This window comes from Steroidobacter sp. (genome assembly GCF_036402275.1).
In the GTDB taxonomy this organism is placed as follows: Bacteria; Pseudomonadota; Gammaproteobacteria; order Steroidobacterales; family Steroidobacteraceae; genus Steroidobacter.
Genome location: NZ_DASWTF010000029.1, coordinates 1 through 112,153, shown reverse-complemented (window position 1 = coordinate 112,153; position 112,153 = coordinate 1). Strand labels below are relative to the sequence as shown.

At 62.6% G+C, this 112,153-nt stretch carries 112 protein-coding genes and 1 tRNA gene (1 of these 113 cut by a window edge); 52 read left to right on the top strand and 61 right to left on the bottom strand.

The genetic code is table 11. The annotated features are described in order from the left end of the window. Positions 1 to 921: the 3' portion of a trans-sulfuration enzyme family protein gene (locus tag VGD45_RS13955; RefSeq protein WP_331155927.1), read on the top strand. Its footprint begins 201 nt before the window's first position; 921 of the gene's 1,122 nt are visible here — the last part of the coding sequence; its start codon lies beyond the left edge, outside the window; it ends in the stop codon at positions 919 to 921. Between the two features lie 27 nt (positions 922 to 948). Here VGD45_RS13955 and VGD45_RS13950 read toward each other — a convergent pair whose 3' ends face one another. The 6 genes from VGD45_RS13950 to VGD45_RS13925 form a co-directional block, all read right to left on the bottom strand. Then, on the bottom strand, positions 949 to 1,347 hold the full coding sequence (locus tag VGD45_RS13950; protein ID WP_331155926.1) for a rhodanese-like domain-containing protein: 399 nt from the start codon (positions 1,345 to 1,347) through the stop codon (positions 949 to 951). Then, the gene (locus VGD45_RS13945; RefSeq protein ID WP_331155925.1) at positions 1,347 to 1,748 is read right to left on the bottom strand and encodes a hypothetical protein; all 402 of its coding nucleotides are present in this window, start codon (positions 1,746 to 1,748) and stop codon (positions 1,347 to 1,349) included. Before VGD45_RS13945 ends, VGD45_RS13950 begins: the two co-directional genes overlap by 1 nt. Before the next feature lie 37 nt (positions 1,749 to 1,785). Further along, on the bottom strand, positions 1,786 to 2,859 hold the full coding sequence (locus tag VGD45_RS13940; protein WP_331155924.1) for a metallophosphoesterase family protein: 1,074 nt from the start codon (positions 2,857 to 2,859) through the stop codon (positions 1,786 to 1,788). Between the two features lie 2 nt (positions 2,860 to 2,861). Beyond that, positions 2,862 to 4,094, bottom strand: coding sequence for a cytochrome-c peroxidase (locus VGD45_RS13935; RefSeq protein WP_331155923.1), 1,233 nt, complete (start codon positions 4,092 to 4,094; stop codon positions 2,862 to 2,864). A gap of 73 nt (positions 4,095 to 4,167) precedes the next feature. Further along, positions 4,168 to 4,488 carry a LysR family transcriptional regulator gene (locus VGD45_RS13930; RefSeq protein WP_331155922.1) on the bottom strand — a complete coding sequence of 107 codons (321 nt, stop codon included), beginning with the start codon at positions 4,486 to 4,488 and terminating at the stop codon, positions 4,168 to 4,170. A gap of 96 nt (positions 4,489 to 4,584) precedes the next feature. After that, a complete protein-coding gene (locus VGD45_RS13925; protein ID WP_331155921.1) occupies positions 4,585 to 5,103 on the bottom strand; it encodes a GNAT family N-acetyltransferase in 519 nt (172 codons plus the stop codon). Positions 5,104 to 5,290: 187 nt separating this feature from the next. On the opposite strand from VGD45_RS13925, the gene gcvA reads away from it, so the two are divergent. Further along, entirely contained in the window at positions 5,291 to 6,211 is a 921-nt protein-coding gene (gene gcvA, locus VGD45_RS13920; protein ID WP_331155920.1) for a transcriptional regulator GcvA, read from the top strand. On the opposite strand, the gene VGD45_RS13915 is transcribed toward gcvA, so the two are convergent. Both VGD45_RS13915 and VGD45_RS13910 read right to left on the bottom strand, forming a co-directional pair. After that, a complete protein-coding gene (locus tag VGD45_RS13915) occupies positions 6,212 to 6,634 on the bottom strand; it encodes a DoxX family protein (protein ID WP_331155919.1) in 423 nt (140 codons plus the stop codon). Between the two features lie 48 nt (positions 6,635 to 6,682). Then, a complete protein-coding gene (locus VGD45_RS13910; RefSeq protein ID WP_331155918.1) occupies positions 6,683 to 7,048 on the bottom strand; it encodes a rhodanese-like domain-containing protein in 366 nt (121 codons plus the stop codon). A gap of 118 nt (positions 7,049 to 7,166) precedes the next feature. Here VGD45_RS13910 and VGD45_RS13905 point away from each other — a divergent pair, with 118 nt between their 5' ends. Then, positions 7,167 to 8,090 (top strand): LysR family transcriptional regulator, encoded by a 924-nt coding sequence (locus VGD45_RS13905; RefSeq protein WP_331155917.1) that lies wholly within the window; start codon positions 7,167 to 7,169, stop codon positions 8,088 to 8,090. A 61-nt stretch (positions 8,091 to 8,151) separates the two neighbouring features. Here the strand turns inward: VGD45_RS13905 and VGD45_RS13900 are convergent, their stop codons facing one another. The 5 genes from VGD45_RS13900 to VGD45_RS13880 form a co-directional block, all read right to left on the bottom strand. Then, positions 8,152 to 11,106, bottom strand: coding sequence for a TonB-dependent receptor domain-containing protein (locus VGD45_RS13900; RefSeq protein ID WP_331155916.1), 2,955 nt, complete (start codon positions 11,104 to 11,106; stop codon positions 8,152 to 8,154). Between the two features lie 327 nt (positions 11,107 to 11,433). After that, positions 11,434 to 12,801 (bottom strand): sensor histidine kinase, encoded by a 1,368-nt coding sequence (locus VGD45_RS13895; protein ID WP_331155915.1) that lies wholly within the window; start codon positions 12,799 to 12,801, stop codon positions 11,434 to 11,436. Next, a complete protein-coding gene (locus VGD45_RS13890) occupies positions 12,798 to 13,511 on the bottom strand; it encodes a response regulator transcription factor (protein WP_331155914.1) in 714 nt (237 codons plus the stop codon). The genes VGD45_RS13895 and VGD45_RS13890 overlap by 4 nt, the downstream gene beginning before the upstream one ends. Before the next feature lie 56 nt (positions 13,512 to 13,567). Beyond that, a complete protein-coding gene (locus tag VGD45_RS13885; RefSeq protein WP_331155913.1) occupies positions 13,568 to 14,380 on the bottom strand; it encodes a uroporphyrinogen-III synthase in 813 nt (270 codons plus the stop codon). Positions 14,381 to 14,395: 15 nt separating this feature from the next. Continuing rightward, positions 14,396 to 15,289: a hypothetical protein gene (locus tag VGD45_RS13880; protein WP_331155912.1), complete on the bottom strand. Its 894-nt coding sequence runs from the start codon at positions 15,287 to 15,289 to the stop codon at positions 14,396 to 14,398. Here VGD45_RS13880 and VGD45_RS13875 point away from each other — a divergent pair. Further along, positions 15,288 to 15,689: an Lrp/AsnC family transcriptional regulator gene (locus VGD45_RS13875; protein WP_331155911.1), complete on the top strand. Its 402-nt coding sequence runs from the start codon at positions 15,288 to 15,290 to the stop codon at positions 15,687 to 15,689. The genes VGD45_RS13880 and VGD45_RS13875 overlap by 2 nt on opposite strands. Here the strand turns inward: VGD45_RS13875 and VGD45_RS13870 are convergent. Then, on the bottom strand, positions 15,686 to 16,054 hold the full coding sequence (locus VGD45_RS13870; protein WP_331155910.1) for a RidA family protein: 369 nt from the start codon (positions 16,052 to 16,054) through the stop codon (positions 15,686 to 15,688). The two genes, VGD45_RS13875 and VGD45_RS13870, sit on opposite strands and share 4 nt — an antisense overlap. A 264-nt stretch (positions 16,055 to 16,318) precedes the next feature. On the opposite strand from VGD45_RS13870, the gene VGD45_RS13865 reads away from it, so the two are divergent. From VGD45_RS13865 to VGD45_RS13835, 7 genes are all read left to right on the top strand, one after another. Beyond that, positions 16,319 to 17,065 (top strand): sulfite exporter TauE/SafE family protein, encoded by a 747-nt coding sequence (locus tag VGD45_RS13865; RefSeq protein WP_331155909.1) that lies wholly within the window; start codon positions 16,319 to 16,321, stop codon positions 17,063 to 17,065. Between the two features lie 209 nt (positions 17,066 to 17,274). Continuing rightward, complete coding sequence (locus VGD45_RS13860) at positions 17,275 to 18,669, top strand: sigma-54 dependent transcriptional regulator (protein WP_331155908.1); 1,395 nt, start codon at positions 17,275 to 17,277, stop codon at positions 18,667 to 18,669. Positions 18,670 to 18,924: 255 nt separating this feature from the next. Then, a complete protein-coding gene (locus VGD45_RS13855) occupies positions 18,925 to 20,655 on the top strand; it encodes a hypothetical protein (RefSeq protein WP_331155907.1) in 1,731 nt (576 codons plus the stop codon). Positions 20,656 to 21,093: 438 nt separating this feature from the next. Then, on the top strand, positions 21,094 to 21,801 hold the full coding sequence (locus tag VGD45_RS13850; protein WP_331155906.1) for a PEP-CTERM sorting domain-containing protein: 708 nt from the start codon (positions 21,094 to 21,096) through the stop codon (positions 21,799 to 21,801). Between the two features lie 117 nt (positions 21,802 to 21,918). Beyond that, positions 21,919 to 23,274 carry an AAA family ATPase gene (locus VGD45_RS13845; RefSeq protein WP_331155905.1) on the top strand — a complete coding sequence of 452 codons (1,356 nt, stop codon included), beginning with the start codon at positions 21,919 to 21,921 and terminating at the stop codon, positions 23,272 to 23,274. Continuing rightward, complete coding sequence (locus VGD45_RS13840) at positions 23,271 to 23,759, top strand: hypothetical protein (protein WP_331155904.1); 489 nt, start codon at positions 23,271 to 23,273, stop codon at positions 23,757 to 23,759. The genes VGD45_RS13845 and VGD45_RS13840 overlap by 4 nt, the downstream gene beginning before the upstream one ends. Then, complete coding sequence (locus tag VGD45_RS13835) at positions 23,759 to 24,688, top strand: tetratricopeptide repeat protein (RefSeq protein ID WP_331155903.1); 930 nt, start codon at positions 23,759 to 23,761, stop codon at positions 24,686 to 24,688. Before VGD45_RS13840 ends, VGD45_RS13835 begins: the two co-directional genes overlap by 1 nt. Positions 24,689 to 24,707: 19 nt before the next feature. On the opposite strand, the gene VGD45_RS13830 is transcribed toward VGD45_RS13835, so the two are convergent. Next, the gene (locus tag VGD45_RS13830; protein WP_331155902.1) at positions 24,708 to 25,256 is read right to left on the bottom strand and encodes a hypothetical protein; all 549 of its coding nucleotides are present in this window, start codon (positions 25,254 to 25,256) and stop codon (positions 24,708 to 24,710) included. Positions 25,257 to 25,385: 129 nt separating this feature from the next. Then, the gene (locus tag VGD45_RS13825) at positions 25,386 to 26,696 is read right to left on the bottom strand and encodes a hypothetical protein (protein WP_331155901.1); all 1,311 of its coding nucleotides are present in this window, start codon (positions 26,694 to 26,696) and stop codon (positions 25,386 to 25,388) included. A gap of 542 nt (positions 26,697 to 27,238) precedes the next feature. On the opposite strand from VGD45_RS13825, the gene VGD45_RS13820 reads away from it, so the two are divergent. Genes VGD45_RS13820 through VGD45_RS13810 form a run of 3 tightly spaced genes read left to right on the top strand, consistent with a single transcriptional unit; the run spans position 27,239 to position 29,282 of the window. After that, a complete protein-coding gene (locus tag VGD45_RS13820; RefSeq protein WP_331155900.1) occupies positions 27,239 to 27,775 on the top strand; it encodes a hypothetical protein in 537 nt (178 codons plus the stop codon). 20 nt (positions 27,776 to 27,795) lie between these two features. Further along, entirely contained in the window at positions 27,796 to 28,611 is an 816-nt protein-coding gene (locus tag VGD45_RS13815) for a TIGR04222 domain-containing membrane protein (protein ID WP_331155899.1), read from the top strand. Further along, positions 28,611 to 29,282: a hypothetical protein gene (locus tag VGD45_RS13810; protein WP_331155898.1), complete on the top strand. Its 672-nt coding sequence runs from the start codon at positions 28,611 to 28,613 to the stop codon at positions 29,280 to 29,282. The genes VGD45_RS13815 and VGD45_RS13810 overlap by 1 nt, the downstream gene beginning before the upstream one ends. Before the next feature lie 28 nt (positions 29,283 to 29,310). Here the strand turns inward: VGD45_RS13810 and VGD45_RS13805 are convergent, their stop codons facing one another. From VGD45_RS13805 to VGD45_RS13790, 4 genes are all read right to left on the bottom strand, one after another. Next, the gene (locus VGD45_RS13805) at positions 29,311 to 29,586 is read right to left on the bottom strand and encodes a hypothetical protein (RefSeq protein ID WP_331155897.1); all 276 of its coding nucleotides are present in this window, start codon (positions 29,584 to 29,586) and stop codon (positions 29,311 to 29,313) included. A 237-nt stretch (positions 29,587 to 29,823) separates the two neighbouring features. Further along, the gene (locus VGD45_RS13800) at positions 29,824 to 30,090 is read right to left on the bottom strand and encodes a hypothetical protein (protein WP_331155896.1); all 267 of its coding nucleotides are present in this window, start codon (positions 30,088 to 30,090) and stop codon (positions 29,824 to 29,826) included. A gap of 7 nt (positions 30,091 to 30,097) precedes the next feature. Then, positions 30,098 to 31,903: a Calx-beta domain-containing protein gene (locus tag VGD45_RS13795; RefSeq protein WP_331155895.1), complete on the bottom strand. Its 1,806-nt coding sequence runs from the start codon at positions 31,901 to 31,903 to the stop codon at positions 30,098 to 30,100. A gap of 143 nt (positions 31,904 to 32,046) precedes the next feature. Then, a tRNA-Arg gene (locus tag VGD45_RS13790) sits at positions 32,047 to 32,123 on the bottom strand. A gap of 250 nt (positions 32,124 to 32,373) precedes the next feature. On the opposite strand from VGD45_RS13790, the gene VGD45_RS13785 reads away from it, so the two are divergent. Then, positions 32,374 to 32,886 (top strand): c-type cytochrome, encoded by a 513-nt coding sequence (locus tag VGD45_RS13785; RefSeq protein WP_331155894.1) that lies wholly within the window; start codon positions 32,374 to 32,376, stop codon positions 32,884 to 32,886. Positions 32,887 to 32,962: 76 nt separating this feature from the next. Here the strand turns inward: VGD45_RS13785 and VGD45_RS13780 are convergent, their stop codons facing one another. Both VGD45_RS13780 and ubiK read right to left on the bottom strand, forming a co-directional pair. Further along, a complete protein-coding gene (locus VGD45_RS13780; RefSeq protein WP_331155893.1) occupies positions 32,963 to 34,501 on the bottom strand; it encodes a YifB family Mg chelatase-like AAA ATPase in 1,539 nt (512 codons plus the stop codon). A 115-nt stretch (positions 34,502 to 34,616) separates the two neighbouring features. Next, complete coding sequence (gene ubiK, locus VGD45_RS13775) at positions 34,617 to 34,877, bottom strand: ubiquinone biosynthesis accessory factor UbiK (RefSeq protein WP_414717581.1); 261 nt, start codon at positions 34,875 to 34,877, stop codon at positions 34,617 to 34,619. A 300-nt stretch (positions 34,878 to 35,177) separates the two neighbouring features. Here ubiK and VGD45_RS13770 point away from each other — a divergent pair, with 300 nt between their 5' ends. The 7 genes from VGD45_RS13770 to VGD45_RS13740 all read left to right on the top strand — a co-directional run bounded on the left by VGD45_RS13770 (position 35,178) and on the right by VGD45_RS13740 (position 40,900). After that, on the top strand, positions 35,178 to 35,516 hold the full coding sequence (locus VGD45_RS13770) for a P-II family nitrogen regulator (protein WP_203166292.1): 339 nt from the start codon (positions 35,178 to 35,180) through the stop codon (positions 35,514 to 35,516). A gap of 152 nt (positions 35,517 to 35,668) precedes the next feature. Further along, entirely contained in the window at positions 35,669 to 37,108 is a 1,440-nt protein-coding gene (locus VGD45_RS13765) for an ammonium transporter (RefSeq protein ID WP_349263272.1), read from the top strand. Between the two features lie 197 nt (positions 37,109 to 37,305). Continuing rightward, positions 37,306 to 37,644 carry a P-II family nitrogen regulator gene (locus VGD45_RS13760; protein WP_331155890.1) on the top strand — a complete coding sequence of 113 codons (339 nt, stop codon included), beginning with the start codon at positions 37,306 to 37,308 and terminating at the stop codon, positions 37,642 to 37,644. An 18-nt stretch (positions 37,645 to 37,662) separates the two neighbouring features. Continuing rightward, the gene (locus VGD45_RS13755; protein ID WP_331155889.1) at positions 37,663 to 38,103 is read left to right on the top strand and encodes a DUF4124 domain-containing protein; all 441 of its coding nucleotides are present in this window, start codon (positions 37,663 to 37,665) and stop codon (positions 38,101 to 38,103) included. After that, positions 38,100 to 39,005 carry an NAD(P)-dependent oxidoreductase gene (locus VGD45_RS13750; RefSeq protein WP_331155888.1) on the top strand — a complete coding sequence of 302 codons (906 nt, stop codon included), beginning with the start codon at positions 38,100 to 38,102 and terminating at the stop codon, positions 39,003 to 39,005. The genes VGD45_RS13755 and VGD45_RS13750 overlap by 4 nt, the downstream gene beginning before the upstream one ends. 12 nt (positions 39,006 to 39,017) lie before the next feature. Further along, positions 39,018 to 40,130: a sensor histidine kinase gene (locus VGD45_RS13745; protein WP_331155887.1), complete on the top strand. Its 1,113-nt coding sequence runs from the start codon at positions 39,018 to 39,020 to the stop codon at positions 40,128 to 40,130. Positions 40,131 to 40,159: 29 nt separating this feature from the next. Then, positions 40,160 to 40,900: a LytTR family DNA-binding domain-containing protein gene (locus tag VGD45_RS13740; protein ID WP_331155886.1), complete on the top strand. Its 741-nt coding sequence runs from the start codon at positions 40,160 to 40,162 to the stop codon at positions 40,898 to 40,900. Positions 40,901 to 40,904: 4 nt separating this feature from the next. Here the strand turns inward: VGD45_RS13740 and VGD45_RS13735 are convergent, their stop codons facing one another. The 3 genes from VGD45_RS13735 to VGD45_RS13725 are packed head-to-tail and all read right to left on the bottom strand — an operon-like array spanning position 40,905 to position 41,981. Continuing rightward, positions 40,905 to 41,198: a YqjK family protein gene (locus VGD45_RS13735; RefSeq protein ID WP_331155885.1), complete on the bottom strand. Its 294-nt coding sequence runs from the start codon at positions 41,196 to 41,198 to the stop codon at positions 40,905 to 40,907. A gap of 13 nt (positions 41,199 to 41,211) precedes the next feature. After that, positions 41,212 to 41,643, bottom strand: coding sequence for a phage holin family protein (locus VGD45_RS13730; RefSeq protein WP_331155884.1), 432 nt, complete (start codon positions 41,641 to 41,643; stop codon positions 41,212 to 41,214). A 26-nt stretch (positions 41,644 to 41,669) separates the two neighbouring features. After that, complete coding sequence (locus tag VGD45_RS13725; RefSeq protein WP_331155883.1) at positions 41,670 to 41,981, bottom strand: DUF883 family protein; 312 nt, start codon at positions 41,979 to 41,981, stop codon at positions 41,670 to 41,672. 132 nt (positions 41,982 to 42,113) lie between these two features. Between VGD45_RS13725 and VGD45_RS13720 the strand changes: the two genes are divergently transcribed. The 6 genes from VGD45_RS13720 (at position 42,114) to VGD45_RS13695 (ending at position 48,533) form a co-directional block, all read left to right on the top strand. Then, entirely contained in the window at positions 42,114 to 43,340 is a 1,227-nt protein-coding gene (locus VGD45_RS13720; RefSeq protein WP_331155882.1) for an AI-2E family transporter, read from the top strand. Further along, positions 43,337 to 44,278, top strand: coding sequence for a hydroxymethylbilane synthase (gene hemC / locus VGD45_RS13715; RefSeq protein WP_331155881.1), 942 nt, complete (start codon positions 43,337 to 43,339; stop codon positions 44,276 to 44,278). Before VGD45_RS13720 ends, hemC begins: the two co-directional genes overlap by 4 nt. Beyond that, positions 44,275 to 45,045, top strand: a complete 771-nt coding sequence (locus VGD45_RS13710; protein WP_331155880.1) for a uroporphyrinogen-III synthase — start codon at positions 44,275 to 44,277, stop codon at positions 45,043 to 45,045. Before hemC ends, VGD45_RS13710 begins: the two co-directional genes overlap by 4 nt. Before the next feature lie 94 nt (positions 45,046 to 45,139). Beyond that, a complete protein-coding gene (locus VGD45_RS13705; protein WP_331155879.1) occupies positions 45,140 to 46,198 on the top strand; it encodes a uroporphyrinogen-III C-methyltransferase in 1,059 nt (352 codons plus the stop codon). Between the two features lie 5 nt (positions 46,199 to 46,203). Next, positions 46,204 to 47,445, top strand: a complete 1,242-nt coding sequence (locus tag VGD45_RS13700; protein ID WP_331155878.1) for a heme biosynthesis HemY N-terminal domain-containing protein — start codon at positions 46,204 to 46,206, stop codon at positions 47,443 to 47,445. Positions 47,446 to 47,453: 8 nt separating this feature from the next. Beyond that, entirely contained in the window at positions 47,454 to 48,533 is a 1,080-nt protein-coding gene (locus tag VGD45_RS13695; protein ID WP_331155877.1) for a 2Fe-2S iron-sulfur cluster-binding protein, read from the top strand. Here VGD45_RS13695 and VGD45_RS13690 read toward each other — a convergent pair. Both VGD45_RS13690 and VGD45_RS13685 read right to left on the bottom strand, forming a co-directional pair. Then, a complete protein-coding gene (locus VGD45_RS13690) occupies positions 48,511 to 49,449 on the bottom strand; it encodes a TIGR01777 family oxidoreductase (protein ID WP_331155876.1) in 939 nt (312 codons plus the stop codon). The two genes, VGD45_RS13695 and VGD45_RS13690, sit on opposite strands and share 23 nt — an antisense overlap. Then, complete coding sequence (locus VGD45_RS13685) at positions 49,446 to 49,967, bottom strand: GbsR/MarR family transcriptional regulator (protein WP_331155875.1); 522 nt, start codon at positions 49,965 to 49,967, stop codon at positions 49,446 to 49,448. Before VGD45_RS13685 ends, VGD45_RS13690 begins: the two co-directional genes overlap by 4 nt. 79 nt (positions 49,968 to 50,046) lie before the next feature. Here VGD45_RS13685 and VGD45_RS13680 point away from each other — a divergent pair, with 79 nt between their 5' ends. Next, positions 50,047 to 50,925, top strand: coding sequence for an SDR family oxidoreductase (locus VGD45_RS13680; RefSeq protein ID WP_331155874.1), 879 nt, complete (start codon positions 50,047 to 50,049; stop codon positions 50,923 to 50,925). Here VGD45_RS13680 and VGD45_RS13675 read toward each other — a convergent pair. Beyond that, on the bottom strand, positions 50,918 to 51,559 hold the full coding sequence (locus VGD45_RS13675) for an AAA family ATPase (RefSeq protein ID WP_331155873.1): 642 nt from the start codon (positions 51,557 to 51,559) through the stop codon (positions 50,918 to 50,920). The two genes, VGD45_RS13680 and VGD45_RS13675, sit on opposite strands and share 8 nt — an antisense overlap. Positions 51,560 to 51,748: 189 nt before the next feature. Between VGD45_RS13675 and dapF the strand changes: the two genes are divergently transcribed. From dapF to ubiB, 9 genes are all read left to right on the top strand, one after another. Beyond that, positions 51,749 to 52,567, top strand: a complete 819-nt coding sequence (gene dapF / locus VGD45_RS13670) for a diaminopimelate epimerase (protein ID WP_349263271.1) — start codon at positions 51,749 to 51,751, stop codon at positions 52,565 to 52,567. 22 nt (positions 52,568 to 52,589) lie between these two features. Then, positions 52,590 to 53,345: a DUF484 family protein gene (locus VGD45_RS13665; RefSeq protein WP_331155871.1), complete on the top strand. Its 756-nt coding sequence runs from the start codon at positions 52,590 to 52,592 to the stop codon at positions 53,343 to 53,345. A gap of 24 nt (positions 53,346 to 53,369) precedes the next feature. Next, complete coding sequence (xerC, locus tag VGD45_RS13660) at positions 53,370 to 54,275, top strand: tyrosine recombinase XerC (RefSeq protein WP_331155870.1); 906 nt, start codon at positions 53,370 to 53,372, stop codon at positions 54,273 to 54,275. Further along, entirely contained in the window at positions 54,272 to 54,811 is a 540-nt protein-coding gene (hslV, locus tag VGD45_RS13655; protein ID WP_331155869.1) for an ATP-dependent protease subunit HslV, read from the top strand. The genes xerC and hslV overlap by 4 nt, the downstream gene beginning before the upstream one ends. Positions 54,812 to 54,831: 20 nt before the next feature. Continuing rightward, entirely contained in the window at positions 54,832 to 56,160 is a 1,329-nt protein-coding gene (hslU, locus tag VGD45_RS13650) for an ATP-dependent protease ATPase subunit HslU (protein ID WP_331155868.1), read from the top strand. Positions 56,161 to 56,173: 13 nt separating this feature from the next. After that, positions 56,174 to 56,572 (top strand): DUF971 domain-containing protein, encoded by a 399-nt coding sequence (locus VGD45_RS13645; protein WP_331155867.1) that lies wholly within the window; start codon positions 56,174 to 56,176, stop codon positions 56,570 to 56,572. Between the two features lie 91 nt (positions 56,573 to 56,663). Continuing rightward, on the top strand, positions 56,664 to 57,428 hold the full coding sequence (ubiE, locus tag VGD45_RS13640) for a bifunctional demethylmenaquinone methyltransferase/2-methoxy-6-polyprenyl-1,4-benzoquinol methylase UbiE (RefSeq protein WP_331155866.1): 765 nt from the start codon (positions 56,664 to 56,666) through the stop codon (positions 57,426 to 57,428). A gap of 1 nt (position 57,429) precedes the next feature. Further along, positions 57,430 to 58,023, top strand: a complete 594-nt coding sequence (locus tag VGD45_RS13635; protein ID WP_331155865.1) for a ubiquinone biosynthesis accessory factor UbiJ — start codon at positions 57,430 to 57,432, stop codon at positions 58,021 to 58,023. A 2-nt stretch (positions 58,024 to 58,025) separates the two neighbouring features. Continuing rightward, entirely contained in the window at positions 58,026 to 59,663 is a 1,638-nt protein-coding gene (gene ubiB, locus VGD45_RS13630; RefSeq protein WP_331155864.1) for a ubiquinone biosynthesis regulatory protein kinase UbiB, read from the top strand. A 428-nt stretch (positions 59,664 to 60,091) separates the two neighbouring features. On the opposite strand, the gene VGD45_RS13625 is transcribed toward ubiB, so the two are convergent. The 3 genes from VGD45_RS13625 to VGD45_RS13615 form a co-directional block, all read right to left on the bottom strand. Beyond that, positions 60,092 to 60,739: a DedA family protein gene (locus VGD45_RS13625; RefSeq protein WP_331155863.1), complete on the bottom strand. Its 648-nt coding sequence runs from the start codon at positions 60,737 to 60,739 to the stop codon at positions 60,092 to 60,094. A 12-nt stretch (positions 60,740 to 60,751) separates the two neighbouring features. Further along, positions 60,752 to 61,123: an aspartate 1-decarboxylase gene (gene panD / locus VGD45_RS13620; RefSeq protein WP_331155862.1), complete on the bottom strand. Its 372-nt coding sequence runs from the start codon at positions 61,121 to 61,123 to the stop codon at positions 60,752 to 60,754. 100 nt (positions 61,124 to 61,223) lie between these two features. Beyond that, entirely contained in the window at positions 61,224 to 61,784 is a 561-nt protein-coding gene (locus VGD45_RS13615; protein WP_331155861.1) for a TIGR00730 family Rossman fold protein, read from the bottom strand. 185 nt (positions 61,785 to 61,969) lie between these two features. On the opposite strand from VGD45_RS13615, the gene VGD45_RS13610 reads away from it, so the two are divergent. Next, complete coding sequence (locus tag VGD45_RS13610) at positions 61,970 to 63,457, top strand: putative bifunctional diguanylate cyclase/phosphodiesterase (RefSeq protein ID WP_331155860.1); 1,488 nt, start codon at positions 61,970 to 61,972, stop codon at positions 63,455 to 63,457. Here VGD45_RS13610 and VGD45_RS13605 read toward each other — a convergent pair. The 8 genes from VGD45_RS13605 to VGD45_RS13570 all read right to left on the bottom strand — a co-directional run bounded on the left by VGD45_RS13605 (position 63,454) and on the right by VGD45_RS13570 (position 70,483). Further along, positions 63,454 to 63,813 (bottom strand): hypothetical protein, encoded by a 360-nt coding sequence (locus VGD45_RS13605; protein ID WP_331155859.1) that lies wholly within the window; start codon positions 63,811 to 63,813, stop codon positions 63,454 to 63,456. The genes VGD45_RS13610 and VGD45_RS13605 overlap by 4 nt on opposite strands. A gap of 152 nt (positions 63,814 to 63,965) precedes the next feature. Beyond that, positions 63,966 to 64,736, bottom strand: coding sequence for a tryptophan synthase subunit alpha (trpA, locus tag VGD45_RS13600; protein ID WP_331155858.1), 771 nt, complete (start codon positions 64,734 to 64,736; stop codon positions 63,966 to 63,968). Next, on the bottom strand, positions 64,736 to 65,980 hold the full coding sequence (gene trpB / locus VGD45_RS13595; protein ID WP_331155857.1) for a tryptophan synthase subunit beta: 1,245 nt from the start codon (positions 65,978 to 65,980) through the stop codon (positions 64,736 to 64,738). Before trpB ends, trpA begins: the two co-directional genes overlap by 1 nt. Further along, complete coding sequence (locus VGD45_RS13590) at positions 65,977 to 66,576, bottom strand: phosphoribosylanthranilate isomerase (protein ID WP_331155856.1); 600 nt, start codon at positions 66,574 to 66,576, stop codon at positions 65,977 to 65,979. The genes trpB and VGD45_RS13590 overlap by 4 nt, the downstream gene beginning before the upstream one ends. After that, complete coding sequence (locus VGD45_RS13585) at positions 66,573 to 67,451, bottom strand: indole-3-glycerol-phosphate synthase (protein WP_331155855.1); 879 nt, start codon at positions 67,449 to 67,451, stop codon at positions 66,573 to 66,575. The genes VGD45_RS13590 and VGD45_RS13585 overlap by 4 nt, the downstream gene beginning before the upstream one ends. 1 nt (position 67,452) lies before the next feature. Further along, a complete protein-coding gene (trpD, locus tag VGD45_RS13580; protein WP_331155854.1) occupies positions 67,453 to 68,496 on the bottom strand; it encodes an anthranilate phosphoribosyltransferase in 1,044 nt (347 codons plus the stop codon). Continuing rightward, positions 68,493 to 69,101: an aminodeoxychorismate/anthranilate synthase component II gene (locus VGD45_RS13575; RefSeq protein WP_349263267.1), complete on the bottom strand. Its 609-nt coding sequence runs from the start codon at positions 69,099 to 69,101 to the stop codon at positions 68,493 to 68,495. Before VGD45_RS13575 ends, trpD begins: the two co-directional genes overlap by 4 nt. Beyond that, positions 69,098 to 70,483, bottom strand: a complete 1,386-nt coding sequence (locus tag VGD45_RS13570) for an anthranilate synthase component I family protein (RefSeq protein ID WP_331155853.1) — start codon at positions 70,481 to 70,483, stop codon at positions 69,098 to 69,100. The genes VGD45_RS13575 and VGD45_RS13570 overlap by 4 nt, the downstream gene beginning before the upstream one ends. Positions 70,484 to 70,866: 383 nt before the next feature. On the opposite strand from VGD45_RS13570, the gene VGD45_RS13565 reads away from it, so the two are divergent. Then, entirely contained in the window at positions 70,867 to 72,297 is a 1,431-nt protein-coding gene (locus tag VGD45_RS13565) for an OprO/OprP family phosphate-selective porin (protein WP_331155852.1), read from the top strand. 45 nt (positions 72,298 to 72,342) lie between these two features. Next, positions 72,343 to 73,365, top strand: coding sequence for a sulfate ABC transporter substrate-binding protein (locus VGD45_RS13560; protein WP_331155851.1), 1,023 nt, complete (start codon positions 72,343 to 72,345; stop codon positions 73,363 to 73,365). Positions 73,366 to 73,449: 84 nt separating this feature from the next. Here VGD45_RS13560 and VGD45_RS13555 read toward each other — a convergent pair whose 3' ends face one another. After that, entirely contained in the window at positions 73,450 to 73,854 is a 405-nt protein-coding gene (locus VGD45_RS13555) for a hypothetical protein (RefSeq protein ID WP_331155850.1), read from the bottom strand. A gap of 57 nt (positions 73,855 to 73,911) precedes the next feature. Here VGD45_RS13555 and VGD45_RS13550 point away from each other — a divergent pair, with 57 nt between their 5' ends. The 4 genes from VGD45_RS13550 to VGD45_RS13535 all read left to right on the top strand — a co-directional run bounded on the left by VGD45_RS13550 (position 73,912) and on the right by VGD45_RS13535 (position 78,479). Next, positions 73,912 to 75,753 (top strand): ABC transporter ATP-binding protein, encoded by a 1,842-nt coding sequence (locus VGD45_RS13550; RefSeq protein WP_331155849.1) that lies wholly within the window; start codon positions 73,912 to 73,914, stop codon positions 75,751 to 75,753. Positions 75,754 to 75,908: 155 nt separating this feature from the next. Further along, positions 75,909 to 76,835: a DMT family transporter gene (locus VGD45_RS13545; protein ID WP_331155848.1), complete on the top strand. Its 927-nt coding sequence runs from the start codon at positions 75,909 to 75,911 to the stop codon at positions 76,833 to 76,835. Between the two features lie 18 nt (positions 76,836 to 76,853). Beyond that, on the top strand, positions 76,854 to 77,831 hold the full coding sequence (locus tag VGD45_RS13540) for a YcjF family protein (RefSeq protein WP_331155847.1): 978 nt from the start codon (positions 76,854 to 76,856) through the stop codon (positions 77,829 to 77,831). A gap of 165 nt (positions 77,832 to 77,996) precedes the next feature. After that, positions 77,997 to 78,479, top strand: coding sequence for a DUF4168 domain-containing protein (locus tag VGD45_RS13535; protein ID WP_331155846.1), 483 nt, complete (start codon positions 77,997 to 77,999; stop codon positions 78,477 to 78,479). A gap of 213 nt (positions 78,480 to 78,692) precedes the next feature. Here the strand turns inward: VGD45_RS13535 and ygiD are convergent, their stop codons facing one another. From ygiD to VGD45_RS13475, 12 genes are all read right to left on the bottom strand, one after another. Next, a complete protein-coding gene (ygiD, locus tag VGD45_RS13530; protein ID WP_331155845.1) occupies positions 78,693 to 79,475 on the bottom strand; it encodes a 4,5-DOPA dioxygenase extradiol in 783 nt (260 codons plus the stop codon). A gap of 91 nt (positions 79,476 to 79,566) precedes the next feature. Then, positions 79,567 to 79,764 (bottom strand): hypothetical protein, encoded by a 198-nt coding sequence (locus tag VGD45_RS13525; RefSeq protein ID WP_331155844.1) that lies wholly within the window; start codon positions 79,762 to 79,764, stop codon positions 79,567 to 79,569. 153 nt (positions 79,765 to 79,917) lie between these two features. After that, the gene (locus VGD45_RS13520; RefSeq protein WP_331155843.1) at positions 79,918 to 81,162 is read right to left on the bottom strand and encodes a virulence factor family protein; all 1,245 of its coding nucleotides are present in this window, start codon (positions 81,160 to 81,162) and stop codon (positions 79,918 to 79,920) included. Beyond that, positions 81,159 to 83,714 (bottom strand): bifunctional lysylphosphatidylglycerol flippase/synthetase MprF, encoded by a 2,556-nt coding sequence (gene mprF / locus VGD45_RS13515; protein WP_331155842.1) that lies wholly within the window; start codon positions 83,712 to 83,714, stop codon positions 81,159 to 81,161. The genes VGD45_RS13520 and mprF overlap by 4 nt, the downstream gene beginning before the upstream one ends. 368 nt (positions 83,715 to 84,082) lie before the next feature. Next, a complete protein-coding gene (locus VGD45_RS13510) occupies positions 84,083 to 84,757 on the bottom strand; it encodes a response regulator transcription factor (RefSeq protein ID WP_331155841.1) in 675 nt (224 codons plus the stop codon). Between the two features lie 4 nt (positions 84,758 to 84,761). Further along, positions 84,762 to 86,153: an FAD/NAD(P)-binding protein gene (locus tag VGD45_RS13505; RefSeq protein WP_331155840.1), complete on the bottom strand. Its 1,392-nt coding sequence runs from the start codon at positions 86,151 to 86,153 to the stop codon at positions 84,762 to 84,764. Positions 86,154 to 86,274: 121 nt separating this feature from the next. Continuing rightward, a complete protein-coding gene (locus VGD45_RS13500) occupies positions 86,275 to 86,949 on the bottom strand; it encodes a response regulator transcription factor (RefSeq protein ID WP_331155839.1) in 675 nt (224 codons plus the stop codon). A 7-nt stretch (positions 86,950 to 86,956) separates the two neighbouring features. Continuing rightward, complete coding sequence (locus VGD45_RS13495; RefSeq protein WP_331155838.1) at positions 86,957 to 89,092, bottom strand: sensor histidine kinase; 2,136 nt, start codon at positions 89,090 to 89,092, stop codon at positions 86,957 to 86,959. After that, a complete protein-coding gene (cysW, locus tag VGD45_RS13490; protein WP_331155837.1) occupies positions 89,089 to 89,949 on the bottom strand; it encodes a sulfate ABC transporter permease subunit CysW in 861 nt (286 codons plus the stop codon). The genes VGD45_RS13495 and cysW overlap by 4 nt, the downstream gene beginning before the upstream one ends. After that, on the bottom strand, positions 89,949 to 90,785 hold the full coding sequence (gene cysT, locus VGD45_RS13485; RefSeq protein WP_331155836.1) for a sulfate ABC transporter permease subunit CysT: 837 nt from the start codon (positions 90,783 to 90,785) through the stop codon (positions 89,949 to 89,951). Before cysT ends, cysW begins: the two co-directional genes overlap by 1 nt. Then, entirely contained in the window at positions 90,782 to 91,861 is a 1,080-nt protein-coding gene (locus tag VGD45_RS13480; RefSeq protein ID WP_331155835.1) for a sulfate ABC transporter substrate-binding protein, read from the bottom strand. The genes cysT and VGD45_RS13480 overlap by 4 nt, the downstream gene beginning before the upstream one ends. Beyond that, a complete protein-coding gene (locus VGD45_RS13475) occupies positions 91,858 to 93,648 on the bottom strand; it encodes an ABC transporter ATP-binding protein (protein ID WP_331155834.1) in 1,791 nt (596 codons plus the stop codon). Before VGD45_RS13475 ends, VGD45_RS13480 begins: the two co-directional genes overlap by 4 nt. Before the next feature lie 137 nt (positions 93,649 to 93,785). Here VGD45_RS13475 and VGD45_RS13470 point away from each other — a divergent pair, with 137 nt between their 5' ends. Continuing rightward, complete coding sequence (locus VGD45_RS13470; protein WP_331155833.1) at positions 93,786 to 96,200, top strand: hypothetical protein; 2,415 nt, start codon at positions 93,786 to 93,788, stop codon at positions 96,198 to 96,200. A gap of 38 nt (positions 96,201 to 96,238) precedes the next feature. On the opposite strand, the gene VGD45_RS13465 is transcribed toward VGD45_RS13470, so the two are convergent. The 3 genes from VGD45_RS13465 to VGD45_RS13455 all read right to left on the bottom strand — a co-directional run bounded on the left by VGD45_RS13465 (position 96,239) and on the right by VGD45_RS13455 (position 98,095). Next, a complete protein-coding gene (locus tag VGD45_RS13465; RefSeq protein ID WP_331155832.1) occupies positions 96,239 to 96,724 on the bottom strand; it encodes a host attachment protein in 486 nt (161 codons plus the stop codon). Positions 96,725 to 96,825: 101 nt separating this feature from the next. Then, positions 96,826 to 97,677, bottom strand: a complete 852-nt coding sequence (locus VGD45_RS13460) for an OmpA family protein (protein WP_331155831.1) — start codon at positions 97,675 to 97,677, stop codon at positions 96,826 to 96,828. Between the two features lie 22 nt (positions 97,678 to 97,699). Beyond that, positions 97,700 to 98,095: a DUF4398 domain-containing protein gene (locus VGD45_RS13455; RefSeq protein ID WP_331155830.1), complete on the bottom strand. Its 396-nt coding sequence runs from the start codon at positions 98,093 to 98,095 to the stop codon at positions 97,700 to 97,702. A 177-nt stretch (positions 98,096 to 98,272) separates the two neighbouring features. Between VGD45_RS13455 and VGD45_RS13450 the strand changes: the two genes are divergently transcribed. Then, entirely contained in the window at positions 98,273 to 99,550 is a 1,278-nt protein-coding gene (locus tag VGD45_RS13450) for a TlpA disulfide reductase family protein (RefSeq protein ID WP_331155829.1), read from the top strand. Positions 99,551 to 99,556: 6 nt separating this feature from the next. Here VGD45_RS13450 and VGD45_RS13445 read toward each other — a convergent pair whose 3' ends face one another. From VGD45_RS13445 to VGD45_RS13435, 3 genes are read right to left on the bottom strand one after another with little or no spacing between them, the layout of a single operon-like run. Continuing rightward, positions 99,557 to 101,677 carry a PQQ-dependent dehydrogenase, methanol/ethanol family gene (locus VGD45_RS13445; protein ID WP_331155828.1) on the bottom strand — a complete coding sequence of 707 codons (2,121 nt, stop codon included), beginning with the start codon at positions 101,675 to 101,677 and terminating at the stop codon, positions 99,557 to 99,559. A 2-nt stretch (positions 101,678 to 101,679) separates the two neighbouring features. Then, the gene (locus VGD45_RS13440; RefSeq protein ID WP_331155827.1) at positions 101,680 to 102,951 is read right to left on the bottom strand and encodes an MFS family transporter; all 1,272 of its coding nucleotides are present in this window, start codon (positions 102,949 to 102,951) and stop codon (positions 101,680 to 101,682) included. After that, complete coding sequence (locus VGD45_RS13435) at positions 102,948 to 104,159, bottom strand: CoA transferase (protein WP_331155826.1); 1,212 nt, start codon at positions 104,157 to 104,159, stop codon at positions 102,948 to 102,950. The genes VGD45_RS13440 and VGD45_RS13435 overlap by 4 nt, the downstream gene beginning before the upstream one ends. Positions 104,160 to 104,258: 99 nt before the next feature. Between VGD45_RS13435 and VGD45_RS13430 the strand changes: the two genes are divergently transcribed. From VGD45_RS13430 to VGD45_RS13410, 5 genes are read left to right on the top strand one after another with little or no spacing between them, the layout of a single operon-like run. Then, the gene (locus VGD45_RS13430; RefSeq protein WP_331155825.1) at positions 104,259 to 105,218 is read left to right on the top strand and encodes a LysR family transcriptional regulator; all 960 of its coding nucleotides are present in this window, start codon (positions 104,259 to 104,261) and stop codon (positions 105,216 to 105,218) included. After that, positions 105,215 to 106,885: an amidohydrolase gene (locus VGD45_RS13425; protein ID WP_331155824.1), complete on the top strand. Its 1,671-nt coding sequence runs from the start codon at positions 105,215 to 105,217 to the stop codon at positions 106,883 to 106,885. The genes VGD45_RS13430 and VGD45_RS13425 overlap by 4 nt, the downstream gene beginning before the upstream one ends. Before the next feature lie 33 nt (positions 106,886 to 106,918). Next, the gene (locus VGD45_RS13420) at positions 106,919 to 108,121 is read left to right on the top strand and encodes a DUF3667 domain-containing protein (protein WP_331155823.1); all 1,203 of its coding nucleotides are present in this window, start codon (positions 106,919 to 106,921) and stop codon (positions 108,119 to 108,121) included. A 32-nt stretch (positions 108,122 to 108,153) separates the two neighbouring features. Then, a complete protein-coding gene (locus VGD45_RS13415) occupies positions 108,154 to 109,209 on the top strand; it encodes a Gfo/Idh/MocA family oxidoreductase (protein WP_331155822.1) in 1,056 nt (351 codons plus the stop codon). A gap of 12 nt (positions 109,210 to 109,221) precedes the next feature. Next, the gene (locus VGD45_RS13410; RefSeq protein WP_331155821.1) at positions 109,222 to 109,704 is read left to right on the top strand and encodes a YajQ family cyclic di-GMP-binding protein; all 483 of its coding nucleotides are present in this window, start codon (positions 109,222 to 109,224) and stop codon (positions 109,702 to 109,704) included. Here the strand turns inward: VGD45_RS13410 and VGD45_RS13405 are convergent. The 3 genes from VGD45_RS13405 to VGD45_RS13395 are packed head-to-tail and all read right to left on the bottom strand — an operon-like array spanning position 109,685 to position 112,028. Next, complete coding sequence (locus VGD45_RS13405; RefSeq protein WP_331155820.1) at positions 109,685 to 110,983, bottom strand: NAD(P)/FAD-dependent oxidoreductase; 1,299 nt, start codon at positions 110,981 to 110,983, stop codon at positions 109,685 to 109,687. The two genes, VGD45_RS13410 and VGD45_RS13405, sit on opposite strands and share 20 nt — an antisense overlap. After that, the gene (locus VGD45_RS13400; protein ID WP_331155819.1) at positions 110,984 to 111,442 is read right to left on the bottom strand and encodes an NUDIX domain-containing protein; all 459 of its coding nucleotides are present in this window, start codon (positions 111,440 to 111,442) and stop codon (positions 110,984 to 110,986) included. Positions 111,443 to 111,479: 37 nt separating this feature from the next. Next, on the bottom strand, positions 111,480 to 112,028 hold the full coding sequence (locus VGD45_RS13395) for a carboxymuconolactone decarboxylase family protein (RefSeq protein WP_331155818.1): 549 nt from the start codon (positions 112,026 to 112,028) through the stop codon (positions 111,480 to 111,482). Positions 112,029 to 112,153: the final 125 nt, after the last annotated feature.

Sequence of the window (112,153 nt, the reverse complement as noted above, 5' to 3'; positions counted from 1 at the left end):
GACGCGACCACCTACAGCTCCGGCTCGGCGGCGTCGATGGCGGTTTTCAGTCTGCTTCGGCCCGGCGATCACGTAGTTGCGCCCATCGCGTCTTATCACGGAACAGCCAAGCAATTGCGCGATGTGCTTGCGCCCATGGGCGTGACGCATACGTTTGTCGATATGACTCGCGTCGATGCCGTTCGCGACGCGCTTCGCGACGACACGCGTTTGGTCTGGATCGAAACACCGTCGAACCCGCTGCTGAGCATCAGCGACATCGAGACCATCGCCGAGCTCGCCCATGGTCGCGGCGCCTTGGTCTGTTGTGACAATACGTTCGCAACGCCGGTCTGGCAGCGGCCGCTGGAGCTCGGCGCCGACCTGGTCATGCATTCGAGCACCAAATATTTCGGCGGCCACAGCGATGTGATGGGCGGCGCCGTCATCACACGCGATCGCGGCGGCCTCTCGGACAAGCTGCGCGACTATCAGCAGACCGCCGGCAGCGTGCCCTCACCTTTCGATTGCTGGCTGATTCGCCGCAGCCTCACCACCCTGTCGTGCCGCGTTCGGGCACAAACTCACAACGCCAGCCGGCTCGCGGGTTTCCTGCAAACTCACAAAAACGTCGAGCGCGTGTTCTATCCAGGCCTCGACACCCACCCCGATCACGCCATCGCTCAACGACAGATGAAAGGCGGCTTCGGCGCCATGCTTTCCTTCTGCGTCCGCGGCGGACGCGACGCCGCCTTTGCCGTCGCTGCCAAAACGCAGCTCTGGATCCGAGCCACCAGCCTCGGCGGCGTCGAATCGCTCATCGAGCACCGCGCCTCAGTGGAAGGCCCGCATACCGTCACGCCGCAGAATCTGCTGCGGCTGTCGGTCGGATTGGAAAGCGAGGATGACCTGATCGCCGACTTGGATCAAGCGTTGACTTGAACGTATCGAGCCGATGAATGGGCCGCGCTACTTCGTCAGCGGCCGCTTCTTCTCTTCCCACGCCTTCATGTCACCGTCCAGGTGCAGCAGGCGGGTGAAGCCGTTCTCGCGCAGGCGGTGGACGCTCTGTTCGGAGCGGATGCCGGTTGCGCAGTAGATGACGATGTCCTTGTCGCCGGCGTCGGCGACTTCGGAGATGCGCGCGGGGAGGTGGGTGTGAGGGATGTTGATGGCGCCGGGCACGTGGCCTTTGGCGAACTCTTCCGGAGAGCGCACGTCGAGGATGACCATCGACGCGTCTTTGGAATCGATGCGCTTCAGTAGTGAAGTTTGATCGATCTTAGGCGTCGCCTCTTCACCAGCCTGCGAGACCGCGGCGAACATCAACGCCGCGGTCGCTAGCAAGGCGCTAGAAAGCAAAGTCATCAATGCTTGCCCGGCTCGAGCTTCACACCGCGACGTTCCCACGCGATGTAAGCCAGCATGGCCGTCATGCGCGGATCGTCAGCGGCCATGGGGTCGCCTTCGAGCGGATTGCGCAGACACCAGTTCACCATTTCCCAAAGATTGGCGACCTTGCCCAGCTGCTTCTGGAACTTGGGATAAGTTTCCGGATGCGTGTTCGCGGCGTTCGGATGGCACTGCGCGCATACGACACCGTTCTTGCCAATCTCGGGACTGGTCCACAGCTTGCGGCCTTCCTTCACCACGCCGTCGAACTGCTCCTGCCAGCGCGCCAGATCTTCCTTGGTGAATTCATCGGCGCTGGCGACACCGGCAGCGCCCATGGACAGCACTACGCAAGCAATGACGGATGCGATTTTCATGTTCATACCTTGGCGTCGTTGGCTATAGCGGTGCATCTCAGAAATGCGTCTGCGGAGGAATGCGGCTGTCAGGATCCTGATAGGTCTTGTCCTTCGGATGCCCCGCCTGCGCATCGAACGCCACGGTACGCGTGGTGTTGTTGTACAGATTGAAGGTCGCGTTGGCGCGGCCGCTGTGCACGTCGATGAACTGCCAGCCGGTCGCGTCACGCTCGAAGAACGGATCGGCGCGATTCATCTGCACCGTGAGCTTCGGCAACAGCTGCTCGGCCTGCGCATAGCTTTGCGGGTACGGCCACGGCCACGCGGTCGCCATTGCCGAAGTGAACGCGATGTTGCCGATCTGGTTGTACTGGATCTGGTGCACGTGCCCGTAGAACACCGTGACCTTGTTGAACGGCGCGAGCAGCGCCTGGATCTGCTCGGCGTCTTCGGTCCAGAAATTCCAGCCCTTGTAGATCTTCTGCAGCGGCGAATGCGAGAACACCACGATCGGGGTGTCCTTTTTCACTTTCGCCAGATCTTTCTTGAGCCACTCGCGCTGCTTCTCGCCGACCATGAACGGCGAGCCGTTCGGATTGTCGAGGCCGGCCATCTCGGCCATGCGCTGCTCGGCGGACGGCCAGCGATTGAAGGTCCAGTCGTCGTAAGTGAGGATGCTGTTCAACACCACGAAGTGCACGCCCTTGTGGTTGAAGCTGTAGTACTGCTTGCCGAACAGCTTCGACCAGTACTCGCCCAGGTCGAGGTAGTAATCGTGCTCGCCCATCACGTGGTAGACCTTGCCGTTGAGCTTGGAAAGGATTTCCGCGCCGTGATCGAGCTCGGCCTTGGTGCCCATCTGCGCCAGATCGCCGCCGTACATGATGAAGTCCGGCTTGGGCGTGAGCAGGTTCGTTTCGGCGACCGCGCGAATCAGGCCGCGATCCCAGTTGCGCACGAACTGCGTGCCCTTGATGTGCTGAATGTGCGAATCCGAGATGTACGCGAACGTGAAGTTCTCGGTCGGCTTCGCGAACGCCAGCTCCACCATGGTCAGCGGCAGCGCGGTCGCGCCGAGACTCACCGTGGAAGTTTTGATGAAACTGCGGCGATCGTATTTGATGTCCATGATTACATCCCCTCTCCGCCGCTGATGGAATTCGAGACTGGGGTCGCCGGGCTGCTCGCCGCGACCGTGGTGGTCTTCACATTGCACGACGCGGGGTTGGCCGACGCTGCCTTTTGCGCGGCGAACTGCGGGCTGGTCAGCGCTTCCATGAACGCCACCAGATCGCTGATCTCGTCGTCGGTCAGATTCAACGGGCGAATGCCGCCGCTCAGGAAGTCATTGACCGGATCGTCCTTCTTGGTGACGCCGCCATTGTTGTAGTGCTCGACCACGTCGCGCAGCGTCTTCAGGCTGCCGTCGTGCATGAACGGCGCGGTCACGGCGACGTTACGCAACGTCGATGTCTTGAACGCGCCGATTTCATCGAGTGTCTCCGTCACGGCGAAGCGACCGAGCTCCGACACCTTCGGGTTCGTGAGCACGGCTTTGTCGACGTCGGTGCCCGCCGCTTTGGCGGTAAGGAATGAAGGCGCGAACTGCGGAATCTCGTTCTGAATGCGATTCACGCCGACGCCGATGTTATGAAAGCGGTTGTCGGTGAACAGCGCGTAGTCCTGTTCGATGGCGTGACACGAGACGCAACGTCCCTTGGTCAGGAACACGTTGAAGCCGCGCTTCACCTGCTCGCTCACGGCCTTCTGATCGCCGCCGTAATACCAGCGATCCCACGGCGAATCGCCCGCGACGATGGTGCGCTCGAAGCTGGCGATGGCCTGCTGCACTTCCTTCATCGTGACCTGCTCGCCTTCCTTGTCGAAGACTTTCTTGAAGCGAGCCACGTAGTCGGGATCGGTGCGCACGATCTTCAACACTGGATCGTGATTCACCAGGCCCATTTCCACCGGATTCACGATGGGATGCTGCGCCTGATCTTCCATGTCCAGCGAACGGCCGTCCCAGAAGAACAGCTTGGAATAGGCCGCGTTGATCACCGTCGGCGAATTCCGCGTGCCGGTGAGTTTGTTGACGCCTTCCGAAGTCGTCAGCGGACTATCGGTGAATCCCTTCTTGGGATCGTGACAAGTCGAGCACGCGACCTCGCCGGTGCTGCTGAAACGCTTGTCGTTGAAGAGCTTGTCGCCGAGCGCGATCTTCTCGGGCGTTTGCGGGTTATCGGGCGGAATCGGTACGGGCGGCAAACCCAATGGCTGCGCCAGCGTGGCGCTCGCCATCAGAAGGCCAGACAAAATACTGGCGCACGTCGCCACGCGCACGGTGTGAATCGGCGGTCCCATGCTGTCTCCCCTGCTGGCGCGGCCCGTGAGATGTGAAGGACGGGACCTAGCCGTGGTCTAAGTTAGACAAAGTCTAATCGATGGGCGAACGCTGGCAATTGATCTCCTCAATAAGAGACTCCTTCAGAGGAGCGACTTGACGAGAACGGCTGACCGCGACGATGCGATCGGCCGCGCGCACGGCGACGCGAGCGAACCGCAACACTTTGCGACCGTCTTCAGTGAGCGCGACATGAGCACGATCGCGTTCGAACAAACGCACGCCGAGATATTCCTCGAGCTTGCGCAGCTGAATGCTGAGTGTCGATTGAGTAACGGAGCACCGCTCGGCCGCGCGCGTGAAGTTCAGACAGTCGGCCAGAGCGAGGAGATAGCGTAAGGCGCGGATGGACATGCGACCCCTCATTGGTCCAATTCGCTCGTCCGAAAATACACCGCGCTCGCGTCAGCCGCTAGCACGGGAATGCGCGACTCGGCGACCGGCGTAAAGTTATTTCCTATCGACCCCATCGGCAGAAGCGATTGCACCGCCGAGTTTTTGCAAAGCCTGGCCGGTCACGCGATAGATGGTCCATTCATTCATCGGCACGGCGCCGAGACTCTTATAGAAGTCGATGGCGCGCTGATTCCAATCGAGCACGGACCATTCCAACCGGCCGCAATTACGTTCCAGGGCGAGGTGCGCCAGGTGACGCAGCAGCTGTTCCCCATAACCCCGGCCGCGAAACTGCTGCCGCACGTACAAGTCTTCGAGGTAGATGCCGGGCTTGGCCAGGAAGGTCGAAAAGTTGTGGAAGAACAGCGCGAAGCCGGCCACTTCACCGCTGGGCTGCAAGCGCGCCATGATGACTTCCGCGCTCGGTTTCGGGCCGAATAGCCCCTCGCGCAATTGCGCCTCGGTGGCAGTCACTTCGTGCAGCAGGCGCTCGAACTCGGCTAGCTCGCGAATCAGCTGCAGGATCATGGGCACGTCGGCCGGCGTGGCCGGCTCAATGTGCAGGTCAGTCATGGCGCTCTCCAAACTCCACTGCCGGTGCTGGGCAGGATGCCCGAATGCAGCGGGCACATGGACGTGCAGGAGCTGCAATCGTACCTTGCATCATTAAGTGAATCGATATATTTTCGGCGCGTACCCAAGTACGAACCTGCCAAATCGGGTTCATGGGTTAAAAGAATCTTGAACGAAGCGGCCGACGATGAGCGCTGAAACCAAACTGCCTCTCAATGCGCTGCGCGCCTTCGAAGCCGTCGCCGCCCATTTGAGTTTCACCGGCGCGGCCCAGTCCCTGAACGTGACCACGGCCGCGGTCAGCTCGCACATCAAAGCGCTCGAAGAGTTTCTGGAAACGCCGCTCTTCGTCCGCCACAGCCGCTCGGTCCGCCTGACGCCACAGGGTGCGCGCTTGTTGCCCGGCGTGCAACGAGGCATGAGCGAACTGACGCGCGCGGTGGATCAACTGCGGCTCGATCGCAGCAGCGGTTTGCTCAATATCAGCCTGCTTGGCTCGTTCCTGCAGAAGTGGCTGTTGCCGCGGCTCGGCGATTTCTACCAGAAGCATCCGGAAGTGGACCTGCGCTTCAGCGCGAGTCGCGAGCTGGTGGATTTCATGCAGACCGACTTCCACGCCGCCGTTCGCTACGGCTCGGGCAGTTGGCCGCAAATACAGGCGGAGAAGATGCTCGACGACTGGGTGTTTCCTGTCGCGAGCCCCACGCTGTTCGCCAAGCTCGGCCCGATCAGCACCCTGGCCGATCTGAATAAGTATCCGCTGCTGCACAGTGCGAGCGAGCCATGGATCGATTGGCTGCGCCGGGTCGGCGGCGACACCACTCGCGTCGAGCGCGGCCCGATTCTCGATGATTCGGCTTCAGTGCTGGCCGCGGCCGAACAAGGCCACGGCCTGGCACTGGCGCGATGGTCGCTGGTGGCCGGCGATCTCGCCTCGGGACGACTGGTTCGACCGTCGAGCCAGAGCGTTCGCCAACACAACTCCTATTATTTCGTCGCCCCGGCGCACAACTTCGAAGTGCCCAAAGTCATTCGCTTCCGTAATTGGCTGCGCGAAGTGTGCAACGAGTTCCCGCCGCCCGAAGGCGAGCGGCTGGAACCCCAATAGTTACGCGAGCGTCGGCTGCCGGGAGCCGAGCGAGCTGCTGGCCCGCACCGGCTCGGCCTGCAACGCCACGACCACGCTGATGACGATCAGGTACAGCGGATATTCCCAGCCGCCGTTGGCATTGCTGAACACCCAGCCGTTGCCGATGTGCACCCACAAAGCGCCCAGCAACACCGGAATCAAGCCGAGCGCCACCCAGCGCGTGCGGTAGTTGATCAACAGGAGCACACCGCCGACCGTCTCTAGCGCGAACACCACATAAGCGAGCGGGCCCGGCAAGCCGATCGACGCAAAGAACTGTGCGGTGCCTGCGAGCGTGAACGTAAAGAACTTCAGGATCAGGCCGTGCGCGATGAACATGACGCCGAGCGAAATGCGCAATAAAGCGCTACCGGCTTGCTGGGGACTATTGAATATCGACATGACAGCACCTCTTGAATGCGATTAGGGGAACGCCAACGGATGGCGCGCTCAGTCGCGCTCCACCGGAAAATCCTGCTCCAGCCAGGCTTCGAAGCCGCCTTCCATTTCGACGACGGGAATGCCGGCGGACGCCAGTTCCACGGCCGCCGCCGCAGCGAGCTGGCATGTCTGTCTATAGCTATAAAGGACGGCCGTGCGATCTTTCCGCACGCCGGCGAGCGTGTGCCACTTGCCCTGCGGCAAGTTGATGGCGCCGGGGATGTGGCCCGCCTGATAATCGGCGGGCAGCCGGACATCGACGATGGTGATGGGCTCGTTACGGTCGATCTGACCTCTCAGCTCATGGGGACCGGTGAGAAAGGCCAGCTTCTGGGCGAAAAAGTCGCGTGCCTGGCGGGTATCCTGAGCAGACATAGCAGCACCTTTGCGAGAGTCAGGCGACGCCCGACCGGAATGGGTGCTACGTTAGTCATGCGCCCGCGCCCGATCATCGGCCCTGGCGGCATGGGATTTATTCCGCGAATCGACCCAAATGCAGAACCTCACCGACATCGCCGTCTTCGTCAAAGTAGTCGAGCTGTCCAGCTTCACGGCCGCCGCCGAGGCGCTGGAAATGTCACAGCCCGTAGTCAGCAAGGCAGTCACCCGGCTGGAAGAGAAGCTCGGCGCGCGCCTGTTGAATCGAACCACGCGCCGACTCAGTCTCACTGAAGCAGGCTCGGAGCTCTATCGCCGCACCGGCAGCGCACTTCGTGAGATCGAGAACGCGGAGCTGGAGGTCGCGCGCTTTCAAACAGAACCGCGCGGCACGTTGCGCGTATCGGCGCCGATGTCCTTCAGCATCCTGCAGCTCGGCCCGGCGATACAAACATTCATGGAGCGCTATCCGGGCGTGACCGTCGAGTTGAACATGGATGACCGGCAGGTCGATCTGGTCGAGGAAGGCTTCGATGTCGCGATCCGGATCGGTCGGTTGCGCGACTCGAATCTCATCGCTCGAAAGATCGCGCCGACGCGGACAGTCATCTGCGCATCGCCTGCGTATCTGGCGAAGCATGGCACTCCAGAGCGGCCGGAAGATCTGCTCGAGCACAACTGCATTCTTTATTCATTGCTGAGCACGCCGCGTGAATGGCGCCTCATCGACAGCGAGGGCCAGGAGCACGTGGTTCCTGTGAACGGGAACCTGCATTCGAACAACGGTCTGGTCAATCGCGCGGCCGCCGTTGCGGGCGGCGGCATCATCCAGCTGCCGACGTTTTATCTTGGCGACCAGCTGCGCTCGGGCGAGCTGAAGCCATTGCTCTGTAAGTTCCGTCCGCCCGAGATCGCCGTGCATGCGGTGTATCCGGAGCGGCGCAATCTGATGCCGAAGGTGCGAGCGTTCGTCGATTTTGTCGCGAGCACGTTCGGGCCCGAGCCGCCCTGGGAAAAAGGCTGGACGCTGGAGGATTGAGCAAACAAAAACGCCGCTCCATCGAGCGGCGTTTCTGTTCGGGCGGGAGCCGAGCTCGGCGTCAGAACTGCTTGGTCAGCGCCATCTTGAAGTATCGGCCGAGCGGATTGCCGATGAACGGGTCGTAGCTCAGCTCGACACGCACGAACGGCGGATCGCGGTCGGTCAGGTTGAACACCGAAGCGCTCACCGTGGTTTCGCCCGGCAACTTCAGCAGATACACCAGATCGTGCGTGGTGAACGAGCCCACTTCCCGGAAACCATCGGGCACGCTGGGACGCACATCGGTCACGCCATCGATGAAGCGGGTGGTCCAGCGCACGCTGTGATTTCCCGTGTTGAAATCGACGTACGCCGAGCCTCGCAGCTCGGGAATCGACGTATTACCGCCGAGTCCCCCGCGAGTGCCGGCGTAGTCGTCTTTCTCCTGAATCAGGATGCCTTCCACGAACAAGGCTTCACGCTCGTACTCCAGTGTGTACGACGCGTCCGTGCCGACCAGCAACTCGCCACCAAACAAGCCGTCGAACTGATACGACAGGCTGGCGTCGAGGCCGGAAATGTTTTCTTCCGGTCCGTTCACCACGTTCACGCGGGTGCGGATCAGGCTGTCGAAGCCGCAGCCAGCCTCGGTGAACTGAAAGCGCGCCTGCAATCCGTCGTAGGCCGGGTCGTTACAGAAATTCAGCCGCGCGTTGGACGTACCGAAGAATGCTGCCACGAGATCCGTTCCGCCCTCGGAGACGATCGGATTCTTGAATTTGAAGCTCCAGTAATCCAGCGAGCCCTTGAATCCGCCGGCGGCCACGATGGCGCCGAGGTTGTAGGTGTCGGCTTCCTCGGGTTTCAGGTCGGGATTGCCATAGTTGTCGTAAGGCTTGTAGCCACCGCTCGCGGACGTGAACGACAGCGTGGTGGAGAAACCGTCGAGCAACTGTGTCTGCTGCGGACCACGGAACGTGCTGCCCGCCGATCCGCGCAGAGCGAGCCACTCCAGCGCCTGCCACCGCAACGATAGCTTCGGGTTCGTGGTGGAACCGACCTTGCCGCCGTAATCCTCGTAACGAAGCGCGACCTGCGCCTGCAACGATTCGAGCAGCGGCAGGTTCACTTCGCCGAACACACCGAACACGTCACGACTCAGATCCTGATTACGCAGCGGACCGAAGAACGTGAACAAGCCGGATTGCGTGTTGCAACTACGATTGCCGCTGACCAGCGTATCGACGCAGGGATTCTGATCGATGTCGGTGAAGAAATTGACGTCGCGCTCGAAGCCTTCCTCGCGATACTGACCGCCCGCGGCCCAACCGACGGCGCCGCCCGGCAGCGACCACGGCAATTCGCCGTTGAACACCACGTCGGCGGCCAGCGTCGAGCCCTTGTCCTTCCAGCCGTTGTTTTCATACAGCCAGTCGACCAGCGCCGGATCGTTGAGCAGCGCCGGATTGTTCGGATCGAAAGTCACATTGTTGACCGCGCCGGTGGACGGATTGTTCGCCGAGGCGCTGGAGAACGGGTTCAGCCACATGCAACCGCCGGTGCCCGGCTCGGAAGAGGGATCGCAGTCGGGTCCGCCCAGGCCGTTCAGCGCGGCCTGCAGGCGATACGCGAGGATGTCGGGAGTGTTGACCTCGCGAGTGTTCTCGCTGTACGTGAGAGCCACATCCCAACCGATGTCCGCGCCGAGCTCGCCGTCCAGGCTCGCCGACAGACGATAGCCGTCGAACAAACGCTCGTCCTTCTTGCCTTCGCCGGTGAGCGGATGACCGCCGTTACCGAACGGACGCCACAACAAGCCGCTCGCGCGCACGCCGTTCGTTGCCGCATTGTTTCGCACCGTCTCGTTCGTGATGAACGGCAGCATGGCCAGCAGTCCCGGATTGTCCGGCGACACCGCGTAATACGGCGGTGACAGGCTGCCGCCAGCGCCGACCCTCGGACCTTGCGTCGGCCCGTAAGAAGGCGAAGAGTTTTCTTCGGGCACATCGTGCACGGCGTACAGCGCTTCGAGGTGCAGTCCCGTCGACTCGCCGATATCCATGTTGAATTCGCTGTACAGCTGATAATGCTCTTCGCGCTCGACCAGATTGTCGAAAGTGATGTACTGATAGTTACAGTTGATGGCGCCAGACGGAATGCCGCCGAGCGATGCGCAACCTGGATCGCGGAACCCGCCAGAAACCGCCTCACCGACGCCAGTGTAGGGTTGGAAGGCGCCCGGGTTACCCCACTGCGCGAAGCCGCCTTGCGGATTCTGGGCCAACGTGCGCACTGCCCAGTCGCGTTCGGTCGTCTTCAACTCCGAGCGATGCCGATAGCCGCCCGCGACCATGATGTTCCACGTGTCGGCTTTGTGGCCCCACACCGCATTCGCGCTGTAGTCGCCGTCCGTGTCGTCGATGTAGCTGTAGGAACCATCCAGCGACAGCCCTTCGACATTCGTCTTGGTGATGAAGTTGACGACGCCGGCAACCGCATCGGAACCGTAAGTCGCCGCCGCGCCGTCCTTGAGCACTTCGATGCGACCGATCGCGGCCATGGGCAGCAAGTTCGTATCCACGCCGCTGCCAGTCGGAGAAGCCGCGAGTCGCCGGCCATTCATCAACACCAACGTGCGCACCGCGCCGATACCGCGCAGATTGATGTTGCCCATGCCGGTGGATTGCGCCGAACCGAATTGATTGGACTCGCCGAGCACGCCCTGCACGGCTGGAATCGATTTCACCAGGTCCACCATCGAGGGCGAGCCCTGCATCTGCAGGTCTTCAGCGGTGAAAACATCGACGGGCAGCGCCGCGTCCTCGGCCGTGCCTTCGATATAAGAGCCGGTCACGACCACGACCTCCAGCTCTTCGACCGCCGCGGAAGATTGCTGAGCCGTGGCAGCGAAGCTGCTGAGCAGAAGCGATCCCGCGAGCACGTTGCGTACGCTCGCGCGCAGCTTGTTTTCGAAGGCAACAGCACTACGCGGCGTGCGGACACACCGTACCCACGGACTGCGACTCGGAATCATATCGTCCCCCACTAGAAGCTGCGGCTGTGGCCCGCCGCGTCGGCGAACACCGGCTCGAAGTGTTCTTTCATCAGGCGTTCGCAGGATCCAAGCGACGCGCTCGTTGCGTCGGCTCGTGGTCGCCGCGAACTTTTTTCAGGTGTCTTCCATGGCCGTTGTTTTCGACCACGATGTGTGAAGCACTCGGGGTGTTGTACGTGACAGTGTCAGCGAGGGTCAACGCGCTTAATAAATCATTGCAAAGCTGCGCACGTTTTTATCGAGTCTGACACTGGACACGCTATGTGGTTCTGTACTTCAGAACGAGTCGCAGCGGATCTCGCGATATCACGCGTGAAATAGAGGCAAGCTCACTGTGAAGCGCGCGCCGCCGGTGGGCGCATCGCTGATGTTGACTACGCCACCGTGTGCTTCGACGAGACTACGCACGACTGCGAGCCCCAAGCCCGCGCCGCCCGTGCGACGATTGCGTGACGTTTCCAAACGAACGAAGGGCTCGAGCATCGCGTCCCGCTGCTCGGGCGGAATGCCCGGGCCTTCGTCATCGACGGTGAGGCAGACGGACTTGTCTGTTGCATCCACCTGCACGTGCGCGGCCTTTCCGTACTGCAGAGCGTTGTCGATCAAGTTGGCCACGACTCGACGCAAGGCCAGGCGATCGCCGAGCACGACCGCTTCTTCATGCCTGGCGGCGGAGCGCAGATGAACGTGCGCCTGCTCGGCTGAACGATCGTCCACTTCCGCTCGCACGACTTGTCCGAACTCCACCAGTTCCTCCACCAGCTCGCCCGCGCCCGCGCGACTGGCGAGCAACGCGTCGTCGAGCAGATGGATCATGTCATCGATATCCGCAATCGCGCGCTCGCGATCCAAACCCTCGGGAATGTGATCGACGCGCAGACGCAGGCGTGTTGCAAACGTTCTTACGTCGTGTGAAATGCCACCGAGCATCGCCATGCGGGCGCGGAGCAACTGTGCGAGCCGGGATTGCAAACGATTAAACGCGCCGATCAGCTGCCGGATTTCGGGAGCGGCCGAGCGCGTTTCGGGCAGCTGGGTGGGCAGGCCGGAGAAATCGATTTGATCGACTCTGGCGGCGAGCCGCGCCAGCGGCCGCGTCTGTCGATGCATGATGATGAGCGCGATCAGGCCGGTCAGTGTGCCGACCAGTCCGGCGATGAAGCCGATGGGCATGCCGTACACGTTGGTGGTCGGCCGGTGATAACCCTGGATGATCAGCGTCTCTCCGGTGCTCAATCGAACCCGCAGCTCGAGATCGGTCGGCGACAGATAAGAGAACTGCGGTGGACGTTTATCATGGCCGCCTTGGGCGTCGAACGTCAGGCTGAAAGGACGGCCGCCAATTTCGCCCAACGCCTTTTGCAACAACCGGGCGCGCAGCTCGAAAGGACGCGCCTCCGGTGTCTGCAGCAGCGGCAACGCGCTCACCAGCTTGACGCTGAATTTTTGCGAGCTCACGGCGCGAATGATGAGCGATCGCTCGTTGCTGTCCTTCGCCTGCTCGAGCAATTGCACGATGGCCGCGATCTGTCGCGGCAACGGCAGCGGCCGGGATTCGCCATCTTCTCTTCCGGTGGCGATATAAAAGATGGCAGTCGAGCCGATCCAGGCAACGATCAGACTCAGCACCACGATGAGGCCGAGCCGAGACGCGAACGTCAGTCGGGTGATCACGAGACTTGCCCGACGTGCGCGGTGAACAGATAGCCGCCGTTGCGGACTGTCGTGATCAACTTCGCCGAAGGACTGGCCGCGTCGAGCTTGCGCCTCAACCGAGAGATCTGCATATCGACGGTGCGATCGAAGGGATCGGCCATGCGACCACGGGTCCAGCTGAGAATCTGTTCCCGCGTCAGCACCCGGCGAGGATGCTGAACGAAGCATGCGAGCAGATCGAATTCGGCGGCCGTGAGCGCAACCGGCGTTTTGCTTTGATCGACGAGCTCGCGTGCGTCGAGATCGATCACGAAGGCGCCAAACGAGAAGCGCCGTTCTCGTGCGACGGCCGGCGTCGACCCGCCTCTACGCAACAAAGCGCGCACTCGCGCCAGCAACTCTCGCGGGCCGAACGGTTTGACCAGGTAATCGTCGGCGCCCATTTCCAGGCCGACGACCCGGTCGACTTCGTCGCTCTTCGCTGTGAGCATCAGAATGGGCAAGTTGCTCTGCGCGCGCAGACGGCGGCAAATGGATAAACCATCCTCGCCGGGCAGCATCAGATCGAGCACGATGAGATCGGGCCGACGCCGCGCCAGCGCGTCGTCCATGCCACGGGCATCCTCGGCGGCTTCGACGTCGAAGCCTTCACGACGCATGAGGTCGGCGACCAGCTGCCGGATGACGGGATCGTCTTCGACGATGAGCAGATTGGCGTTGGCTCGCATCCCGCCCTTTTACGGCAGGCGAGCGATGAATCTCAAGCGGATGTTTGTTCCGCTGTTCAGTCGCGCGTACCGATGGCCTGCTCGATGGCGCTGGTCAGCGGCTTCATGAAGAAGGAGTCCTCGGGCATCAAGCGCACGGGAATTTCGTGCCGCTTGAGCGCGTCGGCGACCACCGGGCCGATCGCCGCGACTTCAGTCTTTTCGAATGCGGCCTTCACCAACTCGAGCGGCCCCACCGTGAACAAGCGCTCAACTTGCGGTGTGCTGGTGAAGGCGATGATGTCCACCTGACCCGCGGCCATTCGCTGCATGAGATCCGTGACCGCGTCGTCCGCGACTTTGTCGGCGTAAACATAGGGAGCGACGGTCAGCACCTGTGCGCCGGCCGCTTGCAGGAACTCGATCAAAGGACGGTTGGGTTCGGTGCCGTACAACTGCACGCCCACTTTGCGCCCCTGCAGATTCTCGGTTCGCAACGAGTCGATCACTCCCTGAGTGGTCGGCGACTCCGCCGCAACATCGGGCTTCAAGCCAAGCTCTCGCAACGCTCGCGCCGGCTTGGGGCCGCGCGTGATTTTTCTGATCGCGCCGAGTCGTTGCACGAAGGGCTCGCGCAACGCTGGCTCGTTCTTATCGATGCAGCTGAGCAGTCGGCGCAATCCTTCGCCGGTCAACAGGACCAAGTCATCGCACGACCCTGCATTAAAAGCGTGCAGCCATTCGAGGATGGGGCGCGGATCCGGCGCGTCCAGAATCGCCACGAGCGGACAGCGCAAAACCGTCGCTCCGCGACGTTCCAGCATCGAGGAGAAGACGTCCAGTTCCCGGGTCTCGGGGACAGCGATGGTGCGACCGGTGAGTGTAGCCATTCCTCCTGAATACCATCATCGGCATCGCGGAGGCCAGACCTTGTCGGCATCGGAAGCGAGGTCCACCAGGAAAAGCTCACCGGAGCGCTCGCCATCACGCTGCGCGAACAGCAGGCGGTCCCCGTTCGGGGACAGCAAAGGTCCGACCTGAAAATGCTCCGCCAGCGCGGGAATCTGACCGACTTCCACCCAACGACCGTCGCGCCGTTTGTACTGATACAGATGCGAACGCTCGGCTCGCTGCGCCACTACCACCATAGTGCTGCCGTCCCGTGACACTTCCGCTTCGTACTCGAAGGCCGGGGTGTTCACTGGCGGACCGAGGTTGTCCACCTGCCATTCGCCGCCAGCGGTGGGCGTGGCTATGTAAATGTCACCCTGGCCGTGACCGCCGTCGCGCGCGGATCCGAAATAGAGACGTCCCTGTAAATCCTGGCGCGGCAACAACTCGGACGCTGGAGAATTCACGGGTTCGGGGAGGCGCCGCGGCTCGCTCCACGCGCCGCCTGGTTTGCGATCTACATACCAGATGTCGAAGTTCTCGTGCTTCGGATCCTGCCGGGAGGAGATGTAGTACAGGCGCTTGCCATCGTGCGTGACGAACGGATCCGCCTCGATCACCGGTAGTGACTGTGCGAACGATGGCGCTTCTGGCGGAGTCCATGCCCCGGCCTCGCATCGGGACACCATGACGCGGTAGTTGCTGAAGTCGGCGTCCGCGCTCAAGAAGTACATCTCGCGACCGTCGGGGGTAAAGGTCGGCGACGATTCGTAACCCGAGGAGGCGATCGCGGCGGGCGTCCAGCGACGCGGCTCGCTCGCCTGTTGCGCCGATGCGCCGTTGATCACGAAAATGCTGACGGTTGCCACCGGCAGGCAACGGAGAGCGATGATGGATGCGATTGACATGCAGATAGTTTCGCTGGTGCGAACGAATGCGCGGATGCCGCTAAAGACCATTGCGGGCAAGGTGAAGCTCGCGCGCAGCACCGTTCGCGAGCGGTTGGTGAAGCTGGAAGAATCCGGTGTCATCCTCGGCTACCACGCGCGCGTGGCCGATGCCGATCGGCTGTCCGCCCTGCTGTTACTGAAGCTGGCAAAGACACCTGCGCCTCGCACTGTTGCCGCCATCACTGCCTTGCCCGAAGTTTGTCGTTGCTATTCGTTGAGTGGCGATATCGATCTCGCGGTCGAGATCGAGGCGCGCGCCACGTCGCAGCTGAATGCGACGCGCGATCGGATCGCGACCCTCCCGGATGTGATCGACGTTACCACTTCGCTGATCCTGAAACGCGATAAAGATAGCTAAGCGGCCGCGACCGCCTCGATCTCGAGCAGCCACTCTTCGTCGTAGATACCGGTGATGACGATGGTCAGCGCCGGCGTGTGCGAACCCAGCACTTCCTTTCGAACGGCCGCATTCGCCGCGCGGTACTGTCGATCGGACAGGAACACCGTCACTTTGACGAGGTCGGCTAATGTCATTCCCGCGGCGACCAGCTGTGTTTCGACATTGCGCCAGGCGAGGCGGCACTGATCATCGAAGCGCGCCGGCACCTTGCCGTCAGCATCGGCGGGTACCTGGCCGCTGATGAACAGCAGCCGCGAGGGCCGCTCAATCAAGCAGGCCTGCGCGTAAGAATGGCCGTTGGAATTGATCGCTTTATTCGGCATCGCCGCTGTCACCATCGATGCAGGAAAAACCGCGCCGGCCACAATGCTCGTGCAGACTTGTCGTCGTTGCATTGGCTGCGCGGCGCTCTTTGTTTATCCAGGACCTCAGTGTGCCCCGACACAGCCGATTGCACTCCGGCCAATTGCCGGCGGCGGCGCCATTATGGCGGCAACTCATGCGATAGCGCTCTTTCGCATTTGCCGACGCCAGCCTTTGCGAGAATCACATTGTGAGACCGCGCGCGGCGGCGAGACACTCACTCAATGACGCTTCTCACGTCTGCCACGGCATACGTCGCATTCATCTTTTTGCTGGCTGGCGCCGTGAAGGGCGTGGTCGGACTGGGATTGCCGACGGTGGCGATGGGCCTGCTGAGTTTGGTGATGCCTCCGGCCGAGGCTGCAGCGATTCTGTTGCTGCCTTCGTTCATTACCAATGTGTGGCAGCTCGCGGAGGGCCCTCGCCTCGGCAATCTGGTACGCCGTCTATGGCCGACGCTGCTCGCCATCTTCATCAGCACCGTCCTCGCCTCTGGCGTCATCGCGTCGACCAAGTCGACGGTGGCGAGTGTCGCGCTCGGCGGCGCGTTGTTGCTCTATGCCGCGGCCGGGCTGTGCAATTTCCATATCAATGTGTCGCCAACATCGGAAAGATGGGCTGGCCCGCTGGTCGGCGCCATCACTGGATTCATCACGGGCGCGTCCGGCACATTCGTGATACCCGCGGTTCCTTACCTTGCAGGCCTGGGGCTGCCGCGGGATGAGCTGGTTCAGGCGCTCGGGGTGTCGTTTACCGTGTCCACTGTGGCATTGGCGCTCGGTCTGCTGTGGCATGACGCGTTGGAAATGAATTTCGTTTCCAATTCCGTGGCGGCCGTCGTTCCGGCCTTATTAGGAATGTTTCTCGGCGGCCAGATTCGCCGGCGGGTCTCGCCGGAGCGATTCCGTCGCTGGTTCTTTATCGGCCTGAGCGCCCTGGCCGTGCATCTCATCCTGTCCGCCATGCCATGATGCTGTAATGCGAAAATCACGCTTAAGTGGTCGCCGCACTTGCAGGTGTTTAATACGAGGAGTGTCATACGCACCATAATCAAAAACCGGCGGCGTAGCGGATCTCACAAAGACATTCCGTAGAGCTGATCATGTATGCGCTTCCGCTTTCGGTGGCGCAAAACAGGGGAACGGCACAGGGAGGAGCGCACACCGACGTTGAGGCAACGATGGTCGCCCGAAAGGTGGCTAGCCTGTTTGCCTGCAAGGAGGATGCGGCGCTCTCACGTATCTTGCTCGACGCCGGCTGGCAGAGCGAGATGCATGAGTCCGGGTTTGGCGATTGCCGTGCCGGCATCGCCTGCCTGAGCACGGCCGATGGCACGTGGCTCGACAGGATACAAATCAGCATCGCCTCGCACCGGCGTATTCCCTGGATCGCCATCGTCGGCCCCGGACTGATCGAACGCGACCCGGTTCGGGAATTCATCGTCAGCCACTGCATCGATTATCAAACCAAGCCCGTCGACCATCATCGCCTGCTCACGGCCTTGGGTCATGCCGTCGGCATGGCGACGCTGCTGGCGCCGGACCGTGGTTCGATCGACGGCGCCGCCCCCGAGTCGATGCTCATCGGTCATTCGCGAGCCATGCAGTCCTTGCGTCGCGATCTCGTCAAGATCGCCGCGGTCGATGCGCCGGCCTTGATCACCGGTGAGACAGGCACCGGCAAGGAACTGGTGGGGCGCACGATTCATATACTGTCGCCTCGTCACGTCAATCCGTTCATCGCGATCAACTGCGCCGCTTTGCCGCCATCGCTCATTCATGCCGAGTTGTTCGGCTTCGAAAAGGGCGCTTTCACCGGTGCGCATCGGCGCCAGGAAGGTCACTTCGAGGCCGCGCAGGGCGGCACGATCTTTCTGGACGAGGTCGGCGATCTGCATGCCGATCTCCAAGCGCTTCTGCTGCGCTTCCTCGAGCAGCGGACCATACGACGCGTCGGTGGTCGGGAAGAGATTCAGATCGACGCGCGAGTGCTCGCCGCGACCAATGTCGATCTCGAATCCGCAGTGAGAGAGGGGAAGTTCCGGGAGGATCTTTACTACCGACTGAACGTTCTCCGTATCAACACTCCGCCACTGCGCGAGCATGGCGAGGACATCGGCGCCTTGGCTGCTGCTTTTCTCACCCGATACCAGTATGAGAGCCCGATGGCGCGGGGCTTCTCCAGAGCCGCCCTGCATGCATTGCAAGCTCACCGATGGCCCGGCAATGTGCGCGAGCTGGTGAGCTGCATCCGACGCGCGATCGTGATGTGCGATGGGCCGCTGATAACGCCCAGAGATTTATGTTTGGCCGAGGCGCCGCGGGAGCAGCCGATGCTGAGCCTCGACGCCGCAAGACTGCAGGCGGAAAAGAACACTGTACTCGCGGCGCTGCAGAGAACAGGCGGCAACGCGCGCCAATCCGCCGAGCTGATTGGCGTGTCGCGTGCGACGTTTTATCGCCTGCTCTGCCGGCACGGGCTCGCCGCCGAAAATTCCGATTCCATCAAGCTGCCCGCGGCGCTGATCGCAGAGCTCCTCGACGCGCCTCATGACTCGACCGGCAGCCTGCATTGATCTTTGTGTCTCGCCGCTGAGACGCGCCCCCAGCCGCCAGCTTCAAGCAAACAGGCCATCGCCCATCGAGTATTGAGCGGCCGTGTCTCAGAGCTGAGACGCGCGCCCCGCCCCGGTCACATCACGAAATCCAGTTTTCTTTTCGCTTCAACCAGATACGCCGCCGGTACGCGATTTGCTCCGAGCCGTGTCAGGCGCGTCACGTGCGCGCCGACCCTAACCGTACGAAGCGAACTTTCAATAACAGGGGGATCTATGAGATTTCTATTCCGTCCCGTTGACGGTGCAACCGCAGGCTGCATCGGCTCACCGCAGGAGCTCCGGCTCAAACCGTTGTTGCTGTCCCTGATCGCGGCAGTGGCCCTGGCGCCAACCGCCGCACCGGCGATCGACGTCGATACCCTCGATTTGTTCGAATTGGACGCGAACGCCAGCGACGATCCGGCCAATTCGCCAGACGACGACTGGGACACTCCGCCCAACGCAGGCGGCGCGATCGAATTCACCGGCATCATCGAGGATGTGGGCGGCGGTGGCGACCGCATCTTCGCCGGCAACAACAAGGATATTCACGAGGTGAACACCTGGACCCACAAGCCCGGGCCTCTGACCGGCCCGGACAAGAACGACATCACCAACGCCTATGCGGCAGCCTACGAGTCCGGCACCTCGACGGTCGCATACTTCGGCGCGGATCGTTTCTCGAACGTAGGTGACGCGTTCCTCGGGTTCTGGTTCTTCCGCGGAACCGTGACCGCGAATGCGGACGGAACATTCACTGGCCTGCATACAGATAGCAACGGCGCCGCCGGTGGCGGCGACGTCCTCGTGCTGGTCAATTATCCGCAAGGCGCCAATGCACAACCCGAGATCCAGGTGCTGTATTGGGAAACTTCGTGTACCAGGGCGGCCAACAACGACCCGCAACCCGGTCAATGCGCCGACGTGAATCTGCTGCTGAAGGCCAAGCAGACCGGCGCACAGTGCAGCGCCGCCGCGCCGAACCAGGACTTCTGCGCCATCACCAACTCGGGCGAGGTCGATGCGCCTTGGGACTACACTCCGAAAGCGGGCAACATCGGCTTGTTCCCGTTCGAGAGTTTCTACGAAGGCGGCATCAACCTGTCCATCCTGGGCGGCAACAGCTGCTTCAGCACCTTCATGGCCGAGTCGCGCTCCTCGAAGGAATACAACGCCACGCTGAAGGACTTCGTGCTGAGCTCGTTCGAGCTGTGCTCGGTGGCGATCGTCAAGAACTGCACCACCGGCGTGCTGAATCCGAGCCAGACCGGCTTCATTTTCAACTACAGCATCACCGTCACCAATGACGGCGCCGGCACGCTCCACAACCTGCTCATCGTGGACGACAATGGCACGCCGGGCGTCACGGCGGACGACGATCAATACACTCTGACATCTCTGGCGGCAGAGGCTTCGGAGACCTTCGCGGGCACGATCGAAACGACACAGAACCCCCCGACGAACACGGCCACGGTCAGCGCCGCTGGCTCGCCGGGTGGAGCGCGCACGATTACCGATACCGCCAGCGATCAATGCGAGCGCGTAATAATCAGTCCGCGAATCGACGTCACGAAGTGCTGCACCACCGAGCTCACGCTCGACGCCAACAATGTCGTGATCGCCGTGAACTTCCAGGGTCAGGTCTGTAACACGACTTCCGGCGCTACCGCCGTCAATCTCACCAACGTGACAGTCACGGACGACGCCGGCACTCCGGGCGACACTTCCGACGACGGGCCGCCGGTGTTCGGACCGGCGAACCTGCCAGCAAACACGTGTCAACCATACAGCGGCAGTTATGCGCCCAGCAGTATCACTAGTTCCGATCCGCGCACGGCGACGTTCTCCGATACAGTCACGGCGCGTGGCGACGGTCCATTCGACTCGGGCACAGCGACCGCTACCGCAACGGATACGTGCGCAGTCTGCACACGTGATTCGTGCGAGCCCGGTTCAACTCCGTGAGTGAGTGACTCGGAGGGGCGATGGAGTCATCCATCGCCCCTTTTGTTTCTAAGCGCCCGGCGAACAAAGCACGTCGATACCGATCGCGCATTTCCTGTCGCTAACTCGCGACGGCCGATTTTCCCTGGAAATTTCGCCTGAATTCAGTTCGACGCAGGCCGAAACTGAATCGAATCAGGCGCTCCCTTACGAATATGTAGGCAATTGACCCGAGTGATCGGGTCTATTAAATAGGTCGAGCGTCGAAGGGGTTTACAGGCGAGGTCGGGGCCACCGATCGTGCTGTCCGCTAGCTGATTGTTCGGTAACATAATCGCGTACACGCGGCGCGAAAACTGCAATCTGATCGAGCGGAAGCATGATTCGCGGGGCTACGACTTCCACCTACAACGCGGATGGCCGCCCGACAACCCCGCACTTGAGACCAGGAGGAACAGCATGGCCAATTTGAGAGTGCTCGCACTCATCCCTTTCATGTTCGTGTGCAGTGTTGCCAATGCAACACTTATCACATTCGACGCATACGACTACGCCGCGGGCACCAATCTCACCGACTTGTCGCCGGGACTGCATTTGCAAACCATCGCCTCGCCCGCGGGCGGTCCCGTGAGCGTCGCCAGTTACGACGTGCAGTCACTTCACAGCACCAGCGGGATGATCGCCCCGGGCTACTTCAGCGGCATCGGCTCACCGTTCGGCGGCGCACTGACCTATCTCAACGATGGCTACGCTTGCTACGCCCAATCCCAAGCAGGCACGCCGCCCAGCTCGTTCTGCAGCGAAGGCTTCTCCTTTCTGGAACTGACGTTCGATGTCGCCACCGACTTCGTCGAGATCGTGGGTGGCTTCGGCGACAGCCTGGGCGGCGCGCTCTGGGCGTTCAATGCGGCCGGCGATCTCGTCGGCACCGGGGGCGCGTACACGGTCATTGGCCCAGGTCAGTACGCCAACTCAGTGAGCCTGGCCGAAGCCGCGATCACGCGCGTCGTTTATGGCGCCGCTCTTCCCGCCGGAGGCATCGCTGCCGGGAGCATTTCATACAACTACAACATCCCCGAGCCCGAGACCATGATTCTCATGCTGACGGGTCTCACCGGATTGCTGATCGCCGGTCGTCGCCGCAAGAAGCTCGCGACCGCCAGCTGACACCTGCCTGCGGCTGGCGTCGTCGACCCGGAAGTCAACGACGCCAGCTCGGAAACATTCAAGGATTGCGACGGGCCGCTCGCTCAGAATCGAGCGATCTCGTATATTGAATCGTGCATGGATAACGCAGTCTTTGAATCGTTGCGAAGCGCCCTGCGCGCCTCCCCGGACAATCGCGACCTCGCACTCGTCGTGTTACGAGCGGCCCTCGAGCGCGACCATACGGACGAGCTCAAACAAGTACTGAGCGAGTTGAAGCTCGATGTGCCGCGGCTCGCCGAAGCCGAGCGCCGCGACTTGGGCCGCGCCTATCTTTCCATCGGTGAGCCGGCGCGGGCGACCGAGTTGTTACAAGGCGATGACAGCGAGACGCTGCTCCTCAGAGCGCGCGCCTTCGCCCAGACCGGCGATCTGGACCAGGGCCGGACTGCGTATCGGTCCGCCATCGCGGCCAATCCGGCGCTCGAAGACCGGGCGCTCGCCGCCGAGCTGGATTCCAAAGTGATTCGCCTCGACGCCGCACGCCAGGGCATCCGCAAAGTCGCGCAAGATGCGAACGACGATACGGATGCGACCGAGGTCACCCGGTTATTGCAACCGGAAACCGAGCGGGTGAAGTTTGCGGACGTCGGCGGGCTCGATGCGGTGAAAAAGCAAATCCATCGCCGCATCATTCTGCCGTTTCAGAAGCCCTCGCTGTTTCAGCGTTTTCGGCGCAAAGCCGGCGGCGGCATTCTTTTGTATGGGCCGCCCGGCTGTGGCAAAACATTGATCGCCCGCGCCACCGCGGGTGAATGCGGCGCGAAGTTTTTCAATGTTGCCGTGTCTGACGTGCTCGACATGTACATCGGCGAATCCGAGCGCAAGCTCCACGCGCTGTTCGAGCAAGCTCGTCGATCCGCGCCAGCCGTGTTGTTCTTCGATGAAGTCGAAGCGCTGGGCGGTAAGCGCCAGTATTCGCGCGAGGCGACCTCCTCCAAGCTCGTCAGCCAGTTCCTGTCCGAGCTCGACGGTTTCACGCAGGCAAACGAGAACGTGCTCATCATGGGCGCGACCAACGTTCCCTGGGCCGTCGATCCAGCTTTCCGCCGGCCGGGGCGTTTCGATCGTGTGATGTTCGTGCCTCCGCCGGATCGCGTCGCGAGACAATCCATCCTCGAAGCGCTATTGCGCGAGCGCCCCACGGCGGGTGAGTTGCCGATGCGCGAGATCGCGGAACTCACGCCGGGTTTCTCTGGCGCCGACTTGCGCGATCTGGTCGAAAGCGCGGTCGACGAAGCGATAGAAATGTCGATCAACGGAGGGCGCGAGGTTCCAGTGACGATGGAGCATTTGCGCACGGCCCTGAAAGCAGCGAAGAGCACGACCAACGAATGGCTGACGACCGCGCGCAATTACGCTCGGTATGCCAATGAAGGCGGCCAGTACGACGAAGTGCTCGAATTCCTCGAACAGCACGGACAAAGACGTTGAGCGTCGCTTATCGCATCCAGGACGAGCCGATCGGCGGCTGGCGCCGAGTGCCTGCGCTCGATCCATTCTGGCCGTTGATTGCAATGATGTTCGGCGGCGCCTGGATCGGCGCGGCCGCCTTCGCATTCAACGCGTGGATGTTGCGGGGTCCGACATGGGGCCGTGAGATCGGACTTGCGATCGCGATTTTAATCGGTGCGCCGCTCATTCTCATCGGCCTCGCCGTCCTGCGCTCGGCAGGCGCACTGCCCGGTTCGGCGTTCGACTATGCGATGCTGCTGATCATCGCGTGGAAGCTCGGCCTCGCTTACTGGATTTTCTTTTTGCAACGGACCTCGCATGCGCTCTACGAATACTTCGGCGGCGGCGCGAATCAGGCGCAGGCCGTGCCGATTGGCGCGTTGCTGGTGTTCGCCGGTGGCTTCCTGAAGCCGCAGGTGGTGCAGGCGGTTGCCTCGCCGCTCTGGCAGGTGATGGTGAGCTGATGTTTCGCGATATCGACAAGTTGATCGAGCGCGCCTACACGCAGCTTCGTCATCAGGACCTGCACGGGGCGATCGAGACGCTGCGCCAGGCGCTGACGCTCGATGCCGATAACGCGCATGCGCACGCGCTGCTCGCCATCTGTCTGCACGATCAAAAGCGCGTGCACGCGGCGGAGTACGAAGCTCGCGCGGCGTTGGCGCTCAATCCCGAATTCCCGTTCGCGCACTATGCAATGGCGATCGTCTCCATCGCGCAGCGCCGGTTCAAGCTCGCCGAGCAGCACCTGAACGCCGCGCTTGCCTTGGATCCTGGCAATCCCGCTATGCTTCGCTCGCTCGCCCATCTGTATGGCTTGTGGGGCCGGCGGCGAGAAGTGTTGCCGTTGCTGGAAAAGGCGCGTGACGCGGAGCCGGACGACGCCGATACATGGGCCGCGCTCGCCGAACATCATCGGGATGCACGCGATTTCAAACAGGCCGAAGTACTCGCCCTGCGCGCGCTCGAAATCGATCCCGAGAACGCCGACGCGCTGCTGACGATGGGTTACTTGTTACTCGCGCGCGGCGAGACGCAGGACGCGAAAGAGCACGCATTGATCGTGCTACGGAATAACGCCGTGCATGCGGGCGCGATTCAACTGCTCGGCGCAGTCAAGGCGCGCCAGAGTCCGCTGCTCGGCCTGTGGTGGCGCTTCAATTCATTTTTCGGCGGCGGCTCGATGACCCGTCGCGTGGTGCTGCTGATCGGCATCTATCTCGCATATCGCGCCTCGATGATCGCGCTCAACGACTTTGGCTATCAGCAGGCCGGTACGTGGGCCCAGTTCGCCTGGCTGGGATTCTGCGTCTACACCTGGGTCGGCCCGGCGGTGTTCCAGAAACAATTACGCAAGGAGCTCGCGCCCGCGAGTTTGAGCGCGAAGTACTAAAGCTCGCTCAACCCACCCGTTACTTCACCAGGACGGTGAAGCAATCGGTTCTGAGCACAATCGACCCGTCCTCGGAGCGGACCTCGAACTGCACGTCGAACATCGTGTCATCTGCAATTTGCGGGCGCTCGAAGGGAATATGGACCGAGCCTGCGCCGCCGGGCGATGTGGTCAGCGTCACGAGTGGACCGGCATTGGGCAATGGGAACGGCACGAACTGAGTGTTCGTGCAATTCCCATCAGCGGTGAAATCGACCGCTCGGCTCACGGTGAACACCGTGCTCGGGCTGGTACGCCAGAGCGTAACCTGGATTTCCACGCTGAAGCCTTCGCTGCTGGCTTCTGGACTGACGTTCACGATTCCCTGCCCGACGCCGGAGACGGCGGCGAGTTTTTGGCCGTGAGAACTGGCGGAGAGAACGTGAATTTGTGCTGCGTCGCTCCGTGACACGTTCGTTGGCGTTTGAGCGGGAGCATTGTCGGCGGCCACCATCCACAGGCTGATCGCCGAAAGACTCAGAGTCGTCATTGATCGCAGCATGGCTGTCTCCCATAAGAGCACATCCACAGCCCGATCAGAGTGCGCGCTTCAACGGCGCTTGAACAGTGTGCAAATGTCTGGCAAAGCCCTGCTAGTTTCTTGCAGCAGTCGTGCTGGATCTTAGACAAACATCGCAACGATGCTGCGTTTATCTACTCACGCCGTCGACTCGCTGTAGAAGCGGACTTCCAGCGCGGGCGCTTCGAGGAATGTGCGAGCAATTTTGAAGTCGTAGCCGTCGGAGCGAAGCGCGGTAAGCGCTTCCAGCGTCGCCTTCACGACGTCGTCGTGGTGCGGGTGCATCGCGCCCGCCGTGCCGCGAGGGCCGACGATCTTTACGGCCGCTTTGAAGCGGCCGGTCCGACGCGCCGCGCGGGTGACTTCGCCGCGGAAATCTTTCGCCACGGCGTCGGAGTACGTTGCACGCGACAATAGGAAACGTTGGTTGGGCAGCGTAGCCTGGCCCGGCTCCCACAAGTCCATGCTCTGCGCCTTTGGTTCCGGCAAGTCGGGTTCCGGCAGATAGCTCAACGCGGACCAGGCGACCACGCCCCAGGTGGCCGTGTTCTTCAGGATCTTGGTTTCCTTGCTGACCGAGCCAATGTGTTTAGCCGGCAGCGCGTTCAACTGCCTTTGCCTCACGTCATCGGGCAACCGCTTGTTGTCGTCGATCTTCTTGAGATCCGCTCCATACGCCTTGAACTCGTCCGGCTTCACCGGCAGACCGTGCGTTTCGATGGTCTTGAAACTGAACTGCGTCCACAGCGCCGGCGAGAGGATCGCGCCGCCGAATCGGATCAGTGATTTTTTTCCGTCGTTCAACCGGCCGTACTGGCTGGAACGGTCGCTAAGAAGCAGCGTCCGCAACGATTCGACCTCGACGTTCGCGAGCGGCAGCTTCGGGTCGATGTATCTCACCATGTACTTGTAAATCCGGTAGAGCCGATCGATGTGAGAGTTGAACTCCTGGCGTGCGAGGTTCTCCTGCCAGGCCGCGTTGCTTTCGATGGGACCCGCGGTCTTGTCGAAGGCGCCGAGCTCGCGAAACTGCAGGCGATCGAAGGCATCGCTCGGATCGCCGATACGATGTTCCATCTTGGGCCCGATGACGATGTTCCAGGGATTCCAGGCCACACGCATCAACACCTTCTGCGGGTCTGGGTCTGGGTTGGGATCGGTGATGTCGAGCGAGCCAGGCAGTTCCGTCGCCGGATTCCGGCCCGCCCAGATGGCCAGCGACGTGAGCAAGGCGAAGTGACCGCGATCGACCGCCTCGTTCCAAACGGCAATCAGCAAGTGGTGCGGGATGATGTGATGACGCGTGAGACTCGCGTGAGTCGTCGGGACACCAGGCGCCTGGAACGGGTTCGTTCCCTTGGGCAGCGCGGATCCGCATAGCGCGACTGGTTCGGGCATCAGGCCCGCCAGCGAGACCTTTTTGTCGAAAGCCTCGCGATCCTCAGTCATCTTCCAACCCATGGCACCGTCCTTGCGAGAGTCGAGCGGGCTGCAACGCTAGCGCATCGACCCCACTGGTTTCAGGACTTCGCGCACAGGAATTGCTACTCGGCCAGCGGTTGCTGCACGGAGAGTCCGCCTTTGTGGGCGTACGGCACGTACCCTTCCGGCGGACGAGGCAAGCGTTGCAGACATCGCCCCGAGCACGCATTCACCGCAAAACATCGGCAGTCAGGCCGAGAGAAATCCATCGTTGCTGGACCTGGCTGCGATCGAAGCTTTTGACTGCCTTCAGCATCGCAATCGACGCCGGCAAAGTAATGACCTGACTCCAGAGCTCCGCGCCAAGCTCTCGTAAATGACATTCCACGCCGCATCGTCCGGATCCATCTCGCAGAAATGGGGAAGCATGATCGACTAGCGTCCGCTGCTAACAGGTACCGAGGGAAGGTGTCATACTCCTATGAAGGGCAAAGGTGGCCTGTTTCTCCAGCGCCAGGCCGGTGCTACTCTCAAATCCGATGCGTACGATGGATTGTGGATCCCCCACTTTGCCTGATCACCCGGTATGGCGTGCGCTTTCATCTTATGTCGTCGGTCCTGAGAACGCGCGCCTGACCTTCATACAGCGGCTCGCGCGCGAGAATGGCTGGAGCGAGGCGCATGCGCTGCGTGTGTTCGACGAGTATCGCCGTTTCTGCTTCCTGGCAGTGACAGGTGACAATCAGCTGACCCCCTCCGATGCAGTCGATCAGGCATGGCATCTCCATCTCACCTATAGTCGCGACTATTGGGAACGCTTCTGCCCAGACGTTCTTGGCCGGCCGCTCCATCACGGTCCGACGGCGGGCGGCGACGCCGAGCGTTCGCGTTTCTTCGAGCAATATGCTCGCACGATGAAACGTTACGAGGAGGTTTTCGGGGTGGCTCCGCCAGCGGATATCTGGCCTAGTGCGGCACGGCGGCTCTTGGATGACCCCCGCGCCCGGCGCGTTCATCCGCGCGACGGCGTCGTGATCCCTCGGGCAGCATTATGGGCGATGCTTGTGATTGCGGCGCTCGTTACGGCGCTCCACCTTGTCCTTTAGCAGCGGAGGCTCGTCTCGAAATGTTTTTCAGCCATGACGACCTGAACGGCGGCCAGTTCCTCGCACTCTATGGCGTGCTCCTTCTTTTCGTCATGTATCTGGGGTTCGCCATTCCCCGCTATCTTCGCAGACAGGGCCGCGTCACCGGGACGGTCGATACCGAGCAAGCCGCTTATCTGTCGGGCGGCAAAGATCGCTTCTTCGAATTGATCATCGCTCGGCTTCTCTCCTCGCAACGGATCGCCACGACGAAGGATCGGAAGATCGAGATCGTCCAGCCTGATGCGGTTGGCAGCAACGCCGAGGCCAGCGTGCTCGCGCTGCCTTCGCCGCTCGACTGGAGCGCAGTCGAAAATGCACTGGGACCCCATATGCGAGCGGTCAGAAAGGGGCTCATCGCCGATGGTCTGTTGATGGATCGGATGCGAGTGGAGCTGATCCGCGTGTGCCAGACCTTACCGTATCTGCTGCTGATCGCGTTCGGTGTGTCGCGCTGGCGCTATGGCAATGAGCTCGGCCATCCCACCGGCTTCCTGACCGCACTGGTGATCGTCACCACTGTCTTCGCGCTCATCCGGTGGTTCACGCCGGAAAGGAGAACGCAAAGTGGCATTGTCGCGATCGAGGAAGCGCAGGCGCGCGCCGAGCGCCTTCAGCGCGCGCCGACAACCGACGAAATCCCATTGGCTGTGGCGCTGTTCGGCACCACGGTGCTCGTCGGCTCGAGCTGGAACGATTTTCATCTCATGCGATCGGGTAGCAACGGCCCCAGCGACGCCGGCGGAGGATGCGGCGGCGGAGGCGGTTGTGGCGGGTGCGGAGGCTGCGGCGGCTGATGGTGGTGCTTTCGGCCTTTTTCTTTTTCATCAGCCAGCATTCGCTGCTGTCGCTGCCGCTCTGGATCCTCGCAGGCTTCGCCCTGGGTAGCGCGGCCAGCGCGCTGTTCAGGAACGGCGCCTGGATGGGATTGAGCGTAGTCGGCTTCGCTATCGGATTCGCCAACATCTTTCTTGGATCGATGGTCAACGGGATCTTCCTCAACGCCTACGGCACCTATGGCACCGCGGTGATCACGCATGAGGAGGAAACCAATTCCCAGCTCAACGATGCCAACATCTGGGAATATGACGCTGTGGTGCGGACTGCCGACGGTCACGACGTCAAGACCAGCTTCGACACGATGTCGGCTAGCCTCTATCCGCCGCGCAATGCGATCCAGCTTCCACCCAAGGGCGAGCGCTTCGTAGTCAAGTACATCCCTGGCTTCGAGCGTAACGTCGCGATCTTGCGGGACGAATCAGGCTACGGAAAAAGACTGCTGCTGCAGGAAGCACTCGAGCCGGTCGAGCGTGCCGCGGCTCAGGTCGAGGCGAGTCCTGACAATCCCGACTTCCACAGGGAATATCGCGAGACGATCGAGAAGTTTCTCGATCGCCACGCTGGGGACGCCCCTTCTGAAATGGTGAACCACTATCGCAGCGAGCTGAGGCGACTGGGCGGCACCTGAGCACTTGAAACCGAACACGCGTCGGTGCTCAATTCCTCTGTTCGCTCACGAATTCCCGAAGGGTTTCTACAAGATCTTGCAATTCCATGTTCGAACGACGACCCAGCTCAGGATCAGTTTCCTGAAGATGGTTCAGTATCTCTGCGTAGGAGCCAAACGATCCTGCATCCTCCATCCGCAGAAATGCCTGCGGCGCAAGCAACCAAGTTCTTCCTTGCCTGAGTTCCCATGTTGAGTACTTCAATTCCAGGATGGCATGAACTGCAGCGACTAGCTTCTGAGCAGCGCTGGAATCTTCATGCATGAATCGCCAAACAACAAAAGGAACACGATCGCTACTCCCGGTGTGGGGAGCGGCCTTACCCTGCTGCGTTTATCTACTCAGCAAGCGGTTGTTGCACGCAGAGCCCGCCTTGGTGCGCGTAGGGGACATATCCTTCCGGCGGGCGAGGCGGGCGTTGCCAGCTCAGCGACTGCGTCAGCACGGTCGAAAGAGTCGCGATCGCAGAGAGGTCTTTGCGCCTGGAAAACAGCAATGTCGCTATGCCGTCAGCATCGAACGTGGTGTCCGGCGTTCCGTTCGGGTGGAAAGAGCGAAGAACATCTGGGACATGGCGACGTAGGCTCCTTCACTACCACCGACCACAACGATCTTGCCGTCCCGCTGAAGGATCGCATCGCTTGGCACCCGGTATCGGTCCTCGACAACCACGCGGCCGTTGTTGCCGAAGGATGGTTCGAGCCCGGTGGCGAGCAGCGTCGCCGGCGCAAGCGCCGATGTCATAATTAAAACGCGCGCGACTTTCATGCGTTGTTCACTTCCGTGTGGGACGACGGCGAGGCGCAGCTGTCGCAACGACACCGATCGTCAGCAGACCCAGCAAGGCCATGTAATCGAGAGCTCCGCCGCCGCTTCGACCGGAGGTCGTGGGAGGAGGTGGGGGTGTACTGTCATCGTCAGTGATCGTCACTGCATGACTGGACCAAGCGCCCGGCTCTGCCCCGCTCGCACCAGACAATGCCACAGTGAATTGTTCATCCGGCTCATCGCTAGTGTCGCCTGGCAGCTGGATGGTGATGGTCTTGTCATCCGAATCGTTCGGCGCCCACGTCAGCGTGCCATTCGCGGCAGTGAAATCCGAGCCCGCACTGGCTGTTCCCGCGTTTGTTGCGTAGCTGACGGAAACGGGGCCAGCACTCGACCCGCACGAGCGTCGTATGGTGAACGTAACACTGGTCGCCGCTTCGGAAACTGCAGTCGAGCTCGAAGAAAAGTGGACCGTTGGGCCGCACAGCCGGGCGAGCAGGAGCGTTTGAGGGTCATTGTAGTTGGGGCCGGAACGTCCCGTGCCCACGAGTATCAGAGCTCCGTCGGGCTGAACCAGCAGCGCATTCGCTCTCGTGCCGTATGCGCTGGCAGTGTCGAAGTCGACGATGAAGCGCCCCTCGTTGCCGAAATTCAAGTCCATGGCGCCGTTTGGCGCGAGCCGTGATACGGCCATATCAAATAACGTACCGGTGTCGTCGCGATTACTGCTGCCCGGCACGAGAATATTGCCACTCGCGTCCAACGCAACTCCCGTCGCGTTATCGCCATTCAAGCGCCGGTTCACACGCCGCACCCAACCGTTGGTTCCAAATGAGGGATCGACGGCGCCCGTCGACCCCAAGCGCACGAGCGCGCTGTAGTGATCATCAGGGCGAGTCGGGCCTTCACCCCAGGTTTGGGTGCCTGCGAGCAGCAACGATCCGTTCGGCAGGACGACCATTCCTCGGACGCTTCCCAAAAAGTTGAAAGCCTGCTCGGGAATGATCACGCTACCGCCCGTGCCGAAGGTCGAGTCCGGGACACCGGCCGAATCCAACCGCACAGCGGCGAACGACGCGCTGATCAAGGGAGTATAGCTGCTAGCGCGCGCGCCGGCGCCAACCAGTTTGCCATCCGGCTGCAGCGCAAGTTCATACAGAACGTCACTATAAAAAGGTGGGTATGATGGGTTGCCCGGCGGGAAGTTCGCGAGACCGGCGCCATTCTCCCCGTATGTCGCATCCACTACGCCGTCAGGAAGCAGGCGCGCGACCGTGAACGTATGGCTTCCGCTGCCGGCGACCAGCAACTTGCCATCGGCTTGGATTGCAACAGCCCTCGCGGCTGCGAGTTCGCTCAACAGAGCCGCACCTGGGCCGCGCAGCGAAGTATCCAGAGAGCCGTTCGGATTCAGCCGCACGATAGCAGCGGTTGAATAGCTGGCCACGCTACTACCTGTGGAGCCAACCGCCACCAGCCGGCCATCGACCTGTTCGGCGATCGCGTTGATGTAATCGACATTTCCGCCAAGATCCAGCACTGCAAGCCCGTCGCCGTCGAAGCTCGTATCCAAAGTTCCGTTTACATTGAACCGAGCCACGAAAGCGTCGCCGGCTGGATTGGCAAGGTCGGGGCGAAAGTAGCCGGCGACAACAATCTTCCCATCGCGCTGAAGGACTGCATCGGTGGCATTCCAGGGCGCATCCTCCAGAACGACGCGACCGCCAGTACCGAACGAGGCATCGAGATCTATGGCGAGCAGGCTGGCAGGCGCGAGCGCCAGCGACATGGCCAGAACGGCGGTAATCTTCATTTCACTTCCGTGCAACGCGAGGCGTAGTTCCGAGTGGCCAGGATTTTACGTGGGCGATGTTTCCTGTGCGAGGGAGTACGTAGCAGAAAGCGCGGCGAGGAAGGGCAGGCGGGATGGATTGGCCGCGATAATGTTCTGGGAAGTGGCGCGCCCGACTGGATTCGAACCAGTGACCCCTGCCTTCGGAGGGCAGTACTCTATCCAGCTGAGCTACGGGCGCGTCGCGAGCACGAAGTGTAGCAGTGACGGCCGAACCCTGCGCCTTGCCAGGCGTTCAGGGGGTGGGGTCAGCTTCGCGTCGGGCCGCGAATCATAGCTGGCCTCGCCGCCCGCCCCAAGGGCGGTCACGGAATTCATGTCGCATCAGGGGGTTAGCCTGCTCAGTTTATCGGCAAGGGCGACGCCGCTATACTGCGCGCCGTTTTGCCATGTGGCTTTAATTTGCCCCTGTAGCCTTTGTTGGAGCCGAAGTGAGCGCCGAGCACCACGATAAGAAGTTTTTCGACACCTTCATGCTGGTACTCGGCATTTTGATCGGCATCGCGGTCGTTCTATATGTGTTGGCGCGCATCGTGGCCGCCAATACCCAGGAAAAGCACGTCGTGACCGATCCGGCCAACCAGGCCGTGGTGGCCGAGCGCATCGCGCCGGTGGCCAAGGTCGCCATCGCCGGCCAGGACAACTCCGCGCTGGCGCCCGTTCAGGCGGCGGCCGCGGCTCCGGCGGAAGACCTGGGTGGCGAACAGGTGTTCAACATGGCCTGCATGGCCTGTCACGGCGCCGGCGTGGCCGGCGCGCCGAAGATGGGCGACAAAGCCGCGTGGGGTCCTCGCATCGCCAAGGGCGCCGAGACCCTGCACAAGCACGCCATCGAGGGCTTCCAGGGCAGCGCCGGCTTCATGCCTCCGAAGGGTGGCCGCGCCGATCTGTCGGATAAGTCGATCGTCAACGCCGTCGACTTCATGGTCGCCGGCTCGAAGTAATCCCGCCTTTTCGAGGTCGCTGCGATCGCCGCAGCGACCTCGCCTGACTCGCTCCCGCTTGCATCCGCGCGACCGTTCAAGGGCGCGAAGCTCCTTCGTGCATCGTCGGCGTGGCGCGATCCAGTTTTCGTAACGATAGCGCTTCGCTGATGTGCATCGTGTCGACGTGAGGCGCATCCGCCAGATCGGCGATGGTGCGAGCGACTTTCAACACGCGGTGATACGCGCGCGCCGAGAATCCCAATTTGTTCGATGCGCGTTCCAGCAACTGACGTCCGCGAGCAGTCGGTTGACAGACGCGTTCGATATCTCGGCCCTTCAGACGAGCATTCGTGCAGCCCTGCCGATTGAGTTGCAGCTCGCGGACGCGGGCGACGCGAGACGCGACCTGGGCGCTCGTTTCTGACTTCACGTGGTCTGCACGCAGAACTTCATGCGGTACGCGCAATACTTCGACGTGCAGATCGAGACGATCGATCAACGGTCCGGACAAACGACCCCGATAACGGCGCACTTGTTCGAACGTGCAATGACAGATCCCGCGCTCGTCGCCCAGATAACCGCACGGGCAGGGATTCATGGCCGCGACGAATTGAAACGAAGCCGGGAACTCGGCCTGTTGAGCAGCTCGTGAGATCGTGATCACGCCAGTTTCAAGCGGCTCACGCAGTACCTCGAGCGCCGTGCGATCGTACTCGGGCAATTCATCCAGAAACAAAACGCCGTGATGCGCGAGCGAGATCTCGCCAGGGCGCGGCCGGGAGCCGCCGCCGACCAGAGCGACGGAAGATGCAGAGTGATGCGGAGTGCGAAAGGGTCGCGTGCGCCATCGAGATGTATCTATGGGAAGCCGCGCCACGCTGCGCACGGCAGCAACTTCCAACGCTTCCTCTTCGCTCATCGGCGGCAGCAAGCCGGGCAGACGTTGCGCGAGCATGCTCTTGCCCGTACCCGGCGGGCCGATGAAAAGTAACGAGTGCGCGCCGGCGGCGGCGATTTCCAACGCTCGCTTGGCGCTTTCCTGGCCACGCACTTCGCACAGATCCGCCTCGATGCCGCCACTCGTGCTCGTGGGCGCGGCGCCGATGATGAAATGCAGCCGGGCGGCGCCAGTGGCATGATTGACCATGTCAGGAAGATTGGATGCGATCGCGATTCGACATCCAGTGACCAACGCCGCCTCGGGAACGTTTGCTCGAGGAACGAATATGGAATGATTGACGCGCGCGGCAGCGACGGCGGCGAGCAAAGCTCCTTGCATGGATTGCACTTCGCCGCTCAGCGAAAGCTCGCCATAAAACTCACAATCGCGAAGCGACTCCGCGGGAAGCTGACCGGAGGCAAGCAGAATCGCGAGCGCGATGGGAAGATCGTAGCGGCCGCCGTCCTTCGGTAAGTCGGCCGGCGAGAGATTCACAATGACGCGGCCCTCGGGCCACACGAACTTGCAGTTCTCGATGGCGGAGCGAACGCGATCGCGACTTTCTTTCACCACCGCTTCGGCGAGGCCGACGATGGAGAACTTGGGCAAGCCCGCGCCAAGATCGCACTCGACACGCACCAGCGGCGCTTCCATGCCGTGTTGCGCGCGACTCAACACAGTCGCCATCGCCATCCTTGGCTCTCCGAGCAGACGTTTGCCCGATTCAACCACTCATTGAGCGGCAGCGAGACGCGATCTAGCGGGCAATCGCCGCAGTAATTGCTGTCGGCGACGACCCGGAAATGCGTTAGGGAGTGGTCTTTTCCAGCGCGGCGAGCCGGGCCTCGAGCGCCTCGAGCTTCTCGCGGGTCCGCCGCAGCACCGCGGCTTGTACGTCGAATTCCTGCCGGGACACCAGATCGAGCTTGCTCAGCCCGGCCTGTAACACGGCTTTGAAGTTTTCTTCCAGATCGCGGCGCAGGGCCGTCACGCCGGGGGGCACGACGGAAGACAGGCGGCGGGCAAGTTCATCGAGTGAGCGCGGATCCACGCGGCATCTCCTAAGCATCGAAATCGGGCAGGCCATTAAGCCTCAAAATCGCCCGTCCGTGGTCATGGACCGATCTCGGAGCAGGCGGCACGCGCATTTTGCGCCGACTTGAAGCAAACGGGCGGAAATTTCGCACCAGCGGAGTGCGCGCCGGGTCGGTCGGCCGCGACAGCCGCGTTCGTTTGCTTGCACAAATTCGTGGCACAGAAGATGCATTTCCGATGCGGCGCGCTCGGGGAGCGGGGAAACATTACGACTAGTCATGACTAGACATGACTGATTCCGGAGCACGCGCCCATGAACCCGGAGCCGGATGCAATGAAGTTGATAACCGCGATCATCAAGCCCTTCAAGCTCGATGACGTCCGACAGGCCGTCGCGGATATCGGAGTTCAAGGCATCACGGTGACGGAGGTACAGGGCTTCGGCCGTCAGCGCGGTCACACCGAGCTGTATCGCGGAGCCGAGTACCGCGTGGATTTCCTGCCCAAGACCAAGATCGAGCTGGCGGTGGACGATTCGATTGCAGAGCAAGTGGTCGAAGCCATCACCAACGTCGCGCGCACGGGAAAAATCGGCGACGGCAAGATTTTCGTCATCGACCTCGCTCAAGCCGTGCGCATCCGCACCGGCGAAATCGGCGTCGAGGCAGTTTGAGCTCGTTTTCTAACAGCAGCACCTGGCAGCAACAACAGATCTATCTCTTTCGTAGGAGAACGACAGTGAAAAAACCCTTGGCAACGAGCCGCGTGCTCACTTATCTGTGGAGCCTCGCGCTTATCGCGTTCGCGATAATCGCAGGGCCCGACATGGCGCTGGCTCAAGACGCGCCGGCCGCGGAACCCGTGGCTGCCGAAGCCGCGCCCGCGGAAGCTGCGCCGGCTGAAGCTGCTGCTCCTGCCGAGGAAGCCGCCGCGCCCGCCGCTCCTACGTTCGACAAGGGCGATATCTCCTGGGTCATGACCAGCACGCTGCTGGTCATCCTGATGACCGTTCCGGGACTCGCGTTGTTCTACGGCGGCATGGTCCGCTCGAAGAACGTGCTGTCGATCTCGATGCAAGTGTTCGTCGTGTTCAGCCTGCTGTCGGTGCTGTGGGCGATCTACGGCTACAGCCTCGCGTTCACCGGCGGCAACGCGTTCTTCGGCGGTTTCGATCGCACGTTCCTCGCGGGCATGCTCGATGCGGCCGGCAATCTCACGCCCGCTGCGACCTTCAGCAAAGGCGTCTACATTCCCGAGTATCTGTACGCTGCCTTCCAGATGACCTTCGCGGGCATCACGTCCTGCCTGATCGTAGGCGCGTTCGCCGAGCGCATGAAGTTCGCCGCGGTGCTGGCCTTCGTGGTGTTGTGGTTCACTTTCTCCTACCTGCCGATCGCGCACATGGTGTGGTTCTGGGCGGGTCCGGATGCGTACACGGACGCGGCCGCGGGTGAGGCGGCGCTGGCGAGCGCAGGATTCCTCTTCCAGAAGGGCGCCCTCGATTTCGCGGGTGGCACGGTCGTGCACATCAACGCCGGTGTCGCTGGCCTGGTGGGCTGTCTGCTGGTCGGCAAGCGCAAGGGCTATGGCACCACGGCGATGACTCCGCACAACGTGCCGCTGATCATGGTCGGCGCCTCGCTGCTGTGGGTGGGCTGGTTCGGTTTCAACGTCGGCTCGAACCTCGAAGCCAACGCCTTCGCCGCGCAGGTTTTCATCAACACCTTCGTCGCCACGGCCGCCGCGGTGGTTGCCTGGACCTTCGCCGAGTGGATCTTCCGCGGCACGCCGACGATGCTCGGCGCGGCTTCGGGTGCGGTCGCCGGTCTCGTGGCCATCACTCCGGCCTGCGGCTGGGTCGGCCCGATGGGCGCCATCGTGATTGGCCTGATCGCTGGCGTGGTCTGCCTGTTCGCGGTCACCAAGCTCAAAGCGGCCTTGGGGTATGACGACTCGCTGGACGTGTTCGGCGTCCACTGCGTCGGCGGCATCCTCGGCGCCATCCTCACGGGTGTGTTCAACAACCCCGCCCTCGGCGGCACCGGCATCTACAACTACGTCACGGGCGTCTGGGAATTCTTGGGCACCGGTCCGCAGGTGCTGGCCCAGTTGTGGGGTGTGGGCACCACGATCCTCTGGTCGGGCATCGTGTCCTTCATCGCCTTCAAGCTCGTCGATCTGGTCATCGGCCTGCGCGTCACCGACGAGGTGGAGACGGAAGGCCTGGATACGACCGAACACGGCGAGCGGGGCTACAGCCTCTAAGCCACTTCATCCGGCATGGGTTGAAAACGGGCGCTTCGGCGCCCGTTTTCTTTTGGCCCGCCGACGAGCCCGAACGTGATGTAGTCCTCAATCCTGCGGCTTGACAGGGACTGTCTTAATCCCTGCTAAGGACCCGTCCTGTTACACTGCCGACGTTCTTTACATAGATCCCCGTTACATAGGATTGGGCCCGCGGCGTGAAACTGGTAACCGCCATCATCAAGCCCTTCAAGGTCGACGAGGTGCGCGAGGCGCTGGCGGAAGCCGGCGTGGCCGGCGTAACAGTGACGGAGGTCAAAGGTTTCGGCCGTCAGCGCGGGCACACTGAGCTGTACCGTGGCGCCGAGTACGTCGTCGACTTCCTGCCCAAGTGCAAGATCGAAGTGGCGATCGACGACGAGCGGGTCGACCAGGTGCTGGAGACCATCGTGGCCGTGGCCAACACCGGCCGCATCGGCGACGGCAAGATTTTCGTGATTCCCCTGGGCCACGCGGTGCGGATTCGCACCGGCGAGACCGACGGCCGGGCGATTTGATTGTTTGTGGAGACCGCCATGTTCAGACGTTTGTTGCTGCTGACTGTGGCCGCGGCGCCGCTGGCCGCCGGCACCGCTATCGCCGATGTCTATAAATACATCGATGAGAAGGGCAACGTTCAGTACACCGACAAGCCCCCGGTATTGCCGGCCGAACGCTTGAACGTGAAATCTCAGAGCAGCGACGTAGTCGCCGCACAGGACCGTCCGCAGACTCAGCAACCCGCTGCGAGCTCGCGTCCGACAAACACAGCCAAGGACGAACGCGAAGCCGCCGCCGCAACGGCGAAGGACAAGGCCGAACGTTGCATCAAGGCGCGCGAGCGTTACGATAAATACATGACCTCGCAGAAGCTGTATGAAGAAGGCAAGGACGGCGAGCGCCGCTATCTGGATTCCGCCGAGCTCGATGCCGCCCGCGCCTCGGCCAAAACTGCTATGGACGTGATGTGCCAGTGACCCTTCGAGCAGGATTCGTCGGCCTGGGCGCGATGGGCCTGGGCATGGCGCGCAATCTCCACAAGCACGGCTTGTTGAGCGCCGTGTGGAACCGCACGGCTGAAAAGGCCACGGCCCTCGCTCAGGAGACGGGCTGCACCGCCGTCAGCAAACCTGCCGATCTCGCTGCTCTGTGCGATGTGATCGTCGTGTGCGTGTCCGCGGACGCGGATGTGCTCGCCGTGATCGACGAGCTGTTGCCGGCGATCAAACGCGACACCATCGTGATTGACTGTTCCACCGTCAGCGCCAACACCGCTCGCACGGCCGCTCATCGTCTGCACGAAGCCGGTGCGTATTTTCTGGACGCTCCCGTCAGCGGCGGCACCGAAGGCGCTCGCGACGGCACGCTGGCCGTGATGGTCGGCGGCGACGAGAAAGCATTCGAACGCGCGCAGCCTGTACTGCAGGCCATGGGCAAAGCGGTCACGCACTTCGGCGCCAGTGGCTCCGGCCAGGCGGCGAAAGCGACCAACCAGATCATGTGCGCCGGCGTGATTCAGGCCGTCGCCGAAGCGATGGCGTTCGCCAAGTCCGAGGACCTGCCGCTGGATCGTTTGATCGACACGCTCGGCAAAGGCGCGGGCTCCAGCTGGTACTTCGTGAATCGCGCGCCGAACATTCTGCGCGATAGCTATCCCGCCGGCTTCCGCGTGAAGCTGCACGAGAAAGATTTGAAGATCTGTCGCGCCATGGCCGCCCGCCACGGCGTGCAGCTGCCCTTGATCGAGATGACGCTGGTTCATTATCGACGCCTGATCGAGCAAGGCCACGGCGACGAGGACATCTCGACGCTGTTCCGTCTCAAGGACGCCATGTTTGCCGCGGCCCGGGACGGCGGCACGTCGAGAGAAAAACCCTAACCTCCGTTAGCCATGGCGGCGTCCGCCTCTGAAACCCGCGCACCGTCGCCGCCCGCCACCAAGGCGCCCACGTTCTTCCTGCCGGATTTCTGCGCCTCGCCCGCGGTGCTGGCGGTGGTGCTCATCGCCGAGCTGGTCGCGCTCGTGATCGCGCTCGCGCGCCAGGCACTGCACGATAACTTCTGGGCCGACCTGGCCGGCGGCTCGTTGTTTCTTTTATGGATCGGTCTCACCTCCGCCGCCGTGCTGTGCCGGGCGCGTCCCTGGCTGCAAACGATGCAGCCGTCGCGCGCCGCCATGATCGCCGTCGGTTTGCTGGTCGCGAATATCGGGCTGATTTCGGAGCTGGTGTTTCAGGTCGGCCGGTTCTGGGGCGGCGAGCCGAGCGATGGCGAGCTCGGCTTCTTCCCGCACGAGCATGCTGGCTTCGTGCTGAGAAACATCTGCGTCGGTTTCATCGTGAGCTCGTTGGCGCTGCGTTACTTCTACGTCAGCGCCGAATGGAAACGCAGCATCGAGCAGGAAGCGCTGGCTCGCATTCGCGCCCTGCAAGCGCGCATTCGCCCGCACTTCCTGTTCAACAGCATGAACACCATCGCCGCATTGACTCGCTCCAGCCCCGAGCGCGCCGAGCAAGCGGTCGAAGATCTCGCCGACTTGTTTCGCGCCAGCCTGAGCGACGCCAGCGCACGCATTCCGTTGAAAGACGAGTTGGAAATCGCGCGCACACACCAGCGCATCGAGCAACTGCGTCTCGGCGATCGTCTCACCGTGCATTGGGACGTGGACGAACTGCCGATGCGCACGATGGTGCCGAGCCTGATCGTGCAGCCGCTGCTGGAGAATGCGGTGTATCACGGCGTAGAGACGCTGCCGCGCGGCGGCGAGATTTCAATCGTCGGCCGCCGCCAGAACGACCAGGTGCACATCGAAGTGCGCAATCCCATCCTGACCCAGGCCGGCTACGCCAATCGCGAAGGCAATCGCATGGCCCTGGAAAATATCCGCCAGCGGCTGGAGCTCGCCTGGCCCGGCCGCGCCAGAATCGAGACCGAACAGCGGGACGGGGAATTTTGCGCCCGGCTGATCTTTCCGTATGCTGGCGACGAGCTGGTGAACGGCTAATCCGGGTATTGGGGCGGTAACTAAGACCGATGCGTCTGTTAATCGTGGATGACGAGGCGCCCGCGCGAGAGCGCCTGCGACGCCTGCTGGACGAAATCGAAGACTGCGAAGTCGTCGGCGAAGCCGACAACGGCGAACAGGCGCTTGCGACCTGCGGCGAGCTGCGTCCGGACGTGGTGCTGCTCGATGTGCGCATGCCCGGACTATCCGGCATCCAGGTCGCGCGCCACATCGACTCGCTGGAAGATCCTCCCGCGGTCATCTTCACCACCGCCTACGATCAGTACGCGGTCGAAGCATTCGAGACCGAAGCAGTGGGCTATCTGCTCAAGCCAGTGCGCAAGGAAAAGCTGGCGCACGCCTTGCGCCACGCCTCACGCATATCCCCCACTCGTCTGGTGAAGGTCGCCGAATCGGCGCGGCTCGAACATCGCCGCGAGCAGATCTGCGCCCGGCTGGGCGAGACCCTGAAGCTGATCCCGCTCGAGGATATTTATTATTTCGTCGCCGATCAGAAGTACGTCACCGTGCGCCACAAAGGCGGCGAGAGTCTGATCGACGAATCGTTGAAGGCGCTGGCCGAGGAATTCGCGCCGGACTTCCTGCGCATCCATCGCAACGCCTTGATCGCGGAAAAATACATTTCCGCCGTGGAGCGCACCGACTCGGGACAGTACGTCGTCAGAGTTCGCGAGTGCGGCGATGTATTGGAAGTGAGCCGCCGTCACGCATCCGAGCTGCTCAGGCGGATCCGCGGCGAAAGTCACTAATTGGTCAGTCTGGGCGGCGCAGTCGCATGAAGCGGCGCGCCGTGGAATAAACCAATGCGCCGCGGGTCGCCCATCGCATCAGGCGCTTCGGTCCGATCAGCGCAACCAGCGCCACACCGCCTACCAGAACCGCCGGATTCTTGATGAGACGCTGCGCGGCGCCGATGCCACGATCCAGGCCGCTGAGTTGATGCTCGATCTCGTTCATCGTCGCGCCCAGCTCGCGACGCTGCACGGCTGCGCGCAAGCGCAGGTTGGAATGTTTGGCGACTAACTGGTTGAAACGTTCGCTACTCACACAGTACACCCACTCACAGGCGGGCCTTCAGTTGATCGCGATCCTTGGCGAGCTCCGCCAATGTATCGTCCAGCAGCGGCGGCTTGGTGCTCAGCTTGTGCTTCAGGATCAAGCCCGCCACCACGGCGACCAGCACGAACAAGCCGATCATGGCCAGCGAGGCGATGAGCCGGTGCGTGTCCCAGAACACGAAAATCACCGCCAGCGCCGCCAGGAACAGACCCATCATGGCGGCGAACGCCGCGATGAAGGCCCACAGCAGGATGGCGCCGACCTGCCGGACTTCTTCCTGCAACTCGGTGGTGATCAGCTCCAGCCGGGTATGCACGATGGCGACGAAGGTCGCCAGAAAATGGTTCAGCGACTGGAACAGACCGGCGACCGGTCGCGAAGTATCGTGCGCACCCTGCGGTTCGACGCGCGGATCGTGAGTTTGGACGGCCATGGCTGAGGCGACTCGCGAGCCCGCGCTCAACGACGGGCGAGCAACAGCCCCAGCACCAGACCGACGCCGGCGGCGATGCCGACCGACTGCCATGGGTTCTCGCGCACGTACTCATCGGCTGCTTCGGCAACCTCGCGCGCCCGGCGCATGGCTTCTTCCTCGACCTCGGTGAGACGCACCCGGGCCTGACGCAAGGATTCCTCGGCGCGAGCACGCACTTCCTGGATCTTCTCGCCGGTCAGCGTGGAGGTGGCCTTGAGCAAAGCCTCGGCATCCTCCATGACGGTCTTCAGATCCGCGACCAGCTGATCGGTGGACACTTCGGGTTGGGCATTCATGAGTCATTTCCTCTCGTGCTCGAGCATGGATGGTAGGGGATAAACAAACCAGCGACAAACCGGCGAGCGGGCAGCGGTGCTAGCATGGCGGCCCTTGCCGCGGGCTTGCGGCCACCTGGAATGGAACGCCTCATGACTCAATCGCCACGCGTCGCACCGGCCAGCGATCGGTTCTACGCGCGCACGTTCGCATTGGTGACGTGCCTGGTGCTGGGCGTGGCCCTGTTCAAGATCGTCCAGCCCTTCCTGGGGCCGCTGTTGTGGGCGATATTCATCGCGTTTCTGCTGTATCCGCTGCATGTGCGGCTCGCCGCCCGGCTGCGGGGCCGGCCCGTGTTGTCGGCGGCGCTGCTGACCCTGCTCACGTTCGTCGTCATCATCGGCCCGCTGACCGCGCTGAGCGCGGCGTTCGCGGCCCAGGTCGGCGACCTGCTGCAGCTCGTGCAGAGCACGGTCGCGGACCAGACCAAAGGCAACGTGCTGAATCTGGCGAATGTTCCCTGGGTGCGGGACGGCCTGATCTGGCTCAACGACACGCTCGATATCGATCTGGCGCAGATCCAGTCGTGGATCACGCAGGGCTCGCGCGAGGCGCTGCAATCGCTCGCATCGCTCGGCGGACGCGCGTTCATGGGCGCGGTCGGCACCGTCGTCGGCTTCGTGATGATGGAATTCATGCTGTTCTTTTTCGTTCGCGACGGCGCCGAGATGATCTCGACCGTGCGCGAGCTGATCCCCATGGCCGAAGCACACAAAGCCAAGCTGTTCGACCATCTGGCGGCGGTCACTCGCGCCATGGTGTATGGCACGGGCCTGACGGCGCTGATCCAGGGCACGCTGGTCGGCATCGCTTTCCTGATCGTCAACCTGCCCTCGCCGGTGGTATTCGCCGTGATCGCTGCCCTGCTCTCGCTATTGCCGGTCGGCGGTACGGCGCTCGTGTGGGGCCCCGCAGTCCTGGTACTGGCCGCGCAGGGCCGCTGGGGCGCCGCTATTTTCATGCTGATCTGGGGTGCGGTGCTGGTGTCGCTGGTCGACAATGTGGTGCGGCCGATGCTGGTGTCGGGCCGCGCCAACGTGGGCACACTGACCGTGTTCATCGGCGTCCTCGGCGGGCTGGCCGCCTTTGGCGCCATCGGCCTGTTCCTCGGGCCCGTGGTGCTCGCGCTGATCATCGCGCTGATTCGTTTCAGGCAGGAAATGCGGCGCCTGGAAAAAGCCATGGCCGCGATCAATCCGCCGCCGGCGAATCAGCCGGCGCCCCAGCAGGCCATTCAGGCCCCGAATCAGGCCGCCAATCAGGCGCCAACGCCGCCGGCCAATCCGCCGTCGGATCCTTCGCCTCAATCGAGCTCATGAGTACTTTCGAACATACATTGCGCATCGCCACGCGTCAGAGCCGTCTTGCCTTGTGGCAAGCCGAGCACGTCGCGATGTTGCTTAGAAACAAGCATCCCGGCCTGAACGTCGAGCTGGTGCCCATGACCACGCAGGGCGACCGCATCCTCGACCGCCCGCTCGCCAACATCGGCGGCAAGGGGCTGTTCATCAAAGAACTGGAAGTGGCCATGTCGGAGCACCGCGCCGACATTGCAGTTCATTCCATGAAAGACGTGCCGAGCGAAATGCCGCCGGGATTCACGCTGGCTGCGATGCTGCCGCGCGCCGATGCACGCGACGCGTTTGTTTCTTCCCGGTACAAGAGCTTCGAGAGCCTGCCGCAAGGCGCTCGCGTCGGCACGTCGAGCCTGCGCCGTCAGTGTCAGTTGAAACACGCGCGCCCGGACCTGGAGCTCATCACCCTGCGCGGCAATGTCGACACCCGCCTGCGCAAGCTCGATGAACAACACTACGACGCGATCATTCTTGCCGCGGCGGGCTTGATCCGCCTCGGCTTGGAAAGCCGTATCACGGAATATTTCAGCCCCGACCGTTCAGTGCCGGCCGTCGGCCAGGGAATCATCGGCATCGAGTGTCGTGCCGACGATGCACGCAACGTCGCTTACGTGCGTGCATTGAACGACACACAGGCATGGCAGTGCTGTGTCGCCGAGCGCTCGTTCGCGCAACGCCTGGAAGGCAGCTGTCAGTCACCCATCGCGGGCTTTGCAACTTTGAGCGGCGATCAGTTGCAACTTCACGGCGTCATCGGCTCGCCCGATGGACGAGAGATGTATCGCGGCTCTCATTTCGGCAACGTCGCCGATGCGGAAGCGATTGGCGTCCGGCTCGCCGAAGAATTGTTGCAAGATGGCGCCGCTCAGTTGCTCGATCGACTGCGGCAGGAGTCGCCATGATTCCCAAAGTCATGCCGCCGCTCGCCGAGCTCACTGTCCTGGTGACGCGCCCGGCGGCGCAGGCCGCTGCACTCTGCGAAGAAATCGTCCGTCAGGGCGGGACCGCCATCGCTTTTCCTGCTGTCGAGATCGCTGCGCAGACCGCCAGCGTCGCGAGCGGACACGATTTGATCGTGTTCGTCAGCGTGAATGCCGTCGCTCACGGCGTGCATCTGATCGAAAAGAGTCCCACGGCGCGCGTGGCCGCGATCGGCAAGGCCACCGCGGCGGCCCTGGCGCAAACCTCGCTGCGCGCGGACATCGTTCCGGAAGCGGGTTTCAACAGCGAAGCCTTGCTGGCGCATCCCGATCTCACATTGGCGAGCGGCGCTCGGGTACTCATCGTGAGGGGCGTCGGCGGTCGCGAACTGCTGCAGGAGTCGTTCACGTCGCGCGGCCTGATCGTGGAAACTCGTGAGGTTTATCAGCGCGTTTGCCCGACGATCGACGCCGCCACGCGCGATGCGCTGGAGGCGCGGTGGGACGCCGAAGGTATCGACGTGGTCACCGCCACCAGTATTGAAACTTTGCATAACCTGATCGGAATGCTGTCCGACCGCGGTCGCGCGCTGCTTCGAAAAACGACACTGCTGGTGGCCAGCCGACGCATCGCCGAGGCGGCGCAGGCTGCAGGCTTGAACGGCTTGGTGCTGATCGCGAACGGCGCCGACGACGCATCGATGATCGGCGCTTTGGCGCAGTGGCGAACCCGCGCCCGGGTAGCCTGAGGCCGCTCGAAGCAAGTCGTCTTCATGGGGTCGTTCTGAAAGTTCAAGTGCGCTGCGTGTTACGATAGCGACGTCGATAGCAGCGCATTCTTCTATGGCCGAGACCGGTCCGGAAACCATCAGCTCGTCTGTTCCCGGCGATTCGTCGGGACCCCGTCGTGCGCATACTTACAGCCGATTGACCACGGCTATCGCCGTGCTCGCTTTTGCGACCGCCGGCTATACCCTGGTCCGCCTCGACTCGATGCGAGACAAGCTCGATACCGCCAATGCAGCGGTCGCTGCTGCCAACGTCGATCGGGACCTGTTGCGCGCGGAGCTGAAGAGCCAGGCGAGCCGCGAACGTCAGGCGCATCGCGACCTGAACCGTCGTCTGGATACGCTCAACGACGCGCCTCAACAGCTGCAAGAGCTCGCATCCTCGGTCGAAGAACTACGTGGCCGCGCCGAAGGGCCGGAACGCGCTTGGTCGCGCGCCGAGGCATTGTTTCTTTTGGAGCTGGCGCAGCGCCGGCTCACGCTGGACCGTGACGTCGAAACTGCGGTGGTCGCATTGGAATCGGCGGATCTGCGTCTGGCCGCGCTGCGCGATACGTCGTTCGCGGCTGTCCGCCAGGAGATCGCGAAAGAACTGCAGGCGCTGCGCGCCGTGCAGCGGCCCGACACGACAGGCATCCTGTCCCGTCTCAGCAGCGCCGAAGAACGCGCCGCCGAAGCGCCGGTCAAAGGCATTCTGGTCACCGAGCGCAACGCCTACGATCGCAGTCAGTTGCCGGATGGAATGTTTGCTCGCGCGCGCGCCATCATCGGCCAGACGTTTTCGAACCTGATCGTCATGCGCAAGGTGGACGATCTTTCGGGCCGGGTGATCACGGCGGAAGAAGCCGTGTTACGGCGTCAACATCTGCAGTTGCTACTGTTCGCCGCCCGTAACGCCGTGGCCCGGCACGATGAACAGGCGTATCGCACGGCCCTCGCGGGCGCGCGTCGCTCGCTCGGCGATTTCTTCGATCTCTCCAAGCCGTCCGCGCAAGCGCTGCTGACCGAAGTGCAAGCGCTGGAGCCCGTGAATATCGATCCGGCCCTGCCCGACGTGACTGACTCGATCAACGCGCTGCGCCGGATGATGCCGTCACGCCGAGGTCCGGAGTAACCGCGATGAAAAGCGGCTTGTACATCGCTGCGGCAATGATCGTCGCCGGCCTGCTCGCCAACATCGTGTTGGGCGATCCGGGTTACGTGGCGCTGCGCTTCGCCGGGCGCTTGATCGAAATGTCGGCGATCACCTTCGGCCTGGTGTTGATCGCGGCTTACTTCGCGGTCAGGTTGCTGATCAAGCTCATCACCGCACGCCGCTCGTGGAAAGCCGCTCAAGAAGCGCGTCGGCACGAGCGTGCGCGTCGCAGCTTCGCGCAGGGCATCCTGGAGCTGTCGGAAGGGAATTGGGAAACGGCCGAGAACACCCTCACCCGCAACGTGCGCGAGGCTGAGAATCCCGCGGCCCATTATCTGACTGCTGCGCGCGCAGCGGATTTGCAAGGTGCATCTCAACGGCGCGATGAATGGCTGGCCCGTGCGCTGGAAGTTTCGGGCGACCGCCGGGCGCCCGCGCTGATCATGCAAGCCGAAGTTCTGCTGAAGCACAAGCAGTTGCAGGCGGCGCTGGCGACCCTCGAACAGCTCGAAGCGACCAAGGAACAGAACGCTCGCGGCTTGTTGCTGCTCGCTCGCGCGTATCGGCAGATGGGCGATTGGCAAAAGCTCCAGGCGCTGGAGCCGCGCCTGCGCAGCACGCGCGGCATCCCCGCGTCGATGGTCGATGAAACCGTGGCGCAAGTTCATCTCGACCGTTTGAAGGACGCGGGCAACAAGTGCGACCTGAACGAGCTGCGGGCCGCGTGGAAAGAAACATCCAGGTCGCTGGCCAAGCATCCCGAAATCGTGGTGACGTACGCGCGCGCTTCGATGGCCTGCGGGGATCACGAGGCCGCGGAAGCAGCGCTGCGTGATTGCATCAACAAGCAGTGGAATGAAGGCGCCGTGCTTGCGTACGGCGAGCTGGAAACCGACGAGCCGTTGAAAACGCTGGATCGCGCGGAAGCGTGGCTACCCGAGCACGGCGATGATGCCGCGCTGTTGTTCACGTGCGCGCAGCTCGCGACTCGCGCGGAGCTCTATGGAAAAGCGCGCAGCTTCCTCGAAACCAGCATCGCGATTCGTCCTCGGCTGGAGGCTTATCAGCTGCTCGCGAACCTGATGGAGCAATTGGGCGAGCGTGAGCGTTCGCTCAAGGCGCTGAACGATGCCCTCGCATTTGCGGTGGGCCGCAAGGCGAATCTTCCCAAAATCCGCGCACGCCGCTGGCAAGAACGCAGACAAAGCGACCGGCGGAGAAGCTAGGCTCCGTCATGTCTGCAGCTCGGCCTTATGCGCGTGTCACCTTGCTGCCTTCGCAGCAGGTGCTCACTGTCGAACGCGGCGAGACCATCCTGGACGCCGCGCTACGCGCCGGCTTGAATCTTCCCCACAGCTGCAAGGGCGGGCATTGCTCCTCGTGCCGCGCTCGCATTCGCGTGGGGGAAGTGAATTATCCATCGGGGCGGCCGCTGGGATTGATGGAAGACGAGGAACGCGACGGCTACGCCCTGCTCTGCCAGGCGCACGCCGCCAGCGAGGACCTCACCGTTGAAGTACGCGAGATCCGGCCGCCGGTGCCGGAGATCTTCGTCAAAAGCCTGCCCTGTCGCGTCGAGCGCCTCGAACGGCTGACACCCGACATCATGGCCGTGTTTCTGCGCGTGCCGGCCAACGAATCGTTCCATTTCGTGCCGGGTCAGTATCTGGACATCATGCTGCCGCAGAACCGCCGCCGCAGCTTCTCGATCGCCAGCACGCCCGGCGATGGCAAGCAGCTCGAATTGCATATACGTCGCGTCTCCAGCGGCGAGTTCACGCAGCAGATTTTCGACGGCACGCTGGAGAAAACTTTATTGCGGATCGAAGGCCCGCTGGGTCAATTCTGGTTCCGCCGAGAATCGCCGCGGCCAGCGTTGCTCATCGGCGGCGGCACGGGTTACGCGCCGTTGCGTTCCATGCTGCACAGTCTGCTGGAAGTCGGCGACCGCCGGCAGCTGCATCTTTATTGGGGCGCGCAGACGGCGTCCGATCTTTACGAAGACGCTCATCTCAAAGCACTGTGCGCGAAGCATCCCAATCTTCACTATGTCCCGGTGCTTTCAGCGCCGAAACCGGAAGATCGATGGCAAGGGCGAACCGGCTTCGTGCATGCGGCTGCGATGGCAGATCATTCCGACCTGGCCCGTTTCGATGTTTATGCCGGCGGTCCGCCCGTGATGGTCGAGACCATTCGTCACGAGTTCACGCATCGGGGCCTGCCCCCCGAGCAGCTGTTCTTCGATTCCTTCGATTACGCGCCCGACGTGCTGGCCAAGCTCGGCAACACGCTCATGCCGCCGCAAGATCTTTAGGCCGAAGCAAATCGGCGAGCGCGGAGTTCAGATCGGGATAGCGAAACGCGAAGCCGTGACTCAATGCCTTGGCGGGCATCACCTTCGCTCCCTCCAGCAGCAGTTGTGACATTTCACCGAGCGCCGCCCGCAGCGGCGCGGCCGGCACCCTCAGTTGAATGGAGGGACCGAACCGAGCTGAGAGAATCGCCGCGAATTCCTGCTGGCGCACAGGCTGCGGCGCGGTGACGTTGATGCCACCCCTCATCTCGGTGTGCTGGATGCAAAACCGTACGAGCGCCAGCAAGTCATCGATGTGCACCCAGGATTGCCATTGCTGACCGGATCCCATCACAACGCGCATTCGCATGCGTGCGGGACGGATCAAACCGGGCAGAGCACCGCCATCGGTGCCGAGCACGATGCCGAAGCGGAGACGGCACACGCGTACACCGTATTGCTCGGCGCCTTGCGCGGCCACTTCCCACGCCTGGCAGAGATGCGATTGGAATATCGGCTGGCCTCGCGCAGCTTCAGTGATCTCTTCATCGCCGCGCACGCCGTAATAACCGATGGCCGATGCGTTGATCAGGACTTCCGGCTTGCGCTCGAGACGCGCGACGAGCTCGGTGAGTTTGTTGGTGGTGCGCAGTCGGCTATCCAGCAACACAGCGCGACGCGATTGCGTCCAGGGGCGAGCGATAATGGACGCGCCGGCCAGGTTCACCATCGCGTCGATGCGCTCGCTCGATGCAATTTCGTCGAGCGCAGTGACGATTCGGACTTGCGAGCCGAGCACCTTGCGGGCCCGCCCGGCATCGCGCGTCAACGCGACGAAGCGATCGCCGCCAGCGAGCAGCCGTCGACATAGATTGTGACCGATGAATCCGGTCGCACCGGTCACCAGCACCGTTCGCGACGGTCCCGCTTCGTTCATGTGACGATCTTCGCCACCTTGGTACCCATGCGCATGAGCTTCAGCAGCGTGGGCCGCGGCATGGCGCGGATCTGGTCGTACCATCCCGCCAGCTCCTCGAGAAACTCGAGCATGACGGCGATGCGCTCCTTCACCTGCTCCGGCGTCTCGTGATCCTTCTTGGCGTCGGCGTTGCACTCACGCAGCATCTGCAGAGTCGGGTCGATTTCGCGCTTCTTGCGGCCGTCCATGATCATGGTGAGGACTTCCCATATATCCTTGCGCGCCTGGAAGTAATCCCGCCGATCGCCCAGTTGATGAGTCACGCTGACCAGATCCCACGCCTGCAATTCCTTGAGGCTGACGCTCACGTTGGAGCGGGCCACGTTCAGCGTTTCAGCAATCTCGTCAGCCGTCAGCGGCGCGGGCGCCAGAAACAGCAGGGCGTGAATCTGCGCCACCGAGCGGCTCACCCCCCAGCGGCCCGCCATTTCGCCCCAATGGAGCACGCAACGATGCATGGTCGGAGTAAGCTTCATAGGATTGACTCATCGGTTATTTCTGTCTTTTCTGAAATTTAAATATGCATCGACGCGGTGTCAAGACCAGAGGGCGCGCATGAGCTCGCCTCGTCCGTACATCCTGATTGCCGGCTGCGGCTATGTCGGCCAGCGGCTGGCCGAGCGCCTGCGCGACCGCTTCGAAGTTGCGGCGCTGGTTCGTTCCAACGAAAAAGCCGCGGCCCTCGAGCGGCTGGGCCTGAAGACCATCGTGATCGACCTGGATCGGGTGCGCGCCGGCGCCAGCATTCCTGAACGGCTGGATCAGGAGGCCATCGTGTACCTCGCGCCGCCGCCCGCGACCGGCGAGAGCGACCTGCGACTCGACCGTTTCCTGCACCTGGCCATCGTGCCGCCGAAGACGTTTGTTTATATGAGCACGACCGGCGTGTATGGCGATGCCGCCGGCGGCTTCGTCGACGAAAGCACTCCGGTGATGCCCCGAACCGATCGCGCCCGCCGGCGCGTCAGCGCTGAAGAAATGACTCGCGTGTGGTGCCACGAGCGGCGTATTCGCCGCGTCGTGTTGAGAGTTCCGGGGATCTACGGGCCGGAGCGCTTACCGCTGGAAAGATTGCGCAAAGCCGAAGCGGTCGTTCGGCCGGAAGACGCCGGCATCAGCAATCGAATTCATGTGGACGACCTGGTCACCGCCTGCGAAGCGGCCATCGTGAACAAGGAGGCTCGTGGCGTTTACAACGTGACCGACGGCACTTCCCTCAGCTCGACCGCATTCATCGATCTGGTCGCGCAGCTGGCCGGCCTGCCCAAGCCGCCGCGCGTCACCATGGAGGAAGCTCAGCTCACTTTCAGCCCTGAACGCCTGTCTTTCCTCAACGAGTCGCGCCGGATCGGCAACGACCGCATGCTGAAAAACCTGGGCGTGAAGCTGCGCTACGCCGACCCGGAGGCAGGCATCCGAGCCAGCCTCAGCTAGGCTGACTTTTCTTGCTGTCGAGCCACTTGGTGATCGGCTTCCACTGCTCCCAGTCCGGGCTGGCCAGATACTCGGGCAGCTCGAAGATGCTCATGCCGCGTTGATAGGCCCGCAGATAGTTGGTCGACTGACGCAGCTGGCCCAGATAAGGCACTTTCAGCTTCTCGAGGTATTGATCCAGCTCGTCGAACAGCAGCGTGTTCTCGCGCACGCGGTTCGCGACCATGGCAAGCCGAGCCTGCTGACGCTGCACTTTGCCCAGCTCCAGCAGCTCTTCCATGAAACGCGCCGACGCCTTCATGTCGATGGGCGAAGGCAGCACGGGAATCAGGATGGTCTCGGCGCGCCGGACCAGCTCGTTCATTTCGGAGCCATGTGTCCGGGCCGGCGCGTCTATCACCAGCACGTCGGTGTCCCGCGGCACGTTTCGTATGCCTTCGTCGAAGGCCCGCACACCCGAAATGCGCGGCAGATCCTCGGGGCGCATCGCCAGCCAGTCGAGGCTGGAACATTGCGGGTCGTAGTCGGCCAAGGTCACCTTGGCGTCCTGGCTCGCAAAGTAACAAGCGATGTTGGTCGCCAGAGTGCTCTTGCCGCTGCCGCCCTTGGAGTTCATTACCATCACGTGGCGCATGACCGTCCTCGCTTCGCCGGTAAGAAACAGGATCCTGAGCCCGGCTCGGGCGCCGGGCTGTGCTGGATTTCGCGTTGTTGTAAATGAGTGGCCGGTAACTTAAAGGGAGCCTTGGCAATTGTCACGGCCTCGAGCCCCTGGTTGACGCTGCAGAGAACGCGTCAAGTGACGTATGCTTGGCGCATGCGCCTGCCTTTTACCAAGATGCACGGCCTGGGCAACGACTTCATCGTGTTCGATGCTCCGGCCGGCGCGGACCTGCCCTCCGCCGAAGTGTTTCGCCGCCTCGCCGATCGCCGCACCGGCATCGGCTTCGATCAGGCGCTGGTCCTGATGCCGCCCGCCAAAGCCGATTTCGATGTGTTTTACCGCATCTTCAACGCCGACGGCTCGGAGGTCGAGCAGTGTGGCAACGGCGCGCGCTGTATCGCCAGCCTGGTCGCCCGCAAGGCCCGCAAGGCGCAGGTGCGCATGGACAGCCCCGGTGGTCAGGTCAATGGCCTGCTGAGGGACGACGGCTTGGTCTCCGTCGATATGGGCGTGCCGAGCTTCGCGCCCGAGTCGCTGCCGTTCGAGGCCTCACGCGAGGCGGACGTGTATCCGTTACGAGTCGGCGAGAAAGAGCTGCAGATCGGCGCAGTCTCGATGGGCAACCCGCACGCGGTCATGCAGGTGCCGTCGGTAGCACAGGCTGCCGTGGACACTCTCGGACCCGCGGTGGAGAATCATTCGCGCTTTCCGAGGCGGACCAACGTCGGCTTCATGGAAGTCGTCAGCCCGACTCACATCCGGCTGCGAGTGTTCGAGCGCGGCGTCGGCGAAACGCAGGCTTGCGGCACCGGAGCGTGTGCGGCCGTGGCGGTGGGACGTCGCTGGGGACTGCTGCAGGAAGAAGTTCAGGTAGACGCACCCGGCGGCCGCATGATCGTCCGCTGGCCCGGACCGAACCAGGCGCTGTGGCTCACCGGCCCGGCGGTCACCGTCTTCGAAGGGACGGTGGAAGTTTGAGAACCAGAATCGAGGCACCTGTATGAGCAAGACTCCGGTCCGCGGTGTCGATGTGGAAAACCTGGCTCCTGCGATGAGTGGGACGAGCGCCAGTGCCGCTGGCAAAGAGCCCAGCGAGTCGGAGATCGCCGATTACCTGCAGAACAATGCCGACTTCTTCGAGCGTCACGCCACTTTGCTGACCAAATTGAAGCTGCCGCATGGCCGTGGCACCGCCACCGTATCGCTGGTCGAGCGCCAGGTCTCGGCACTCCGAGAAAAGAACCAATCGCTGGAATCTCGCCTTCGCGAGCTGATCGATGTCGCGCGTGGTAACGACGTGCTGGCAGCGAAGATCCATCGTCTCGCCTGCCGGCTGGTGCGCGCACGCAATGCCTCCACGCTGCTGGATTCGATGGAGACTTCGTTGCGCGAAGACTTCGGCGCTTCCGAATGGTTGCTGCTGCTCGCGCCGACGCGTCCGACGGGCTTTTCGAACATCGACAGCCGTCATCTGCGAATGGTCGATCCGACGGCGCCCGAGCTGAAAATGTTCGAAACGTTGTTCGAATCGGCGCGGCCGCGTTGCGGCCAGATCCGCGACAGTCAGCGTGATTTCCTGTTCGGCGCGGGCACGATCGAGATCGGTTCCGCCGCCCTCGTGCCGCTGGGTCGCGAAGTGGGCTTCGGCCTGCTCGCCATCGGCAGCCCGGACGCGCAGCGCTTCCATCCCACGATGAGCACCGATTTTCTGGCGCGCATCGGCGATCTGGTGAGCGAGGCCGTCGCGGCCGTCTAGCCGCGCGGCGAGCGACGTCGACCGATGGACGAACCGTCCCTCGCCTGGCTACCCAAGTTCTTCGAGCATCTGTCCGTGGAGCGGCGCATGTCGCCGCACACAGATTCCAACTATCGCCGCGATCTGAAACGTTTCGTCAGCCATTGCGATCGCCAGGGCGTCGCCGACTGGCAACGCGTCGACGGCCAGCTCGTGCGCACGTTCGCGGCCGCCGAGCATCGCCAGGGCGCGTCACCCCGCACCATCCAGCGACGACTCAGCGCCCTCCGCAGCTTTTATAACTTTCTGTTGCGCGAAGGCGTGGTGAAGTTGAATCCCGCCGTCGAAGTGCAGGCTCCGAAGGCCAAGAAACGTTTGCCCGCCACGATCGACGTGGATCAGATGACTCGCCTGCTCAGCTTCCGCACCCACGAAGAAATCAGCGTGCGGGACAAGGCGATCATGGAGTTGTTTTATTCGTCGGGCCTGCGCTTGTCGGAGCTGACGAACCTGGATCTGACGGACATCGACCTCGCCGACCGCACGGTGCGCGTGCTCGGCAAAGGCAGCAAGACGCGCGTGGTGCCGGTGGGTCGCCACGCCGCTGAAGCCATCAGCCGCTGGCTGCAAGAGCGCACCAAACTCGCGGGCGTAGGAAATACCGCGCTATTCGTCGGCGTTCGCGGCGAACGCATCAGCCCGCGCTCGGTCCAAAAACTCGTGGCGGCGTGGGCGCGACAGCAAGGCCTCGGCGTTCACGTCCATCCGCACATGTTCCGGCACTCGTTCGCCACGCATCTGCTGGAATCGAGCCAGAACCTGCGCGGCGTGCAGGAACTGCTGGGCCACGCCAACATAGCAACCACTCAGATCTACACCCACCTTGATTTTCAGCACCTCGCCAAGATCTACGACGCGGCACACCCGCGCGCCCGCAGGAAGAGTGAATGAGCGATAACCAACCACACGCAACAACCATCCTCGCCGTCCGGCGCAACGGCGTCGTGTGCATCGGCGGCGACGGCCAGGTTTCGTTGGGCAACACCGTGATGAAGGGCAACGCGCGCAAAGTGCGCCGCCTGTACGACGGTAAAGTGCTGGCAGGCTTCGCCGGCGGCACCGCCGATGCGTTCACGCTGTTCGAGCGCTTCGAGGCCAAGCTGCAGCAATATGGCAACTTGACCCGCGCCGCCATCGAGCTGGCGAAGGACTGGCGCAGCGACCGCAGCCTGCGCCGACTGGAAGCCTTGCTGTGCGTCGCCGACAACAAGACGTCCTTCATTATTTCGGGCAACGGCGACGTCATCGAGCCCGAAGACGATATCATGGCGATCGGCTCGGGCGGCGCGTTCGCTCAGTCCGCCGCGCGGGCGTTGTTACAAAACACCGAGCTCGACGCCCGCACCATCGTCGAAAAGGCGCTGAACATCGCCGCGGATATTTGTATTTACACCAATCGGAATCTCACGATCGAAGAGTTGAAATAACTCTTCGAAGTTGTATGTCAATGACCCCGAGAGAAATCGTTCAAGAGCTCGACAAACATATCGTCGGGCAGGCCGCCGCCAAACGCGCTGTCGCCATCGCGCTGCGTAACCGTTGGCGCCGCATGCAAGTCACCGAGTCGCTGCGCGCCGAGATCACGCCGAAGAACATTCTGATGATCGGCCCCACCGGCGTCGGCAAGACCGAGATTGCCCGGCGTCTCGCGCGCCTGGCGCGCGCGCCGTTCATCAAAGTTGAAGCGACCAAGTTCACTGAAGTGGGTTACGTCGGCCGCGAGGTCGATTCCATCATCAAGGATCTGATGGACGTCGCGGTCAAGATGACTCGCGAAGAAGAAATGGAAAAAGTCCGTCACCGCGCCATGGATGCCGCCGAAGAGCGCGTGCTCGACGCCTTGCTGCCGCGGCCCAAATCGCTCGGCTTCACTCCCGACCCGGAGCCCAATCCGCGCGATGGCGAGACGCGCCAGAAATTCCGCAAGATGCTGCGTGAGGGCCAGCTCGACGATCGCGAGATCGAGGTCGAAGTGCGCGCCCTGCCCGTCGGCGTGGAAATCATGGCGCCGGCCGGCATGGAAGATCTGACGCAGCAGCTGCAAAGCATGTTTTCGAATCTCGGCGGCGCGCGTACCAAGACGCGCAAAGTGAAAGTTCGCGAAGCATTCAAGCTGCTCACGGACGAGGAAGCCGCGAAGATGATCAATGAGGAAGAGCTGAAGCTGCGCGCTCTGCAGAACGCGGAGCAGAACGGCATCGTGTTCATCGACGAGATCGACAAGATCGCGCGTCGGCAGGAAACCCACGGCGCCGATGTTTCGCGCGAAGGAGTGCAGCGCGACCTGTTGCCGCTGGTCGAAGGCAGCACGGTGAGCACCAAGCACGGTATGGTGAAGACGGACCATATTCTTTTCATCGCCTCCGGCGCATTTCACATGTCCAAGCCCTCGGATCTGATTCCGGAGCTGCAGGGTCGCTTTCCGATCCGCGTCGAGCTGGATGCGCTGAAGGTCGAAGATTTCATTCGCATCCTGACGGAGCCCGACGCGTCGCTGTGCACGCAATACAAGGCGCTGCTCGCCACCGAAGGTGTGACGCTCGAATTCGACGCGAGCGGCGTCCGTCGCATCGCCGAGGTGGCGTATCAAGTCAACGAGCGCACTGAAAACATCGGCGCGCGACGTTTGCATACGGTGCTGGAGCGACTACTCGAAGTGCTGTCGTACGAGGCCGCCGATCGCAACGGCTTCAGCCTGACCATCGATCAGCAGTACGTCGACAAGCACCTTGGCGAGCTGGTGAAGGACGAGGACCTGACGCGCTACATTCTGTAACGCCGGTCTGCCTATGCCGCATCCGACCAACATCAAGTCCAGGACCAAGTCCCGCGTACTGGAAGTGAGCTTCGACGACGGCTCGGTGTTCGAGCTGCCGTATGAGTACCTGCGTGTGTTTTCGCCGTCGGCCGAGGTGCGCGGTCATGGGCCCGGCCAGGAGCAACTGCAGCTTGGCAAGCACGAGGTGACCATTACCCAGGTCGAACCGGTGGGTAATTACGCCGTGAAGCTGGTGTTCGACGACGGCCACAATACCGGCCTTTACACCTGGGCGTATCTGTACGAGCTGGGGCGGGATCGGACGCAGAAGTGGCAGAGCTATCTGGACCGCTTGAAAGAATTGGGCATCGCCTATCCGACCGTGCTGCCGAAAAAGCCGGCGTTTTCGCTCAAGCCGCCGCCGCGGTAGAGCGCCAGGCTCGAGCCGGAGTTGAGTCCAACTCAACTCTGCGCCGACCTCGAAACTCGACTAAAATGCGTCGTCACCGTCAGCGACGACCATGAGCGACACCCCAACCAACTCATCCTCGACCACCGACTTCGGCTATCAGCAAGTGCCGGTGGCGGAAAAGCAGGCGCGGGTTCGAGCCGTGTTCGAATCGGTCGCGGGCAACTACGACCTGATGAACGACCTCATGTCGGCGGGTACCCACCGGCTGTGGAAACGGTTCACGTTGTCGCAGACCGGCTTGCGTCCCGGCCAGCGGGCGCTCGATGTCGCGGGCGGCACCGGCGACCTCGCGGCCGGCATGTGCAAGCAGGTGGGCGAGAACGGTCTGGTGATCCACACCGACATCAATGGCGCGATGCTGGCGGAAGGTCGCGACGCGATGACCGATCGCGGCATCGTCACTAACGTTCGCTACTCGCTCGCCAACGCCGAGCGGCTGCCCTTCCCCGACAACACCTTCGATTGCGTGACCATCGGCTTCGGCCTGCGCAATGTCACCGACAAGGCCGCGGCCCTCCGCTCCATGCAGCGCGTGCTCAAGCCCGGCGGCCAGTTGCTGATCCTCGAATTCTCCCATCCCGTCGTGCCCGGACTGAAGCCACTGTACGACGCATATTCGTTCTCGGTGTTGCCGTGGCTCGGCAAGGTCGTGGCGCGTGACGAAGCGAGCTATCGCTACCTCGCCGAATCGATCCGCCGCTTCCCCAAGCAGCAGGAACTGATCGAGTTGATGCAGGCGGCCGGCCTGGAGGGCTGCAAGTATCACAATCTCACCGGCGGCATCGTCGCCCTGCATCGGGGCTATCGTTTCTGATATGCGCCTGACGCCGCTCGAATCCGCACTCAATAGAAACATCGCCGCTTCGTCGGCCGCCCGTGCACTGTGCCGGCGTTTGGACACGAAAGTGCTGGCGCTGCACGTCGAAGGCATGCCGCTCAGCATTTTCTTCCGCGCTCAAGGCGAGCAGATGTCGCTCGATACGAAGTACGACGGCACGCCGAATGCGACGTTGTCGGGAACGCCGTTGTCGCTGTTGCGCATGGCTGGGCCCGCGCCTGAAACAGCGCTGCGAACCGGCTCGGTGCATATTCACGGCGACGCCGAAGTCGCGCAGACGTTCAGCGAGTTGCTGAAGCAGGCGCGGCCGGATCTGGAAGAAGAACTGTCGCGCGTCATTGGCGACGTCGCAGCTCACCAGGTCGGCAACGTGGCGCGTTCGGCGCTCGGCTTCGCGCGGCGAGCAGCGGATACGTTCGCGCAGAACGTTTCCGAATATCTGCAAGAAGAGGGGCGCGACGTGCCCAGCCGCACCGAGGCGGATGAATTCATCACGGGCGTCGACAAGCTGCGTGACGATGTGGATCGTTTCGAGGCCCGCCTGGCGCTCCTCGAACGCAAGCGCGGCTGATCATGCGACTGAGAGTTCTTTCCCGGCTGCTGCAGATTCAACGCGTCCTGGTGCGTCATCGCCTGGACGAGATCATTCTGGCCACGCATCTGTTCCGGCCGGTTCGATTCGCGTTTTATCTTTCGCCCAACACCTGGTTCCGTCGTAAGGCATCCTTGTCACGCGGCGAGCGGCTGCGGCTCGCGCTGGAAGAGCTCGGGCCGATTTTCATGAAGTTCGGTCAGACGCTGTCGACGCGGCGCGATCTGTTGCCGCGAGACATCGCCGACGAGTTGGAGAAGTTGCAGGATCGCGTGCCGCCATTTTCAAAGGAAGCAGCGCGCGCGATCGTCGAAGCCGCTTATGAACGTCCGGTGGGCGATGTGTTCGCCCGCTTCGATGCGGATCCGCTGGCTGCCGCGACCATTGCACAGGTTCACGGCGCGCAGCTCAAGGACGGCAAGGAAGTCGTCGTCAAGATCGTGCGGCCTGGCATTCGCAAGCTGATTCAGCGCGATGTCGAGGTGTTGTATGCACTGGCTGACCTGGCCAATCGCTACTGGCGCGACGCGCCCCGCTTGCGGCCGGTCGAGCTGGTTCGTGAGTATGAAAAGACCATCATCGACGAGCTGGACCTGAAGCGCGAGGCCGCGAACGCCGCGCAATTGCGACGTAACTTCGATGGCTCACGCTTGCTGTATGTGCCCGAGGTTTATTGGGACTACACGCGTAGCAATGTCATGGTGATGGAGCGCGTGCAGGGCGTGCTCATCAACGACGTGGAAGAACTGCAGCGGCGCGGTGCGAACATCCAGCGCCTGGCCGAGAACGGCGTGGAGATTTTTTTCACGCAGGCGTTCCGTCACAACTTTTTCCACGCCGACATGCACCCGGGCAACATCTTCGTGCTGCTCGACAATCCGGAACAGCCGCGGTACGCCGCGGTCGATTTCGGCATCGTCGGCACGTTGGCGCCGCGCGATCAGCATTATCTCGCCGAGAATTTCCTGGCGTTCTTCGAGCACGACTATCGGCGCATCGCGCAGCTGCATATCGATTCGGGCTGGATTCCGGGGCACGTTCGCGTCGATGAGCTGGAATCGGCGGTGCGCACGGTTTGCGAGCCGATTGCGAACAAGCCGCTGCGGGAGATTTCGTTCGGTCAGGTGTTGATCAGCCTGTTCGAAGCCGCCCAACGCTTCGACGCACAGATGCAGCCGCAGCTCATGCTGATTCAGAAGACGCTGCTGCAGATTGAAGGTGTGGGTCGGCAGCTCTATCCCGACCTGGATCTGTGGAAGACGGCCCAGCCCTTGTTGCGTCAGTGGGTCGCCGAGCGGTGGAGCGTGCGAGCGTTGGTGCGCGATGTGCGCAAGCAGCTGCCGGATATGCTTCAAGCGTTACATCAACTGCCGCCGCTCGTTGAAAACGCGATTCAGCGCGCGTCGGATGGGCGGTTCAGCATCCCCATCGATACGAAAGAGATCGAGCGCTTGCAGACTACGATTCGCGAAGATGGCCGCCGTCGCGACGTGACGTTGGTGACGGCGATTGGATCGCTCAGTGGAATCATCTTGCTTGCTACGGAAGCCGGCCCGGAGTGGCTCGGCTACACCCTGCTCGGAGCGAGCATCGTAGGCTTGCTCACTCTCCGCAAATAACGCCGCCGCAGTCTTTCTTTTATTTCGCTGGCGCGAAAGGAAGAAGAAAGAAGGCCCTTGTTCGCGCCAGCCCCGCGCCGTAATGGCTGCGATTTACTGCAGCGTCGGCCGGATGTACCACTGAACTAACTAGCAGCAGTCGTCGGATACCGCGCACCACCAAGCTATCGGCGGTGGCTGCCGGGGGGATATGTCTTCCCGGCAAATGGATAAAACAGGGACGTTTTTCCATTAGCAGCTACAGGGAAGTACAGCAACGTCGCGCGCGTCAGCGCGAGCGAAGCGCAGCGACGGCGTGCGTCAGCGGTGCCGGGAAGACATATCCCCCCGGCAGACGCCGCTAGCCACCAACCTTCACAATCACCCGCCTCTTCTTCCGGGCCAGGCCGGGGGCCGGCCGCAGGCTAAAAAATAACCCTGCGGCGGCTTTATGCGCCCGCAGGTTTGGGCCGCATCAGCTCCCACACCACTGGCATCACCGACACGATGATGATCAAAATCGTCACCACGCCGAAGTTTTCCTTGATCAGGGGGACGTTGCCGAACAGGTAGCCGCCCCAGATGAAAATCGTCACCCACAGGAACCCGCCGAGCAGGTTGTAAGTGAAGAACTTCGCGCCGTTCATCGCGCCGACGCCGGCGACGAAGGGTGCGAAGGTGCGCACGATGGGCACGAAGCGGGCGAGCACGATGGTCTTGCCGCCGTACTTTTCGTAGAACGCGTGGGTGCGGTCCAGATATTCCTTTTTCAGCCAGCGAATGTTTCCACTGAACGCCCGCGGCCCCACGGCCTTGCCGATGCGGTAGTTGGTCGCATCGCCCAGCCAGGCGGCGATCATCAACATCAGCCACAGCATCGGGGCATTCAACGTCCCCGTCTGGTCCACCGCGGCCAGGGCCCCCAACGCGAACAGTAGTGAATCGCCCGGCAGAATCGGCGTCACGACCACGCCGGTCTCGCAGAAAATGATCACGAACAGGATCGCGTAGATCCAATAGTGATAGTCAGCGATGAGCTGGATGAGGTGCTGGTCGAGATGCAGGACGAAGTCGATGAACCAGGTGATCAGCTCCATGCGCGACGCACCTCAGACCGCGGCGCGCAGTGACTTGACGCGCGGGCGATTCTGCTCGTCCACGAGCACCACGATGGGCTCGTGCTTCTCGATCTCGGCTTCCGAATACTGCGAATAGGCGCAGATGATCAGCAGGTCGCCCACCATGGCCCGGCGGGCCGCGGCGCCGTTCAGAGAGATCGCGCCCGAGCCCCGGGGCGCCTTGATGATGTACGTCGAGAAACGCTCGCCGTTGTTGACGTTGTACAGCTCGATGTACTGATTTTCACGTAGCCCGGACGCTTCCAGCAGAGCTTCGTCGATGCCGCAGGAGCCTTCGTAGTCGAGATCGGCCTGGGTCACGCGCACCCGGTGCAGCTTGGCCTGGAGCATGGTACGAAGCATGGAAATCCTCTGACGTTGGACGGGAAACGACCCGCGTTAGCAGGCGGCCGAAGGCTGAGGTCTGGGGCACCCAGTGTCAAGGTGATGCATGGCAGCCGAATTACGCCGCCGGCGCCGGTTTGGCCGCCGCCTGCAACTGATCGAGCAGCGGCTCGATCTCTCGGTCCACCAGCAGCGCCGCCCGATGCCGGGGCCGCTGAAAGCCCTCGGAGACCGCCAGGTCCAGGAACTGGATCAGCGAGTCGTAATAGCCGTGGTAATTGAGCAGCCCGCTCGGCTTGTCGTGCAGCCCCAGCTGGGTCCAGCTCCAGGCCTCGAACAGCTCGTCCAGTGTGCCGATGCCGCCGGGCAGGGTCAGGAAGGCATCGGATAATTCCCCCATCAGCAATTTACGCTCCGCCATCGACGTGACCACGTGCAGGTCGGTCAGCCCGGGATGCCCGACCTCCCGATCCATCAGTAGTTGGGGAATCACACCGACCACGCGGCCTCCGGCTGCCAAGGCTGAATCGGCGACCGCCCCCATCAGGCCCACTTTGCCGCCGCCGTAGACCAGCGTCAGACCACGTTCCGCGATCAGGCGGCCAGTCGCACGGGCGACGTCCAAGTACTCGGGCCGGTTACCGGGGCTGGAGCCGCAAAACACACAAATTGAGCGCATCGCGAGATTCTAACCGAGGCCCGATTACGTTAATCGAGACGACGAGCGGTGCGAACCAGCGCACACTTCGGCACTTGCGCGGCGGGCGTCAGTGTTCTTTGGAGCACCAGTGCTCAAGCCGACCGAGCCAAGCCCGATATGTTCAACTGACGTCCCGAGGCCGCGGGACAGGACTCTCGGTTTACATGCAAGGGACTCTTCTACACTGGTTGGCGTACGTGCCGATCATCGCCATAGTCGTGGCGCCCTCGGTCATCGCCACGTGGTTCGCGATCCGACTACATCGCGAACGAGTGTTACGTCGGCGTGACGGCTCCGACTATCTCACGGGCCTGCCGACCCGGCGCGCCGCGGCCAGCGTGGCCACGCAAGCCATGGCCGAAGCACAACGCGGTGGCAAGGAATTCGCCCTGATCGTGCTCAACGTCGACCGGCTCAAGCCCATCAACGACTCGCTCGGCCATCAAGCCGGCGACGAGCTGCTGCTGGCGTTATCCGATCGGCTGCGCGCCGTGCTCGGCCCGAACAACGTGCTCGCGCGGCTTGCCGGCGACGAGTTCACCATCATCGCTCGCAACCTGCGCGGACCGCGCGACGCCGAAGCATTGGTCGAGAAAATCGCCGAAGCCGTGCGGCAGCCGTTCGTGATCGCCTCGTTCGACATTCATACATCGCTGACCATGGGCATCAGCATGTATCCGCTCGACGGCGACTCGTTCGAGGTGCTGCTGCGACGTGCGGAGATGGCGCTGCGCTGTGCGAAGTCCGCGAGCCGCGGCAGCTATCGCTTCTATGCCTTGGAGATGTCCAACGCCGCGGACGAGCGAGTGGCGCTGGAGAACGATCTGCGTCGCGCGGTCGAGCTCGGCCAGCTCGAGCTGCACTATCAACCGAAGGTCGATATCGCGAGCAATCGCATTCGTAGCGCCGAGGCGTTGCTCCGATGGCGTCATGCCACGCGCGGATTGGTGCCGCCGAGTGTGTTCATTCCCATCGCCGAAGAGACTGGCTTGATCGTTCCCATTGGCGAATGGGTGTTGCGCGAGGCCTGCAGGCAGGTACGCGCCTGGATCGATTCCGGGATGTCGCCCGTGCGCGTGGCCGTGAATCTTTCAGCCAAGCAATTCCGGCATGTGGACCTCGTGGCGATGGTGCGCTCGGCAATCGACGAAGCCAAACTGCAGCCCGGCTACGTGGAGCTCGAGCTGACCGAGAGCGCGATCATGGACGACGCGGAGAAGTCCGCTTCCATCCTGGAAATTCTCAGCACCATGGGCGTGCACATTTCCATCGACGACTTCGGCACCGGCTATTCCAGCCTGAGCTACCTGCGCCGTTATCCGCTCGACAAGCTGAAGATCGATCGCAGTTTCGTTCGCGACGTGATGTCGAACCCGAACGACGCGTCCATCGTGAAAGCCATCATCTCGCTTGCCCACAACTTGCGACTGCGGGTGGTCGCCGAAGGTGTCGAAACCGCGGAGCAATTGGGCTTTTTGCGCGAGCTGGGCTGCGACCAGTATCAAGGTTATTTCTGCAGTCCGGCGGTGCCGGCGTCGGCATTCGAAGCGCTGCTACAAAGAATGAGAGCGGATCGGCCGGAGCTGACCGAGGCGGACATGCTCCGGACGCAGAGCCGCCTCTCGGCGTTCTCGCCGGAGATCAGCGACTAATATTGATCCGTGGCGCGACGGCCGCGCGAACGACGACGCTCCTGGCCGGAATAGCCCGCCATCACCATGCCCACATCGCTGTTTCGCCGCGGGCCGGAGCGACGATCCTTGTGATGCTTGAAACGACAACCGCAAGCCTGCACGTCGCAGCTCGGCAGAGGCAGACGCGGGGCCTGACGTGACAAATAGCGCTGACCGGAAAATCGATAAGCCGCCGCGCACGCGTCCGCGCCGGGCAGAACCGACACCGCGTGATAGGGATTGGCGGGAGCGGCAGGCTTCTCTGCCGCTTTTTTCAGGGGCGCTTTTTTAGCTTTCGCCCCGAACCATCCCGCGAACCAACCGGACTTCGACATGCTTCCTGCCTGCACCTGCGCCGCGCGCAGTCACACCCGCTGACGTTACGTAAGAAACAACGAAGCGAATTGTTCCTGCAGGAATGGCCGCAGTGCAAGTGAACTATCGATCCTGTCGTCAGCTGGCAACAATTACCGATCCGTTCAGGAAGTCACTCTCGCAGGGACCGCAGAAACTTCGCCGGATCCTCGCCACGCTCCAGCACTTCGACCAATGCTGAACCGACGATGGCGCCGTCGATGTACGGCGCGAGCCGTTGCACCTGTTCCCGACTGCGGATGCCGAAACCCGCGCACACCGGCACCGGCGAGATCTTTTTCACGCGCTGAAAATATTCCAGCACTTCTTCCGGCACGGCGACATTCTTACCGGTGGTGCCAGTCATGGTAACCGCGTAAATGAATCCGCCACTGCCCTCGCACAGCATCTGCATGCGCTCGGTCGGAGTCACCGGAGTTACAAACTGAACCAACGCGAGACCGCGCGCGTCCAGTGCATTGCGCAGGTCATGACTTTCTTCATACGGCAGGTCGGGAACGATGAAGCCCGCGATGCCGGCGCGTGCCGCGTCCTCCGGCAACTTATCGATGCCATAGGCGAGCAACGGATTCAGATAGCTCATCAACAGCAGCGGCGCCTTCGGCTTTGTTTCGGCGCGCGACAGCTCCTGTAGAATCCAGCGCAGCGACACACCCTGCTCCAGCGCAACCCGGCTCGAGCGTTGAATCGTGGTGCCATCGGCCATGGGATCGGTGAAAGGCACGCCAATCTCGACCACGTCCGACGCCGCGGCCACTGCATTCAGTTGCTCGATGAAGCCTTCGCGCTTTGGAAAGCCCGCGGTGATGTACGCAACCAATGCCGGTTGGCCGGTCTCGCGCCGGTTGCGAATTGCGGTGCTGACGGAATCACGGGCGGGCATCAGAGCACATCCTTCAAAAGAGTACGTTGCAACGTCGGCATGTCTTTGTCGCCGCGGCCGGAGAGACAAATCAGGATTCGCTTGCCGGGATTCGCGAGCGCGTAACGCTTCGCGCCAGCGAGTGCGTGCGCCGATTCGATCGCGGGCAGGATGCCCTCGGCCGCGCAGCACTCGGCCAAAGCGGCTAGCGCATCGTCGTCGTTCACCGCCTCGTACTTGACGCGATCGATGCTTGCCAGCAACGCGTGCTCCGGCCCGACACCGGGATAGTCGAGACCCGCCGACACCGAATGCGTTTCCTGAATCTGTCCGTTCTCATCCTGCAAGAGCAGAGAGAAGCAGCCTTGCAGTACGCCGGGCGTACCGTAGGCAATCGAAGCGGCGTTCTGACCCAGGCCACTGCCGCTGCCGCCGGCTTCGAGGCCGAGCATCTGCACGTCCTTGTCTTTGACGAACGGATGAAACATGCCGATGGCGTTCGAGCCGCCGCCTACGGAAGCGACCACGAGGTCCGGCAACTTGCCAGTGCGCTCGAGGATTTGCACGCGAGCCTCGCGGCCGATGACCGACTGCAGTTCGCGCACGATGTATGGATAGGGATGCGGACCGATCGCCGAACCCAGACAGTAGTAAGTGCCGTTGGGATCGGACACCCAGTCGCGCAGCGCTTCGTCGACGGCCGCACGCAATGTTTTATCGCCGCTGGTGACCGGCACGACGGTGGCGCCGAGCAGCTTCATGCGACCGACGTTGGGCGCTTGCCGCTCCATGTCGATCGAGCCCATATAAACAGTGCAAGGCATGCCGAGGCGCGCGCAAGCCGCGGCTGAAGCGACGCCGTGCTGACCGGCGCCGGTCTCGGCAATCACGCGCTTCGCACCGAGCTTCTTCGCCAGCAACACCTGGCCGATGGAGTTGTTGATCTTGTGCGCGCCGGTATGCGCGAGGTCTTCGCGCTTGAGCCAGACTTCCGCGCCCCACTGCTTCGACAGCGTCCGCGCGAGCGTCAGCGGTGTCGCGCGACCGACCCAATTGTTCAGCTCGTCGTGAAACTCGCGCAGGAATTCCGGATCGCGCAGATAACGATCGACGCCCACCTGCAGGCGGTCGAGCGCCGGCACCAGGGTTTCCGGAATGTAACGACCGCCGAACGGACCGAAGCGGCCACGCTCGTCGGGATACGCGTCCTGCTGGACGTTGGCCAGCAGCGTCTGCTGCTCGGTCTTGCTCAAGGAATGTTTCATCTGTTTGCTCCGTCGCCCGCCGCGCGTGCATTGCGGACAAATTCATAAATCTTTGCCGGATCCTTCACGCCCGGTCGCGCTTCCACGCCGCTGCTTACGTCGACGCCGAAAGGCCGCGCCGTAGTGATGGCCTCGGCAACGTTCGCCGGTTTCAAACCGCCGGCCAATATCAACTGCGTTCGTGTCGCGAGTGTGGCCGCAGCGGACCAGTCAGTGGTCTCGCCGGTGCCGCTGACCGGACCTTCGAACAACAACCGCGTCGGCAGCGCCGCCGGCAACTCGCGCCCCGCGCGTAGTACCGGCGTCACTTGCAAACCCGCCGGCAATCGCAACGTGGGCAGATCGTCGATATCCGTCTGCAACACGTCGGGCCGGAACTGCGACCACACTTCATCGAGCTGCGCTTGTGACGGATGCAACATCACAGCAACTCGCACGATGTCACGAGGCACGTTGCGCGCCAGTTCTGCCGCCTGCTGGGCGGTGACCTTGCGCTTCGACTCGGCGAACACGAAACCGACGGCATTCACGCCGGCGTCGACCGCCGCCGCCACTGCGTCGGGCGTCGTGAGCCCGCAAACTTTGACCCACATCATTCCTCGCGCACTTCGCCTTTGGCGATTCGCAGCTTGAGCGTGGTCATGCTCATCGCCGCCTGACGGCCAGTCGACAACAGCTTGCCCAGCAACTCGCGCGGCTGAGGCGAGTTCATCAACGTGGTGCCGATCAACGCGACCCGATAACCGAGACCGACGATGTTGGCGACGTCGTCCGACGTGTTCACGCCGCTCTCGGCAACCGGCGCAAACCCGGGCGGCATGCTGTCGGCCAGCTCGGACAGGCGCGACAGCTCGACGGTGAGCTTGTCGAGGTCGCGGCAATTCAGCCCGACCAGGATCTGCTCGTCGTGCCGGCGTCGCTGAGCCAGCACCTCGCGCGCAACGTCCAGATCGGCGGAGTCGAACGCTTCCAGCAACACGAACATCTTCAACATCGCCGCGCAGTCGAGCAGCGCGGTGATGCGGCTCGGGTCCAGCATGCGCACGATCACGAGCACGCCGCCCGCGCCGGCAGCACGACCTTCCATCACTTGATACGGATCGATGAGAAAGTCCTTACGCATCACGGGCACGTTGTGTGGCGTGAGGACACGAGCAGCACGCGTCAGATGTTCGAGATTGCCGCCGAAGCGCAACGGCTCGGTCAGCACCGACACGGCGCACGCGCCACCGCATGCATATTCGGTGACGCGGCTTTCCACATCGCTGGTGTTGGCGGATAGATCTCCAGCCGACGGCGAATGAAGTTTGCATTCGGCGATGATGTCGAAACCTTCCGGCGACAAGCGCAACGGCGGCGCCGGGGCCATGTCGGTGACCCGAGACCACAACGCCTTTTCGGATTCGCGCGAGCGCGCTTCTTCGAGCCGACTCAGGCTCGATTGAGTCATTTGAGCAAGCAGGCCGGACATATCAGCGCCCCTGGCTTTCGGCGCTTTGCCGCTGGCCGAAAGCCGTCAATTTTTCCAACAGGCGCCGCCCGGCGCCGCTCTCGATGGCATCCTGGGCCATGTGGGCGGCATCCTGCGCCGAAGCGGCTTTGCCGAGCAATTCCAGCACCAGGGCTGCCTGCAGGATCAACGCGTTGCGGTGGGCGCCCTGTTCCCGACCTTCCAATACGGCGCGCAGATGTTCGGCGTTATAGGCCGCATCGCCGCCCTTGAGCTCTTCGACGCTGCACTGGGGCAGCATGAATTCTTCGGCGCTGCGCGTCGTGCGCACCACCTTGCCCGGCGTGACATCGAACAAAGTGAACGGCCCTATGGGCGTGGCTTCGTCCCATCCCGCCGCGCCATGCACGACGTAAGCGCGTTTCAATGGCATTCCCGCCAGCGTTTCGGCCATCAGCGCCGCGATGTCGACGTGGTACGCGCCGATTAAATGAAAGTCCGGTTCGGCAGGATTCGACAACGGACCTAGGATATTGAACACCGTGCGCACGCCCAGCGCCTGCCGGATCGGCATCACGGCTTTCATCGCGGGATGATAGTGAGGCGCGAAAAAGAAGGTGAAGCCGGTCGCACCCAAACATTCGCCCGCGGCCTTTTCATCGAGCGGCAGATTCAAGCCGAGCGCGCGAATCACATCAGCGCTACCGCTGCGGCTGGAAACCGAGCTGGTGCCGTGCTTCGCGACGCGAATGCCCATCGACGCCACCAGCAGCGCGGCACCCGTGGAAAGATTGAAACTTCCCGAGCCATCGCCGCCGGTGCCGACCATATCGACCAGCGGCCCACCCTCCGGCAACTCGGGCCGACGCGCGAGCTTGCGCATGCTCTTCGCGAAGCCGCGCACTTCATCGGCGGTCACGCCTTTGGCTCGCAACGCTGCGAGCACCGCGCCACCCATCGCCGGCGCGAGCGTGGGATCGGTCAATGCAACCAGCAGCTCTGAGGCTTCCTGCTCGCTCAGGTTATCGCGATCGAGCAATCGCTCCAGCGTCTGGCGCATGATCATGCCGCTCGCTTGCCGGAACGTTGCTGGAGGAAGTTACCCATCAGCACCGGGCCTTGCGGCGTGAGCACGCTTTCCGGATGGAACTGCACGCCTTCGACGTTGAAGGACTTGTGCCGCACACCCATGATCTCGCCTTCATCGGTGCGCGCCGTGACTTCGAGCGCCTCGGGCAACGTATCGGGCTGCGCGATCAAAGAGTGATAACGCCCGGCTTCGAACGGCTCCGGCATGTTTTTCAGAATGCTCTGGCCGTCGTGATGCACGAGCGAGGTCTTGCCGTGCATGAGTCGCCCGGCGCGCACGACTTTGCCGCCAAAAACTTCCACCAACGACTGGTGCCCGAGGCACACGCCGAAAATCGGAATCTCGCCGGCGAACGCTTCGATCATGCGCATCGAGACGCCCGCGTCATACGGCGTGCCCGGGCCGGGCGAAATGCACAGATGCGAAGGTTTCAGCGACTTCGCCTGGTCGACCGTGATGCTGTCGTTGCGATGGACCAGCACCTCGGCGCCGAGCACCATGAAGGCCTGCACCAGGTTGTAAGTAAACGAATCGTAGTTGTCGATCAGCAGCAGACGCGCTGCTTCGTGTTGATTGCTCACAGCCCCTCCTCCGCGAGCGCCAGGGCCCGGCGCACGATGGCGCTCTTGGCCAGGACCTCTTGATATTCAGTGGCCGGCACGCTGTCCGCGACCACGCCGGCGCCAGCCTGGAAACTATAGGTGTCGCCACGGAACACCATGGTGCGAATCGTGATGGCGTGGTCCATGTCGCCGCCGTGGCCGAAGTAGCCGACGGTGCCGCCGTAAAAGCCACGACGCACCGGCTCGAGCTCGTCGATGATTTCCATCGCGCGCACTTTCGGCGCGCCCACCAGCGTGCCGGCGGGAAACGCGGCAGCAAACAAATCGAACGCATCTTTGCCGGGCGCGAGCTCGCCGTTCACACCGCTGACGATGTGCATGACATGGCTGTAGCGCTCGATGCTGCGATAAGGATTCACGTTCACCGAGCCGGCCTTCGCGACGCGACCCAGATCGTTGCGCGCCAGATCGACCAGCATAATGTGCTCGGCGTTCTCCTTCGGATCGGCGAGCAGCTCCTTTTGTAACAGCGCGTCTTCGACCGAGTCGCGACCTCGCGGGCGCGTGCCTGCGATGGGACGCATCGACCCCCGGCCGCGAGACAACTTCACCAGCGCTTCGGGCGACGAGCCGACGATGGTCGCGTCACCCAGCTCGCAGAAGTACATATAAGGAGAGGGATTCAGCAGGCGCAGCGCGCGATAGGCTTCGAACGGCTCCAGATCGCACTGGCCGGCAAAGCGCACCGACAGCACCAGCTGATACACATCGCCAGCGGCGATGTATTCCTTCACGCGATGGACACCTTCGATGTACTGCTGTTCGGTGAGGCTGCCGACGGCGGGCGCGTACTTGATCTTCCTGTCGCTGGACGGGATGGCTCCGCGCAGCGCCTTGACGACTTCGCGCCGCAACGCGATTCGTTCCGCTTCGCTGCCCGCGTGTAACAAAGCCACGCCGCGAGTGAGATGGTCGAACACCAGCAGCGACCGGGGCGCGAGATAGTGAGCTTCTGGAGTGGCTTCAGCCAGCGGCTTGCGCGGCGGCAATCGTTCGAAGCGCCGCACCAGATCGTAACTCGCGGCGCCCACCAAACCGCCGGGCAGCGGCACGCCGGGAATCTGCGGACTGGGCTGCGGAGCGCGCGCCAATGCACTGCGCAATGCGCTCAGCAGTTCGGCTTGGGTCTGCGGCGGCGGGCTCAGCCGGCCGTCGATGCTGAGTCCCTTTTCATCGAGGCGCACTTCCAGGCAATCGCCGAAACCTATGAACGAGTAACGCGCCAGCCGCTCGCCGCCCTCGACGCTTTCCAGCAAAAAGCGCGGCTTGAACGGCTTGAGCTTCAAATAGGCCGAGACTGGCGTGTCCAGGTCTGCGGCGATGTCGAAGGGTGGTTGCACTGAACTGTCCTCGGCGTTGACCCGTGCTCTTCGGTCCGGCGAGGGGCGATAAAAAACCCATCTCCGGATCGGTGCACGGAGATGGGTTCTTTGGATGCTTGGCTAGTGTGTGTTTGTTACGCCCGGCAAGCTCCAGCGGCCCTCTCCTGTGAGGGTCGCCACCACCAGCGGTGAATTGCGAGCGAGTTGATCATGCGGGTGAGTATTACCGGCCGCCCGAGCGGGAGTCAACTTCCTTGTATGCAATTGGTGCCGGTCGGGTCTCTGCCAGGTCCGCAAGTTCTACCCCCGCGGCCCGGTTGACACCTGATTGTCACGCCGCCCCGACTGATCGGTCACCGCCCCGCTCCTACGATGGTCTTAAGGCCACTGGGAGAATTCCGATGTCGTCGAAGCTGCTGGCCGGAAGCATCGGGCTCGCGCTCACTCTGGCTGCTGCCGGGGTGCGGGCCGACGAGATCTCCGAGTTGCGAGAGCGGCTGGAAGCCCAAGAGCAGAGGATCCGCATTCTGGAACGCAAGCTGGAGTTGACCGAGGAAGCCGCCAAGGCCGCCGTGCCCAACACGCCGATCGTACGCGCATCGCCTCAGCAGGGCTTTCGCATTCAGTCGGCCGATGGCGCGAATGTCGCGCGTCTGCGCGGCGTGTTGCATTTCGATGGCCGCCATTTTCCGGACGAAATCACGCCCACCACCGCGGACACGTGGTTACTGCGTCGAGTACGCCCGACGTTCGAAGGCACCTTCAACAACATCTATGACTTTCGTTTCACGCCGGACTTCGCCGGCGGTCGCACCATCATCCTCGACGCATTCGTCGCCGCACGTTTGAAACCGTGGGCCGTCGTCACCGCGGGTAAGTTCAAAGTACCGGTCGGACTCGAACGACTGGTGTCCGCAACCGACCTGCGCTTCATCGAGCGCGGTTTTCCGACCAGCCTCGTGCCGAATCGCGATCTCGGTCTGCAATTGGGCGGCGATCTCGCGGGCGGCGTAGTGAATTATTCGCTGGGTTATTTCAACGGCGTCAGTGACGGCGGCAGCAGCGATGCCAACACACCGACCGCCGATGCCGAGAACGACACCAAGGGCGATTGGGCCGCGCGACTGTTCTTTCAGCCCTTCTTGAATTCGGACAACTTCGCGCTGCGCGGACTCGGCTTCGGCCTCGCCGGCACATACGTCGACTCGACGGGCACGAGCACGAGCACGCTGCTACCCGGCTATCGCACGCCGGGTCAGCAAACATTCTTCAGCTATCGTGCAGCCACTGCCGCCAGCGGCACGACGCCCGCCGTGAACGGCACCATCGCCGATGGCGAGCGTCTGCGCTGGACCCCACAAGCTTATTACTCGGTCGGCAGCTTCAGCGTGCTCGGCGAGTACGTGAATGTTTCTCAGGAGGTCTCACGCCTCACTCCGGCTGCAGGCTTGCGCCGCGCACAGCTCGACAACACCGCATGGCAAGTCCAGCTCGCCTGGTTCGCTACCGGTGAAGACGAATCGTTCCGCGGCTTCACGTCACAGTCGGTGTTCGATCCGACGCAGGGAACCTGGGGCGCATTGGAGCTGGTCGCGCGCTATCACGAGCTGGACATCGACGACGACGCCTTCGTCGGCGGCGCCGATTCGTTCGCCAACCCCGCCAGCAGCGCCAGCAAAGCCAGCGCCTGGGGGTTGGGCCTGAACTGGTATCTGACCCAGAACTACAAGTGGTCCCTGAACTATGACGTGACGCGCTTCGAAGGCGGCGCCGCGACCGGCGACCGTCCCGACGAAGAAGCGTTGTTCACGCGGTTCGCGGTCGGGTTCTGATTTTTTTAATGGTTTGTTTGTTGAAGGTTGCGGAGAAGAAAACTCATGACTCGTTGCAAATCGTTCTCGTGGCGCAAGTGGGCCGGACTGGCGCTGACCGCCCTGACTCTCGCCGGCCCGGTGGCGCAGGCCGCCGATGTGAGCCTCCTGAATGTTTCTTATGATCCGACGCGCGAGCTGTACGAGGAGTACAACAAGGCGTTCGCGGCTCACTGGCAGAAAAAGACCGGCGACAAAGTCACGATCAAACAATCGCACGGCGGCTCGGGCAAGCAGGCGCGCACCGTCATCGACGGTCTGCCCGCCGACGTCGTGACCTTGGCGCTCGCGGGCGATATCGACGCGATCGCCTCCACCGGCAAGCTGCTGCCCGTCAACTGGCAGTCCCGCCTGCCGCACAATGCGTCGCCCTACACCTCGACCATCGTGTTCCTGGTTCGCAAGGGCAACCCGAAGGGCATCAAGGACTGGGGCGATCTGATCAAGCCGGGCGTGGCCGTGATCACGCCAAATCCAAAAACGTCGGGCGGCGCGCGCTGGAACTATCTCGCAGCATGGGCCTGGGCATTGAAACAACCCGGGGGCAGTGAAGCTTCGGCGAAGGAATACACCAGGAAGCTGTTCGGCCATGTGCCAGTGCTCGACACCGGTGCGCGTGGCGCGACGACGACGTTCGTTCAGCGCGGCATCGGCGACGTTCTGCTGGCCTGGGAGAACGAGGCATTCCTATCTATCAAGGAAGTGGGCGCGGACAAGGTGGAAATCGTGGTGCCGACGTTGAGCATCCTTGCCGAGCCGCCGGTCGCCGTGGTCGACAAGGTCGTGCTGCGACGGGGCACCCGCGACGTTGCCACGGAGTATCTGAACTATCTGTACAGCCCAGAAGCGCAGGAAATCATCGCAAAGAACTTTTATCGGCCGGTCGACCAGACCGTGGCCGCGAAATACGCCAAGACCTTTCCGAAGCTGAACCTGGTCACCATCAAGGACTTCGGCGGTTGGGCGCAGGCGCAGAAAGTGCACTTCGCCGACGGCGGCGTATTCGATCAGATTTACGCGCCGCAATGACCTGAAACTGCGGATTCCGGCGCCAGCCTCCGGCGCCCGGCAGTGACTGCGAAAGCCCTCTTCGGCGACGAAGAGGGCTTTTCTTTAGTCGTCGCCTTCGTCGCGCTTGAGTTGCTCGACCCGCTTGCGCAGCTCGGCCCACTCCTGGAGCTTCTTCGGGTCCACGGGCTGGCGTCGCGGCGGGGGTTGGGCGCCACTCTTGAGAGCGCTTCCGCCGCCACTATTGTAAGGATCGTTGCCAACGTTGCCGCCGGCTGTCGAGGAATTGTCGTAAGGATTGGAGCCGTTCTTCAGACCGGCCGGGCGCGGATGCCGAGCGGTCTCGGCGATGGACAGGTCGTTCATGTCCAGCTTCTTGAGGCGCTGCGTGCTGATGTCGCGGCTGTAGACGCCGGTCTCGAGTTGCCATTCCCAGACCGAGTTGCCGCGCTCATCATAGGCGACGCGTCCGGAACGCGGGTCGGCAAGTTTATCTCCGGGATTACTCATGAACTGGATTTTGTGCTGCTGCAGATGACAAAGCAATTACAAGGCGAATGACGGCCCATGAGCTCGCTGCGTCGACCCGCCGCCAATCCTGAACTCGCTCGCGGTTTCGCGGGCGTTTTCGCGTACAGCACTCGTGCGCTCGAGCTGGTGTGGACCACCAGTCGCCCGCTCACGATCGCGTTCGCGTTACTGACACTGGTCGCTGGCGCGTTGCCAGCGGCTGTCGCCTATCTCGGCGCGTTGATCGTCGACGCTGTCGTCGCCGCCATCCAGGGTTCCGCCGAAGCGCGTGAATCGTTGACGAATCATGCCCTGCTGCTGGTGGCGGGCGAAGGCGCCCTGGTCGCCGCGATTGCCGGCGCACAGCGCGGACTGAATTTGTGCCAGTCGTTGTTGCGCGCGCAGCTCGGCCAGCGCGTGAACGTGATGATCCTCGAAAAGGCGCTGACGCTCGAACTGTCGCACTTCGAGAACAGCGACTTCTATGACAAGCTCACCCGCGCCCGCCGTGAAGCGTCGAGCCGGCCGCTGTCGCTCGTGACGCGTACGTTCGGCCTGCTGCAAAACGCGATCTCGTTATTGAGCTTCGGCTCGCTCCTCCTGAATTTCTCACCCTGGGCCGTGGTGCTGCTGATTCTCGCCGGCCTGCCAGCGTTTCTGGCCGAGGCGAAATTCTCCGGCGACAAGTTCCGTCTGTTCCTGTGGCGCTCGCCCGAAACGCGCATGCAGCTGTATCTCGAAACGGTGCTGGCGCGCGAAGACCACGCCAAGGAAGTGAAGCTGTTCGGCCTGGGTCCCTTGTTCCTGCAACGCTATCGGGACATTTTCAACAAGCTGTATCGCGAGGACCGCAATCTCACCATTCGTCGCGACACCTGGGGTTTCGTTCTCGGCCTCATAGCGACCGCCACGCTTTACGGCGCGTACGCGTGGATCGCGCTCTCCGCCATCGCCACACGCATCACGCTGGGCCAGATGACGATGTATCTGATGTTGTTCCGTCAGGGGCAGTCGGCGGTCTCGGCCATCCTGTCCGCGGTGGGCGGCATGTACGAAGACAATCTTTATCTGTCGACGCTGTACGACTATCTGGAAACGCCGGTCAACGGCAACAAAGGCGCGGCGGTTCGCGGCCCTAAGCCCGACGACGGCATTCGTTTCGAAAAGGTGAGCTTCACCTATCCGGGCGCCGAGCAACCGACCCTGGTGGACATCGACCTGCACATTCGCCCCGGCGAGTCGCTGGCGCTGGTCGGCGAGAACGGCTCAGGCAAGACCACGCTCATCAAGTTGCTCACTCGTCTATATGCGCCAACGTCGGGCCGCATCCTGCTCGACGGGCAGGACTTGCGTGAGTGGGAAGAAGTAGCGCTGCGCGATCGCATCGGCGTGATCTTCCAGGACTTCACTCGTTATCAGTTGCTGCTTGGAGAGAACATCGGCGCCGGCGACGTGCAACACTTCGAAGACGAAGGACGCTGGCGCGATGCGGGCGAGAAAGGCATGGCCGCGCCGATCGTGGCCACGCTCCCCGAGGGCTATCGCACGCCGCTGGGCAAATGGTTCAACGACGGTCGCGAGCTGTCCGGCGGGCAGTGGCAGAAGATCGCATTGTCACGTGCGTTCATGCGGTCGCGCGCCGACATCCTCGTGCTGGATGAACCGACCTCGGCAATGGACGCGAGCGCCGAAGCGACCATCTTCGAGCACTTCCGCACGCTGACCCGCGGACGCATCGCCATCCTGATCTCGCATCGTTTTTCCACCGTGCGCATGGCCGACCAGATCGTGGTGATCGAGAACGGCCGCATCATCGAGCGCGGCAGCCACACGGAGCTGATGGAATTGAGCGGTCATTACGCGCACCTGTTCTCGTTGCAAGCCAAGGGTTATCGTTAGCCCGAAGTTACAGATGCGGGCCGTTGCATCAGAAAAACTATCTCGCCCGCGCAGCGAGCGCCGATATCGGGCAAATTCAGTGACAGCGTCGGTCGTAAATGTTATTTACGAGGCGCAGTTTGCTTGCCCCGCGCAGTCGCGCTCCGGTTAATCCAATGTCCAGTTCCGAACCCACCTTGCGGTCCACGACCGCAGCCAGTCCCATTGCCCCCGTCGCCAGCGCCTGGCAGACGCCGGCCGAGCTGTTGCTGCTCGGCGCGGTGTGGGGCGGCTCGTTCCTGTTCATGCGCATCGCTGCCAAGGACTTCGGCGCGTTCGCGCTGGTCGAAGTGCGCCTTGCCTTGGGCGCGTTGATCCTGTTGCCGTTTCTTTTGCGCGTCAAAGACCAGCTCACGGCATCGCATTGGTTGCGTTTCCTCGGCATCGGCGTCATCAACTCAGCCGCGCCGTTCGTGCTCTTCGCATGGGCCGCGCAGCGTGCGCCGGCCGGTGTCGTCGCGATCAGCAATGCGACCGTCGTGATGTTCACCAGCATCGTGGCGTTTATGTTGTTTGGCGAGAAGATCAGCAAGCGGAGCGCGCTCGGTTTGCTGGCCGGCTTCGTCGGCGTCGCCGTGCTCGCGAGCGGTAAGACTGCCGGCGGCGGCAACGCCTTGCATGCGGCGTCGGCGGGCGTATTCGCTTCTATCCTGTACGGGTTCGGCGGGAATTTCACCAAGCGTTATTTGCACGATCTGCCGCCGAGCGCGGTCGCTGCCGGCACCGTGCTGTGCGCATCGATCGTAGTAGCGCCGCTTGCGGCGGCAACCTGGCCGAGCACGCCGATTCCGGCCGTCTCCTGGCTGTCCGCGGTGTTGCTGGGCGCACTGTGCACCGGCCTCGCGTATTTCCTCTTTTACAGGCTGCTATATCGCATCGGCGCGCCCCGGACGTCGACGGTGACTTATCTGGTGCCGCTGTTCGGCGTAATCTGGGCATGGGTGTTCTTGAGTGAGCCCCTCACGCTCAGCATGGCCATCGCCGGCGCATTGATTCTCGGCGGCGTGGCGCTGAGTCAGCAGCGGGGTCCGGCACGCAAGTAAAGACGCACGGTGGATTCGATGAATGCACGCGAACAAGAGGCCGTTCTGACCATTGCGCTGCTCGCAGCGTTCAGCGACGGTAACAAGGACGAGCGCGAGCGTGAGGAGATCAAGCGCATCGCCGAGTCGCTCGCGGGCGAAGCGGGCGCGCCGCAGCTGGCGCAGATCTATCAAAGCGTTTTGCTCAAGCGAGTGAATGTGTCGCAGGCGGCCGCAGCGCTGACCGATCCGATGCACAAGCAGCTCGCGTATGAGATGGCAGTTTGTGTTTGCGATGCCGATGACGTCGCCAGCGACGCGGAAAGGAAATTCCTGCAGGAGCTGAGCACGGCGCTGGGTTTGGACAGCAAACAAACCGTGCAGGTCCAGCAAGAAGCGGCAGCGCTCGCCGATGCGCCACTGCCCAACACGCCGGTGGCCGCTGCGATCGCAACTCCGACGGCGCAGTCGCTGGGCGGCGACGTGCGACAGACGACGATGTCGGACGCCGAGCTCGACAAGTACATCCTGAATCATTCCATCGTGAACGGCGCCATCGAGCTGTTGCCGCAATCCCTGGCGACCATGGCCATCATTCCGCTGCAGATCAAGCTCGTGTATCGCATCGGCCAGGCCTACGGATTTCAGCTCGACAAAGGTCACATTCGCGAGTTCCTCGCGACGGCCGGCGTCGGCCTCACATCGCAGTATGTCGAACAGTTCGGCCGCAAGTTGCTCGGCGGTTTGCTCGGTAGCGTCGCTGGAGGTCTAGGGCGCGGACTCGGTCGTGTGACGGCAGGCGCGGCGATGTCGTTCGCGACCACGTATGCGCTCGGCCAACTTGCCAAGCGTTATTACTCGGGTGGCAGACAAATGAGCACGGCGCTCATACAACAGACGTATCAGTCATTGCTTGGGCAGGCGAAGCAAATACAAGGTCAATGTTCGTCTGAGATCCAGCACAAGGCCAGCACGCTCGATGCGGGTCAGGTGATGGCCATGGTGAAGAACGCTTGAGCCAAGCACTGATCGGGGCGCACCTAAATCGCGCATGCGCGCGTCCGGCAGCTGCTGACAAGTCGGTCGTCGCCGACAGGCATCTTTAAAAAATTCGCGCGTGCGGAACCTCGTCTGTGCGAGCGGTATTCAAAACAAGTGATGCCGCAAGACGAGGAGATCCTCATGAGTTTACGTTCCAACCTAATTTACTCCGCGCTGTTCGCCGCGAGCGCCGCAGCAGCCCCAGCGGCATGGGCGCAGGTACAAGAACCTGCACCGCCTGCTCAGGAATATCCTTCGCCGGCGACCGAGTCGCAGCTGCCGCCGAGCGAGCCGAGCTCGATGGAGCCGGCAACTCCGGCGACGCCAGAGAGCAACACCGCGGCTTCAGCGAACATCACCGATGAGAAAATCGAGAAGTTCGCCGATGCGTACGTAGCGGTGCAGACGATTCAGGAAAAGGCCGCCTCCGATCTGCAGACCGCCAAGGATCCCGCGCAGGCCGATGGAGTGAAGGCCAAAGCTGAATCCGACATGATCGCGGCGGTCGAAAAGTCGGGCTTGAATGTCGACGAGTTCAACCAGATCGTCGAGACGATGACGGCCAATGCTGACGTGCGCGAGCGCGTCGCTGCGAAGTTGCAGGAACGTCAGGGCGGCGGCTAACGCGCCACCCGGCTGTCAGGACGGCGAACCATCGTCGCCCGGCGCCTGCACCAAACAGCCCGATGTGTCGTTCACATCGGGCTGTTTCCTTTTATGGCGGCTGATCGGACATCCATGTCACGACGAGCCGCGCTCCGAGCGAAAAAAACGTGGTTTTTTCGCCGGAGCCGCCACCAAGGTGGCGGGGCACATTCCATGTGCCCGGGGGTGGCACTAGCCAAGCTGGACTGAGAGCATGGAGATCGAGCCGCCGTCGACGCCCTCGACCGGGAATGTGACTTTGTCTCCGGGCAGCTGCGCGCCCAGCACATACAACAGCGGCAAATAATGATCGGGAGTCGGTGCGGCGAGCGCCGCGTCCTCGCCGAGCAGCTCATAATCGATCAATGGCTGATGATTCCCAGCGAGCATCCACGCGCGAGCCTGCTCTTCGAATCGAACAGCCCAATCGTAGGGATCGACCACACGACGGCCCCAACCATACGCGTGCAGGTTGTGAATCAGATTGCCGCTGCCGACGATCAGAATGCCCTGCTCTCGCAAGACTGCGAGTTGCTCGCCCAATCGATAATGCGCTCTCGCGGGTAGCGTCTCATCGATGCTCAGTTGCAGAACGGGCACGTCGGCATCGGGATAAACGTGACACAGCACGCTCCAGGCCCCGTGGTCCAACCCCCATGAATCATCGAGTCGCACTGTCGGTGCGATCAGATCGCGCACGTCCTCCGCGATAGCCGGACTGCCCGGCGCGGGGTATTGAAACTCGAACAGTTCGCGCGGAAAGCCGCCGAAGTCATGAATGGTCCGCGGTGACTGCATGGCCGTGACCGCGGTATACGGTACATACCAATGCGCTGAGATACAGAGCACTGCTCTCGGCTTGGGTAAGGACGCGCCGATCTGTCTCCAGCCGCGCGTGTATACATTGTCGGCCAAGGCATTCATGGGATTGCCATGACCGAGAAAAATCACTGGCAGACGTTGGGATGCACTCACTCGGCAGCTCCGCTGTGGCAGAGCTTGCAGTATTGGGCGTGCCGGCCCCGTTAACTATGGGGCCAAGTGCATAACTCTTATGACGCCGGCTTCAAGCGGGCAACAACAGGAACGCGTCCGCCACCGCGTCTCGCGGCGACAATCCCTGCTCGTAGAGTGGGCGCCAGGCGTCCCAGTCCACGTCTTCCTCACCAACCTGTGTCAGCACTTCGCTGAAGTCTTCACGAATCAGCTTCACCACAGCCTGTTGCCACTCCAACCAGGTCTGCGTGTCCGCTTTGTTGTTCATCACTGCTGCTCCCCGGACCCGGTCCGGTTAAGCGCCGCTGAGCGCGCGCAAAGTAACGCTCCAGGGTGTCTGCAGTTCCCTCACTGGGAACTGCCGACGCAGCGTACAACAAGCACGTTACAGTCAACCACCGAGTCGACGTCGAGTGCTCCGTCAGTGCATGTGGCTCAAGAGCAACGACGCCAGCTTGGGATAGTCGCCATCGAAATGATGACCGCCACTAAGCTTCAATACTTGCAGCGATTTAGCCGCGGGCATCGCGCACAGCGACTCTGTTTCATCTTCACCATACACGCACAGGGCGCGAACGCCTTTCATTCTCAACAGCTCGGGCGCGACGGGTTTCGCATCCTGTTCCGCGCCCAACCAGTTCTGCAAATGGAATTCGAACACTGCCGTTTGCGACAGTGACAACAGCGCCACGGTTCGTAGCCGCTCGCGTGTCGAGGCCGGCAATCGATTGACGACGAACGGCATGACGTCGGCGCCTTGAGAAAAACCGATCAACAGCACCGAGCGCTTCTTCCACGCCGCGAGGTAATGGCGCACCAAGCGATCCACATCGGCTGCCGTGCTCTCCGGCGTGCGCTTGGTCCAGAAGTAGCGCAACGAATCCAGCCCGACCACGGGCATGCCTTGTTTGGCTAGCGCCGCCGCCAGTTCCTTATCGATGCCTGCCCAGCCGCCGTCTCCGGAAATGAGCACGGCCAGCGTGTCGCCTTTACCCTGTGAGCTGACTTCGACGATCGGCAGATCTTCCAACTCCGCCGCACTTACGGCAGGTGGAGCATGCGTGCTCGCGGCGAGGCGCTGGAAGGCGGAAGCGAACTGCGGCTCCCAAGTCTGGAAGTCGCCGTCGCCTTTCAATGCCAGCCAAAGCGCCTCGGGCTGCGCACTGGATGCGCTTTCATCAGCCGGACACAGCGGCTTCTTCAACGCACGCTTCGGACGAACGCCAAGCGAAATACCGCCCCCGAATGTGCCTGCTGGCGCTTGAGCCAGCATCGCGTGAACGAATTCCGCGCCGGACGATTCACCAATCAGTAGTGCGGGCCGATAAGCAGGCAGTCGATAGTAGGCCTGCAGGAAGTGACTCAGGTTTTCCAGGTCGCCACTCGGGAAAACGCAATCGCCTTCATCCTGCTCCAGCTTGCGAAAGAACGCGTGCGAATCGATGCCGGCGACCAGCACGCCTTGCCGTACGAGCGATTGCGCGATGGTTTCGAGCTCTTTGGTCCAGCCCCGTTCACCCGAGAAGAACAGGGCGGTCTGGCGCACCTCTCCTTGCGGCCGGTACATCTCGATCTTATCGAACCGGCCGTGCGAGATGGTTTCCGCCGGGGCATTGGGCGCGAGCGCCACGATGAACAGCAGAAGACACCAGCGATACACCCTCATTTCGCGATCATTCCTCGTAGCCCGCCACTGATCAGCGCAGCCACATCAGCCAAGGTGAGCAAGGGTGTCAAACCTCCACCGGCAACCAGGTAACGCGGTTCCCACACCGGCTCGAACTTGTCCTTGAAGCTGCGCAGGCCACGGAAGTTGTAGAACGTCTCGCCGTGATCGAACAACAGACGTCCGAACCGATGCCAGCGAGGCGCAAGCTCGTGACTCGCCATGCCGGACATGGGCGCCATACCGAGCCCGAACCGCTGATAACCCTCCACCTGAAAATGAAGCATCAGCTTGGTGAACAAAAAGTCCATCGTGCCGGGCGGCGCCAGCGGCAGCTGACGCATCAGATCGACACTGGCCTCGCTCTTCAAGTCCGTGTACAGCAGGTTGGCGAATGCGACCAGCTGTCCCTGCTGGCGCACCAGAGCGAACGGTTGTCTGGAAATATAGTCCGCGTGGAAGGTGCCCAGCGAGAAGCCTTTCTCACGCGTTTCATGCGCATCGAGCCACGCGTCGGACACGGCACGCAACTCCGGTAACAAGGCGGGTACGTCGCGGGATTCGATCAACGAGAACTCCAGGCCATCGCGTTCGCCGCGATTGATGGCCTGTCGTAAGTGGGAGCGCTTCGAGCCTTTCGTGGTGAATGCTCGCAAGTCGACGTAGGCGTATTCGCCCAGCTTGAACGCGCGCAGTCCCGCGTCGAGGTAAAGAGGCAGCGTTTCGCCACGCACCTGATAGAACGTCGCGCGCCCGCCATGATCCGTGGCGAGCTCCATGAATCGCCAGATCAACTCCGGCCATTCCGACGGCCGCCCCACCGGATCGAACAATGAAATCCAGGAGCGGCCCTGGCGGCCGTACATGATGAAGGCATTGCCTTGCGTCGAGAACAACAAGTGCTTGTCGCCCATGAGCGCGAGATTGGCTTCCGCCGACGGCTGCGTGCGCACGATGCTGTTGGCCCGCTCGATCTCCTCTGTCGATGGCAGCGCCGGCGCGCCAGGAGATGGCCGCAGCAGCTGCCAAAGCGCGACACCCAGGCCGGCGACCATCACACCCATCATGGCTCGCAACGAACGGGGCGCGTGAGCGTCGAACTCGAACTGCCACCAGAGCTCGGTCGTGTAGTCGACGCTGCGATAGACGAAGAGCAGCAGGAACACCGTCGCCGCCACCATCCACACGATGGAGATCAGCCACACGCCCCGCAGCGGATTGGAGAACAGCGATGAGCGCCGATCGAACTGCGCGCGCGATAGATACAAAAGGATGGCCAGCACGGCCAGATAGCTGGCTTGGATCAGCGCTAAACCTTTGGGCATGGCCAGCACAGCGGCGACGATCGCCAGGACGAACGCCGACCACCAGGCGGCGTCGAGGCGATGTAACAAGCCGCGCGCAATGACGATCATCGCGAAGCCCGTGACGCTGCCTATGAAATGCGACGCTTCGACCAGAGTCAGCGGCACTCGCAGCGCCAGCATGTCCGTGGCTTGAGCGGACGCTGGCGTCACACCTGACACGAGCAACCAGCCGCCGGCGATGAACGTCATCGTCGCCAGCAACATAGGTGACAGTCGAACTGCGGCGCGACCGATGGGCGCTGCAATTCCGGAGCGCACCTCGTAGGCCGCGAGCAGCACCGCTGCGAGTACCAGCGGCACCAAATAGTAGATAACGCGATAGAGCACCAGTGCGCTGAGGATCTGCTCCACCGGCACTCGATCGTTACATGCCAGCAGGATAACGGCTTCGAACACACCGAGACCGCCAGGCACATGACTTAGAAGGCCGAGCACCATGGCAATCGCATACCAAGCCATGAATGATCCTGGCTCGACCGCGCCCGACGGAAGCAAGAACCAGAGCGCGGACGCGGATGCGAGCAGATCCAGCGCCGAAATCGCCAGCTGCTGCACGGCCAGCTTCGCTGGCGGCAAACGCACTTTCCAACGCCACGCGATCATGACTTCGCGTCGTCGCGCCGACAGAGCAACGAAGCTGAGGACAGCGAACAGCACGGCCCCTGCAATCACACGCAGCAGCCAGGTAGGCATGTGCGCAAGCTCGGCCACACCGTGTGCGCCCCACAGCAGGGCCGCCGCACCGAAGGCTGCCGTGCCGAAAGTGAACGCACTAGCGTTGAACGCGATGACCTGCGCGACTTTGTTCGCTTCGATGCCGGCCGCCGTGTAGAGCCGCATGCGCACGGCGCCGCCAGTGAGCACACCGAGACCGACGGTATTGCCAAGCGCGTAGGCGATGAAGGAAGTCAGCAGGACCGTGGAGCGGCGAATCTGTACGTCGGCGTACTTCATCGCGGACAGGTCGTAACCAGTGAGGACGAGATAGCTGAGGCTGGTCGCCAGCAATGCGAGCAGCAAATTCTGCAGAGGCTCGGCCGCCATCTGCCGCATGACCTCGGAGGCGTGCACTTCGGCCAGCAGCACGCGGAACGCATCGAACAGCAACAGGCTGATCAGACCGGCGCCGGCCGCGATCAACCAGATACGCCATCTTGCCCAACCCCCGCCCGCTGCCTCCGCCACTCTGCTCGTTCCTGTTCCACCTCGTTGAACGGATTTTGCCGTGCGGCGGTCACGGGAACATTACGTTATTGACACGACCGCGCGAGGTCGCGAGCGTTCGCGGGCTCCATTAACGAATTGTCATGCTGGAAAAATACCCTCTCGTCGCCGTGAGGAGGGAGACGAGAGGGCCAATCTGACTGCTTGCCCAGGGGGAGAAAGTCGGCTTGCAGCCCGCGATGCGCGACCCTTGTCCGCCGCATATCGCTGTTGGCAATTTACCGAGCGCGGGTCATGCGGTCAGTCGAGGCTGGGTGATAGGCCGGTCAGCTTTTGCGCGATCCGGCCCGATGTCCGGTTACGACGCATGAGCAGATAGCCACTCGTTCTCAATCGACCATCAGCTTGTAGCCGGCGCCCGGCGTGGTCTGCAGTACTTCCGGCGACGATGCTTCCACTTCGATCTTGTTACGCAGCCGATAGATCAGCTGTTTGAGGGTGCGACGCTCGCGAGCCGTGGCGCGGCCCCATAGATGAAGTAGCAACTTCTCCGCGGTGACCGTGCGACCGGGGGTCAGCATCAGCAGCTGCAGCGCCTTCAATTCCAACGGCGTGAGCCGAATCGGCGGGGCCACGCCGAACTGCAGCGTTCGTTGATCCGGATCGAGGCGCAGATTACCCGCCGTGACCGGCCCGCTGTCGAGCGGCTCCGATCGACGAATCAACGCTCGCACGCGCGCCAGCAAGGCGCGCGGGCTGAATGGTTTGTGCACGTAATCGTCCGCGCCCGAGTCGAAGGCCTCGATCAGATCTTCTTCGACGTCCCGCACTGTCAGCATCATGATGGGCACGGGCGAGCGACCGCGAATCTCACGGCACACTTTCAAGCCATTCGGCTCTGGCATGTTGATATCGAGCAGCACCAGATCCGGCGAGTCGCGTTGAAACGCCTGCAGGGCGCTTTCGCCATCCACGGCGGTACAGAGATCGAAGCCCGCCTGCATCAAGGTGAATCCGATCAGCGCCCGCAGATCGGCATCGTCATCCGCAACCAGGATTTTCATGGCGTCATCGCCGCTCCGTAGCCAGCAGCGCGGCCAGCTTTTCCGCATGACCGCGCAACTCATGAGCCGCTGTTGCCTCCCAATGGTCGGCACGCAACATCGGCCCGACATAGAACAGATGCGGACCGGGCCAGCCGTCGGCGTCGACGACGGCGCCGTTCGGGCCGGTGCGCAATCCGAGACCCAGCGTGTCGGGAACACACAATCCACATTGCACGAGATTGCGCCACAGCGGCTCGGACGAACGCGCGATGGCGTAATCGGGGCCGGTGCAATTGACCACGCGATCGAACTGCTGGGCTCGCATGCGCTCCGCGCCGCGCGGTCGCCAGATCACTTCGATGCGATCTCCGCGCGGAATGATTTCTTTGATGTGGCCGGCGTGAATCGTCAGACGCTGCGCATGCCTGAGCGCGTCGATCTTCTGAATCATCTCCGGCGGCAAGCGATGACGATAGATGTCCCAATGCGCGCGCACGTGGCGCAGGAAACGCACGCGGTCGCGCTCGGGCAAGCGCTGCCAGATGGTCGGCGCCATATTGCGAACGAAAGTGATGGCTTCGCGCCAGTCGCCACCCATCTGTTCGGCTTCATTGGCGAGCAAACGAACCGAGCTGGTCAACCGACGTAACGACGTCGAGGCAGCCAGCAGCAGCGCGTTGCCGTCGCCTTTGAATGCGTCGGGACGAAAGGGCGTTTGACGCGGCGGCACCAGTCCGTGGCGTGACAAAGCATGCAGCGTCGGCAAGCGCTGCGGATCGGCTGAAGCGACATTGATGATGTCGGCGGTGGTCAGGCCCGTGCCGATCAACAGCACCGTCTGCGATCTATCGAATTTCAGATCGGCGGCCCAGGGATCGGCCACGTACGCCGGATGCGTGAGCACCTCCCTGGCCGCGGCCAGCGATGCCGGTTTGGGATTGCCCAGCGCGAGCACTACGTCGTCCGCGGTGAAGCGCCGGCCATCGTCCAGCTCGACTTGCAGCGGCACGTGACGTTCGAGCCGGCGCAGATTCACTACCGAGCCTTTGACGATCTCCAGCCGAATGTTTCCTGGCGCGCTCAGCTGCGCTGCCAGCAACACTTCGTTCAGATATTCGCCATACAACGCGCGCGGCAGGAAATCCTCGCCGGTCACCTTCGGCATGCGACGCTGCGCGAACTCGAGGAATTCCTTGGGCGCGGCCGAGTTCGCCGACATGCGGCTCGCCGGCACGTTGAGCAGATAAGGAAAGCCACGCTCGGCATAGGCCGCGCCACGCGCCACTTCGTTAGCGCGCTCTATCAGCACCAGCCGCGTCGGGCCGGTCGGCGGCCGCCGCAGGAGATTCGCGGCAACCACCGTGCCGCTGAATCCTCCGCCGACAATGACTATGGTTCTCAGCAATCCCGCCAAATGGTCGCTCCTTTGATGTAGGAGGACAGACTAGGCGAGCAGCGGTATCAAGTCTGTAACGTGCGAGTCACGAATTGGCGCGCGAAATGCTACGGAACGACGACCGTTTTGTAACCGGCGGTTACTCCACCACCAACTTGTAACCCGCACCGGGCGCCGTCTGCAGCATTTGCGGGGCGGCCGGGTCGATTTCGATTTTTTGTCGCAGGCGGTGCACCAGCTGTTTCAGCAGCTGACGATCGCCCGAGCCTTTGTGACCCCACACCTGCATCAACAAGCGATCGGAGCTGACGGTGTGGCCGGCATTGGCGATGAGCATTTGTAACAAACGCAATTCGAGCTTGGTCAAACGCAACGGCTGGTTGGAGCCGACCTGCACTGTGTGCTCATCGACGTCGAGCCGGATGCGGCCAGCTGCAAGCGGCGCGGTGTTTTCCATGCCCGCCCGACGCAGCAGTGCTTTGACGCGTGCGAGCAGCGTGCGCGGGCTGAAGGGCTTGCTCAAGTAATCATCCGCACCCAACTCGAGGGCGCGCACCAGATCTTCCTCTTCCCCGCGCACCGTCAACATCATCACCGGCACGCGTGACTTGGTGCGAATCGCTTCGCAGACCTGAAAGCCCGATGCTCCCGGCATGTTGATGTCGAGAATGACCAAGTCCGGTCCCTCGCTCTCGAACGCGCGCAGGGCTTGCGTGCCGTCGCTGGCTTTGACGACGAGATAGCCCGCCTGCGAGAGCGTGAAGGCGATCAGCGCCAGCAAATCCTTGTCATCGTCCGCGGATAAAATCTTCATAAAATCTTCAGAGGTCAGCACTGAGTCGCAGTTTTACTTCGAAACGCGTCCGTCCCTCGACAGTGCGTCGCGCGGCGATGCTGCCGCCATGCCGCTCGACGATGGATTTCACGATCCATAATCCTAGACCCAGGCCACCCGGCTCGGGTTCCTGGCCGGCGCTCCGATAGAAGCGATCGAAGATCGAATGGTTTTCGATCTCGGGCACGCCGGGCCCTTCGTCCTCGACCCAGCTGGTGACGAACTCACCGGTCTGCTCCGCGCCGATCCGCACGAGGCTGTCTTCGGGCGCGAATTTGCTGGCGTTGGCCAGCAGGTTGACGAACACCTGGGTCAAGCGCGGACCGTCGCCATCGACGTTGGGCAAATCCTCGGGCAGGTTCACTTCCAAGCGCTGCCGCCGCTGAGTCAGCAATGCGCCGATCAGAGCTTCGGAGTCTTCGACAACTTCGGCCAGCGCCACACTTTGATGCCGAATACTCAGCTGGCCCGATTCGATGCGCACGCTTTCCAGCAAGTTATCGATCAGGCGCGTCAGCCGCAATGCGCCCCGCTCCAACGACAGCACCAGCTCTTTCTGCTGATCCTTCGTCATAGTGTCGAAGCCTTCGCGCAGCAGCTCGATCGACGCGAGCTGCGCCGCCAGCGGCGTGCGGAACTCGTGAGAAATGTTGACGAGCACCGAGTCTCGCGCCCGCCGCACGCCCTCCAGCTCCGTTTCATCGCGAATGACCTGCACCTGCAAGTCGTCCACCGGGCTGGAGCTGGTGATGATCGTGATACGCGGCGCGCCTTCGCTCAGCTGCAAACGTTCGGTGGCCTGCGAGCTTCCCTCCAGCCGTGCGCGCACGATGGGGCAATTGGTCTCGCAAGGCCGAACGCCATCGACATCACGGCACGGCTTCAGCACGTCGCCGCAGAAGCGGCCGATCGCTTCGTGCGCTTGAACGCCGAGCAGCTGCGCGGCCTGCGGATTCAAATAGCGAATGACACGTGACTTATCGACGGCATACACGCCCTCGACGATGCCGCTGAGCACGGCCTGCGCTTCGGCTTCACGACGGCGCAACGTGCCCGTGAGCTCGACCAGGTTGTTGCGCATGTCCTCGATGGTGCGGCTGAGCTTGCCGACTTCCTTGGTGCCGCCGACCGGAATGGACGTCGAGAAGTCGCCATGGCCCAGCTTTTCCACCGCATCCGTCAAGGTGGACACCGGCCCCGTCACCTGACGGCCGAGCACGATGCCCGCCAGCACCGCGAGCGCCGCGAGAATGATGGCCGTGACCAGCAGTCGCTTCGCCAGTCCGCCGACCGATGCGTCGATGTCCGAAGACGGCAGCCGCGCTTCGAGGAATGCGATCGCTTCGCCGGAAACCGCAAAGATCGGAAAGCTGGCCGCGTACAGATCCTGCTCGTCGAGCCGCATCACCGCCGAACGGCCATCGGACAGACCCGCGGAGTGCAGGCGCGTGAAGTCATCGACTGTGCGGTCTTCGATGAACAGCCGGTAGTTGATCAACCGGATTTGCGTGCCGACGCGTTCGGTCAACGTCTGCGCCATCTTCTGATCCAACAGGCGCGCGACATAGACGCGACGTTCGGTGGCGCCCCCCACCTGAGCCGAGGCGCCGAGCACTGCATATTGCGAACCGAGCGGCACAGCCATGAACCGTTCGCCTTGCTCGGCGGCGGAGGAGGCAATCAATTCCCAGGGCAGCTGCACGCCGGCCTGGGCGATCAAGTTGCCGCCCTCGAACACCGCGCAGGAAGCGATGGTTTCCGAATTGCACGAGCGACGCAGATACGGCCCGATGGTGGCAGCGCGCCGATCGGCGAGCAATCGTTGGAAAGTCTGCCGATCCGCAACGGTTTTGACGTGAGTGAGCGCGTCTTCGCTGAAGCGACGCAGGTCTTCGCGCGCCATGGCGCCCGCCAGCTGCACTCGCGATTTGCCCTGCTGATCGGCCAGGTCCCGAAGGGAGCCGATGGCCGAGATCGAAATACCGCCGACCAGCAGCAGCACGATGGCGACGTTGATGGCGGCGATCCAGACCCCGAGGCTCGCGCGCGATGTATCGATCTGCAGTCCGTCGATGAACTGCTGGATGCGGTCGATCACGTATGAGAAGAAGCGATCTATCACTTCCTCTTCATCTCCACTAAGGATTTGATGATCAGCGTCAGCACTGCGAGTAACGTCAGCAGCGATGCTACCGCGAATGCCGCGACGAAGTTGTACTCCTGATACAGGATTTCCACTTGCAGCGGCATGGTGGTGGTCAGGCCGCGGACGTGGCCGGACACCACCGACACGGCGCCGAACTCGCCCATGGCGCGGGCGTTACACAGGATCACGCCATACACCAGGCCCCAGCGAATCTTCGGCAAAGTGACGTGGAAGAACGTCATCAGGCCGCCCGCGCCCAGGGTGATTGCCGCTTCTTCTTCGTCGTTGCCCAGCTGCTGCATCAACGGAATGAGCTCGCGCGCCACGTACGGGAAGGTCACGAACATGGTCGCGAGCACGATGCCCGGCACCGCGAAGATGATGCTGATATCTCGTTCCTGCAGCCACAGGCCGAACCAGCCCTGCGCGCCGAACAACAACACATACACGAGACCTGACACCACCGGCGATACCGCGATCGGCAGGTCGATCAGCGTGATCAGGAAGCTCTTGCCGCGGAACTCGAACTTGGCGATGGCCCAGGCGGCGGCGATGCCGAACACGGTGTTCATCGGCACGACGATGGCGGCCACGGTCAGCGTCAGCCTGATCGCCGCCAGCGTGTCTTCGTCCTTGAAGCTCTCGAAATACATCTCCCAGCCCTTGCTCAGCGCCGTGATGAACACGGTGGCGAGCGGCGCGAATAACAGCGCCGCAAGGAAGCCGAGCGACAGCAGGATGAAAGCGTACTTGACGACCGACGCGACGACGGTATCGCGGCCGGGCCGGCTCGCAATCTCCGCCAACAGTTCTTTGGACGGACCGCCAGCCATCAGCGTCCCGCGGCGACCACGCGCCGACGGCCCCACGTTTGCAGCAGGTTGATGGACAACAACATCGCGAACGACATCGTCAGCATGATGAAGCCGAGCGCCGCGGCGCCCGCATAGTCGAACTGCTCCAGCTTGATCACGATGAGCAAGGGCGTGATTTCGGTTCGCATCGGCAGGTTGCCGGCGATGAAAATCACCGAGCCGTACTCACCGACCGCGCGTGCGAACGCCAGCGTGAAGCCGGTGGCGAGCGCGGGCATGACGGTGGGAAGAACGATTCGACGAAAGATCGTGAAGCGACCGGCGCCGAGTGTTTCCGCCGCGTCCTCCAGGTCACGCTGCACTTCGGCGATGGCCGGCTGCACGGAGCGCACGACGAACGGTAAGCCGATCAGCGTCAGCGCCACGACCACACCGATCCAGGTGTAGGCGACCTTGATGCCGAACGGTGCGAGATGCTGGCCGATCCAGCCGTTCTCGGCGAACACCGCCGTCAACGCGATGCCCGACACCGCGGTCGGCAAGGCGAAGGGCATATCGATCAGCGCGTCGATCAGCTTGCGGCCCGGAAACTCATATCGCACCAGGGTCCAGGCGATGATGAAACCGAACACGCTGTTCAACGTGGCGGCCAGCAGCGAGGCGCCGAAGCTCAGGCGATACGACGCGACCGCGCGCGGATCCGTCAGCACGCGAAAGAATTCCTCCCAGCCCATGGTCGCAGTCTTCATGACCAGCGCCGCCAGCGGCACCAGCACGATGGCGGAGAGGAAGAACGTCGAAAAGCCGAGCGTCAGGCCGAAGCCCGGCAGAATGGACGGCTGCCGGAAACTCATTTCGCCTTGTCCCCGAGCCCGTAGATCCGATCGAACAGCGCGCCGTCGGCGAAGTGCTGCTCGTGGACCTTGGCCCAGCCGCCAAACACGTCATTGATGGTGAACAGCTCGAGCGTCGGGAATTGATCCTTATGCTGCTCGAGGACAGCGGCGTTACGCGGACGGAAGTAATGTCTGGCCGCGGCCTGCTGGCCGGGCTCCGAATACAAATATTGCAAGTAAGCTTCGGCGATCTGCCGGGTGCCGCGCCGGTCCACGACCGTGTCGACCACCGCCACCGGCGGCTCGGCGAGGATGCTGACACTCGGCACGACGATCTCGACCTTGTCGGGCCCGAGCTCCTTGATGGCGAGCACCGCTTCGTTTTCCCACGCGAGCAGCACATCGCCGATTTCTCGCTGCACGAACGTATTCGTCGCGCCACGCGCGCCGCTGTCGAGCACCGGCACATGCTTGTAAAGCGCCGTGACATACGCTTCCGCTTTTTTCTGCGCGGCCGCGACTTGCTGTTCCGCCGCCGGATCGTCGAGCTTTGACCAGTCGCCACCGAGCTCGGCACGCAGCACCGCGCCCCACGCAGCGAGATAATTCCAACGCGCGCCGCCCGAAGTCTTCGGATTGGGCGTGACTACGGCGACACCGTCGCGAATCAGATCCGGCCAATCCTTGATCTGCTTGGGATTGCCCTTGCGCACCAGGAACACGATGGTGGACGTATAAGGAGAGCTGTTGTCCGGCAGGCGCTTCTGCCAATTGGCGCCGAGGCGCTTGCCCTTGGTCTGAATGGAGTCGATGTCGTAAGCAAGCGCGAGCGTGACCACGTCCGCGTCGAGGCCGTCGATCACCGCTCGCGCCTGGCTGCCCGAGCCGGCGTGCGATTGCTTGATGGTCACACGCTGCTGATGTTCCTGCTCCCACTTCTGAGCAAAGCTTTCGTTGACCTCACGATACAGCTCGCGCGTCGGATCGTAGCTGACGTTGAGCAGCGTCACGCGGCCCGCATCGTGGCCGCCACTGCAACCGGACAACAACGTCAGCATGCCGACGCATGCGGCCAGCAGGGTCTTGCGAATCATTCGACGACTCCTTCGCTGTCCTTGCTGGGTCGATAGACGATCATCATCGGATACGTCGCGGCCGACGCGAACAACGCGCCGAACGTGTGACGCAACTGGGCGGGATCGGACACGCCGAGGATCAACATCGGATCCTGCGAGTCGTTCAACTGACGCTGCAGCTCCTCGGCCGCCGCGCCGAATCGCAATTCGGTGCGCATTTCCAAACCGTGCACGGCCTGCGCTTCGGAGCGCGCGTCGAGCAGTGTGCGCACACCGAACGGACGCTGCGACTCGCCACCGCCCTCGGGCAGGATGCCAACGTAAACAGCCTCGGCCGCGACGTGACGCAAAAGACTCGCGGCCACCGCCAAAGTCGAGCGACGCGCCGAATCTTCGGCCCAATGAATCAATACACGTTGCGGAGATGCAGAATGCGTTGGCAACACGAGCACTTCGCCCGCGCCGTTCTGTAACAGCCACTGCAACTGTTCCGCTGTCTTCGGCCCCGCCGAAATCACCGCGACGCCGGAGACCCGCGCGCTGGCCGGCGCATCGCACGCGGCGAGCGCGCCGTCGCTACGCTTGATGATGCGCGTCTTCATGCGGCTCGCGAGCTCGACCAGCAGGGGATGCTGAGACAAACGTTCGCAGGATGCCTCGTCAGAGCCATAAGCGGTGTAACTGGACAGCGGCGTCGGCAGCACGTGAATCCGGCGCACGCCGATAGCCACCGTTTGTCCGATGGCGAGCGGGAAGAGGCGTTGTTCGTGCTGAGTGCGAGTCACGTCCAGCAATGCAGCAGATGCGCCGTTGCCGTTCGAGTTCTGAGGAGCGATGTGAGCGGTGGCCGCGCCATCCGCCATCCGCACGCGCATGCGTTCGAGCGCGCCAGTGAACACCGACTCTTCGACGGTGCCTGTGGCAATGAAATTGGTGCGCAAGTTGTCGCGCGTCGGCGCCAATTCGACTTCTTCCGGTCGCAGCACCGCGACCACTTCCTGTTCACGACCGCCTTCGAGCTTTTCGACTCGGCGCGCGTTGACAGGCGTCGCACCGAAACGAATCCCATGCTCGGTCTGACGCGCCAACAAAAGATTCGCGGCGCCAAGGAACGTGGCGACGAAACGCGTCGCCGGCCGCGCGTACAGCTCATCGGGCTTGCCGCTTTCCAACAAGCGGCCGAGGTTCATCACGCCGATGCGATCGGCCAGCGCGAACGCTTCTTCCTGATCGTGCGTCACCAGCACGGTCGTGATCTTCAATTCACGCTGCACCTGGCGGATCGTCCGCCGCAGCTCTTCGCGAATCTTGGCGTCCAGCGCGCCGAACGGCTCGTCGAGCAGCAATACGGGAGGCTTGTGCGCCAGGGCGCGCGCCACGGCGACGCGCTGCTGCTGACCACCGGACAATTGCGTCGGCAAGCGATCGTCCATGCCTTCCAGCGCCACCAGTCGCAGCAGCTCCTTGCGACGCTCGCGACGCTCGGCGGCTTTCATGCGCCGGACCTTGAGCGCGAACTCGATGTTCTCGCCCACCGTCATGTGCCGGAACAGCGCATAGTTCTGGAACACCAGACCGACGCCGCGCTGCCGGGCCGACACGTGGGTCACATCGTTACCGTGCAGGGCGATGCGGCCGTGATCGACGCCGGTCAGGCCCGCGATGGCGCGAAGCAGAGTGCTCTTGCCGCTGCCGCTGGGGCCGAGCAGGACGTAGAACTCGCCCTCGCCGACTTCCAGCGAAACGTCGTTGACTACCGGCGATCCCTGATACCGTTTGGTGACTTGATCGAGCGTGATGGACATAGCCGCGGGAGCTTACCGGCCGGCAGGGATAAGATCAGTAATCGACGGGTTATAAAACGGTTATAACGTCAGACGCGAACGACGCTGTGTCATCGCTAAAAGTTCTTGCGTCGTCTCTTGTACCGAGCAAATTCTTCATGGCTACCCTTCCCTCTTACGAAGCTCTCGGCTCCTTCTATCTGGGCCGCGAGTACGACGCCGAGCGCGGCGCGGACCGACCCGACCTACTCCTGTACGACTCGCGCGATCTGACGACGCACGCGGTCTGTGTCGGCATGACGGGCAGCGGCAAGACGGGCCTGTGCCTGTCGTTGCTGGAGGAAGCGGCCATCGATGGCGTGCCGGCCATCGCCATCGACCCCAAGGGAGATCTGGGTAACCTGCTGCTGAGTTTTCCGTCGTTGCGCTCCGAGGACTTCGCACCTTGGATCGATTCCGGCGCCGCGGCCCGCCAAGGTCTCGCGCCCGAAGATGCGGCGGCCAAAACGGCCGAAACCTGGCGCACGGGTCTGGCCGATTGGGAACAGGACGGCGCGCGTATCGCCCGCTTCCGCGACGCTGTCGATATCGCCATCTACACGCCGGGCAGTGAAGCCGGCCGGCCTTTGTCGGTGCTCCAGTCCTTCGCCGCGCCCTCCGAGGAGCAACGACTCGACACAGGCTCGATGCGCGAGCGTGTCAATGCCACGGTTGGTGGACTGCTCGGTCTGGCGGGAATCGAGGCCGATCCCATTCAAAGTCGCGAGCACATCCTGCTCGCGAGCCTGTTCGAGCAGGCCTGGAGCGCGGGCCGCGATCTCACGCTGGCGGCCCTCATTCAAGGCATTCAAAAGCCTCCGTTCGACAAGGTCGGCGTGTTCGAGCTGGAGTCTTTTTATCCGGCCAAGGAACGCATGCAGCTGGCGATGGCGCTCAACAACTTGATCGCCTCGCCCAGCTTCGCACCGTGGATGAAGGGCGAGCCGCTGGACGTGCAACGCTTGTTGTTCACAGCCGACGGCAAGCCGCGGATCTCAGTGATCTCGATTGCGCACCTCGGCGATGCGGAGCGCATGTTCGTCGTCACGCTGCTGCTCGGTGAAATTGTCGCGTGGATGCGGCGGCAGTCGGGTACGTCGAGCTTGCGGGCTCTCTTATATATGGACGAGATCTTCGGCTACTTCCCCCCGAGCGCGATGCCGCCGTCGAAGTTGCCGCTGCTGACGTTGATGAAGCAGGCGCGGGCGTTCGGGTTGGGGGTGGTGCTGGCGACGCAGAATCCGGTGGATCTCGACTACAAAGGTTTGTCGAATGCCGGCACCTGGTTCATCGGTCGCTTGCAGACAGAGCGCGACAAAGCGCGCGTGATCGAAGGATTGCTCGGGGCGGCAGGCGAAGGGTTGGATAAGGCGCAGCTCGAACGGCTGTTGGCTAACTTGGGGAATCGCGTCTTCCTCATGCGGAACGTGCACGACGCCGCACCCGTGCTGTTCCGAACGCGTTGGACGCTGTCGTATCTTCGCGGGCCGCTGACGTTGCAGGAGATTGCCAAGCTGTCTCGCGCTGGGGACGCTGCATCTGAATCTCCGAGCCGGGGCGTCGAAGCAACCACTAACAATGCGGCGACGGATACAAACCGACCGTCAAGCGCGCATGGTATCGGCTCGGCGGACAAGCCCGTCGTTCCCGCCGGAGTCACCGAGTTATATCTCGATTCCTCAGAGGCGGACGCCACGTATCACCCTCGCGTGCTCGGCATCGCCCGGCTGCATTTCGTCGATAAGACGGCCGGCTTGGACGTGTGGGAAACGCGTTCGCTGATCGCGCCTTTGGACGAAAGCGAAACCAACGTCGATTGGGATCAAGCGGATATCCACGCGCATGCGGACCTTCAGGACCAGCTGCTGAGCGAGGCGCCGCCCAACGCGCAGTACGCGCACACGCCGGCAGCCATTCTGCGCGTTCAGAATTATCGTTTGTGGCAGAAGGAGCTGGTTAGTCATCTGTATGCCACCGCGACCCTGCCCATCTTCCATTGCCCAAGCGTCGGCCAGGCCGTCGCGCCCGGGTCGAGCGAAGGCGACTTCCGAGCCAAGCTCGGCTTGGCGCTTCGAGAAAAGCGTGACGCGGAGATCGAAAAGCTCCGCAAGAAATACGCGCCCAAGCTCGCCACCCTGCAGGATCAACTGCGTCGTGCGGACGAGCGTGTCGAGCGCGAGCGCTCCGATCTCTCACAGCACAAGATGCAAGCGGCCATCTCGGTGGGCACCTCCATCCTCGGCGCCTTGCTCGGCCGCAAAGCCATCAGCGTCAGCAACGCCCAACGCATCGGCAGCGCGGCCCGCAGCGCCGGCCGCCTCGGCAAGGAGAACACCGATGTGAGTCGCGCCGAAGAAAACCGCGACGTGCTTCAGCAACGCCTCGACGACCTGCAGGCCGAGCTCGAATCCGAAGTCACCCGCCTCCGCAGCGAGCTCGACCCGACGACGGTCGCCATCGAGCAAACCTCGGTCAAACCCCGCAAGACCGATATCGACGTGCGCACCCTCGCCCTCGTCTGGGTACCTCGCTGAGGCCGGACCGTATCTGAAGGCTCGCCGCAGGCGAAGAATCACTGTATCCGAAACGTTTCGAACGCCTCGATCGGCACCGCCTTGAGAATCACATCCGGGCCCTGGCGCAGGATGTCCTTCGACACCTCGCCCGCCAGCATCGATTGCGTCGGGCTCGACAGCGACTGACGGAGCAGGCCGAGCATCTTGGGCCCCGCCACCAGCACCAGCCTGTCGAACTCGTTACGCGCCCGATCCGTCTCGATCTTTCGCGCTACTTCCTTAGCAAACAAAGTCAGCTCATGTTGCACGGTGCTCTTCTCACCAGTGACGCCGTGGTGATGGCCCTCCACGCCGCCGCTGCCGTGAGTCACGCCGGAAGTCCCGCCGAAGCGCCGGCCCGGTCGGTCGGTCTCCAGCTCGATATCTCGTTTGCCGCCCCTTTCGTTTTGCAGCGAGCCGCGCTCGGTCAACGGTGACTTGGGCGTGACGGCGTCGTAAAAGCTCGCCTGACGTTCATCGGCAACGACAATGCGTACATTCATGACTGCTCCCTTTTGAGAACAAATAAACAGCGACACCCCTTCTCTCAGGCGAGAGAAGGGGCGACTGGAACAGCGGGGTATGACCTCGCCATGGAAGCCGACTATTCCACGTCGGTAGCGACCTGGGATTGATTGTCGGTAAAGATCATTTCGACGCGACGATTCTGCTGCCGGCCCCCGGCGTTGTCGTTGCTCGCGACCGGCACGCCCTCGCCCTTACCTACCGCGGTGATTTGCTCTGAACGCACGCCACGTTCGAGCAAGGCAGTCTGCACAGCCGCGGCGCGACGCTCGGACAGGCCTTGGTTGTACTCGTCCGTACCGACGCTGTCCGTATGACCCTCGATCATCACCTTGCGATCCGGCGCTTCTTTCAGCACGGTCGCGAGTCGATCGATCGTCGTATAGGCGCCCGGTTTCAGCGTGGCGAGACCGGTATCGAACAGCACATCGCCCAGCGTCAACACCATGCCGCGATCCGTCTTCTTGGCTCGCAGCTCGGACAGTTCCTGTTCGAGCGTGGTGGCGCGCTGCTCGGCCATCTGAGCTTTCTGTTCAGCGGACTGAGCTTCCGCGCTTCGCCGTCGCGCTTCAGCATCCCGCGCTTCCGCCAGCACCGTCTGACGTTCCGCGTTGCCCTTCTCGATCTCTTCCTGCGCCTGCGCCGTCAGAATCTTCTCGTTGGCGATCTGTGCATTTCGCGCGGCGATCTGCGCCTCGTATTCAATATCCGCCAACTTACCGCCGCTGTCGGCGATTCGATTGGCTCGATCCAGCGCTTTACGCGCCTCGGAAACATTAGTAGCCGCAACGCCCGCACGCGGCGATGCCTCCACCTGCGGAACGACTGCACGCGCGACTTCGAGATCTTCGATGGTGTCCGGCGTCGAGGCGCAGGCGCCCAGCAGACTGGCCACGGCGGCCGTCAGCAACAAATTGTATGAATGTTTCATGGTGAATCTCCGTTGCCCGCCATCACTCGTCGCTCGCCACTACGCCGCGAGCCGCTTCCTGGCGCAATGTTTGAATGCTGGCCATCAACTCGTCGGCCGCTTTGCGAGCCGCCGCGCTCTGTGATTTCGCCACGGCGAGCTCGGCATCCAATTGCGCCAGTTGCGCATGACGTTCCGCCTGTCTGCTGTTGTCCTTCTTCAGCGCCGCTTTGGCCTGGTCCAGATGATCCTTGGCACGTTGCAATTCGACCGCGCCGGCTTCCGAGCGGCCGACGGTTTGCTCCGCCTGTTGCGTCGAAGTTTCGCTGCGAGCGACGCGTTCCTTGGTCACTTCGGAAACGCTGCTGCAACCCGCGAGCACGCCGAAGGCCAGCACACCGAGGAGCGGCAGCCCGGCCCGGAAATTCGGGGTTCTCATATCGCCTCCATCAGATCGTGATCGGATTCAGTGGTCCGAAAACGCGCCATTCGTCAGCGGGGTTCCGCGCGCGCAGGCCGCTGTTTCGGGCCGTGTCAAGTCCGCCGTGGTCACAATCGTTGCAGTTGCAGTCCGAAGGCAGACGCCCGACACTGCCGGCAACCCTGCGGAGGATGCATGTACTCAGCGGCTTGGAAAGCGGCCCGATCAGTCCTGTTGCCCGTGTTCGTGACCGGCGCCTTCGCGACCCTCGCGGGTTGCGGTAAGCCGGTGGATGAACCACAACCCGGCGTGTATCGCGCCGCCCTGCAATTACCGGGCGGCGAGACGCCGTTCGGGCTCGAGGTCGCCAAGGAACAAGATCGCTTCGTTTTGTACCTAGTGAACGCGGCCGAACGCACGCGCGTCGACAACGTGACGCTGGCCGACGATCGGCTGACCGCGGTGTTTCCGGGTTACGAGAACACGCTGCGCGCCACGATGTATCGTGACCGGCTGGAAGGCAACGTCACGCTCATCAAGGCCAACAGCAAGGAACAAGTGATTCCTTTCACGGCGACGCGCGACCGGACGTATCGTTTCTATAAAGATTCGCTCACCGATAATGCCGATCTCGCCGGCCGGTGGGAAATGACCTTGACCAGCGAGGGCCAGAACACCGCCGCCGTCGCCATCTTCGAGCAACAGCACGATCGCATCGTCGGCACGGTGATGACGCCCACGGGCGATCATCGTTTTCTCGAAGGACAGGTGCACGGCGAGCAGGCGCAGCTGTCGACCTTCGCCGGTGGGCTCGCTTATTTATATAAGCTCCACGTGAACGAGCAGGGCGAGCTGCAAGGAGAAATGTGGCAAGGCCTGGCCTCGCATTCGACGGTGAAGGCTCGCCGCAATGAAAACGCCACGCTGGAAGGCGCCGGACCGAGCACCGAGCTGAAGGATCGAACATCCCGCTTCGACTTCACCTTCCGCGACCTGGACGGCAACGAAGTCTCACTGCATGACGAGAAGTTTCGCGACAAGGTGGTCGTGGTCACGCTCGGCGGCAGCTGGTGTCCGAATTGTCACGACGAAGCCGTGTTCCTCGTGCCGTTCTATCGCGAGTATCGACCCAGGGGCGTGGAGATCGTCGCGCTGATGTTCGAGCGCCATGGCGAGTTCGAACGCGCTGCCAATGCAGTACGCAACTATCGCAAGGACCTGGGCATCGAGTTCACCACGCTGATCGCTGGCGTCTCGGACACCGATGAGGCCAGCAAGGCATTGCCGACGTTGACCGGAATCTATGGTTATCCCACGACCATCGTCGTGGACCGCGCCGGCACGGTACGTGACATTCACGTCGGCTTCTCGGGTCCGGCCACCGGCAAGCACCACGAAGAATACGTGGCTGAGTTTCTCGCGCTCATCGACAAGTTGCTGGCCGAGTCGGCTAGCAGCCCGACGTCCGGCTGAGCTCTGCTAGCGCTTGCTACGGGCTGCGTAGGCTTCGTCGATCAGATACGCATGAATTGCGTGGGCATCGGCTTCGCTGAGCTCGTTCGCGAAGCTCGCCATGCCGCGACCGGACAGCGCGCCTCGCAACACGATCTCATCGAAGATAGCGTGCTTGGCAGCGGGCAGCCTCAGCAGGTTGGGGTAGCCACTGGGCGAATCGTCGAGGACGTGGCATACGCCGCAATGCTGTGCGAACAATGACGCGCCGTGCACCAACTTAGCCGCGTCGGCCGGCATGCGTTCGGGCAGAGGCGGAATGTTTGCATCCCAATCTTTCTCCGGCGGGATCGGCACTTTGCCGCCACCGAGTCGGAACGCGACGATGCGCCCGGCGTTGCCATACTTGCGTGCGGCGGAGCCTTCGAGGAATTCATCGAGCTGCGCGCCACCGTATCCGGCAAGCACAGCGATGAATTGCTCGCCGTCGACTGCATAGCTCGCCGGTGCGGCCATGATGCTCGTGCCGACGAACACTTCGCCCGCGAAATGGCCGGTATCCGCGGCGTACGCTTTGAGATAACCGTCAGTCGTGCCCTGGAACACCAGGTTGCCGGCGGTGGCGAGCAAGCCACCGTTATAGAACCACGGATAATCGACGCGCCACACTTCGCGTTGAGCGACGGGATCCCACGCCTTCAACGCACCTCTGCGCGACATCACCGCGCGATCGCGTACTTGCGCGGCGTATTCAGCCGCCGGATCTCGCCCGGTGTTGAATGAACGACGCGGGATATATTTGTAGTCGGGATCGGCGGCGAAGTACGCGGTGCGATCCAACGTCGGAATGTAAACAAGCCCGGTCTTCGGACTGAACGCCATCGGATGCCAGTTGTGTCCGCCGAACGGACCGGGCGCGACGCGCTTGGGCTCCTTCGAGTAATCGCCCTGGCCAGTCAGCACCGGTCGGCCGGTTTTCAAATCGACGTGGCTGGCCCAGTTGACGTTGACATACTTCTCCGCCGACAACAGCTCGCCGCTGGCGCGATCGAGCACATAGAAGAAACCATTCTTCGGAGCTTGCAGCAGCACCTTGCGCGTCACGCCGCCGATTTGCAGATCGGTGAGGATCATGTGCTGAACGGCGGTGTAGTCCCATGACTCGCCCGGTGTGGTCTGGTAATGCCACGCGAGTCGGCCCGTGTCGGGATGAATGGCCAGAATGGAGCTGAGATACAAATTGTCGCCGCCCTTCGGGCTGCGCACTGATTGAGGAAACGGGCTCGCGTTGCCAGTGCCCACGTACAGCAGGTTGAGCTGCGGGTCGTAGGCCATCGAGTCCCACGCCGTACCGCCACCACCTGCTTCCCATCGACTGTTGGGATCCCAGGTCTTGGAGGCTGCTTCGAGCTCGGGATGTTCGAACGGCAACTTCGGATCGCCGGGCACGGTGAAGAAGCGCCAGGCCATCTCGCCACTCTCGGCATCGTAGGCGGATATATAACCGCGTACGCCCATTTCGCCGCCGCCATTGCCGATGATAACTTTGCCCGCGGCGATGCGCGGCGCCCCAGTGATGGTGTAAGAGCGCGAGCGATCGATGAACGTGTCCTGGCTCCACCGCTGTTTGCCGGTGTTCGCATCGAGCGCGATCAAGCGACCATCGAGCGTGCCCACATAAACTTTGCCTTGCCACACGGCAACGCCGCGATTGACGACGTCGCAGCAGGCGTTGCGTGCCCATTGGCCGTCCACCTTCGGATCGAAGGACCACAACTCGCGACCGGTGCGCGCATCCAAGGCGTACACCTTGCTCCAGTTGCTGCTTGCAAACAGAACGCCGTCGACGACGACGGGCGTGGCTTCGAGGCCGCGCCGAGTGTCCAGGTCATATTCCCAGGCGAACCCCAATTGCTGGACGTTGCCGACGTTGATTTGATCCAGTGGCGAGAAACGTTCTTCGGAGAACGTGCGACCGGTGGTGAACCAGTTTTGCGGCTCGGTATCAGCCGCTGTGACACGGGCCTGATCGACCCGGCCGGAGGAAATCTTCGGCGCAGTCGTGTCCGCCGCCTGCTCTTCCCGCTGGCCGCATGCGGCGAGATTGAGCGCGCCCGCAATCAGCAAAGCGTGGATCGTCCAACGCATGCTCATTCCATCATGCTAGCGCGACGCGGCTCGCGCATGAACAAGGCAGTCGCGAACGCCACGGCGCAAATCGCCGCCACATACCAGAAGTAGATTTGTTCGTGCCCCGCCTGCTTGCAGAGCAGCGCGATGTACTCGGCCGAGCCGCCGAACACCGCGATGGAGATACTGTGCGCCAGGCCGACGCCGAGCGCGCGGATGTGCTGAGGGAACAGCTCGGCCTTGAACAGGCCGCTGATCGACGTGTACAGGCTGAGAATAGTCAGCGCCGCCAGTACCAGCAGGAACGCGACGCCCGGATCCTTCACGTTCGACAACGCGCTGAGCAGCGGTACGGCACTCACCATCATCAGCCCGGCGAACAGCAACAAACATTTGCGACGGCCGATGCGATCGGACAGTGCGCCCATCGCCGGCTGCAACAGCATGAATCCCAGCATGGCCGCGAGCATCACGTTACTGGTGGTCTTGATGTCCATGCCCGCCGTGTTCACCAAGAACTTCTGCATATAAGTGGTGAACGTGTACAGGCAAAGACCGCCGCCGGCCGTCAAAGACATCACGATGAGCAGCGCCTTCGGGTGACGCATCAGCGCCAGCAGACTGCCGGCGTCCGGCGACTTGGTCGCTTTGTTATCCGTGGTCTCGTGCAGATGATTCCGCATCAACAACACCGTGAACGCCATGACGGCGCCGATGCCGAACGGAATGCGCCAGCCCCATGCTCGCAATTCCGCGTCGTCGAGCAACTGTTGAAGAGCGACCAGCGTGAGCAATGCGCATAGCTGGCCAGCAATCAAAGTCACATACAAAAACGAAGCATAGAAACCGCGACGTGCATCGGCGGAGACTTCACTCAGATAAGTCGCGGCCGCGCCGAACTGGCCGCCGGTCGAGAACCCTTGTAACAGTCGCGCCAGCAACAGCAGCGCCGGAGCCCAGGCGCCGATGCTTGCGTAAGTCGGCAGCCCGGCGATCAACAACGAACCGGCGCCCATCATCAGCACCGACGCCACCAACGCGGCGCGCCGGCCGTGACGATCGGCGAAACGTCCGAAATACCAGCCGCCCACGGGTCGGATCAGAAAGCCGACGGCGTAGATGCCCGCCACATTCAGCAGCTGCGCCGTGCGATCTCCCTCGGGGAAGAAGCTCGCAGCGAAGTACAGCGCCGTGAATGCATAGATATAAAAATCGAACCACTCGATCAGATTGCCCGCCGAGCCCGTGGCGATCGCGGCGAGCCGCTGCCGATGACTGAGAACGAAACTCACGATCGAGCCAGTCCGCGTGCAATGCCTTGAGCCAGCATGTCATCGATCTCCGCTGCGGAGTAACCACATTCACCGAGCACGCTACGAGTGTCCGCGCCCAGCGCAGGCGGCGGAGTGTCAGTCTCGGAAGCCACGCCGCCGAAGACGACCGGCTGCGGCAACATCCGTTTGATGTTGGGCGGGTAGCGTTCGCTCACATGGAAGAAGTCGACGTCGTGCAGATGCGGATCCTGCAGCAGGTCTTCGAGACGGTTCACCTGAGAGCACGGAATATCCAGACGCGACAGCGCCTCCAGCCAGCTCGCCGAATTCCGCTGCGGCAACACCGAGGCGATCACGCTGTATAGATAGTCGATATTGGCGTGACGGCTGTCGGCCTGATGAAACCACGGGAGGCTCAACACATCCTCGCGGCCCGCTTCAATCAGAAAGCGGCGCCATTGCTCGCCGGTGTAAGGCAGTACGGCGATCCAGCCATCGCGCGTGCGATAGGGCCGCCGGTCAGGCGACAGCACGCGCGAGTAACCGACTTTGCCGTGCTCTTCGAAGGTCGCCGCCGCCAGATGCTCGTTGAGAACGAAGGACGTCAACGCTTCGAACATCGGCACCTCGACGCGCAACGCTTCCTGCCGCCCGTGCGCCCGCGCGACCAGGGCGGCGAGAATACCGTACACGGCATGCAGCGCCCCGACTTTGTCCGCCAGAATGGTCGGGATGAAGCGCGGATCTTCGCCGTTGTGTTCGGCGATGCCGGCGAGACCGGCCGCGGCCTGGATCACGTCGTCGAACGCGGGCTTGCCTCGATAGCGGCCACGCTGGCCGAAACCGATCGCCGAGCAATAGATCAGTTTGGGATTGATGGCAGAGACGGCGTCGAAGCTCAGGCCAAGGCGATCGGCGGCTTCCGGCCGCATGTTATGCAGCAGGACGTCGCTGCGCCGGATGAGCTTGTCGATGATGGCCTTACCGCGGGCGCTCTTGAGGTCGACGGCGATAGCGCGCTTGTTACGGTTGTTGTTGACGTACAGCGCACCCATTCCGTTGGTTTGGCCATTAGCTTGTGGGTGCGAGGCGCGCGCCACGTCGCCCTCGATGGGCTCGACCTTGATTACTTCAGCGCCCAGGTCGGCGAGGATCTGACCTGCGAACGGGCCCATGACGACCGCGCTCAGCTCCAGGATCCGGGTGCCTGCCAGTAATGGAATCATAGGCCGCGAGCATACGGCGGGAGCCGGCCGGGGCAGCAATGCAGCCGCGGTTATTTATGCATAGCCGGACTGAAAGCTATTGCCGATGCGTGACAGACCATGAAACCCTTGCCCCCGATGCAATCGCGCCTGAACTTGCAACAACTCTCGGCGTTCTTGACGCTGGCCGATACCGGCAGCTTCGGCGACGCGGCCGAGGCCCTGGGGGTGTCGCAGCCGGCGCTGAGCCGCACCATCCAGCAGATCGAAGGCAAATTGGGCACACGCCTGTTCGATCGCGACACGCGCAAGCTGCGCCTGACTCCGGCCGGCGAGCGGCTGGAACCGCTGGCGCGGCGGCTCATGAACGAATACCAGGAAGTGTTCGCCGAGTTCGACGACTTCGTCGCCGGTCGGCAGGGCGTGGTGCGAATCGCTGCGTTCCCATCGGTCGCAGCGCTGTTGTTGCCGGGCACTATCGTGAGCTTCCGTGAGCGACAACCCGATGTTCGGATCCAGATCTGGGAAGACGTCGGCACGCCAGTGCATCGCGCGGTCCTCGAAGGCCGTGCCGACATCGGCTTATCGACGCCGCCGCCCATCAGCAGCGACTTGCGCTACCGCCCACTGCTACGTGACGAGGTCGTGCTCGTTTGTCGCAACGATGACATGCTCTCGCATCGTGAGGAACATGACTGGTCGGTGTTCGCGACTCGCTCCTTCGTGATTCTGTCGCCGGAAACGGGCCTGCGCGCCATGATCGATCGGGCGATGGAAGAAGCTGGCATCGCTGCCGAGCCGCTGTTCAATTGTAAACAACCGACCACCATCGGCAGTCTGGTCAATGCCGGCATCGGCATCAGCGCGCTCAGCCGTCTCACACTGGCGCAACTCGATTCACCGACGCTCGCTTATCGCAAGCTGCGCAATCCCACGGTGGCGCGCTCAATCGGCGTCGTGACGCATGCCGCGCGCTCGCTGTCGCCGGCGGCGCGATTGTTTCTAAAAGAGCTGGACGCGCAAGCCAAGCTGCTCGCCCCGAGCATCGACGGCACGCCGACGCCAGGAGACCTGCTTTGATCAATCGAAGGGAACTGCTGCTGGGGATGGGCGCGCTGCTCGCCACCCGTCAGCTCGTCGCGGCGGACCGGCCGCTCGATGTCGCTTATTTGAATGCGAAAGTCTGGACGGGTCAGCGCGACGTTCCGCTCGCGAGCGCCATCGGCATCTCGGGCAACCGCGTTTCGGTCGTCGGCGACACGGAACGTGTTCGCAAGCTCGCCAGCAAGACCACGCGCATCGTCGATTTGCGTGGCGCGTTCGTTATGCCGGGATTCATCGACAATCACACTCATTTTCTGCGCGCGTCGTTTGGACTGAGCTCGCCCGAACTGCGCACGGCGAAGACGCGCGAAGAATTTATTGATCGCATCGCGAAGTCTGCGAAGGCGTTACGACCGGGCCAGTGGCTGCAAGGCGGCAACTGGGACGAGCAGATGTGGGGCGGCGAATTGCCGTCGCGTGAGTGGATCGATGCGGTCACGCCGAATACACCGGTCGCTGTGGTTCGGCTCGATCAGCACGTCGCGTTGTTGAATTCACTGGCGCTGAAGCTGGCGCGCATCGATCGCAACACGCCGGATCCCGAAGGTGGTTTGATCGTTCGAGACGAAAAAGGCGAACCCACGGGGCTGATCAAGGACAAGGCCAAGGATTTATTGAAAGCCGCGATCCCCGCGCCGAGCGATGCGGATATCGATGCGGCCATCGGTGTCGGCACGGCGCACGCTTTGTCCAAAGGCGTCACGCAGGTGCATGTCACGGAGCTCGATTGGGTGACGCACGAAGCGCTGCGCCGGTTGCGCAAGCAGAAAAAAGTCGACATGCGTTTCTATTCCTTCGTGCCGCTGGAGGATTGGCGCAAGCTCGACGCGCTGGTCAAAGCTGAGGGACTGGGCGACGACTGGGTGCGTTGGGGCGCGCTGAAAGGGTTGATCGATGGCTCTCTGGGCTCACGCACCGCCGTGTTCCACGAACCTTACGCCGATGATCCTGGCAATCACGGCATCTATCGCACACCACCGGAGAAACTGCGCGAACTGATTCTGGGCGCAGACGCGGCCGGATTGCACATCACAGTGCACGCCATCGGCGACGAAGGTAACGACAAGGTGCTCGGCATGTTCGAGGAAGCAATACAGAAGAACGGCGCGCGCGACCGCCGCTTCCGCATCGAGCATGCTCAGCATCTGCTGGCCAGTGACGTGCCGCGTTTCGCCAAGCTGAACGTGATCGCGTCCATGCAGCCGTATCACGCCATCGACGATGGTCGCTGGGCCATCAAGCCGCTCGGGCCGGAGCGGCTGCACGGCGCGTGGGCCATTCGCTCGCTCCTCGACGCCAAGGCGAAGGTGACGTTCGGCTCGGACTGGCCGGTCGCGCCGATCGATCCGCTGCTCGGCGTTTCGGCGGCGGTGCTCCGGCAAACCATCGATGGCGCGAATCCCAGCGGCTGGATGCCGGAAGAACGCATCACCGTGCAGGAATCGCTGACCGCGTATACAACGACCAATGCTTACGCCGGTTTTCAGGATGATCGCCTCGGACTGATCGCGCCGGGCTACCTGGCGGATCTGACGATCTTGGATACGGACCTCACCCGCTGCGCACCGGAACAGATCACGCGCGCCAAGGTGTTGAGCACGCTGGTGGATGGACATGTGAAGTTCGGCACGGACAGGGTGTAACGGCCGATCCTGCAAAATGGTATTTTTACGTCCATGGAAGGACATGGGGAAGCAGCGGCGGATGTCATCACCGGCGGCGTAATCGCGCGCGCCGTCGAGCCTGCCGCGGGCGAAGCACAGAAACACGAGAGTCATGGCAACTGCCTGAATTGCGGCGCTGTCCTGACCGGGCCCTACTGCTCCAACTGCGGGCAGACAGCGCATCCCCATCGCAGCCTGGTAGCGCTCGGCCATGACATCCTGCATGGCGTATTTCATTTCGAAGGGAAAGTCTGGAACACCATTCCGGAGCTGTTCCTTCGGCCGGGCCGCCTGACGCGCCGGTATATCGACGGCGAGCGCGCCAAGTTCGTCTCGCCCATGGCGCTGTATCTGTTCTCGGTGTTCCTGATGTTCGCGGTGTTTCCGTTCACCGAGGACTCGTTATCGGTGCCGGACGACCCGCTCGGCGTTCGGGAGCAATATCAAGAGAACATCGCGGCCAACATCGAGGAGCTCGACGACAAGATCGAAGCGCAACAGGAGAAGCTCGAGGCAGAGAATCTTTCCGCCGCCGAGCGGGCGGAGATCCTGACCACCCTCAACGAGGCGATGTCCGCACGCGAAGTCATGCAAACCATGCTCGGCGGCGACCTGAGCAAGCTGGCGGCATTGCCTCAAAGGCAAATAGAGCTCGCCCAAGCCCTCGCCGCAGCCAATGGGGCGCCCATCGACCCACGGGCCGCGAAACCGGAAGCCGACGAGCAGGCGGCGGACGATCGATCGGCCTCCGTCCCGGCGACCGTGGCCAAGAATACAAATGGCCTGAAGCGTATCGAGGAGGCCGTCAAGAAGGCCGGCGACAATCCCGCCCTGCTCGCCTATAAACTCAAGACGGCCGGTTACAAATATTCCTGGGCGCTGATTCCACTCAGCATGCCGTTCATGTGGCTGCTGTTCTTCTGGCGGCGGGACGTCCATATCTACGACCACGCCATCTTCGTCACCTACTCGATCAGCTTCATGATGCTGCTCGTCGTGCTGCTTTCCGTGGCCGACACGCTCGGCGTCAGCGCTTTCCTCTGGGGGACCGCGCTTGCGGTCATCCCGCCCCTGCATCTGTATAAGCAGCTGCGCGGCGCCTATGGCCTGTCGCGCTTTGGTGCGTGGGTGCGGTTGTTCCTGTTGAGCATCATGGTCATTTTCGTGCTGACCCTATTCGCGGTGATGCTGCTCATCATGACCGGCTCGGGCTGAGCAGCGGGCGCCGCGGCGCTATACTCGACCGCATGACACTACGAGCAGGCATTCTCGGCTTCGGGGTGGCGGGTCGGTATTTTCATGCGCCGCTGTTGCGCGCCGCCGGCTTTTCGATTCCCGCAGTCGTCACCAGCAAGCCCGACTCGGCCCGGGAATACCTGGGCAAGGTCGATGTCCTCGGCTCGGCGGACGAGCTGCTCGCACGCGATGACATCGACTTGGTGGTGATCGCTTCGCCGAGCACGCTGCATGCACCACAGGCTGCCGCCGCATTGCGCGCTGGCAAACATGTAGTGGTCGACAAGCCCGCGGCGGCCTCGACACTGGAGCTCACCGATCTGGATCAGCTGGCCAGCAGCAGCAGACGCAAGCTTGCGGTGTTTCACAACCGGCGCTGGGACAGCGACTTCCTGACGATGAAAAAGCTGATCGACGCCGGTCAGCTCGGCGAGATCAACTCGTATCACGCTCGCTGGGACCGCTTTCGGCCGCAAGTCACGGATCGCTGGCGCGATCGCGACGAGCCTGGCAACGGCATTCTCTACGATCTCGGCACGCACTTGATCGATCAGACCGTGGTGTTGTTCGGCATGCCCGAGTGGCTGTACGCCAATGCATTCATCCAGCGAGAGAACAGCGTCACCGTCGACGGCTTCGAAATCCTGCTCGGCAAGGGCAAGTTGCGCATCACGCTGGGCGTCAGCTTGCTCACTGCGGACGGCGGGTATCGCTATCGCGTCAACGGTTCACGCGCCTCGTTTCTCAAAGCGGGCCTCGATCAACAGGAAGCGCAACTGCGCGCCGGCGCGGAACCGAACGAACACTTCTTCGGAGTCGAGCCCGCGGAACAGTGGGGCACGCTGGTGTATGGCGAAACCGGACAGCGCGAGGTCGTCACGCCCGAGACAGGTCGCTGGCTGTCGTTCTACGAAGACATGCGGACGGCCATCGAAGACGATGGCCCTGTGCCGGTGTCAGCCGCGCAGGCCTATGACACAATCCGCATCATCGAGGCCGCGCTCACCAGCAGCGCCATGGGTTGCCGCATCGACCTGCAACCCGACGCGCCTCTCGTCAGCCGCTGAAGAGCCGCCGCCATGCCGTCGTTCGATATCGTTTCCGAGCTCGATGCCCACGAAGTGAGCAATGCCGTCGACCAGGCGAACCGCGAAGTCGGCACGCGCTTCGATTTCAAAGGCACCAACGCCAAGTACGAGTTGAAAGACCTGGTCGTGACCCTGACGGCGCAGGCGGAATTTCAGCTCAAGCAGATGCTCGACATCCTGATGCTCAAGCTGTCCAAGCGCGGCATCGACGTCGCCTGCACCAAGGTCGAAGATCCCGTCGTGCTCGGTCAGACGGCGCGTCAGGTCGTGACGCTGCGCGAAGGCATCGACAGCGAGCTGGGCAAGAAGCTGCAGCGCCTGATCAAGGATTCGAAACTGAAAGTGCAGGCCGCGATCCAGGACAAGCAGGTGCGGGTCACCGGCAAGAGCCGGGATGACTTGCAGGAAACGATTCGGCTGGCGCGCGGCGCCAAGCTCGAGATGCCGCTGCAGTTCAAGAATTTCCGCGACTGACGGGAATCTTGTCCGGATACGACTGCCAGTCCTTGGCGACGATCAGACGCGCGCCGCGACCGAAGGTCATATAAGACCACGCCCACTGCACCAGCACCGACAGGCGATTGCGAAAGCCGCTCAGCCGGTAGATGTGCACCAATAACCAGAACCACCACGCCGGCACGCCCGACAGCTTCAAGCCGCGGAATTCGCTGATGGCGCGGCTGCGGCCGATGGTCGCCATCTGCCCGAGATCGACGTACTCGAACGCGGGTCGCGGCGTTTGCGCACGATTGCGAACTTCTTTTTTGATGATGTCCGCCGCGTAGATGCCTTCCTGCATGGCTACCAGCGCGACACCGGGCAGGGGTCGTCCGTTCGCACCCACGCGACTCGACATGTCGCCGAGCACGAAGACTTCTGGATGTCCTTCGATAGTGAGATCGGGACCAGTGACGACACGGCCGGCTTGATCGACTGTGACGCCCAACGTGCGGCCGATATCGGCAGCACGCACGCCCGCGGCCCACAACACCGTGGCTGCAGCGATCTTTTCGTTGCCGACCACGACACCTTCGTTAGTCACATCCGTGACTCGGGCGCTCGTCCACACTTGCACGCCTAGCGACTCGAGATCGCGCATGGCGCGTGCGGCAAGCTTGTCATCGAAGCTCGTGAGAATTCTCGGGCCGGCCTCGACCAGGATCACGCGCGTCTGCCGTGGGTCGATGCTGCGAAAATCGCGAGCCAGCGTGAAGCGACTCATTTCACCGATCGCACCGGCGAGCTCGACACCCGTCGGGCCGCCGCCGATGACGATGAATGTGAGGTGCCGACGCCGCTCGTCCGGATGTGTCTCGCGCTCCGCGATCTCGAACGCCTCGAGCACGCGCCGTCGAATCTCCGTGGCCTGCGGCAGCGTCTTGAGCCCGGGCGCGTGAGCTTCCCATTGCTCGTAACCGAAATAGGCGTGCTGAGCGCCACAGCCCAACAGCAGATAGTCGTACGGAATCTCGCCCGTGTCGGTGATGACTTTGCGATTGGCGGTGTCGACGCTTTGCGCCGTGGCCTTCAAGACGCGGATGTTCCCGCAGCGGGCGAGCAGGCTGCGAATTGGAACGGCGATGTCGGCCGGGCTGAGCGCCGCCATCGCGACTTGATACAGCAGCGGTTGAAACAGATGATGATTCTCACGGTCGATGACCGTGACCGTGACGCCCTCGACGTTCCCCAGGCGCTTCGCGGCATTCAGCCCGGCGAATCCGGCGCCGACGATGACGACCTGCTTGGCTGTCATTTATGCGGAAGCCTCACCTATATCCAATGCGCTCTGGCGCGGCTCGATGTGGCCGGCGGCCCATTCGATAATGGGGGCGACCCGAGGAGAAACCAGCCTGAGCGCGGCGGCCCGATCCACCCAACGAAACTCGTTGTGCTCGGCGCGGCCGAGCGCTTCGATCACGGGCAAGGAGACCTCGGCCGTGCGCGTCTTGGCTATGTAATAACGAGCGACCTTGCCGCGGCTGTACGGGTTGGTTTGGGTGTAGACCTCGCCCCAGGCGAATTCGAGATCTTCGATGAGGGTCTCTTCGCGCACTTCGCGGATCGCCGCCGCCAGCGGCTCCTCGCCGGGCTCGACCATGCCTTTGGGAAAATCCCAATGGTTGTAGGCGCGCAATAACAGGTAAAGCCAGCCCTCGTGAGTCTCACGAATCACAACCACGCCGGCGGACAGTCTCGTGGGGCGGGGGGACATGGCGGCAAGTATAGCCGCCACTCCGGTTTCTCACACGCTAAGCGGCGACAGCCGAGCTGGCGTGATACTCCAGCACGCTGGCGACGGCATGAATGACCGACGCGATACGGACTGCGCTCTGAATCTGCTCGCGGCTGATGCCGCCTTCGCGCAGCTTCTTCTCGTGCGAAGTAATGCACATACCGCAGCCGTTCACGGCCGACACCGCCAGCGACAGCAGCTCGAAGTCGAGCTTGTCGATACCCGGGTTGCCGATGATGTTCATGCGCAGCCGGGCCGGCATGGTCGAATACTCGCCGTCTTCCACCAAGTGGAGGAAACGGTAATAAATGTTGTTCATGCCCATGATGGCAGCCGCGGCGCGCGCGCCGTGCACGTAGGCGTCGTCGAGGTGCGGCTTGGCCCACGACTCGATGGCCTGGGTGAGGTGCGGGTTGCGGGCGGCGATCGCCGTCGACAAGGCGACAGCGGCAATCTGTTTTTCGCTCAGGCCAGGGGCGCCCTGCGGGGTGAGCACGCTGCCGATATTGAGCTTCAGATCGCGCGCGTAATCCGGCAGCTGATCGCGGATCGTTTCGAGAGACATTACTAAACCTCCACCAGTTGAGCCTCGAGCCTGGGATACCGGCGCGGAAAATCCGCGCCGGCATCGATCTCCATCTACGCCGTGGCTCAGGCAGCCTGCAGCGTGTCTTCGCCCTTCTTCCAGTT

What these genes read in the sequence shown, in the direction of transcription:
- VGD45_RS13950 (WP_331155926.1), bottom strand. Translation starts at nt 1,347, where the DNA reads ATGACTTTGCTTTCTAGCGCCTTGCTAGCGACCGCGGCGTTGATGTTC.
- VGD45_RS13945 (WP_331155925.1), bottom strand. Translation starts at nt 1,748, where the DNA reads ATGAAAATCGCATCCGTCATTGCTTGCGTAGTGCTGTCCATGGGCGCT.
- VGD45_RS13940 (WP_331155924.1), bottom strand. Translation starts at nt 2,859, where the DNA reads ATGGACATCAAATACGATCGCCGCAGTTTCATCAAAACTTCCACGGTG.
- VGD45_RS13935 (WP_331155923.1), bottom strand. Translation starts at nt 4,094, where the DNA reads ATGGGACCGCCGATTCACACCGTGCGCGTGGCGACGTGCGCCAGTATT.
- VGD45_RS13930 (WP_331155922.1), bottom strand. Translation starts at nt 4,488, where the DNA reads ATGTCCATCCGCGCCTTACGCTATCTCCTCGCTCTGGCCGACTGTCTG.
- VGD45_RS13925 (WP_331155921.1), bottom strand. Translation starts at nt 5,103, where the DNA reads ATGACTGACCTGCACATTGAGCCGGCCACGCCGGCCGACGTGCCCATG.
- gcvA (WP_331155920.1), top strand. Translation starts at nt 5,291, where the DNA reads ATGAGCGCTGAAACCAAACTGCCTCTCAATGCGCTGCGCGCCTTCGAA.
- VGD45_RS13915 (WP_331155919.1), bottom strand. Translation starts at nt 6,634, where the DNA reads ATGTCGATATTCAATAGTCCCCAGCAAGCCGGTAGCGCTTTATTGCGC.
- VGD45_RS13910 (WP_331155918.1), bottom strand. Translation starts at nt 7,048, where the DNA reads ATGTCTGCTCAGGATACCCGCCAGGCACGCGACTTTTTCGCCCAGAAG.
- VGD45_RS13905 (WP_331155917.1), top strand. Translation starts at nt 7,167, where the DNA reads ATGCAGAACCTCACCGACATCGCCGTCTTCGTCAAAGTAGTCGAGCTG.
- VGD45_RS13900 (WP_331155916.1), bottom strand. Translation starts at nt 11,106, where the DNA reads ATGATTCCGAGTCGCAGTCCGTGGGTACGGTGTGTCCGCACGCCGCGT.
- VGD45_RS13890 (WP_331155914.1), bottom strand. Translation starts at nt 13,511, where the DNA reads ATGCGAGCCAACGCCAATCTGCTCATCGTCGAAGACGATCCCGTCATC.
- VGD45_RS13885 (WP_331155913.1), bottom strand. Translation starts at nt 14,380, where the DNA reads ATGGCTACACTCACCGGTCGCACCATCGCTGTCCCCGAGACCCGGGAA.
- VGD45_RS13875 (WP_331155911.1), top strand. Translation starts at nt 15,288, where the DNA reads ATGCAGATAGTTTCGCTGGTGCGAACGAATGCGCGGATGCCGCTAAAG.
- VGD45_RS13880 (WP_331155912.1), bottom strand. Translation starts at nt 15,289, where the DNA reads ATGTCAATCGCATCCATCATCGCTCTCCGTTGCCTGCCGGTGGCAACC.
- VGD45_RS13870 (WP_331155910.1), bottom strand. Translation starts at nt 16,054, where the DNA reads ATGCCGAATAAAGCGATCAATTCCAACGGCCATTCTTACGCGCAGGCC.
- VGD45_RS13865 (WP_331155909.1), top strand. Translation starts at nt 16,319, where the DNA reads ATGACGCTTCTCACGTCTGCCACGGCATACGTCGCATTCATCTTTTTG.
- VGD45_RS13860 (WP_331155908.1), top strand. Translation starts at nt 17,275, where the DNA reads ATGGTCGCCCGAAAGGTGGCTAGCCTGTTTGCCTGCAAGGAGGATGCG.
- VGD45_RS13855 (WP_331155907.1), top strand. Translation starts at nt 18,925, where the DNA reads ATGAGATTTCTATTCCGTCCCGTTGACGGTGCAACCGCAGGCTGCATC.
- VGD45_RS13850 (WP_331155906.1), top strand. Translation starts at nt 21,094, where the DNA reads ATGGCCAATTTGAGAGTGCTCGCACTCATCCCTTTCATGTTCGTGTGC.
- VGD45_RS13845 (WP_331155905.1), top strand. Translation starts at nt 21,919, where the DNA reads ATGGATAACGCAGTCTTTGAATCGTTGCGAAGCGCCCTGCGCGCCTCC.
- VGD45_RS13835 (WP_331155903.1), top strand. Translation starts at nt 23,759, where the DNA reads ATGTTTCGCGATATCGACAAGTTGATCGAGCGCGCCTACACGCAGCTT.
- VGD45_RS13825 (WP_331155901.1), bottom strand. Translation starts at nt 26,696, where the DNA reads ATGACTGAGGATCGCGAGGCTTTCGACAAAAAGGTCTCGCTGGCGGGC.
- VGD45_RS13815 (WP_331155899.1), top strand. Translation starts at nt 27,796, where the DNA reads ATGTTTTTCAGCCATGACGACCTGAACGGCGGCCAGTTCCTCGCACTC.
- VGD45_RS13810 (WP_331155898.1), top strand. Translation starts at nt 28,611, where the DNA reads ATGGTGGTGCTTTCGGCCTTTTTCTTTTTCATCAGCCAGCATTCGCTG.
- VGD45_RS13805 (WP_331155897.1), bottom strand. Translation starts at nt 29,586, where the DNA reads ATGCATGAAGATTCCAGCGCTGCTCAGAAGCTAGTCGCTGCAGTTCAT.
- VGD45_RS13800 (WP_331155896.1), bottom strand. Translation starts at nt 30,090, where the DNA reads ATGAAAGTCGCGCGCGTTTTAATTATGACATCGGCGCTTGCGCCGGCG.
- VGD45_RS13795 (WP_331155895.1), bottom strand. Translation starts at nt 31,903, where the DNA reads ATGAAGATTACCGCCGTTCTGGCCATGTCGCTGGCGCTCGCGCCTGCC.
- VGD45_RS13780 (WP_331155893.1), bottom strand. Translation starts at nt 34,501, where the DNA reads ATGGCGATGGCGACTGTGTTGAGTCGCGCGCAACACGGCATGGAAGCG.
- ubiK (WP_414717581.1), bottom strand. Translation starts at nt 34,877, where the DNA reads ATGCTTAGGAGATGCCGCGTGGATCCGCGCTCACTCGATGAACTTGCC.
- VGD45_RS13770 (WP_203166292.1), top strand. Translation starts at nt 35,178, where the DNA reads ATGAAGTTGATAACCGCGATCATCAAGCCCTTCAAGCTCGATGACGTC.
- VGD45_RS13765 (WP_349263272.1), top strand. Translation starts at nt 35,669, where the DNA reads ATGGCGCTGGCTCAAGACGCGCCGGCCGCGGAACCCGTGGCTGCCGAA.
- VGD45_RS13755 (WP_331155889.1), top strand. Translation starts at nt 37,663, where the DNA reads ATGTTCAGACGTTTGTTGCTGCTGACTGTGGCCGCGGCGCCGCTGGCC.
- VGD45_RS13745 (WP_331155887.1), top strand. Translation starts at nt 39,018, where the DNA reads ATGGCGGCGTCCGCCTCTGAAACCCGCGCACCGTCGCCGCCCGCCACC.
- VGD45_RS13740 (WP_331155886.1), top strand. Translation starts at nt 40,160, where the DNA reads ATGCGTCTGTTAATCGTGGATGACGAGGCGCCCGCGCGAGAGCGCCTG.
- VGD45_RS13730 (WP_331155884.1), bottom strand. Translation starts at nt 41,643, where the DNA reads ATGGCCGTCCAAACTCACGATCCGCGCGTCGAACCGCAGGGTGCGCAC.
- VGD45_RS13725 (WP_331155883.1), bottom strand. Translation starts at nt 41,981, where the DNA reads ATGAATGCCCAACCCGAAGTGTCCACCGATCAGCTGGTCGCGGATCTG.
- VGD45_RS13720 (WP_331155882.1), top strand. Translation starts at nt 42,114, where the DNA reads ATGACTCAATCGCCACGCGTCGCACCGGCCAGCGATCGGTTCTACGCG.
- hemC (WP_331155881.1), top strand. Translation starts at nt 43,337, where the DNA reads ATGAGTACTTTCGAACATACATTGCGCATCGCCACGCGTCAGAGCCGT.
- VGD45_RS13710 (WP_331155880.1), top strand. Translation starts at nt 44,275, where the DNA reads ATGATTCCCAAAGTCATGCCGCCGCTCGCCGAGCTCACTGTCCTGGTG.
- VGD45_RS13705 (WP_331155879.1), top strand. Translation starts at nt 45,140, where the DNA reads ATGGCCGAGACCGGTCCGGAAACCATCAGCTCGTCTGTTCCCGGCGAT.
- VGD45_RS13700 (WP_331155878.1), top strand. Translation starts at nt 46,204, where the DNA reads ATGAAAAGCGGCTTGTACATCGCTGCGGCAATGATCGTCGCCGGCCTG.
- VGD45_RS13695 (WP_331155877.1), top strand. Translation starts at nt 47,454, where the DNA reads ATGTCTGCAGCTCGGCCTTATGCGCGTGTCACCTTGCTGCCTTCGCAG.
- VGD45_RS13690 (WP_331155876.1), bottom strand. Translation starts at nt 49,449, where the DNA reads ATGAACGAAGCGGGACCGTCGCGAACGGTGCTGGTGACCGGTGCGACC.
- VGD45_RS13685 (WP_331155875.1), bottom strand. Translation starts at nt 49,967, where the DNA reads ATGAAGCTTACTCCGACCATGCATCGTTGCGTGCTCCATTGGGGCGAA.
- VGD45_RS13680 (WP_331155874.1), top strand. Translation starts at nt 50,047, where the DNA reads ATGAGCTCGCCTCGTCCGTACATCCTGATTGCCGGCTGCGGCTATGTC.
- VGD45_RS13675 (WP_331155873.1), bottom strand. Translation starts at nt 51,559, where the DNA reads ATGCGCCACGTGATGGTAATGAACTCCAAGGGCGGCAGCGGCAAGAGC.
- VGD45_RS13665 (WP_331155871.1), top strand. Translation starts at nt 52,590, where the DNA reads ATGAGCAAGACTCCGGTCCGCGGTGTCGATGTGGAAAACCTGGCTCCT.
- xerC (WP_331155870.1), top strand. Translation starts at nt 53,370, where the DNA reads ATGGACGAACCGTCCCTCGCCTGGCTACCCAAGTTCTTCGAGCATCTG.
- hslV (WP_331155869.1), top strand. Translation starts at nt 54,272, where the DNA reads ATGAGCGATAACCAACCACACGCAACAACCATCCTCGCCGTCCGGCGC.
- hslU (WP_331155868.1), top strand. Translation starts at nt 54,832, where the DNA reads ATGACCCCGAGAGAAATCGTTCAAGAGCTCGACAAACATATCGTCGGG.
- VGD45_RS13645 (WP_331155867.1), top strand. Translation starts at nt 56,174, where the DNA reads ATGCCGCATCCGACCAACATCAAGTCCAGGACCAAGTCCCGCGTACTG.
- ubiE (WP_331155866.1), top strand. Translation starts at nt 56,664, where the DNA reads ATGAGCGACACCCCAACCAACTCATCCTCGACCACCGACTTCGGCTAT.
- VGD45_RS13635 (WP_331155865.1), top strand. Translation starts at nt 57,430, where the DNA reads ATGCGCCTGACGCCGCTCGAATCCGCACTCAATAGAAACATCGCCGCT.
- ubiB (WP_331155864.1), top strand. Translation starts at nt 58,026, where the DNA reads ATGCGACTGAGAGTTCTTTCCCGGCTGCTGCAGATTCAACGCGTCCTG.
- VGD45_RS13625 (WP_331155863.1), bottom strand. Translation starts at nt 60,739, where the DNA reads ATGGAGCTGATCACCTGGTTCATCGACTTCGTCCTGCATCTCGACCAG.
- panD (WP_331155862.1), bottom strand. Translation starts at nt 61,123, where the DNA reads ATGCTTCGTACCATGCTCCAGGCCAAGCTGCACCGGGTGCGCGTGACC.
- VGD45_RS13615 (WP_331155861.1), bottom strand. Translation starts at nt 61,784, where the DNA reads ATGCGCTCAATTTGTGTGTTTTGCGGCTCCAGCCCCGGTAACCGGCCC.
- VGD45_RS13610 (WP_331155860.1), top strand. Translation starts at nt 61,970, where the DNA reads ATGCAAGGGACTCTTCTACACTGGTTGGCGTACGTGCCGATCATCGCC.
- VGD45_RS13605 (WP_331155859.1), bottom strand. Translation starts at nt 63,813, where the DNA reads ATGTCGAAGTCCGGTTGGTTCGCGGGATGGTTCGGGGCGAAAGCTAAA.
- trpA (WP_331155858.1), bottom strand. Translation starts at nt 64,736, where the DNA reads ATGCCCGCCCGTGATTCCGTCAGCACCGCAATTCGCAACCGGCGCGAG.
- trpB (WP_331155857.1), bottom strand. Translation starts at nt 65,980, where the DNA reads ATGAAACATTCCTTGAGCAAGACCGAGCAGCAGACGCTGCTGGCCAAC.
- VGD45_RS13590 (WP_331155856.1), bottom strand. Translation starts at nt 66,576, where the DNA reads ATGATGTGGGTCAAAGTTTGCGGGCTCACGACGCCCGACGCAGTGGCG.
- VGD45_RS13585 (WP_331155855.1), bottom strand. Translation starts at nt 67,451, where the DNA reads ATGTCCGGCCTGCTTGCTCAAATGACTCAATCGAGCCTGAGTCGGCTC.
- trpD (WP_331155854.1), bottom strand. Translation starts at nt 68,496, where the DNA reads ATGATCATGCGCCAGACGCTGGAGCGATTGCTCGATCGCGATAACCTG.
- VGD45_RS13565 (WP_331155852.1), top strand. Translation starts at nt 70,867, where the DNA reads ATGTCGTCGAAGCTGCTGGCCGGAAGCATCGGGCTCGCGCTCACTCTG.
- VGD45_RS13560 (WP_331155851.1), top strand. Translation starts at nt 72,343, where the DNA reads ATGACTCGTTGCAAATCGTTCTCGTGGCGCAAGTGGGCCGGACTGGCG.
- VGD45_RS13555 (WP_331155850.1), bottom strand. Translation starts at nt 73,854, where the DNA reads ATGAGTAATCCCGGAGATAAACTTGCCGACCCGCGTTCCGGACGCGTC.
- VGD45_RS13550 (WP_331155849.1), top strand. Translation starts at nt 73,912, where the DNA reads ATGAGCTCGCTGCGTCGACCCGCCGCCAATCCTGAACTCGCTCGCGGT.
- VGD45_RS13545 (WP_331155848.1), top strand. Translation starts at nt 75,909, where the DNA reads ATGTCCAGTTCCGAACCCACCTTGCGGTCCACGACCGCAGCCAGTCCC.
- VGD45_RS13540 (WP_331155847.1), top strand. Translation starts at nt 76,854, where the DNA reads ATGAATGCACGCGAACAAGAGGCCGTTCTGACCATTGCGCTGCTCGCA.
- VGD45_RS13535 (WP_331155846.1), top strand. Translation starts at nt 77,997, where the DNA reads ATGAGTTTACGTTCCAACCTAATTTACTCCGCGCTGTTCGCCGCGAGC.
- VGD45_RS13525 (WP_331155844.1), bottom strand. Translation starts at nt 79,764, where the DNA reads ATGAACAACAAAGCGGACACGCAGACCTGGTTGGAGTGGCAACAGGCT.
- VGD45_RS13520 (WP_331155843.1), bottom strand. Translation starts at nt 81,162, where the DNA reads ATGAGGGTGTATCGCTGGTGTCTTCTGCTGTTCATCGTGGCGCTCGCG.
- VGD45_RS13510 (WP_331155841.1), bottom strand. Translation starts at nt 84,757, where the DNA reads ATGAAAATCCTGGTTGCGGATGACGATGCCGATCTGCGGGCGCTGATC.
- VGD45_RS13500 (WP_331155839.1), bottom strand. Translation starts at nt 86,949, where the DNA reads ATGAAGATTTTATCCGCGGACGATGACAAGGATTTGCTGGCGCTGATC.
- cysW (WP_331155837.1), bottom strand. Translation starts at nt 89,949, where the DNA reads ATGGCTGGCGGTCCGTCCAAAGAACTGTTGGCGGAGATTGCGAGCCGG.
- cysT (WP_331155836.1), bottom strand. Translation starts at nt 90,785, where the DNA reads ATGAGTTTCCGGCAGCCGTCCATTCTGCCGGGCTTCGGCCTGACGCTC.
- VGD45_RS13480 (WP_331155835.1), bottom strand. Translation starts at nt 91,861, where the DNA reads ATGATTCGCAAGACCCTGCTGGCCGCATGCGTCGGCATGCTGACGTTG.
- VGD45_RS13475 (WP_331155834.1), bottom strand. Translation starts at nt 93,648, where the DNA reads ATGTCCATCACGCTCGATCAAGTCACCAAACGGTATCAGGGATCGCCG.
- VGD45_RS13470 (WP_331155833.1), top strand. Translation starts at nt 93,786, where the DNA reads ATGGCTACCCTTCCCTCTTACGAAGCTCTCGGCTCCTTCTATCTGGGC.
- VGD45_RS13465 (WP_331155832.1), bottom strand. Translation starts at nt 96,724, where the DNA reads ATGAATGTACGCATTGTCGTTGCCGATGAACGTCAGGCGAGCTTTTAC.
- VGD45_RS13460 (WP_331155831.1), bottom strand. Translation starts at nt 97,677, where the DNA reads ATGAAACATTCATACAATTTGTTGCTGACGGCCGCCGTGGCCAGTCTG.
- VGD45_RS13455 (WP_331155830.1), bottom strand. Translation starts at nt 98,095, where the DNA reads ATGAGAACCCCGAATTTCCGGGCCGGGCTGCCGCTCCTCGGTGTGCTG.
- VGD45_RS13450 (WP_331155829.1), top strand. Translation starts at nt 98,273, where the DNA reads ATGTACTCAGCGGCTTGGAAAGCGGCCCGATCAGTCCTGTTGCCCGTG.
- VGD45_RS13445 (WP_331155828.1), bottom strand. Translation starts at nt 101,677, where the DNA reads ATGCGTTGGACGATCCACGCTTTGCTGATTGCGGGCGCGCTCAATCTC.
- VGD45_RS13435 (WP_331155826.1), bottom strand. Translation starts at nt 104,159, where the DNA reads ATGATTCCATTACTGGCAGGCACCCGGATCCTGGAGCTGAGCGCGGTC.
- VGD45_RS13430 (WP_331155825.1), top strand. Translation starts at nt 104,259, where the DNA reads ATGAAACCCTTGCCCCCGATGCAATCGCGCCTGAACTTGCAACAACTC.
- VGD45_RS13420 (WP_331155823.1), top strand. Translation starts at nt 106,919, where the DNA reads ATGGAAGGACATGGGGAAGCAGCGGCGGATGTCATCACCGGCGGCGTA.
- VGD45_RS13415 (WP_331155822.1), top strand. Translation starts at nt 108,154, where the DNA reads ATGACACTACGAGCAGGCATTCTCGGCTTCGGGGTGGCGGGTCGGTAT.
- VGD45_RS13410 (WP_331155821.1), top strand. Translation starts at nt 109,222, where the DNA reads ATGCCGTCGTTCGATATCGTTTCCGAGCTCGATGCCCACGAAGTGAGC.
- VGD45_RS13405 (WP_331155820.1), bottom strand. Translation starts at nt 110,983, where the DNA reads ATGACAGCCAAGCAGGTCGTCATCGTCGGCGCCGGATTCGCCGGGCTG.
- VGD45_RS13400 (WP_331155819.1), bottom strand. Translation starts at nt 111,442, where the DNA reads ATGTCCCCCCGCCCCACGAGACTGTCCGCCGGCGTGGTTGTGATTCGT.
- VGD45_RS13395 (WP_331155818.1), bottom strand. Translation starts at nt 112,028, where the DNA reads ATGTCTCTCGAAACGATCCGCGATCAGCTGCCGGATTACGCGCGCGAT.